General features: G+C 42.3%; 81 protein-coding genes and 1 riboswitch (2 of these 82 only partly in view). Of the genes, 39 read left to right on the forward strand and 42 right to left on the reverse strand.

All coding sequences use genetic code 11. The annotated features are described in order from the left end of the window. Both B5Y40_RS20450 and B5Y40_RS20455 read left to right on the forward strand, forming a co-directional pair. Positions 1-386, forward strand: the 3' portion of a protein-coding gene (locus B5Y40_RS20450) for a hypothetical protein (RefSeq protein ID WP_079688704.1). The gene continues 193 nt to the left of window position 1, outside the view; the window shows 386 of its 579 coding nt (coding positions 194-579); the start codon falls outside the window, past its left edge; its stop codon occupies positions 384-386. A gap of 163 nt (positions 387-549) precedes the next feature. Beyond that, positions 550-1,458 (forward strand): YihY/virulence factor BrkB family protein, encoded by a 909-nt coding sequence (locus tag B5Y40_RS20455; RefSeq protein WP_079688705.1) that lies wholly within the window; start codon positions 550-552, stop codon positions 1,456-1,458. A gap of 16 nt (positions 1,459-1,474) precedes the next feature. Here B5Y40_RS20455 and B5Y40_RS20460 read toward each other — a convergent pair whose 3' ends face one another. From B5Y40_RS20460 to B5Y40_RS20530, 15 genes are all read right to left on the reverse strand, one after another. Then, positions 1,475-2,518, reverse strand: coding sequence for an MBL fold metallo-hydrolase (locus tag B5Y40_RS20460; protein ID WP_079689282.1), 1,044 nt, complete (start codon positions 2,516-2,518; stop codon positions 1,475-1,477). 147 nt (positions 2,519-2,665) lie between these two features. Continuing rightward, entirely contained in the window at positions 2,666-3,520 is an 855-nt protein-coding gene (locus B5Y40_RS20465; protein WP_079688706.1) for a hypothetical protein, read from the reverse strand. 66 nt (positions 3,521-3,586) lie between these two features. After that, positions 3,587-5,485, reverse strand: coding sequence for a rhomboid family intramembrane serine protease (locus B5Y40_RS20470; protein ID WP_079688707.1), 1,899 nt, complete (start codon positions 5,483-5,485; stop codon positions 3,587-3,589). Between the two features lie 69 nt (positions 5,486-5,554). After that, positions 5,555-5,956 (reverse strand): alternative ribosome rescue aminoacyl-tRNA hydrolase ArfB, encoded by a 402-nt coding sequence (arfB, locus tag B5Y40_RS20475; protein ID WP_079688708.1) that lies wholly within the window; start codon positions 5,954-5,956, stop codon positions 5,555-5,557. Positions 5,957-5,986: 30 nt separating this feature from the next. Further along, entirely contained in the window at positions 5,987-6,775 is a 789-nt protein-coding gene (locus B5Y40_RS20480) for a Type 1 glutamine amidotransferase-like domain-containing protein (RefSeq protein ID WP_143785857.1), read from the reverse strand. A 92-nt stretch (positions 6,776-6,867) separates the two neighbouring features. Beyond that, positions 6,868-7,839, reverse strand: coding sequence for an NAD(P)H-dependent flavin oxidoreductase (locus tag B5Y40_RS20485; RefSeq protein WP_079688709.1), 972 nt, complete (start codon positions 7,837-7,839; stop codon positions 6,868-6,870). Between the two features lie 11 nt (positions 7,840-7,850). Beyond that, a complete protein-coding gene (locus tag B5Y40_RS20490) occupies positions 7,851-8,666 on the reverse strand; it encodes an SDR family oxidoreductase (RefSeq protein WP_079688710.1) in 816 nt (271 codons plus the stop codon). A 52-nt stretch (positions 8,667-8,718) separates the two neighbouring features. Beyond that, positions 8,719-9,918, reverse strand: a complete 1,200-nt coding sequence (locus B5Y40_RS20495) for an OmpA family protein (RefSeq protein WP_079688711.1) — start codon at positions 9,916-9,918, stop codon at positions 8,719-8,721. A gap of 187 nt (positions 9,919-10,105) precedes the next feature. After that, positions 10,106-10,882 carry a 3-keto-disaccharide hydrolase gene (locus B5Y40_RS20500; RefSeq protein WP_079688712.1) on the reverse strand — a complete coding sequence of 259 codons (777 nt, stop codon included), beginning with the start codon at positions 10,880-10,882 and terminating at the stop codon, positions 10,106-10,108. Between the two features lie 84 nt (positions 10,883-10,966). After that, entirely contained in the window at positions 10,967-11,338 is a 372-nt protein-coding gene (locus tag B5Y40_RS20505) for a VanZ family protein (protein WP_079688713.1), read from the reverse strand. 2 nt (positions 11,339-11,340) lie between these two features. Continuing rightward, the gene (locus tag B5Y40_RS20510) at positions 11,341-12,195 is read right to left on the reverse strand and encodes an aminotransferase class IV (RefSeq protein ID WP_079688714.1); all 855 of its coding nucleotides are present in this window, start codon (positions 12,193-12,195) and stop codon (positions 11,341-11,343) included. Beyond that, entirely contained in the window at positions 12,182-13,312 is a 1,131-nt protein-coding gene (locus B5Y40_RS20515; protein ID WP_079688715.1) for a DmpA family aminopeptidase, read from the reverse strand. The genes B5Y40_RS20510 and B5Y40_RS20515 overlap by 14 nt, the downstream gene beginning before the upstream one ends. Before the next feature lie 119 nt (positions 13,313-13,431). Continuing rightward, positions 13,432-14,169 (reverse strand): hypothetical protein, encoded by a 738-nt coding sequence (locus B5Y40_RS20520; protein ID WP_079688716.1) that lies wholly within the window; start codon positions 14,167-14,169, stop codon positions 13,432-13,434. A gap of 83 nt (positions 14,170-14,252) precedes the next feature. Beyond that, a complete protein-coding gene (locus tag B5Y40_RS20525) occupies positions 14,253-15,845 on the reverse strand; it encodes an amidase (RefSeq protein ID WP_079688717.1) in 1,593 nt (530 codons plus the stop codon). A gap of 259 nt (positions 15,846-16,104) precedes the next feature. Next, positions 16,105-17,436 (reverse strand): paraquat-inducible protein A, encoded by a 1,332-nt coding sequence (locus B5Y40_RS20530; RefSeq protein WP_079688718.1) that lies wholly within the window; start codon positions 17,434-17,436, stop codon positions 16,105-16,107. A gap of 207 nt (positions 17,437-17,643) precedes the next feature. Here B5Y40_RS20530 and B5Y40_RS20535 point away from each other — a divergent pair, with 207 nt between their 5' ends. The 17 genes from B5Y40_RS20535 (at position 17,644) to B5Y40_RS20615 (ending at position 45,316) form a co-directional block, all read left to right on the forward strand. After that, positions 17,644-17,865, forward strand: a complete 222-nt coding sequence (locus B5Y40_RS20535; RefSeq protein ID WP_079688719.1) for a hypothetical protein — start codon at positions 17,644-17,646, stop codon at positions 17,863-17,865. 68 nt (positions 17,866-17,933) lie between these two features. After that, positions 17,934-18,815 (forward strand): hypothetical protein, encoded by an 882-nt coding sequence (locus tag B5Y40_RS20540; RefSeq protein WP_079688720.1) that lies wholly within the window; start codon positions 17,934-17,936, stop codon positions 18,813-18,815. 121 nt (positions 18,816-18,936) lie between these two features. Continuing rightward, the gene (menD, locus tag B5Y40_RS20545) at positions 18,937-20,667 is read left to right on the forward strand and encodes a 2-succinyl-5-enolpyruvyl-6-hydroxy-3-cyclohexene-1-carboxylic-acid synthase (protein ID WP_079688721.1); all 1,731 of its coding nucleotides are present in this window, start codon (positions 18,937-18,939) and stop codon (positions 20,665-20,667) included. Then, positions 20,657-21,481: a 1,4-dihydroxy-2-naphthoyl-CoA synthase gene (menB, locus tag B5Y40_RS20550; RefSeq protein ID WP_079688722.1), complete on the forward strand. Its 825-nt coding sequence runs from the start codon at positions 20,657-20,659 to the stop codon at positions 21,479-21,481. The genes menD and menB overlap by 11 nt, the downstream gene beginning before the upstream one ends. A 26-nt stretch (positions 21,482-21,507) precedes the next feature. Next, positions 21,508-21,876 carry a hypothetical protein gene (locus B5Y40_RS20555; RefSeq protein WP_079688723.1) on the forward strand — a complete coding sequence of 123 codons (369 nt, stop codon included), beginning with the start codon at positions 21,508-21,510 and terminating at the stop codon, positions 21,874-21,876. A 2-nt stretch (positions 21,877-21,878) separates the two neighbouring features. Further along, complete coding sequence (locus B5Y40_RS20560) at positions 21,879-22,373, forward strand: PPC domain-containing DNA-binding protein (RefSeq protein WP_245840685.1); 495 nt, start codon at positions 21,879-21,881, stop codon at positions 22,371-22,373. Further along, entirely contained in the window at positions 22,370-23,470 is a 1,101-nt protein-coding gene (locus B5Y40_RS20565) for an AMP-binding protein (protein WP_079688724.1), read from the forward strand. Before B5Y40_RS20560 ends, B5Y40_RS20565 begins: the two co-directional genes overlap by 4 nt. Positions 23,471-23,721: 251 nt before the next feature. Then, on the forward strand, positions 23,722-24,111 hold the full coding sequence (locus tag B5Y40_RS20570; protein WP_079688725.1) for a response regulator: 390 nt from the start codon (positions 23,722-23,724) through the stop codon (positions 24,109-24,111). 41 nt (positions 24,112-24,152) lie between these two features. Further along, positions 24,153-25,238, forward strand: a complete 1,086-nt coding sequence (locus B5Y40_RS20575; protein WP_079689285.1) for a sugar transferase — start codon at positions 24,153-24,155, stop codon at positions 25,236-25,238. Positions 25,239-25,275: 37 nt separating this feature from the next. After that, on the forward strand, positions 25,276-26,451 hold the full coding sequence (locus B5Y40_RS20580) for a glycosyltransferase family 2 protein (protein ID WP_079688726.1): 1,176 nt from the start codon (positions 25,276-25,278) through the stop codon (positions 26,449-26,451). Between the two features lie 5 nt (positions 26,452-26,456). Further along, positions 26,457-27,344, forward strand: a complete 888-nt coding sequence (locus tag B5Y40_RS20585) for a glycosyltransferase family 2 protein (RefSeq protein ID WP_079688727.1) — start codon at positions 26,457-26,459, stop codon at positions 27,342-27,344. Positions 27,345-27,348: 4 nt separating this feature from the next. After that, positions 27,349-27,984, forward strand: coding sequence for an acyltransferase (locus B5Y40_RS20590; RefSeq protein ID WP_079688728.1), 636 nt, complete (start codon positions 27,349-27,351; stop codon positions 27,982-27,984). A gap of 75 nt (positions 27,985-28,059) precedes the next feature. After that, positions 28,060-34,194 (forward strand): T9SS type B sorting domain-containing protein, encoded by a 6,135-nt coding sequence (locus B5Y40_RS20595; RefSeq protein ID WP_079688729.1) that lies wholly within the window; start codon positions 28,060-28,062, stop codon positions 34,192-34,194. Positions 34,195-34,204: 10 nt separating this feature from the next. After that, complete coding sequence (locus B5Y40_RS20600; RefSeq protein ID WP_079688730.1) at positions 34,205-35,626, forward strand: PorP/SprF family type IX secretion system membrane protein; 1,422 nt, start codon at positions 34,205-34,207, stop codon at positions 35,624-35,626. Between the two features lie 466 nt (positions 35,627-36,092). After that, positions 36,093-38,759: a PA14 domain-containing protein gene (locus tag B5Y40_RS20605; protein WP_159453759.1), complete on the forward strand. Its 2,667-nt coding sequence runs from the start codon at positions 36,093-36,095 to the stop codon at positions 38,757-38,759. A gap of 205 nt (positions 38,760-38,964) precedes the next feature. Then, complete coding sequence (locus tag B5Y40_RS20610) at positions 38,965-44,361, forward strand: fibronectin type III domain-containing protein (protein WP_079688732.1); 5,397 nt, start codon at positions 38,965-38,967, stop codon at positions 44,359-44,361. 16 nt (positions 44,362-44,377) lie between these two features. Further along, on the forward strand, positions 44,378-45,316 hold the full coding sequence (locus B5Y40_RS20615) for an alpha/beta fold hydrolase (protein ID WP_079688733.1): 939 nt from the start codon (positions 44,378-44,380) through the stop codon (positions 45,314-45,316). Here the strand turns inward: B5Y40_RS20615 and B5Y40_RS20620 are convergent. Next, positions 45,280-46,290 carry a hypothetical protein gene (locus tag B5Y40_RS20620; protein WP_159453760.1) on the reverse strand — a complete coding sequence of 337 codons (1,011 nt, stop codon included), beginning with the start codon at positions 46,288-46,290 and terminating at the stop codon, positions 45,280-45,282. The two genes, B5Y40_RS20615 and B5Y40_RS20620, sit on opposite strands and share 37 nt — an antisense overlap. A 75-nt stretch (positions 46,291-46,365) precedes the next feature. Here B5Y40_RS20620 and B5Y40_RS20625 point away from each other — a divergent pair, with 75 nt between their 5' ends. Both B5Y40_RS20625 and B5Y40_RS20630 read left to right on the forward strand, forming a co-directional pair. Beyond that, positions 46,366-47,802, forward strand: a complete 1,437-nt coding sequence (locus B5Y40_RS20625) for a GMC oxidoreductase (RefSeq protein WP_079688735.1) — start codon at positions 46,366-46,368, stop codon at positions 47,800-47,802. A gap of 2 nt (positions 47,803-47,804) precedes the next feature. After that, positions 47,805-48,236, forward strand: coding sequence for a hypothetical protein (locus tag B5Y40_RS20630; RefSeq protein ID WP_079688736.1), 432 nt, complete (start codon positions 47,805-47,807; stop codon positions 48,234-48,236). Here B5Y40_RS20630 and B5Y40_RS20635 read toward each other — a convergent pair. Both B5Y40_RS20635 and B5Y40_RS20640 read right to left on the reverse strand, forming a co-directional pair. Then, positions 48,226-48,828: an HAD family hydrolase gene (locus tag B5Y40_RS20635; RefSeq protein WP_079688737.1), complete on the reverse strand. Its 603-nt coding sequence runs from the start codon at positions 48,826-48,828 to the stop codon at positions 48,226-48,228. The genes B5Y40_RS20630 and B5Y40_RS20635 overlap by 11 nt on opposite strands. Before the next feature lie 52 nt (positions 48,829-48,880). Continuing rightward, positions 48,881-49,750 carry a decaprenyl-phosphate phosphoribosyltransferase gene (locus tag B5Y40_RS20640; RefSeq protein ID WP_079688738.1) on the reverse strand — a complete coding sequence of 290 codons (870 nt, stop codon included), beginning with the start codon at positions 49,748-49,750 and terminating at the stop codon, positions 48,881-48,883. A gap of 97 nt (positions 49,751-49,847) precedes the next feature. Here B5Y40_RS20640 and B5Y40_RS20645 point away from each other — a divergent pair, with 97 nt between their 5' ends. Next, positions 49,848-51,443, forward strand: coding sequence for a hypothetical protein (locus B5Y40_RS20645; RefSeq protein WP_143785859.1), 1,596 nt, complete (start codon positions 49,848-49,850; stop codon positions 51,441-51,443). On the opposite strand, the gene B5Y40_RS20650 is transcribed toward B5Y40_RS20645, so the two are convergent. Beyond that, positions 51,385-52,389, reverse strand: coding sequence for an endonuclease/exonuclease/phosphatase family protein (locus B5Y40_RS20650; protein WP_079688740.1), 1,005 nt, complete (start codon positions 52,387-52,389; stop codon positions 51,385-51,387). The two genes, B5Y40_RS20645 and B5Y40_RS20650, sit on opposite strands and share 59 nt — an antisense overlap. A gap of 159 nt (positions 52,390-52,548) precedes the next feature. Here B5Y40_RS20650 and B5Y40_RS20655 point away from each other — a divergent pair, with 159 nt between their 5' ends. Both B5Y40_RS20655 and B5Y40_RS20660 read left to right on the forward strand, forming a co-directional pair. Beyond that, on the forward strand, positions 52,549-53,358 hold the full coding sequence (locus B5Y40_RS20655; protein WP_079688741.1) for a 2OG-Fe(II) oxygenase: 810 nt from the start codon (positions 52,549-52,551) through the stop codon (positions 53,356-53,358). Positions 53,359-53,692: 334 nt separating this feature from the next. Then, positions 53,693-54,427 carry a class I SAM-dependent methyltransferase gene (locus B5Y40_RS20660; protein WP_159453761.1) on the forward strand — a complete coding sequence of 245 codons (735 nt, stop codon included), beginning with the start codon at positions 53,693-53,695 and terminating at the stop codon, positions 54,425-54,427. A gap of 4 nt (positions 54,428-54,431) precedes the next feature. Here B5Y40_RS20660 and B5Y40_RS20665 read toward each other — a convergent pair whose 3' ends face one another. The 9 genes from B5Y40_RS20665 to B5Y40_RS20705 all read right to left on the reverse strand — a co-directional run bounded on the left by B5Y40_RS20665 (position 54,432) and on the right by B5Y40_RS20705 (position 70,557). Beyond that, positions 54,432-55,619, reverse strand: a complete 1,188-nt coding sequence (locus tag B5Y40_RS20665) for an acyltransferase family protein (protein ID WP_079688743.1) — start codon at positions 55,617-55,619, stop codon at positions 54,432-54,434. A 23-nt stretch (positions 55,620-55,642) separates the two neighbouring features. Continuing rightward, the gene (locus B5Y40_RS20670) at positions 55,643-56,386 is read right to left on the reverse strand and encodes a TolC family protein (protein ID WP_079688744.1); all 744 of its coding nucleotides are present in this window, start codon (positions 56,384-56,386) and stop codon (positions 55,643-55,645) included. 6 nt (positions 56,387-56,392) lie between these two features. Beyond that, positions 56,393-57,910: an O-antigen ligase family protein gene (locus tag B5Y40_RS20675; protein WP_079688745.1), complete on the reverse strand. Its 1,518-nt coding sequence runs from the start codon at positions 57,908-57,910 to the stop codon at positions 56,393-56,395. A gap of 103 nt (positions 57,911-58,013) precedes the next feature. Beyond that, positions 58,014-59,234 carry a glycosyltransferase gene (locus B5Y40_RS20680; RefSeq protein WP_079688746.1) on the reverse strand — a complete coding sequence of 407 codons (1,221 nt, stop codon included), beginning with the start codon at positions 59,232-59,234 and terminating at the stop codon, positions 58,014-58,016. Then, positions 59,231-60,571, reverse strand: coding sequence for a flippase (locus B5Y40_RS20685; RefSeq protein WP_079688747.1), 1,341 nt, complete (start codon positions 60,569-60,571; stop codon positions 59,231-59,233). The genes B5Y40_RS20680 and B5Y40_RS20685 overlap by 4 nt, the downstream gene beginning before the upstream one ends. A 16-nt stretch (positions 60,572-60,587) precedes the next feature. Further along, entirely contained in the window at positions 60,588-62,804 is a 2,217-nt protein-coding gene (locus B5Y40_RS20690) for an exopolysaccharide transport family protein (protein ID WP_079688748.1), read from the reverse strand. 55 nt (positions 62,805-62,859) lie between these two features. Then, positions 62,860-64,104 carry a PD40 domain-containing protein gene (locus tag B5Y40_RS20695; RefSeq protein WP_079688749.1) on the reverse strand — a complete coding sequence of 415 codons (1,245 nt, stop codon included), beginning with the start codon at positions 64,102-64,104 and terminating at the stop codon, positions 62,860-62,862. Beyond that, positions 64,098-65,099 (reverse strand): PorP/SprF family type IX secretion system membrane protein, encoded by a 1,002-nt coding sequence (locus B5Y40_RS20700; RefSeq protein ID WP_079688750.1) that lies wholly within the window; start codon positions 65,097-65,099, stop codon positions 64,098-64,100. The genes B5Y40_RS20695 and B5Y40_RS20700 overlap by 7 nt, the downstream gene beginning before the upstream one ends. Positions 65,100-65,109: 10 nt before the next feature. After that, positions 65,110-70,557: a tandem-95 repeat protein gene (locus tag B5Y40_RS20705; RefSeq protein WP_159453762.1), complete on the reverse strand. Its 5,448-nt coding sequence runs from the start codon at positions 70,555-70,557 to the stop codon at positions 65,110-65,112. A 121-nt stretch (positions 70,558-70,678) separates the two neighbouring features. On the opposite strand from B5Y40_RS20705, the gene B5Y40_RS20710 reads away from it, so the two are divergent. Continuing rightward, complete coding sequence (locus B5Y40_RS20710) at positions 70,679-71,848, forward strand: glycosyltransferase family 2 protein (protein WP_317043565.1); 1,170 nt, start codon at positions 70,679-70,681, stop codon at positions 71,846-71,848. Between the two features lie 112 nt (positions 71,849-71,960). Continuing rightward, on the forward strand, positions 71,961-72,668 hold the full coding sequence (locus tag B5Y40_RS20715) for a YebC/PmpR family DNA-binding transcriptional regulator (protein WP_079688753.1): 708 nt from the start codon (positions 71,961-71,963) through the stop codon (positions 72,666-72,668). A gap of 9 nt (positions 72,669-72,677) precedes the next feature. On the opposite strand, the gene B5Y40_RS20720 is transcribed toward B5Y40_RS20715, so the two are convergent. Together B5Y40_RS20720 and B5Y40_RS20725 are read right to left on the reverse strand one after the other, a co-directional pair. After that, positions 72,678-73,409, reverse strand: coding sequence for an SDR family oxidoreductase (locus B5Y40_RS20720; protein WP_079688754.1), 732 nt, complete (start codon positions 73,407-73,409; stop codon positions 72,678-72,680). A 273-nt stretch (positions 73,410-73,682) separates the two neighbouring features. Beyond that, entirely contained in the window at positions 73,683-75,641 is a 1,959-nt protein-coding gene (locus B5Y40_RS20725) for an LTA synthase family protein (RefSeq protein WP_079688755.1), read from the reverse strand. Between the two features lie 139 nt (positions 75,642-75,780). Here B5Y40_RS20725 and B5Y40_RS20730 point away from each other — a divergent pair, with 139 nt between their 5' ends. From B5Y40_RS20730 to B5Y40_RS20765, 8 genes are all read left to right on the forward strand, one after another. Continuing rightward, positions 75,781-76,626: an outer membrane beta-barrel protein gene (locus B5Y40_RS20730; RefSeq protein ID WP_079688756.1), complete on the forward strand. Its 846-nt coding sequence runs from the start codon at positions 75,781-75,783 to the stop codon at positions 76,624-76,626. A gap of 29 nt (positions 76,627-76,655) precedes the next feature. Then, positions 76,656-77,663, forward strand: a complete 1,008-nt coding sequence (locus B5Y40_RS20735) for an amidohydrolase family protein (protein WP_185145741.1) — start codon at positions 76,656-76,658, stop codon at positions 77,661-77,663. Next, a complete protein-coding gene (locus B5Y40_RS20740; RefSeq protein WP_079688757.1) occupies positions 77,663-78,337 on the forward strand; it encodes a thioredoxin domain-containing protein in 675 nt (224 codons plus the stop codon). Before B5Y40_RS20735 ends, B5Y40_RS20740 begins: the two co-directional genes overlap by 1 nt. 175 nt (positions 78,338-78,512) lie before the next feature. Further along, the gene (trhO, locus tag B5Y40_RS20745; RefSeq protein WP_079688758.1) at positions 78,513-79,541 is read left to right on the forward strand and encodes an oxygen-dependent tRNA uridine(34) hydroxylase TrhO; all 1,029 of its coding nucleotides are present in this window, start codon (positions 78,513-78,515) and stop codon (positions 79,539-79,541) included. A 108-nt stretch (positions 79,542-79,649) separates the two neighbouring features. Further along, complete coding sequence (gene mog, locus B5Y40_RS20750) at positions 79,650-80,177, forward strand: molybdopterin adenylyltransferase (RefSeq protein WP_159453796.1); 528 nt, start codon at positions 79,650-79,652, stop codon at positions 80,175-80,177. 24 nt (positions 80,178-80,201) lie between these two features. After that, positions 80,202-81,182: a M23 family metallopeptidase gene (locus B5Y40_RS20755; protein WP_079688759.1), complete on the forward strand. Its 981-nt coding sequence runs from the start codon at positions 80,202-80,204 to the stop codon at positions 81,180-81,182. Between the two features lie 103 nt (positions 81,183-81,285). Beyond that, the gene (locus tag B5Y40_RS20760) at positions 81,286-82,218 is read left to right on the forward strand and encodes a hypothetical protein (protein WP_143785861.1); all 933 of its coding nucleotides are present in this window, start codon (positions 81,286-81,288) and stop codon (positions 82,216-82,218) included. Positions 82,219-82,220: 2 nt separating this feature from the next. After that, the gene (locus tag B5Y40_RS20765) at positions 82,221-84,908 is read left to right on the forward strand and encodes a CHAT domain-containing protein (protein WP_079688761.1); all 2,688 of its coding nucleotides are present in this window, start codon (positions 82,221-82,223) and stop codon (positions 84,906-84,908) included. A gap of 7 nt (positions 84,909-84,915) precedes the next feature. On the opposite strand, the gene B5Y40_RS20770 is transcribed toward B5Y40_RS20765, so the two are convergent. The 9 genes from B5Y40_RS20770 to B5Y40_RS20810 all read right to left on the reverse strand — a co-directional run bounded on the left by B5Y40_RS20770 (position 84,916) and on the right by B5Y40_RS20810 (position 96,635). Next, positions 84,916-85,284, reverse strand: coding sequence for a nuclear transport factor 2 family protein (locus B5Y40_RS20770; protein ID WP_079688762.1), 369 nt, complete (start codon positions 85,282-85,284; stop codon positions 84,916-84,918). A gap of 141 nt (positions 85,285-85,425) precedes the next feature. Beyond that, complete coding sequence (locus B5Y40_RS20775; protein ID WP_079688763.1) at positions 85,426-87,828, reverse strand: ABC transporter permease; 2,403 nt, start codon at positions 87,826-87,828, stop codon at positions 85,426-85,428. A gap of 256 nt (positions 87,829-88,084) precedes the next feature. Beyond that, positions 88,085-89,530 (reverse strand): tetratricopeptide repeat protein, encoded by a 1,446-nt coding sequence (locus B5Y40_RS20780; protein ID WP_079688764.1) that lies wholly within the window; start codon positions 89,528-89,530, stop codon positions 88,085-88,087. Positions 89,531-89,566: 36 nt separating this feature from the next. Continuing rightward, positions 89,567-90,523 (reverse strand): methylenetetrahydrofolate reductase [NAD(P)H], encoded by a 957-nt coding sequence (metF, locus tag B5Y40_RS20785; RefSeq protein ID WP_079688765.1) that lies wholly within the window; start codon positions 90,521-90,523, stop codon positions 89,567-89,569. A gap of 105 nt (positions 90,524-90,628) precedes the next feature. Next, positions 90,629-93,304, reverse strand: coding sequence for a methionine synthase (metH, locus tag B5Y40_RS20790; protein ID WP_079688766.1), 2,676 nt, complete (start codon positions 93,302-93,304; stop codon positions 90,629-90,631). 138 nt (positions 93,305-93,442) lie between these two features. After that, positions 93,443-94,459 (reverse strand): homocysteine S-methyltransferase family protein, encoded by a 1,017-nt coding sequence (locus tag B5Y40_RS20795; RefSeq protein ID WP_079688767.1) that lies wholly within the window; start codon positions 94,457-94,459, stop codon positions 93,443-93,445. A 51-nt stretch (positions 94,460-94,510) separates the two neighbouring features. Further along, positions 94,511-94,639: riboswitch (SAM riboswitch) on the reverse strand. Between the two features lie 40 nt (positions 94,640-94,679). Then, positions 94,680-95,360 carry a hypothetical protein gene (locus tag B5Y40_RS20800; RefSeq protein ID WP_079688768.1) on the reverse strand — a complete coding sequence of 227 codons (681 nt, stop codon included), beginning with the start codon at positions 95,358-95,360 and terminating at the stop codon, positions 94,680-94,682. A gap of 2 nt (positions 95,361-95,362) precedes the next feature. Further along, positions 95,363-96,115, reverse strand: a complete 753-nt coding sequence (locus B5Y40_RS20805; RefSeq protein WP_143785862.1) for an LVIVD repeat-containing protein — start codon at positions 96,113-96,115, stop codon at positions 95,363-95,365. After that, positions 96,102-96,635: an LVIVD repeat-containing protein gene (locus B5Y40_RS20810; protein WP_079688770.1), complete on the reverse strand. Its 534-nt coding sequence runs from the start codon at positions 96,633-96,635 to the stop codon at positions 96,102-96,104. Before B5Y40_RS20810 ends, B5Y40_RS20805 begins: the two co-directional genes overlap by 14 nt. A 192-nt stretch (positions 96,636-96,827) precedes the next feature. Here B5Y40_RS20810 and B5Y40_RS20815 point away from each other — a divergent pair, with 192 nt between their 5' ends. Next, positions 96,828-97,727 (forward strand): Ppx/GppA phosphatase family protein, encoded by a 900-nt coding sequence (locus tag B5Y40_RS20815; RefSeq protein ID WP_079688771.1) that lies wholly within the window; start codon positions 96,828-96,830, stop codon positions 97,725-97,727. Between the two features lie 35 nt (positions 97,728-97,762). On the opposite strand, the gene B5Y40_RS20820 is transcribed toward B5Y40_RS20815, so the two are convergent. After that, a complete protein-coding gene (locus tag B5Y40_RS20820) occupies positions 97,763-98,569 on the reverse strand; it encodes an outer membrane beta-barrel protein (RefSeq protein ID WP_159453763.1) in 807 nt (268 codons plus the stop codon). A 243-nt stretch (positions 98,570-98,812) separates the two neighbouring features. On the opposite strand from B5Y40_RS20820, the gene B5Y40_RS20825 reads away from it, so the two are divergent. The 4 genes from B5Y40_RS20825 (at position 98,813) to B5Y40_RS20840 (ending at position 111,126) form a co-directional block, all read left to right on the forward strand. Continuing rightward, positions 98,813-100,126 carry a PorP/SprF family type IX secretion system membrane protein gene (locus B5Y40_RS20825; protein ID WP_079688773.1) on the forward strand — a complete coding sequence of 438 codons (1,314 nt, stop codon included), beginning with the start codon at positions 98,813-98,815 and terminating at the stop codon, positions 100,124-100,126. Between the two features lie 49 nt (positions 100,127-100,175). After that, positions 100,176-103,424, forward strand: a complete 3,249-nt coding sequence (locus tag B5Y40_RS20830; RefSeq protein ID WP_159453764.1) for an FG-GAP-like repeat-containing protein — start codon at positions 100,176-100,178, stop codon at positions 103,422-103,424. Positions 103,425-103,678: 254 nt separating this feature from the next. Next, complete coding sequence (locus tag B5Y40_RS20835) at positions 103,679-110,167, forward strand: T9SS type B sorting domain-containing protein (RefSeq protein WP_079688775.1); 6,489 nt, start codon at positions 103,679-103,681, stop codon at positions 110,165-110,167. 8 nt (positions 110,168-110,175) lie between these two features. Next, positions 110,176-111,126: a PorP/SprF family type IX secretion system membrane protein gene (locus B5Y40_RS20840; protein WP_159453765.1), complete on the forward strand. Its 951-nt coding sequence runs from the start codon at positions 110,176-110,178 to the stop codon at positions 111,124-111,126. 80 nt (positions 111,127-111,206) lie between these two features. Here B5Y40_RS20840 and ppk1 read toward each other — a convergent pair whose 3' ends face one another. Together ppk1 and gyrB are read right to left on the reverse strand one after the other, a co-directional pair. Further along, entirely contained in the window at positions 111,207-113,333 is a 2,127-nt protein-coding gene (ppk1, locus tag B5Y40_RS20845) for a polyphosphate kinase 1 (protein ID WP_079688777.1), read from the reverse strand. 90 nt (positions 113,334-113,423) lie between these two features. After that, positions 113,424-115,343: the 3' portion of a DNA topoisomerase (ATP-hydrolyzing) subunit B gene (gyrB, locus tag B5Y40_RS20850; RefSeq protein ID WP_079688778.1), read on the reverse strand. 36 nt of this gene lie beyond the right edge of the window; 1,920 of the gene's 1,956 nt are visible here — the last part of the coding sequence; its start codon lies off the right edge, out of view — the gene reads right to left on this strand; it ends in the stop codon at positions 113,424-113,426.

The following is a 115,343-nucleotide window of genomic DNA, read 5'->3' on the forward strand; positions in this document are numbered from 1 at the left end:
AAGTATTGAGCAACGTTGCATCATTTGTACGTCCCTATAACTTCAGCGAATTAGCAGAAGGAGAATATACTATCGTTCTGGAAGATAAGAATGGTAAGCAAGTTGAAAAAGTCAACTATACCATGAATAGAATTGTTAGCTTCATTAAAGTTACTGAAGTTGCTAACGATCAGAATAAATATATGTTGAATGTAGCGAACAACGGATCAGAAGTTGTTACTGTAAAGATCTTCGCGAACAACGCTTTGTTGCACAAGCAAGATGTTCAGGTTACAGGTTCTTTCGGTTTGATCTACAACCTGAGCCAGGTAAAAGCAACAACGGATTCTAAAATCACTTTCGAAGTATCTACCAGCAGCGGAAAAACTGAGATGATCACTTTCTAAACATATAAAACATTATAGGTTAAAAGCCACCAGGTCTCTGGTGGCTTTTTCTTTTAGTATACTTTGAGATGGTTTATAGAACATGATTACTCATCGCACTGTTCTTTGGAATAATTTTTTGATAAGATCAATCAGATGATTTTCCAATAAAACAAAGTGTTCCATGCGTGTGATACCTCTTCTGAAAAATTTCTGGTCGTTGCTTAAAAGTACGTACAGGCAATGGAATGAGCGCGACCCTTTCAGCAACAGCGCTACGATCGCATACTATACTATCTTTTCACTTCCCGGATTACTGGTAATCATTATCAATCTTGCCGGATACTTTTTTGGTCAGGAAGCTGTCACCAACCAGATCTCAGCACAGATCAATGACATGATCGGGACAGGCACTGCGAAAGATGTTGAGTCTATCATTGCGAAAGCAAGTGAAAACAAAGGATCAACACTTGCATCGATTATTGGTATAGCAACCTTGCTCTTCGGTGCAACAGGCGTGTTCTATAAACTGCAACAGATCCTGAACCAGATGTGGGAAGTAAAGCCACAGCCCAAACAAAAATTTCTCAAGCTCATTCGCGACCGGATTTTTTCATTCGGATTGATTTTGGTAGTCGGATTTCTTATGCTGATCTCATTAGTGATTTCTGCAGGACTCAGTGCTGTGCGCGATTGGGTTGTCGGCTATTTATCGGAATCACTTATCATCGTTTTCAGAGTGGTAGATATTGTAGTATCGCTTGGCATTGTCACATTACTCTTTGCGGCCATCTATAAATTTCTTCCCGATGCGCGAATCCGTTGGAAGGACGTATGGATTGGTGCAACGCTTACAGCCATACTATTCGTAATCGCGAAATTTGCACTGGGATTTTATTTCGGCAATGCCGACCCTGCTTCTACCTATGGAGCAGCAGGGTCAGTGATATTAATCATGCTTTGGGTTACGTATGCGGGAATGATTCTCTTGTTTGGGGCTGAATTTACACAAGTATATGCAACCCGCTTTGGCAAGAAGATCGAGCCAACAGAAGGCGCGGTTTCCACTTCGCAGGAAACCGTGCACTCCTGAGCCTTCCAAGTATATATCAGTTAAGCAAGTGATGCAACGCATGCCGCGACTTACCCTTGAGAGCACTACTCAACAGATCGTTTCCTATACTACTTTTACGTTCCGCTCTCTTTTTAGCCTGATAGTATATCAGGAAACCAACCGATAAAACGGCAAGCGATATACCCACCACTTTTAAAGCTGTAGGATAACTCGTTTCAACAGCAGGCGGCAGATATACTACACCGGTCTCGTCTGTTACAGCAGGCTCATTTACATAGCGGCCATGCTCTGGCTGCGCGAGTTTTTCAAAACGTGTTGAAAGGCGTTGTAAAGCAAGTTGCATCTCTTCACCCTGCATCGGTTCTCCATGACCTGTCGCTATAATTTGCGGATCAAGGGCTGCAAGTTTCAGTACTGATATTTTTGCTGAGGCCCAGTTGCAGGTGAAATACTTGGGTGGCCCTGACAGTTGCTTCTTATAAGACAATGCATACAAAGCCGATTCAGGTCGTGTTGTTACAACGGCATCGCCAGCAATTAACACCTTGTCGCTTTCGCGGAATAAACTGATATGACCCGGTGAATGTCCGGGAGTATGTATATATCTCCAACCGCTAAGTCCTGGTATAACGTTATCGCTATTATCAAGAAGCGGCTGAATATAGGGTTGTATATCTATAGGTCCCTTCGGATACATCCACGACATAGAAGACATCAATCCACCACCCACGGTGGGGTCTGCAGGAGGATAAGATGATTTACCTGTAAGATATGGCAGTTCCAGCGTGTGAGCGTAAATAGGAACACTCCACTCCTGCGCGAGCGTATGCAATGCACCAACATGATCGAAGTGACCGTGTGTAAGAATGATTCCGGCAGGCTTGCTGCCTTCACCAAACAGATCGCGAGCCATTGCTTTGATCCGTGGTGCTGACCATTTTAAACCTGCATCCACCAGGAACCAGGCTTTCGTTTCACTGTCCTGAATAAAATAATAATTTACAAAGACATCTTTCTTCCCCCACACTCCTGGAGCAATGGAGTAATCATACGCTGAAGGTTTCGCTGGTATATTCATATCAACAGGCTTTTTATAATCCTGTTGATAAAACATAAAAAACATGCCCGCCCCAAAAGGACATGCCGGTATGGGCAACTCCGTTACGGTATAGTACTGAGAATGATGTTGATGAATGTAGTTACAGAATATAGTTCAGAACTCGCTTTAAGAGCGGAACCACTTCCAGAATTTCCCCAACCAGGTTGTGGGAGTTTTGTCAAGATGATCAGAAGTCATCTGCATCACGGGTTCATCGATCAAACGCGCGGGCTTTGTAGGAACAGAAGCTTTAACGCGTTGCTGATAGTATAGCGTACGTCTCTCCTTTTCACGTTTTGCTTCTTCCTCACGTTTTAATTCCGCTTCGCGTGCTTCATGTTCGCGTTGTAACGCTATAGGATTTCTTCGTGGCTGTTGGCTTCTGCGTTCGGAAGTATAATTCTTTCTTCCCTCAGATCGATTCCTGGTTGGTCTAACAGGTGCAGGTTCCTGAACTTTATCTTCCGGGGTTGCTGATGTTTCTTCTTCAGGGAGTTTTGCGATCTCTTTTTTCTTCGGTTCCGGAAGTTCTATTTTACCCAACACTTTCAATCCGGCCAATTCAACTTTAGGAGCTTTGATAACTTCCGTCTTGTCCTCGATAACTTCAGTCTTATCGTCCTCCTGTACATCAGCGACAATAATCTTTGTCTCTGCAGGTGCCGACTGAATTTCCTCTTGCAAAGAGGGTATAATTACCGGCTCTGGCTCAACCACAACCGTTTCTATAGCAGCCTCTGGCTCGAGGTTATTGATCTCGATGATATTTTTATCGGATACAACTTCCTGTACTTCTTCAACAGCCGGTTGCATAATTTCTTCCAGACGTGCAGGTGCAAAGTGTTGAATCACACGCACTACATACTCGTCATCTAACCGCGCATTCGTGCCGTCATCAATGCGGATGTTGCTCGTTGCCAGAAAATCAACGATTTCAGCAGGTCTTACTGCCAGTTTTCTGGCCAATTGTCCTAACCTCATAGGATATACTTCATTAAACGGGTGCAAATATACCCATAGAAACAGTACGAAGACTTAGTCGTTCGATTAAAAATCAATGGATACCACACCGTAGCCTTCCACAGGCTCCAGTCCGTGTTCTTTCGCAGGAATCCACGATGGACCTTCCAGCAAGATTTGCTTTGCTTTTTTATCCACCTCTTCGGATACACTCGTCTCTACTTGAATATCGGCTATCAACTTATCCGTTGTAACCCTGAATGACAATCGCACAGTACCTTTCTCCGAGCTCTCAAACTTCTTTACCGCTTCCTGAAAATACTGTCCAAGTTTCGTATAGCCTCCTTCGGGCAACGGGTATAAACTACTGGCGTCATATACTACACCTTCTCCCTTTATACTTCTCGACCTGCCATGAAGCAATTTCCCCTGGTGATAATTCTCTTCATAATACATTTCTCCGTTTTCATGGCGACCATACCAGTATCCTTCTTTGTATCCATCTTTATACTCGCCTTCGGTTGCCACAACTCCATTCGCATAGCGTTGAATCTGTTTGCCTTCACCATCTTTCACCCATTGATGGCCTGTCGAGTCCCAAAAGTTCTTTAGAAAATAACGATCGGTATAGTATACTTCACTTTCCAATCGTCCATTAGTATGATAGGTCTCCCATTTTCCGATGCTCCTGTTATCTTTATAGCGACCAGCAGAGGTATAGGTGTTGTGATCTGAGTAATATAAAAACACGCCATCGCGTTTATCGTCTTTATAAGATCCCTTCATTTGTATAACACCGTTTGCATAGTGGTCGCGCACAGCTCCTTGCCACAAACCTAATGAATCGCGATAGCCAATCCGGTAATATTCAGCGGGTGGCCCCGACACTTCTTCCCAATTGCGATCGTACCATACCGTTGTCATTTTCATGGGAGGCTGATCAGGTTCAGGCTCCTCTTTCTCAACGCGTACCCGCGTCATCAGTAAAGGGTAATCCAGCGATATAAAAGCCTTCAAAGAATCCTGCGCCAATTCTATACTATCCAGGTATATATAGGATTCACGATCAATCATCGCTACGCGCGCGATATTGATTTTCTTGCGTAATGCTATATACCGCTTTAGCTTAAAGGTATCAGGTTGCAAGGCTTCCGGTATATATTCCTGCTCCTGCAAGAGTATACCGGCAGTATCCCACAACATCGTATTTTTCCGGAACGCATCGGCAAAAGCCTCATCCGACAGGTTCTTCTTATCGAAGACCGCATTCGCGGAATCTTCTGCCGCCAATACTTTCTGAAAGAAATCAAAGTAATGTACCTGGTAACGAGGAAGCGCAAAATATAGCAGTATAAGGATTGGAACGAATGCATACTCCACTAAAACCTTGTGAAACGACCGGGTGAACACCAGCGTAAATACCGCCAGTACGATACCGGCCGCAAGACCACCGAAGTGTGCCGCCTGATCTCCATTGAGTGCAGCAGAGAATAATGTATTAATACCCAGAAAAACAATGAAAGTAATCAGAATGGGTACTGCAGAAGTTTTCTGTTGCCTGCTATAGTATAGATTGAAAACAAGCAGAAATCCCAGTAGTCCGAAAAGCGCTCCTGATGCTCCCACCCCGACATTAAATAAATGCCAGTACAAACTACTGTATGCAGCGGCTATACCCGTGCTAAAATATACCCATAAGAATTTCTTCGTTCCCACTTTTTCTTCCAACTCACTTCCCACCAAGAACAACGCACTCATGTTTAGGGCGATGTGTAGTAAATGTCCATGCATAAACATGTGCGTGAACAATCTATACCATTCATCGCGCAGTACATAGGGATTAAACAGCGCTCCACGTTTCAGGGCATTCTGACTCCAGGCAGGTTCATCAAGCGTGCCCGTCTGAAAATACATCACGACAAAAACACCGATGTTAACAACCAGGAGTATAATGGTGGCCGGGTATTTCTTTATAAACGCTAGCATGACGGTGCCTTCATTAAATTGGTGGGCTAAACAGCAAATTTATACCAGCTATACAGTTACAGTATAGATCTATTCGTCTGGTCCTTTTCTCCATTTCTTTTTCTCGGAGTGAAGCTTCTTCTTCTGAATCCGGTTTTGAACCGATGTTTTGGAGGGCTTCGTGGCCTTACGCGCTTTCTTTTTTTCAAAGGCCTTCGCGATGACCTTTTGGAATTTCAGAATTACGGCTTCCTTGTTATCAAGCTGCGAGCGTTTATCCTGTGATGTCAATACCAGTACTCCCTCCGTTGTAAGGCGGGTGGCCAGTTTCATAGCCAGGATCTGTTTTTCTTCTTCGGTGAGAATAGATGAATTCGCAACATCAAACTTCAACGTTACTTTCGTATTTACTTTATTTACATTCTGCCCGCCAGGTCCGCTGCTGCGCGATGTACTGAAAACTAATTCTCTGCTTAACTTTGTTGGATCCATTGCGTGGATACGGATTTATACCGGTATATGTTACTTGATAATTTCCTTTACTAATTTTCGCTCTTTTGCTTCTCCGTTTTCTTCGTAGACGTAGTAAGCGTTACTTTCTTCTTTCAGAGCGATTACTTTCTTCACTTCGTTATCTTCAAAATATATAGCAGCCTGATCATCGCAGGCATAGCCCGGTTTAAATTCCCTGGACTTTATATACGAGTGATAGAGCGGTCTGCGCGTAGGCTCCGAATCATAATGTGGACAATGACTTCCTTTGATAAAACCCAGGCATTCCACCTTGGATATATCTTTCGGACGTGAATCAGTAGTACCGTGTTCGAACCAGCAAAGTGAGCCTGCGCTTCCACCAGCCAAAACAATTCCTTTGTCCCACGCCTGGCGTAAAATGGTATCTATACCCTGCGCCTTCCAGATGGCCATCATGTTCAAGGTATTGCCACCTCCTACTACAATACCATCCATGCTCAGTAAAACTTCTTCAAACGATACCTTCTGATTATAGCTGCTGATAAACATACGTTGTACAAAAGGCTTTACGTCCAGCGGAGCACAAGTCTCAAACCAGTTTGCAATACCAAACGGATTGTCGGCAGATGCCGTGGGTATAAAACAAAGACGCGGCATACTTTTACCCGTAAGCCCAGCCATATATTTGATAAACGTTTGGTTATAACCTCCTCCGAAAATCAGGATTTTACGTTTGTTATTTTCTTCAGACATACTCATAGCGCTCGATGATGACAGTGGTAAATTCATTCCTACAAAGGTTGTACTTGTTATTCCGATAAATTTTCTTCTTTTCATACTCTTGAGAGGGTCGGGTTTGAAGAGCTGTTTTAAGATATATATTATTTGATACAAAATAAACCGATAGCAACGAAAAGCTTAAAAGTAAGTTAAGACTGTTTGTGAGCCAGGGTATATTCTTCTACCAGGGTGCGTACGATCTGCGCCATGGGCAACACACGTTTCACATGTTCAATGGCAGGGCCGGCACACCAAACGGTTTTATAGGTAGCACCAAAGGCTGCCTTCTCCACGGCCTTCATGCCGCGCAACGCGATCAGCATTTTAGCATACTTTTTTAAGGTCTTGTTATTATTCAGGATCCATTCCAGCAAGTTGGCTTTCGTACCAAGCTGTTGGACATAAGGCGTATTGATCACTGTAAGAGGTGAACCGGACAGCTTATTTGTGCGAACTATATCTTTTTCACCGTAATCAATCATCGCCTGTTTATACTCAGGAGATATATCGGATTCTTCACACGCTATAAAGATGGTGCCAACCGATACACCCGCAGCTCCCCAATCTATAGCCTGCTTTATGTCTTGTCCGTGTGCTACACCACCTGCAGAGATAATCGGAATGTTGCAATGCTCTTTTAGCTCAGTAATCAATTCCTGTGGAGATAAATTTCCTGCATGGCCCCCAGCCCTGGCGTTGACAGCGATCACGGCATCAGCTCCCAGCGCTTCTACTTTTTGTGCGTATTGCAGATCCACTACATCACAAAATACTTTTATACCCAGTGGACGGCATCGCTCGATTACTTCTTTCGGATTACCAAGCGAAGTAATGATATAGTCTACTTTCAATTCCAATAAGGTATCCAGCTGACTTTTATACTTTGGGTTTGATTTGTTCACGATCAGGTTAACACCAAACGGTTTTGATGAAAAGGCTTTGATCTCCCGGATGGCAGCCCGCAATTCCTGGTCGGTTCTATAGTTCAACGCCGGGAATGCCGCTGTAACGCCCTGGCTAAGGGCCGCCTTGATCATCTTTGTGTTTGAGATCAGGAACATAGGAGCGACAATGACGGGGTATTCGATTCCCAGGAGTTTATCCAGTGTGATGTTCGACATGTATATATAGGTCAGCGGTTTTGTGATTGTGCAGTACTTGCTATAGCAAGTGGATCGTGGTGAATAAATGTATAGTTTAGTAGTTGCTTCAGCTTCTCTGAACTCACAATTTTAGATTTGCTGCTATCGGACTCAACAAATGTCGGAGGTTCCATATCGAGTATTTCACTGGCACGGGTATAAAACTCTTTTCGGGTTGGATGCAGATCTGCACATGCGTTGAATACTTCATCCCAGATTTGCTGTTCAATAATTTGTTTGATTATATCAATGCAATCATCCAGATGAATAATGTTGACAGCATGGTTTTTACCTGCTAGATCTTTTTTACCGGAAAGAAACCTCCCGGGATGTCTGCCGGGCCCAACAAGTCCTCCGAAGCGAATCGTGGTCGTTACAAACTGTGCATTGATTATCGCCTCTGCTTGCGCGAGATAAGAATCCTGCGCAGCATCTTCTTCGTGTACTATACCGTCACGATCCGGGTAAACTGCTGTTGAGCTTATATATACTATATTGGAAATGCTACCACGCTTTGCTTCCTCCAATACTTGTTCGAGTAGCGCGAGGTACGTTTCCGGTGAACTTGATTTTATCCGTGGTGGTATACTGATGATCAGTATATCCGACTGAAAAAAAAGCTGAAGGTCTTTCCCTTCTGCACGCGGATTGAATTTTAACAAGTATGGCTTTATACCGAGCTCCGTGAGTTCGTTAAACTTCACTTCCTGTGTAGTAGACCCGGCAACGCTATATCCCGACCTGACAAGTTCTGCACCAAGCGGTTTCCCCAGCCATCCGCATCCCAGGATACTAATCGATCTCAATGTATTATTTCTTTAAAGGGTCTGGTCAGCGGACGCATGTATATATATACCGTCAGTTTGCTGTAATTTCAATTTCAATACGATCGTTCAGTTTGGCACTCGGTCCGTTTTCAGGCGCAAGCATGTTCTGTGAACCCCACGCATAAATATCCGCTCGGCTTTTATCTATACCGTGGTCGATGAGATAATTCTGTACAGCCAGTGCACGCAGCCTTGAAAGTTCCTTGGCATTGCCGGTAACTTCTTCAGCACCCTTTGTTGTAAAATAATTTTTGGATTGTCCTACCGCTATGATCTTCTTAGAATTCATGGTGTTGCAATGACCGTGAATTTTGATCCTGTAATTCGGATTATTCGTCATCATGCTGACGAGTTCATCTAATTCGCTTTTAGATTCCGGTAACATCACCACAGCATCTTTATAAAAGGCCACATGGTACATAACGGATACATCACCCTTCTTCATGCGTTCCAACGTATAAGGAATAACCCAGGCACCTTTTGAATCTTGTACCGCACCACCTTCGATCGTTGACGGATTGTTGTAGTCCATAAACCGCACAACTTCCTTATACCCAAAGATACCGCATACCAACGACATCGGATTGTTAGCGTTGGACGGACGAAGTATATCTATATACTTATCTGTTTTATAAGTCGCCAGGTCACGACCACGGTTAAAATCCACATTGTGTACTTCACCTTTCACTGGCTTGCCATCGGCCGTTTGCAACACGAATCTAAAAAGTTTGCCACGCACCACTGCGGGTACTTCGGGCTCCGCGTTCGCGGCACTATCCGGTGTAGCAGCCGGAATTTCAGCAACAGTCACAGTGTCAGCCGTTACGGGAGGAGCTACATCCGGTATAACTGCAGCGGTCGTGTCTTTAGGCGGATCAACTTGCACTACCGGTTTTTCTATTACGACTGGCGGCAATGCGCCACCTTCCAATACACCGGTATAAAGCCAGGCATCTTTAAATTCACTTTCTTTCTGAAGACTCGTGACCTTTGCTTGCACCTCAGCACGGTTTGTACTTTTAAGAGTATATACATAGTAGAGATGCTTCTTGTTATATAGTCCGTAATCTGCATAATACAGACGACTGCGGACATAGCCGGTAAACTTTTCCGCATTTATTTCTACGGCAAACACTCCTACTACAGCATAATGATACTGCTGCGCAAAAGTGGCCGAAGCAATGAGAACAAAAAATGCCATGACGGCCAAGCGGGTAACTATATTTTTCATAGGCTTTAGAGGGGGAATGCTGCTAAATTAGTAAAAAGGTTCTAGCTATGAGTCATCCTCCGTGAATTGATCCTGATTTTTACATTCTTTTCGTTAACGCTTGCATAATGTAGTTCGGGCTCATCGTGTGGATTTGAAAATTTTAAAAAGTTTTTTTTGAGTTCTTTCACACGGTATATCCACGAAATTAAAAATCAGTATTGGGCTCTCTCAAACTCAACTCCTCGATCCAGATATTACGAAAAAGAACATCGTGTCCTTCAGCCTGTAACTTCAAACCGCCCGGAACATCGGTAATACCTTTACCCCCATCATTGCCTCCATCAATTCCTGAATTAGCACCACCCCATACTTGCTGTATAGGTTGATTGGTATATACTTTCCGGCCGTTAAAGTACATGGACAACATCGCTTTTTCCGTGAGCTTTCCATTTTCAAATCGTGCAGCACGGAAAACTATATCATACGCATTCCATTTGCCCAGACCGTTGTATGCATCGTATGGTGATTCGGTTTCATTGATCACCGCTGCCATACCATGACTTGTGGAGTCACCATCCAACACCTGGATCTCATAGCGGTTTTGTAGATATACACCGCTGTTACCTCCCGGCTTTACAATCAGAAATTCAATGTGAAGTCTGAAATCACGAAAGTCTTTTTTCGTAACTATATCTGCTGTGCCGTATTTACCACCGGCAGCAGTAGGGTCGTTACCGTTCAGTACCGTGCCTTTATCAACCGGATCTTTCACGATGGTCCATTTTATAGGCAATGAAGCCGCCAGTCGCGGACCTTTCCAATACGTCCACTTCTCATCCAGCATCTTTCGCGTACCGTCAAAAAATATCTCTGCCTTTTTAGGGGCCTTCACCCCCACACCAACTTGTGCGTGTACCGGAAACGCGAACGCTATACTCACAATTGCCAGGAATATGATGCGTGTCTTGAGAGTCTTTTTCATTTTTTAAAGGTTATAGTTCTATACTTTGTTGAAACATCTATCAAAGATCATAAGGCCGGCCGCTATATATTATGAAGCACGGTATTATACCCAATTTCTTTTCTCAAAAAAACGAAAAGCAAGGTAACCCAGTCCTACCCCTATGGTATTGGCAACAACGTCTGCTATAGATGGACCGCGTCCGGGAACAAACTGTTGTAAAAATTCGATCATGATACCGAAGGCTGTACTATACAGTGTCGTAATCAAAAGCACCTTGGCGGGACGCCCGGTATAATCGCAGGTCTTCTTCAAGGCATAAGACGACAGCAGCATCAGTGTACCGAAAATAAAAAAGTGAACAACTTTATCGATTTGAAAGAACCCTACTTTCGGAAGGGTCTTGCCCGGAATCAATGTTACCACCAGAATTATAAACGACCACACCAACGCAGGCCAGGTATACCGAATCAACATACTCAGAAAACTTTTGCTTTATAGTCAGCATCTTCCAACGCGATAAGATCCTTCAATAGCGAGAGACTTACTTCACCTGGTTTTCCATTTCCTATTTGTGTTTCATTTATCTGTACAATCGGAACAATTCGTTTGGTTGTACTTGTAAGGAAAGCTTCTTTCGCCTGACAGATATCATCGAGGGTAACGATGGCTTCTTCAGCCCTATATCTTTTCGCGGCAAGCTTCAGTATATTTTTACGGGTGATGCCGTGCAACACATGATGAGCCGGTGTCACTATAGTATTGTCTTTTCGTACAATAAAAAGATTACAACGTGGAAATTCTGAAACTATACCATGCTGATGGTATAGCACATCCATTGCTTTACTTTCCTTTACCTTGTTGATAAGCCAGATGCCAATGGAGTAATTGATCGTTTTGGCGGATGCGAGATCCCTCCCATATTCATGGGTAATGATTTTGACACCATTTTTAATTTGATCCTCACCGGGCAGTGTAAGCGAATGCTGTGTTATAATCAGGTTCGGTTCAGCTGGTTGATAGCCATCTTCTGAATAGCCGCCCGTAAGAATCATTTTTATACCTGACTCTGCTATATCATTTTTTTCAATCAAAGTATAGATCACTGACTTGAGCTCTTCGCGCGTATGCGGAACCGTCAGGTGCATAATAGCCGCAGAGTTGTAAAACCGGTCGAGGTAATCATCCAGAAAGTAAGGATGTCCATCGTGGATCTTGAAGAAATCAAAAATACCATACCCTCGTTGAATGGAGAGATCGCGCACATGCAGAAATGCATTTTCAACGGGCACGATTTCATGATGTATATAGGAAAACTTACTATTTGATGGCATTGTGTTTTTTTAGAATGTCAAGTACTTCTTCAATGGGTAATGCTTTTACTGTGCGTTGATCTTTTCCCTGCAAGGTTTCTGCCTTGAACAAGGAATTGATAATGGCTTCTTCGGTAGCTTCAATCGCGGCCATAAATAACGGAGACATTTCATCATTTAGCAACAGTGTTGTGGTGTGTGTTTTCCCTGATGAAGTATGGGGTATACGAAGCGACTCCATGGTAGAGAAAGCAATCACGTAATCACCACTGCCGTTGGAAGCTATACCACCGGTACGAGCCAGTCCCATGAATGCACGTTTGGCAAGACGCTCCAGATTGCGAGCGTCCAGTGGGGCATCCGTTGCAACGATGATCATGCACGATCCATCGCCAGAATCTTTTAACTGATCGCTCAGGTAAAATTGTTTAAGCTCCTCACCTACCGGCACACCATCGATCTGCAACACACCGCCAAAATTAGATTGCACCAGTACACCAACGGTATAGCTACCCGATGCCTGCGGAAGTTTGCGCGATGCCGTACCAATACCACCTTTAAAACCAAAACACACCGTGCCTGAACCTGCTCCTATATTTCCTTCAGCTACAGTACCGGTATCCGCTTGCTTTATTGTCTGCAATACATCTGCCTTGGTAACTGCGCGTGCGCGGATGTCGCTTAACCCTCCATCGTTCGTCTCTCCTACAACTGCATTTACAGATTGTACTTTTTCGTTACCGGGCTGTTGCAAAGTATAGTCGATCACCGCGTCCATAGCAGTGGATACATTTAACGTATTCGTAAGTATAATCGGAGTCTCCAGGTTTCCGAGCTCCGTCACCTGTGTTGTGCCTGCAAGCTTACCGAATCCGTTCCCTATATATACCGCAGCCGGTACTTTCTGCTGGAAGATATTACCATCGTGTGGAAGAATGGCAGTGACGCCCGTATGGACATTATCGCGGTGAATGGTGGTGTGTCCAACCTGAACGCCTTTAACATCTGTGATCGCATTGTATGTACCGGTAGGTAACACACCAATCTTTACGCCATAGTCGCGTGCACGCTTACGAGGTTGTGCGTTTGTAAAGATGAAACAAAATATACCAATCGTTAAAAAAAGAATTCTAATCATAGCATTCTGAATCGAGCAGTAAGATACAAACTAAAGAAGCATGTATATAGTTGCACGAAAAACAAAAAAACCGGAATGCTGTTCAGGTTTTAATTTATAAACGATGTGTTGTATACGACCTAGTTACGGATATAGCTTGCATGAAGCTCTCTTATTTCTTTAATATCCTGTCTGAAGAATTTACGTTCAGGTCCTTTCATGTGTTCAAGCTCTTCATTCAGTTCTGCCAGTTTAACTTTGAGTACATCTGGTTTATTGATGGCGATCAGGAATTTGCAAAACTCTGCACGCTGCTTGTAGTTTTTAAAAGACTTATCCATACTTTCAAAAAGACTTTCCGCTTTCGCTGTGTTCCCTGTGTGATACTGTGACCACGCATAGCCTGCTTTTTCTTCCGCCTCTACAAAACGTTTTTCAGATTCAAGTGCTTCACCATATTGAATTACTGAATTGTAATCTTTATTCAGATAACTCGCATGTAAAAGCTTGATACGCAATGCGGGGTCGTCCGACATAAATCCCGTAAGGCATTCTTTATACAATACTATTGCATCGGTATATCTGTTATTGCCTACGTATGCATCTGCAAGATTTGTTTTGTTCGTTATATTATCGCTGAACTGTAACGCCTTCTCTAACTGCTCAATCTTATAGTTACTGTTTACAACTTCTTTTACTCCCTCGGCAATAGTGTTGATATTGTTCCGGTTATAAAAATTATGGTACATATAAATGAGACAGCCCAAACCCGGTAAAATTATAATGAACCAATACCAACGTTGTTCAGCATTATTTTTATAGGCATGATATAAACAGAATGCCTGGAGAATCAAGAGTGGAGTATAGAAGCCGATCATACAAAAACGATTTTAAGTACCTGCAAGGTGAGTCTAAAGGTACTTATAAAAATTGATTCGACTACTGCTGCACCTGTTAACATTCAGTTACCTGGAATATAACGCGGTGCACGCCTGTGTTTTGTGCCTTGTTCATACGCGAAAGCGATTTCGAGCAGCAGCGGCTCACTCCATGCTTTCCCGAAAAACGACACATCTACGGGCAATTCATCAATAAAACCCATGGGCACTGCAATAGCCGGATACCCTGCAATCGCGGCAAGCGAGGAGCTTCCTCCCATAAAATGATCGCCATTGATCAAGTCTGTCTTCCATGCTGGCGAACCTGTAGGTGCCATGAGTGCATCCAGTTTATACTGCGCAATCAGTTTATCGATGCCGTCTTCGCGTGTAGCTTTGTGCATCGCGGCCAACGCTTCTTTATATTCTTTACTTTCAAGGTCACCTTTTACATGCGCCATCTCCAATAACTTCTGGTCGAAGTAACGAAGCTCAACAGAATCTTTTTTATTGAACGCGATTAACTGCTGAAGATCTTTAACCGGTGCGTTCGGTATACTTGCAAAGTATTTTGTAAGTCCATCTTTAAATTCATATAGCAGCACCTGGAAAGACGGACCACCAGCACCTTTACCGGCAGGCTCTTCGATTTCTATTATTTCTGCACCCTGACTTTTTAAATACGCAACGGTCTGTTTCATTAACGTATCTACCTTTGCATGATATCCTGAAACATCTTTCAATAAACCGATACGCTTTCCCTTCAAGCCATCCTTTTTCAGGAATGAAGTATAGTCCTTGTGAATTATAGCATCCGGGTTCAACGTCTTGCTATCAGATGAATCTATACCTGCTAATATACCCAGGGCAATTGCTACATCTTCTACCGTGCGTCCCATAGGGCCGGGTGTATCTTGTGTAAAAGAGATCGGTATAATTCCTGACCGGCTGATCAAACCAACGGTAGGTTTCAACCCTACTATACCATTATTATTCGCAGGACAAACAATCGAACCATTGGTTTCTGTACCAATGGCCAGTGCACATAAACTCGCTGCTACAGCAGCACCCGATCCCGAACTTGATCCACATGGATTCCTGTCCAATATATAGGGGTTCTTCGTCTGCCCACCTACTCCACTCCATCCACTGGAAGACATGTCTGCGCGGAAGTTTGCCCATTCACTCAGGTTTGCTTTCGCGATGATGATGGCGCCTGCATCTCTCAACTTACGGGCAACCCAACTGTCTTTAGAAGCAAATGAATTACGGAGTACAACGGCTCCGGCGGTAGTGGGCATCTTGTCATGAGTATCTATATTATCCTTAAGAATTATAGGTATACCGTGTAGCGGCCCGCGAATCTTACCCTCCTTCCATTCTTTCTCGAGCGTTTCTGCAATCTGCAAAGCATCCGGGTTGATACAAATGACAGCGTTGATCTTCGGACCATTTTTATCAATGGCGTCAATGCGTGCAAGATAATCCTTCACGACACCGGTTATAGTATACTTATTTGTGCGATAACCCTCCTGCAATTGCCGGATGGTAATTTCTTCGAGGTATGCGTGTTCTGCAGCGGGTGCGTTGCTTTCGCTTCGCTTGGGTTCACAAGACCAGAACATCCCGGTTATAGCAATACCAAGAGTAAATATACGGAGCAGATAAAATCTCATCGTGTAAGGGTTGGGTATCACTATAAATGTAAATCATTTCGTTAACCATCGCCCTATTTTATGAGCGACCCTGTGATAATCTTGTTTAACTGGTTAATAAAAAAGATCAAAGGAGATTGAAAGATTATGCTATATGCTTACAAGCAAGCGATGTTCATCTTAGCAGAAGGTAATGCGGCTGCGAAAACCTATATGATTTCGCAGGTATATCCAGAAAGTATATAAAGAAGCAGGGTCTAAAATCAAGCGCAAAAACAGATCATGCTATGGCATGATTTACATGCTTGTCCACAACAACGTGCTTTTGCTTTTCAGCAACGTGGATGGTAATACGTTGAAGTATCACAGACAGAATTAAACCGAACAGTACAAACGCTACAAAGAGTATGAACCCCGGCTGTAATGATGTTTCGTTGGTGGATATACTTGCCAATGATTCCGTCTTCATATTCAGATTCGAAAGCTGGCTATCGAGTATACCCTTGAAACCTATATATGCCATAAAGATTGCTACAACATTTACATCGGCCATGCTCCATTTACCCGATTTAAAAGCAAAGAATTGAATCACTTTACTATTGCGCCATTTTTCACTGCCTAATAAATATAGTTTGGTAGCGAGTAATTTCCCGATTGGGAAAACGATACTGAAAATCAAAATCAGTACACCCACAAAAGCAGAATCGAATTGGCCGGTCTCCAGCAATACGCGAACGACATCAACAATGCTTTTACTTTGGAAGAAGATCACCTGGTCACTAAACGAAATCCGTTCCCCGATCAGCAAAAAGCTCATCTCTTTAATACGCGCGTCAATCTCGATCATGGGCGATGTCAGTCCAACAAACAATACAATCAATGCCAATAAAATCGATATTATAAACAAAGGTGTATGCAATGTTACCTGGTTTTTGAGTGCCCACCACATAATCAGAAATACGATCATTATACCCAGAATTATATAGGCAAAAAAGTATGCTTTCTCCTGTAAAGACAGAAGTGCATTTTCGCTTACACGGTTGAAGTCCGCTACATCTGCCGTACCATATTTGTTTAATATAGCCTTCACACGGTTCACATCATTGGCACTGTCGTACGTGACCGAACCAAATTCCTTCAGTTTACTTTGCGCCAGAAATTTAAGCTTCTCTCTATTTTTGGGTTTCTTGATTTCGTTGACAATGGTAGCAGCAAGCTCGGGTACTTTTGCATGGATCTTCTCTTCATCCACCAGTGTCTTCACTGCGAACCTTCTGAGTTTACCGCGAACCGTTTTCTGCTTTCTGTCAATCATGCTATCGGCTTTATTAATGACGGCATGAAGTACCTGCGATAGTTGTTCTTTTACGACAGCTTCCTGTTCCTTGGTAAATTCAAAATCATCGATGCGATGTGTTACAACTCTCACGAGGTGATCGCGCCAGGCATTAACAGACAATAGCCCATAGGTTATGTTGTTCAGAACGCTATAGTCTTTTTTAATCTCTGCCCTTTCATTAGAGAGATGGTATACCTGAAATCCACTCCATGCTGCAATAACTAATAATATCCCACCCACGAATATTAAAAGCGAACGTTGAAGTAGTTTCATAAGAGTGTATCATTAGGTAGCATGCTATCATTTAAAATATACATGCCGGTAGTAAGTAGCACGGAAGAACCGTTTGCCTGCCTCTTAATCATGTTTTTAGGGTAGAAAGTTCTACACCTTAGCTTTGTTTTTTGTGAATTCCCCCTTTACGAGGAAATCTATACCTATAAAATATGATTAATTTTATTTCAATACCTTTGTCAGACTATGGCAGAATCACTAAACCTTTTAGAAGAAACCATCAATCACTTTGAGGAAGGCGCTAAGTCTGTGCGGGCTTATACAAACAATACTACGTATATTATTACCAAGGCTGGCGAGAGCGAAGATTTCTGGGTGGCTGCTGAAGAGCCAACCTTTCCAAAGACCAAAACAAAATCACTCGATACTTATTTCAAAGATGTCTTCGGGATCGATGCCCGTTACTAGATCAAATTTTCAAATGCTGGAATATTTAGATAGTTTACTTTCTAAAATACTCTAACGTTTAAAAATTAATGAAATCCGCAGCCCTGCTTTTTATACTTTGTTGTTTATTCAGCAATTGCCAGGAAAACAAACCCGCTATATCTTTAGGCGATACCCATGAAATGGTCGATTATCTTAGGGTAGCCTCTATGATAAATGAACTCGGCGGCCCTACGGTATTGGACCTTAAAAACAGCAAAGGCCAACAGGTTGTGCTGGTCGGATGTCCGCATTCGCGGGATACCACTGCCAAAGAATTTGATCTTATCGATGTATACTTTAAACATCTTAAACCTGAAGTTGCTTTTAACGAAGGCGGCAGTATACAGGAAAGTGTCCATTATGTTTCAAGGAACGAAGCTATACTGAAAGGTGGCGAGACTGCTTTACTTAAATATTATTGCGATCAGTCCGGCATTAAAATGCTGAATGGCGACTTTACAGAAGAAGAAGAATTCGAAGCCATGCTCAAGCGTTACCCTAAAGATGAGCTCTTGCTATACTATAGCTTCGAACGTTTTATCGTTCCATACAAGTATGGTATGGATAGCGACAAACCTATTGAGGAAGCATACGCTGATTTCACAGACGGCTATCTCGCCAAACACAAGTTTCCGCTAACCGAAGAAGAGAAATCATTCGATTATTTTAAGGCGCTATACAAGAAGTACATGGCTAATGAGTTCGACCTGGGAAGAGCTGACATCGAACAATTCGATTTTCTGAATGACAATTGCAAGTTCTGTGCAGTCGGCAGAGCTTCCAAAGTAGTGCGGGATGAAGTGTTGCTTCAGAAAATTAATGCGGCACTCGATCAATACAACCGAATCTTTATAACCTTCGGGGGAGCGCATGCCCTTGCCATTGAGCCGGCTCTTAAAAACCTTTTGCGTAAAAAAGCTGCGGAATAGTTAGTAATTTAAAACGTTAACCTCCTGCCTGTAACGGGATTATACGTAAATCATAACACCGGCATCAAAGTGATATTTGAATATTCGCGCTCCCTCCCCATATTCGCACACGAATAATTCAATGGCCCGTTTTCAACCTATCTATGACATCGCTGAGCTCTGTTCCCGAAAAGGTTTAACACAGGCTATACTTTGCCCTGGCTCGCGATGCGCTCCTTTAACATTAGCATTTGTCAGACACCCTGATATTACTACACGCACGTTCAGTGATGAACGCAGTGCTGGTTTTGTTGCCCTCGGTATAGCGCAGCAAAAGAAAGCTCCTGCGGTTGTGGTGTGTACATCAGGCTCGGCTGCCTATAACCTCGCTCCTGCGGTTGCCGAAGCCTGGTTCAGTGAGACACCGCTCATTATACTTACTGCTGATAGGCCGGCAGAATGGATCGCACAACATGATGGACAAACGATTCATCAGACTGAAATTTTTGGCAAGCATGTCAAAAAGTTTTTTCAGCTTCCGCAGGAGTATGAACATGCCGATAGTCAGTGGGCGATCAACCGGATAGTAAACGAAGCGATCAATCTTTCTTTTCAGGAACCGAAAGGTCCTGTACATATTAATGCTCCGTTTCGCGAGCCTCTATATCCTTCTAAAGAAGATGCCATCACGTTCAGTACAACAGTACGTGTTATGGATGAATATACTTCTCCTTTCACACTCTCGGAAGAACAAAAGAAAAAGCTCACATCCGAGTGGCGAACGTTTCATAACACGTTGATCGTTGCTGGGCAGCATGAAGATGACCCGGAGTTGAATCAAGCGCTGTCCGCTTTCTTCGCGCAGCATAATATACCTATAGCAGGCGATGTCATTTCCAATCTTCATGATGTTGAAAAATTGGTGAGACATGCGGATACATTTCTCGGCCAGGCATCCAATGACGTAAAGAAAACATTGCGCCCCGATCTGCTGATCACATTTGGAAAGTCTATCATTTCAAAAAACCTGAAATTGTTCCTTCGGAAATATACTCCGAAAGTACACTGGCATATACAACCCGCCGGAGTCGTAGCCGATACATTTCAAAGTATAACCAATGTATTCAACGCGAGTCCTGCAAACTTTTTTCAATTCTTAAGCTCCCTTCCAAACACAGAATCGTTCGAGAACCAAAAGCAGAACAACTTCAATAAATTTTGGGAAGTTGAAGAACGTAGGGCTGTGCGTACGCTGGAAGATTTTTTTCCGCAGGATGAATTTGCCGAGCTTGAACTGGTACATACTATCATTCAGAATCTCCCTGAGAATTGCAATCTGCATCTTGCCAACAGCATGAGTGTACGTTATGCGAATTCCATCGGGTTGATGGCACATCAAAAAGGAATCCAGGTATATTCAAACCGTGGTACCAGTGGTATAGATGGTTGTACGAGTACAGCCGTAGGACACTCATTGTCCAATGACCGTCCGAACGTTCTCATCACGGGTGACCTTGCTTTCTTTTATGATCGCAACGCTTTCTGGCATAATTATACTTTGCCTAACTTGCGCGTGGTGCTACTGAACAATCATGGAGGCGTGATCTTCAAAATGATTGATGGCCCGGGATCCTTGCCGGAAGCTGATGAATACTTTATCACCAGACAAAAACTGTCAGCGAAAAAACTATGTGAAGAGTTCGGGTTCGATCATTTGAAACTTGACAATAAACGCAAGATCAAAAACCTGGTGAAGGACTTTTTTGATTTTGATGGCAAGACTAAAATTCTTGAACTGGAAACGGATACACTGATTAATAAAATCATATTTGATAATCTGAAAGAGAAAATAAAAAAGAGTTATGAGCTTTAAATATCCCTGGCAACCAGTTAAAGAGTATAAGGACATACTGTTCCATAAATTTGAAGGCATTGCACGCATCAGTATAAATCGTCCGCATGTACACAATGCTTTTACACCTTTAACGGTGCAGGAGATGATTGATGCCATGCACATTTGCCGTGAAGATGCAGATGTACGCGTTATCATTTTAACGGGTGAAGGCGGAAAGGCATTTTGCAGTGGTGGAGACCAAAGCGTGCGCGGTCATGGAGGATATGTTGGAGAAGATACAACGCCACGGCTAAACGTTCTCGATCTGCAGAAGATGATCCGTTCTATACCGAAGCCGGTGATCGCGGCCGTAGCAGGCTGGGCCATTGGTGGCGGACACGTATTGCACGTGGTATGCGATCTTACAATCGCTGCAGAGAATGCCCGCTTCGGTCAGACAGGTCCGAAGGTTGGTAGCTTTGATGGTGGCTTTGGTGCATCTTACCTGGCACGAATCGTTGGCCAGAAGAAAGCGCGTGAGATATGGTTCCTGTGTGATCAATACGATGCCAAAGATGCGCTTGATATGGGGCTGGTAAATAAAGTAGTACCGCTCGAATTACTGGAAGAGACCTATGTTGAGTGGGCACAGAAGATCATTACAAAAAGTCCGCTGGCGATTCGCTTGCTGAAAAGTTCTTTCAACGCAGAGCTCGATGGACAGGCCGGTATACAGGAGCTTGCTGGTAATGCAACACTTCTATATTATCTTAGCGAAGAGGCAAAAGAAGGTAAGAATGCCTTCCTAGAGAAACGTGATCCGGACTGGTCGAAGTATCCTAAATTTCCATAGTCGTCTATATATACCTATATACTTACATGCAAATAGAGAAGCTTGAAATCTTACGCAGTATAGCAGAGATGGCGTACGTGATCGCGAAAGCTGACAAAGGCCTGAGCGCGGAAGAACGTATTGCCTTTAATAAAATTATAGTAGATGAATTAAGCTATGATTCATGGGCTGCCCAAAGCCGGTTTGATTTGTTGGATGAAGTTATTCAGCCTTCTATTGAAACGGCCTATAACCAGGCTATACATGATCTTCGAAAACATAAGGAACACCTTACAGGTGATCTCCGGTCAACCGCTATTCGCGTGGTCGAGCGTGTAGCCCAGGCATGTAGTGGAACGCACGAGATTGAAGCGTTTATTATAGACCGGTTCAAGAAAGATCTGCAGCATCTGTAGTTATGGCGTGCAGAATAATGTTGTTCGTAGTGTTGCTGCAGCTTGTTCTCTGCGTCAACGTAAAGGCACAGGATAAAATGGAATCTTCCTCAACTATATATGTGTTCCGGCTCAAGCCGCATGAAGATCTGAAGAAATCCATCATGGCCTGGGCGAAACAACATCATATAAAGGCGGGTATCATCGTCACATGTGTTGGCAGTCTCGAACAATATAGTCTTCGCTTTGCCAACCAGGAGAATGGCACATTGCATAAAGGACATTTTGAAATTGTATCCTTAACAGGAACATTCACCCAAGATGCTGCACACCTCCACCTGGCGGTTTCAGACAGCACTGGCCAAACTATAGGCGGCCATCTACTCGATGACAACTTCATATATACTACCGTTGAAATAGCCGTTGCCGAATTGAATGACGTTGTATTCGAACGCGAGACCGATGCCACGTATGGTTATAAAGAGCTTGCTATACGAAGAAGAAATAGAAAGCCATGAGCTATCCGTTTCCATCCCTCTGGATTAATGGCCGGAATGTATACATACAGGATATTATAGCCGCGAGAGCTTCCGCTGAAAATGACTTCGAGCAGAGTACATTCGACTTCATTAAAAACTGGCTTGGAGACAAAGACGTTTTCGAAATTCAAACAAGTGGTTCTACGGGAACTCCCAAGAAGTTAATTGTTACACGCGATCAAATGATAGCAAGTGCGCGGATGACCGAGCAGGCACTTTCATTAAAGGCCGGAGACACAGCGCTGGTATGTCTGAATACCCAATATATAGCAGGTCGAATGATGCTGGTGCGTTGTTTCACTACAGGTATGCGTATGGTAGTGACCGATCCTTCCGCGAACCCGCTTGCGTATAGGCCATCCGATGTGTCAATTGATTTCACGGCCCTTGTGCCCTATCAGCTTTATACCATCTTGTCTTCTGAACAAGCCGGTGTGCTGAATACAATCCGTTGCGCCATTATTGGTGGAGCGCCTTTGAATACGGAAACAAGAGAGACACTTCAAGCCTATACGTGTCAGTTTTATGCCACTTATGGAATGACGGAAACCATATCGCATATAGCATTGCAGGCATTGAATGGTGCTATAGCTTCCCCTGCATTTAAAGCGCTTCCTGGAGTAACGCTAGGGGTAGACGCCAGAGGATGCCTTACCATTGAAACACCTCACCTTGAAGAAAAGATCACTACAAATGATTTGGTCGACCTGCACGATGCTATGCATTTTATATGGCTTGGACGTTGGGATAACGTTATCAACAGTGGTGGCGTTAAGATTATCCCTGAGCATCTTGAATCAAAAGTGAGCAATGTGCTATATAGATGTGGAATTTTAAGGCCATTTTTTATAGGTTCAATCCCCGATTATAAATTAGGAGAAAAAATAGTGCTCGTTTTAGAAGATGACGGACCGTTGGATGAGAAAAATAAATCAAAAATCTTTGAAGAATTTAAACAATCGTTTTCTGCTTACGAAAGTCCAAAGGAAATATTTACCATTACAAAATTCATTTATACTGATACCCATAAAATTAACCGTAGAAAAACGATTGAAATGCTTACAAAACAAGTGTAAACGTTACATCACATATTACTTCCCCCAATTAATCATCGACTTTGAATATTAACGCATTTTTTAACGTATTACCCTTATTTATAGGGTATTGATACAATCTTTTAATTTATTTTACGAATAAAGGTTACATCTGTATCAATTATTTTATTTAGCTTTGGTATGTCTAATAGTTGTCTTTAAAGGTCCCGCCTACTACAATCAGATCTTTAGAGCAGCACATCTTTTTTTATTGGTTTAAAAATTTATATACCATGAAACGGGTATTGGTTATTGAGGACGATGTTCCTTTATGCTGGCTTTTAGAAAAAATACTTCAAAAGAAACATGAAGTAGTTATCATGAACAATGGTATGGAAGCATGGTCATGGCTCTCCGATGGAAACTTGCCAGACCTCATCATTTCTGATTTGAAGATGCCTTCATTGGATGGCATTGAACTATTGGAAAATTTAAGTACGAGTGGTTTATTCAAAAATATACCGGTCATTATCCTTTCGGGATATGAAGATGCAAGCAAGCGCAAGCAGTGTCTTGATTTAGGGGCCTTTACTTATTTAGTGAAGCCTTTTGAGCCTCAGTCTTTTTTGGCTGAAGTGGATCGTGCGTTATTATTTCAGAGACAAAATGTAACAGTTAATTAACCATGGATGTTGCCGTGAATTTAAATGTAAATGAGTCCCCTATGTCTGTTGTGTTTGAAGTCCAAACCCATACACCATCATTTACACAGAACATTGTCAGGATTGGCTTCACTGATTCATCAGTGGAAAATGACTATGCTCAGGAAAAAGTACATTTTATCAATGCTACATTAAGCAAGACTATAGCAGATCTCAAATCGGACACAGCCGGGTTTGATGCTATTCTGATCAATCCTGCGAGTGTAACCTCTGAAGTAGATCAATTGAAAGTACTTGCCTCACAAAAAGCTATACCCTATATATTTTATACTCCTAAATTTGATCAGGCTGCTAAAGACCTCGCATTGCGATCTGGCGTAGATGAGTATCACTATGGTGCTATCACTACCGCATTCTTCAAACGTGTCGAGTTTATCAAGAAGCTTAAACTATATAAAATACAACGTGGTAATAAGCCATACGCTATGGTTCGCGCACATGAAGAAGTGCCAACTATAAAACTATGGACGTTGAAGAGAGCTTTTGATATTGTCGTTTCATTAACAGCTCTTCTTTGCCTCTCTCCTCTCCTGCTGGTAATCGCAGTGATGATCAAGTTGGAGTCAAAAGGATCTATATTCTATATTTCGAAACGTGCAGGTGCCGGCTATAAGATCTTTGATTTCTATAAATTCAGATCTATGCGCTCCGGAGCCGATAAGGATCTTCAGAAACTTCAACACCTTAACCAGTATGCTGAGAATGCTGATAACGCTACTGATAACGTATTCTTCAAATTAAAGAATGATCCACGGGTAACGCGTGTTGGACATTTTATACGCAACACCAGTCTTGACGAAATACCTCAGCTGTTCAACGTGCTGAAAGGCGATATGTCTTTGGTAGGCAATAGACCGTTACCACTCTATGAAGCTGAGAAGCTGACAAAAGACCAAATCGCATGGCGCTTTCTTGCTCCAGCCGGTATAACTGGTCTGTGGCAAGTAACCAAACGTGGCAAACAGGAAATGTCTCCTGAGGAACGTATAGCTCTTGATATGGAGTATGCCATGAAGAACTCTTTCTGGCTGGATATGAAAATATTGTTCAGCACCATTCCTGCATTGCTACAGAAAGAACAAGTTTAGTTAATCTTTATCCCTCATTATAACAGCGCGTTGATACATGTTCATCCTTGAACTCATTATTCTATTGTACTTTGTTTATGTAGTAGTATATACTGCTTTCTTCGCATTTGCCGGAGTGTTCTACAAAGCATTGCCGCTACTACCCCCACAACGGAATCTGAAATTTTGTGTATTAATTCCCTCCTATAAAGAAGATGCTGTCATTGTAGATGTAGCACAAAAAGCATTGAATCAGAATTATGCACATGACCACTATGACGTAGTGATCATTGCAGATTCTCTTCAGCCATCTACTATTGCTTTCTTACAGACGCTTCCTATTAAAGTTATAGAAGTGCAATTCGAGAGTAGCACCAAAGTGAAGTCATTAAACATGGCGCTTGGTCAATTGCCTACCGATAAATATGACTATGCAGTTATACTCGATGCCGATAATATTATGGAACCTGACTTCCTGCAACGGCAAAATGCATTGCTCGCAGGATATGGATTCAAAGCTGTTCAGGGTCAAAGAAAGCCAAAGAATCAAAATACAAATCTTGCTTTCCTCGATGGTGTAAGCGAAGCCATCAACAATCACGTATACCGTCAGGGCCACACTGCTGCCGGACTATCTTCATCCATCAGTGGTTCTGGAGTTGTATTTGATTTCGCTTTATTGAAAGAGAAGTTAAGCAAGATGACATCCATCGGAGGTTTCGATCGCGAACTCGAACTCCAGTTGCTACAGGAAGGCATTAAAGTATATTACTACAAAGATGCCGTTGTCTATGATGAAAAGATATCACAGGCAAGTGCTTTTCAAAATCAGCGCAAGCGCTGGATTTCCAGTCAGTATTTTTATTTGCGCAAGTATTTTAAGTCGGGCATGCTTGCATTCTTCAAAGGCAACTTTACATTCTTTAATAGTGCCATTCTCAGAAACATACAATTACCACGACTCATTAACCTGGGACTGCTTACGGTGCTCACAGCTTTAGCCGTGTTGGCACATAATTATCTGGCATGGGGTGCAACACCGTGGGTAGTATTGTTCACGGTAAATACAATCGCTGTATTGATATCTATACCCGGTGAATTCTATTCAAAGAAAATGCTGAAGGCACTTCTTGATCTTCCGGGTATATTTGTTCGTATGTTCTTATTGCTGTTCAAGTTAAAAAATGCCAATAAGAAATTCATTCATACTCCACACGGAGCAACTTCTGAGTAATTTTTATGAAGGCGACTTCCTACCCTCTTGTTTCTGTTGTCACTATAAATTTCAATCAAACTTCAGTAACACGCGATCTGCTTGTATCGCTTCGTAACATTACCTATCCGGCTATAGAAGTTATTGTGGTGGATAATGGTTCGCGTGATACATCCGTACAATCACTCAAAGAAGAGTTTCCTGAAATCAACTTGATTGTAACCGGTAAGAATCTCGGCTTTGCTGGCGGCAACAACGTTGGTTTAAAAGAAGCCAAGGGTGAATATCTATTACTGGTAAACAATGATGTTGAAGTAACGCCTGGCTTTCTGGAACCGCTCGTTGAAACATTACAGCAACAACCACAGGCCGGTGTAGCTTCGCCAAGAATAGTATATTACAACCGTCAAGAGCTTATTCAATATGCGGGTGCAATAAAAATCAATCCTTATACCGGAAGAGGCAAAAAGCTCGGATACCTGGAGACCGATACAAATCAATATAATACTATACAAGAAACTGAACTAGGACATGGTGCCTGCCTGCTCACTTCAAAAGATGTATTGCAGAAAGTAGGACTTCTTCCGGAAGTATATTTCCTATACTATGAAGAACACGACTGGACAGAACAGGTAAAACGTGCTGGCTATAAAGTATTCTATGTCGGAACGTCTAAAGTATATCACAAAGAATCTATATCTGTCGGTAAAAACAATCCACTCAAAACGTATTACCTAACCAGGAACAGAATCCTATATTTAAAAAGGAACACAAAGGGTGTCACTCAGCTTTCATCGATGCTGTTCTTTTTTATACTTTCCGTGCCGAAAGACATTGTGAAGTTTCTGTTGCGTATGGACTTTCCCAATCTAAAAAGCTATATTCAGGGGATTTCCTGGCATTTGAACCATTGAGGTTATGATGAACGAGATCAAAAAAAAGTATCAAGAAATCAAAAAAGAGAATCCACGGTCTTCGGGCTTTGGCGTTTTAATATTGACCATTGGCAGGATGGCGTCTATATTTTTACGACTTCTTTCGGCTAAGATATACTTACGGAATTGTGTGAAGGTTGGCAAATATGTAACCGTACTTGGAAAGCCGCTGATCAACGCAAATGGTACCATCATCATTGAGGACAGAGTAGCAATCTGGTCTGTATTCGAGCGCACTAAACTTCTTGTGAAGGGAACAGGAACGCTTCGGATTGGTGAAGGGAGTCGTATAAACGGTACACATATAGCCGTTTCAGGAAACGTGGTGATTGGTAAATTTGTAAGAATCGCGCCCTATACTTTAATATTGGACAGTGATTTTCATGATCTTCAGGATCACACAGCAGAAGGCAAGAAGGGAAATATAGTAATAGAAGATCATGTGTGGGTTGCTTCACGCGCCACTATTTTGAAAGGAGTAACCATTGGAGAAGGGTCTGTTATTGCTGCCGGTGCAGTGGTAACAAAAGATGTTCCCCCATATTGTGTTGCTGCTGGTGTACCCGCTAAAGTAATCAAAAGACTAAAACCGCAACTTGTGGAACAAATTGCGGTATAATTGAATAATCTGACGTTATTGTTGATTAACTAGTATATTATCAATTAGTTACTATCCTTAAAAACCCCTTCCTGTATGAAGAGAATACCTGTTCCTTCAGAGTCGTTTTTTTTTACTAAAGCGCTCTTCCTCTTTCTCTTTATAACAACATTAAATTTCCGTGCCAACGCTCAATGCGGATGTACATTTACGATACCTGCTGGTTCGGGAAGTACAACCTTTAATGGTACAGCCCAAGGTGTAAAACCGGGTGATGTAATTTGTATTCAGGCTGGTGCGCGCGAGCGTATCATTTTTCAAAATATAGTAGGCTCGGCTACCAATTATGTTACTATAAAAAACTGTGGTGGTCAGGCGCTTATTGGTGGCCCCAATGCTGGCAATGGTATACTCATAAACAGTTCCAGATATTTCCGCATAACCGGAACAGGCGATGCAGGTGTTGAGTATGGTATCAAGATCATTGAAACAAAAAGTGGTACCCAGGGTATCGTAGCAACGTCCCTGAGTTCGGATATAGAGATTGATCACATAGAGATCACTAAAACCGGTTTTGCAGGGATCATGGCGAAGACCGATCCAAGCAGTAACTGTGCTGACAAAGCTCCAGAGCGCCCTAACTTTACCATGCGGAACATTCACCTTCACCATAACTATATTCATGATATAGGGGGCGAGGGCTTTTATATCGGTAATAGCTTTTATACCGGAACAACTATCTATTGCGGCAGCACACAATATCCACACGAAGTACGCGGTGTAAGAATCCACGATAACTTGGTGATGAACTCAGGATGGGAATCCATTCAGGTAGGAGCCGCGGTGGCGGATGTTGAAATCTATAATAACAAAGTATATAATTACGGATCTGCGAACAACCCGTCTCAGAACGGTGGTATACAGATGGGTATAGGCACCACCGGTAAACTATATAATAATTTTATAAAGGGTGGATTCGGTCCTTGTCTTGTTATTCAGGGAATTGGTTTGAACTATGTATTCAACAATGTTATTGTGAACCCTGGAGCTGAAGCCATCAACATCAATACACGCCCTACTCCCCTCGCCTCTGATATTGTTCCTATCGGATACCTCGGAGGAGTATATGTTATCAATAACACCATTGTAAACGCTACTACTGCTGCTATCAAGGAGAATATAAATACCGCTCTTGGAAACGTGCTCTTCAATAACCTTATAGTGGCCTCCACTACCAACTGGAATCAGCTAAAGACCTATACGGATTGGACACAAGGTAACAACGTAGTTATACCGGTATTGGCAAATGCAAAGTTCGTTAATCCTACCCTTGATGACTATAGAATTCAATCCGGCTCGCCTGCTATCAATGCGGGTCGTAACGTGGCACTGTGGGGAGTAACGTTTGACTTTGATAAACTTCTTCGTCCTACCGGAGCGAACTGGGATGCCGGTGCATTTGAATTATCAGGCAACCAAAAACCAGTGGTAAATGTAGGGTTGAATCAAACCTTAATCTTACCGATCAATACAACCACGATCATTGGTGCCGCGTCCGATGCAGATGGCTCTATAGCTTCATATCAGTGGACCAAAACCAGTGGTCCTGCTGCGACCATGACGAATGCAACTTTACCGGTTCTTTTGCTTACTGATTTAGTGCAGGGTACATATGTATTCCGGCTCACCGCTACAGACAATGCAGGCGAAACAGGATATGCTGAAGTTACTATTACGGTTCAGGCAGCAGCCGTAAATCAGCCCCCTGTTGCCAATGCCGGTGGCGACAAAACAATAACACTTCCCGTAAGCACCACTACTATAAATGGATCAGCAAGTGATAACGATGGTACTGTTACAACGTATGCCTGGACACAAGTGAGTGGCACCACAGCAACGCTTGTAAACGCAGGCACAGCGACATTGACAGTGAACGGTATGACAACAGCCGGGACATACGTTTTCAGATTGACGGCTACCGATGATGATGGCGCTACAGATACTGATGATGTTTCGGTTGTAGTGCAGCCCGCAGCTGTTAACAAGCCTCCTGTTGTAAATGCAGGAACGGACAAGAATCTTACCTTACCAACCAATGCTGTTAACCTGGTGGCAACAGCAAGTGATCCGGATGGATCTATAGCAACCTACACATGGACAAAGGTAAGCGGACCTGCTGCTACAACAACCGGTATAAATACGGCTACACTTTCATTGAGTAATCTTGTTGTTGGCTCTTATGTATTTCGATTAACGGTTACTGATAACGCAAGTGCCACTGCCTTCGATGAAGTTAGTGTAGTTGTAAATGCGGCCAATACCGCTCCCGTTGTAAATGCCGGTACCGATAAAACCATCAAGCTTCCAACCAATACGGTAACACTCCCTGGTTCAGCTTCGGACGATGGTACAATTACAAGCTATCTATGGACAAAAGTTAGTGGACCTGCTGCTATACTTACCAACCAGACCACTACAACACTTACCGTTACCAACATGCTGCAGGGCACCTATACTTTCCGCCTTACGGCGACCGATAACAACAGTGCCAGCGCCAGCGATGAAGTGGTTGTTATTGTTCAGGCAGCCAATGTAGCGCCCGTTGCAAATGCGGGCACCGATAAAACACTCACACTTCCTGTTAACAGCACAACACTTACGGGTTCTGGAACTGATTCTGACGGATCAATAGCAACCTATTTCTGGGAGAAGTTAAGCGGCCCTGCTGCTACATTGGGAGCAACCAATCAAACGACATTAGATCTTACAAACCTGGTAGAGGGTTCTTATAGTTTCAGACTTCGTGTTACAGACAACGAGGGGGCTACCGGAACAGATGTTGTCGCTGTGGTTGTCTTGCCTCTCACTGTCAATCAACCGCCTATTGTAAGTGCAGGAAATGATGTTACACTTACATTACCCGTAAATTCTACAACGCTTACAGGTACTGCTTCCGATAATGATGGTAGCATTACAGCATACCTCTGGGAAAAAGTGAGCGGCCCTACAGCAACGCTTAGCGGCACCTCTACCGCCACGCTTTCCGCTTCCAGTTTACTGGAAGGAGTATATATATTCAGACTAACCGTGACGGACAACAAATCCGCTACCGCCAGCGATGAAGTAAGGGTGACGGTAACATCTGTCAATCAAAATCCTATCGTAAATGCAGGTATCGATAAGACTCTCATACTCCCAACAAACCTGACGTCACTTACAGCCACAGCATCCGATCCGGATGGTACGATCGCTACACATGCATGGTCACAACAATCAGGTCCTTCTGTAGCGACTCTATCGGGGGCGTCTACCGCAACCGTTGATATATCCGGACTTATCATTGGTACCTATGTATTCCGCGTTACTGTAACCGACAATGATGGCGGCCAATCCTTTGATGATGCTAAAGTAATTGTGCAGGCTGCCTCCAATGTAAACCCGGTAGCCAATGCAGGCAACAATGTGGTTTTATTTCTGCCCACCAATACCGCTATACTTACCGGATCAGGAACAGATTCCGATGGAACTATCACAGGTTATCAATGGGTAAAAGTATCGGGAGGAGTCGTTACTATGGCCAACGAGACAACTTCTATCCTTACTATATCTGCATTAACGGCAGGCACCTATGTATTCCGGTTAACCGTTACAGACGATGATGGCGCGACCGGTATAGATGAAGTAACGGTTACTGTAAATCCTTCGTCAAGCAATCAATCTCCTATAGCTGATGCAGGTCCGAATATAACACTGTCGCTTCCTGTAAACAGTACAAACCTGATTGGTTCTGGTACCGATCCGGATGGAACGATTGCTTCGTATTCATGGGTAAAAATAAGCGGTCCTTCTGCGTTCATGATTAACACTACCTCTCCTGTTTTGTCCTTAACGGATTTGGTGGAAGGTGTATATATATTCAGACTAACGGTAACGGATGATGATGGCGCAACGGCTACTGACAACGCCCAGGTGATTGTACTTCCGGCAACCGTAAACCAAACTCCATCCGTAACGGCAGGTAATAATATCACGGTTACATTGCCTACCAATTCATTAACACTTACTGCTTTTGCCAGCGATCCGGATGGAAGCATTGCATCCTATATATGGGCCAAGCAGGTCGGCCCTGCCGCTACGCTGAGCGGAGAAACAACAGCAAGTCTGTTAATGGAAGATCTACAGGAAGGTACCTATACTTTTCGAGTTACCGTTGCTGACAATGCCGGCTCCACTGCATTTGATGAAGTCAACGTGATTGTTCTTCCAGAAGGATCGAATCAACCACCACTTGTAAATGCAGGTTCGGATAAGACTTTATTTCTTCCCACAAACTCCCTCAACTTATCCGGAACGGCCAGCGACAATGACGGTTCTATCACAACGTATGAGTGGATCAAGATTCAAGGTCCTTCGGTAACGGAATCCAATACGAACTCTCCTACCGCTTCGTTGACAAATCTTGTAGCCGGACAATATACTTTCAGATTAACTGCTACAGATGATGACGGTGCTTCAGCTTTTGATGAAGTGAACATTACTGTTTTCCCGGGTACCATTAATCAGTCGCCTATTGCCAATGCAGGAAGCAATCAATCATTGGTATTACCGAACTCCACGGCTACCATCACGGGCTCAGGTTTTGATCCTGATGGTTCTATCGTTTCGTATGCCTGGACGCAGGTATTAGGGGCAAGTTCCGTGTTAGAAAATATTAACTCGCCTACACTTATTGTAAATAACCTCACCGAAGGCGTATATCGCTACCAACTTACCGTGGAAGATGACGATGGCGCCAGCGGCTCTGACTTCGTGGACATCACCGTTGTAGCAGAAGGAACCAACCTACCTCCGATCGCAAATGCAGGATTTGACCAGGTAATTTATCTCCCACAGACCACAGCGGATCTGCAAGGAAGTGGAGACGATATCGATGGAACGATTCAAAGTTATTTATGGGAAAAGAAATCAGGAGGCGTTGCCACATTGAGTGGTCAAGCTACATCCAAGCTTTCATTGTCAGGACTCGCTGTAGGTTCATATCAGTTTACCTTGACAGTAACGGATAATGGAAATCTTACCAATGTTGATGAAGTGAATGTCTCTGTGTTACCGGGATCGATCAACAAGAATCCAATCGTAAGTGCGGGCAACGATCTTTTCTTTCGAGCACCGATTGCCTCGTTCCCTATTACCGCTACTGCTTCTGATCCCGATGGATCGATCAGCTTTTATAACTGGACAAAGGTAAGCGGCCCTGCAATTTCTCCTCCGGCAGGAGTCACAACGCCTGTACTAACAATATCAAATCCACCGGAAGGCACTTATGTATTCCGCATCGATGTAACCGACAACGGAGGGTCTACTGCTTCCGATGAAGTTACAGTTGTTATCGCTCCTCCTGGAACAAATAGTCCTCCGGTAGTTACCACCGGTAACTCATTCATTGTATTTAAACCGGCGAGTACTGCGACTATAAATGGATCTGCTTTTGATCTGGATGGTGCTATAGCTTCGCTTGTATGGACACAAGAAGCAGGTCCTTCTACAACATCGTTGTCTGGTGCTAACAGCACAACGTTAAATGTTGCCGGACTTGATCTGGGCTCCTATACGTTTCGTCTTACAGCAGTAGACAATGAAAGTGCTGAGGCTTTTTCTGAAATTGTCATTGAGGTGAGAGCTGAAAATCTTCCGCCTACTGCTTTCGCAGGAAATGATACAACGCTATATCTTCCCGATAATTTTATTGCCCTTACGGGAACCGGTGATGACCCGGATGGTACCATTGCCGATCTTACCTGGCAACAGCTAAGTGGACCTCCGGCTAATGTCAATCTTGACAATAATCCAATTATATCTATATCTGATCTTATCGAAGGTGTATATCTTTTGAAGTTAACGGTTACTGATAATGCTGGTGCTACAGCCTCTGATGAGATTACCATCACTGTATTGGAGGACCCTGTTAATCCAATCGGTGCAGCAAAGCTATTCTCACCCAATGGCGATCTCACCAACGACACCTGGGTTGTTAAAAACATTACCATGATTGATAGCTGTCCGATTAAAATTTTCAACCGCCTTGGGAAGAAAGTTTTTGAAGCTAATGTATACGAGAATAACTGGGATGCCGTGCTGAATGGAAGACCTTTGGAAGAAGGAGACTACTACTATGTTATTCAATGCAGCAGTAATAAAAAATACTCAGGAGCGATCCGACTAATTCGTTGACCAATTATTCATGAAAAGACCTCTACCTACTACCGCTCTCTTCCTGTTGATTTTTCTTATTCTAAATCAAGCAGCCTTTGCACAGAACCCACCTGTGTTCAGTCAGTTCTTTGCAAACCCATTTCAGTTTAATCCTTCCTATGCAGCACACCAGGGATATGCAGAAGCAAATGTATTTTACCGTAGGCAGTGGCTTGGCATTGACAACACGCCAACGGTGGGTGCACTTAATCTTCAGACACCGGTAGGAAGAAACGTTTCATTGGGACTTACGGCTTATTCTGATAAAACAGTATTGCTTACAACGACATCGGTATTGGCCACATTTGCCTACCGCATTCGGTTCACGCAACATCACAATCTTAACTTTGGAATTTCAGGTGGTGTTGGATTTAACTCTTTTGATTTTGCTGCCCTCGAAGATACCAATGACCCTGCGCTCGCAGGCATCACCCAGAACAACACTTTCGTCAATGGACAGTTTGGTGTAAACTATCAGTTCAAAAATTTTAACATCGGTTTCGCTCTTCCTAAGCTTTTCGATTCACAACCCAATAGTGTGAGTCAGTTTAACGATGTAAAGATGAGCAAATTCGATAACCGTTTTGGTTCTGCTTCCTATACTTTTAAACTGGGTAGTGTAAAGGTATCACCCTACATTATATATCGTTCGCTGGATCGCGCACAAGATCAGTGGGAAGGGCTTCTTCACGTGTCTATTAAAGATGTAATCTGGATTGGTAGCTCCTACCGGGATGGGTATGGAGTTACGGGATTTATAGGTCTTAATTTAAAAGGTCTTCTGCGTATAGGCTATGCATATGAACGCGCTACTGGAGATATATCAAGCGTAGCGGATGGCACACATGAGGTATACCTGGGTGCCCGTCTTAGCCACCGTAATCGTGAAGATGAAATCTTTGCAATGAAGCAAGAGCAAGACTCTTTGAAAGCTGTCGCGAAAGCTGAAAAGAAAACAGCTATACCTCCTGCTGATCAGAAGGAAGACTCGGCATCGATAGCAGATAACACGCCCGCTTCGAAAGTACAGACACAAGATATAGCACCACCAAATGTTAATGCTGTAAAAACAGAAGAGCAAAATACTAAAAAAGCTCCTGAACAAACTCCAGTTGTCGCAGAGGCTGCGCCTGCAGTCGAAGCGCCAGAAGAAACCATTGCAGAGGAACATGCGCTTGGACACTATTTGATTCTCGGTGTTTACCAACACCCGGATAATGCTAAAAAACAACTCAGCAATCTGAGGGCAAAGGGACTGGTACCTTCCATTCTTTTCCAGGCAGAGAAAAAATACTACTACGTATACGTCTTTTACTCTACCGACCGTCAGGAAGTCATCAATCAATGGAAAATAATTCGCAGGCAAAACCAATATTTTGGTGCTTGGATTTATTCAGCAGTAGGTAATTAATTCCCCAATTTTATTCGATTTTATACTCCGTTTGGGTACACGGAAAGGTACGTCTATTTATTTTTATTGCCTTTTTTAATCAAAAAGCACTCAAGACATGTTTTGCGGAGTATGAAAATATTACATAAAAAAATCGGTTGTGAGGTTACATTATTCGCCAATTCGATATACATTTATATCAGAAAACGTTTTTACGTCTTCTACTGTCTATAAAAGGTAACAAAATATTACATCATTATGGTGGGGCTTTTATCTGGATTCCGTTCCGCGGGTCCTTTTTCGTGTCTGCCTATGCGAGAATCAGTGCTCACTGATTTTTCAACCGCTTTTGATATCCTATTACAAGCAGTTGCAGCTCCAGATAAGGAGCTTGTTTCGTTCCCTTCGTTTAAATCAGTTTTCAACTTAAACACTTATATCTATTTGAAACATTTCTAAAACAAACAAAACAAATCCTCTAATGTCTATGGCTAAATGGTTTCTTAGTGGTCTGCTCAGCATGTGCTGCGTAACCACATTATTCGCTCAAATCGTTTATGATAGCGGTTATTCGCTTCGTAACAATCAGCTCTCTCACTACTACAAAATGGTGAGTTGGGACGATAGTCAGTATAAAGAATTCGACTATCGCTCCATGTCCGGTTCTAACGTTATAGAATTTATGAACTGGCGCGCAATTTTCCCTGCCGGTTTTCAAAAGAACGGTTCAACAAAATATCCAATGATTGTTATGCTTCATGGCGCGGGCGAATCAGGAAGATCATGGCAAGGACACTATACTTATACTCCGAGTGATGTTCGTTACGATAACAATGGTCTTAATCTTCTTCATGGAGGTCAGGAACATCGTGATGCCGTCAACAGATCTCCGGCAAATTCAAGGGCCTTTCCAGGTATTGTAATTTTCCCTCAGGTTAATCACAGCGGTGCATGGGAAAGCGGCTGGGCCAATGGCGTGCAAACTCAAAACGAGTTAATGGCCGCCAGAATTATTGAATACATGATCAGTGACTATAATGCCGATATCAACCGGGTTTATGTTCATGGTCTTTCCAATGGTGCTAAAGGAACATGGGACTTCGCAGCGAAGCGCCCTGATCTATTTGCTGCTATAGCCCCCATGTCAGGTGTCGGCAGTAGTCCCGATGCTATGACTAATGTACTGGTAACAACTCCTCTTTGGCTTTTCCAGGGAGGCGTGGATACAAACCCCAATCCAACCTCGGCACAAACGATCATCAATATGCTGATCAGCAAAGGAGGGAAACCACGCTATACACTTTATCCAAATACCGGACACGGTACATGGTATGCTGCGTATGCAGAGCCTGATTTCTTTTCTTGGTTATTAGCACAAGATAAACGTAATATATATGTATTCGGAGATGCTCCGGTATTCTGTCTGGGCGAATCCATTAAGCTTGGGTTCTCTGCTGGATTTCTCGAATACCAATGGACATTCAACGGTGCAAATATACCGGGTGCCACAACACGGTTTTATGATGCCGGTCAAGCCGGAACATATACTGTTAAGTTCAAAAGAACAAACAACCAATGGTACGAGTCATTCCCGATCAATGTAACATCACAACCTGCATCTACTTTTACACCTACTTTAACAAACACAGGATCAAAAGTACTTCCAATCGATATCAGCTCTAACAACGTAGTAGATCTTGTTGCTCCTGTTGGTTATAGCCAATACATCTGGTTTAAAGATGGTGCTCAGGTTGCCACTACAACTTCCAATATCCGTAACATCTCAACAGGTGCAGGCGTTGCTGGTACAGCAGGTTCATACTCGGTAAGAGTTAAAGAAACTTCAGGCTGTTCAAGCTTGCAGTCCAATGCGATTGCTATGGCATATACTTCACCGCACGTTGGTCCTACTCCTCCGGTACAGGCTAATGCTACAGTATTGTCTTCTACACAAACAAGTCTGGCATGGTCTGACTCTCCAACAGAAGAGTATTATGAGATCTGGAGAAACAGACGTGCAGCAAACGGATATAGCTCAGAACCCTATAAAGTTGTTGGTATCGTTTCACAAAACGTATTGACAACCGTAGATGCTGGTTTGAGACCTAATGCACAATACTTCTATCGTATTCGTGCCGTAGGAGGAAATGATGCACGGTTCTCAAATGAAAAACTGATTACAACACAGGAAGATACTACACCTCCTACTGCTCCAACAGCACTTGCAATCAGTAACTCAACCGGTTTCCAGGCTACACTTTCGTGGACAGCTTCAACAGACAACGACCAGGTAGCAAGCTATCAGATCTTCCTCAACTCATCTCTTGCAGGAACATCTACAACTACCTCCTTTGTATTAACAGGACTTGTCCCAGGTGCTACCTATAATGCAGAAGTAAAAGCTGTTGATGCTAGAAATAATGTTTCTGCTGCAGGTGCTATATCCTTCACTACACCAGAAAGCGGACTCTCCTATACTTACTATGAATCTGAAAGTTCTATATCAAGCTTAGCAACGTTTGATTTCAATCAAGCTCCTGTTAAGACTGGTATTGTAAACAATTTTGACATCAGTGTGAGAAATCAAAATGATCTGTTCGTATTCTCTTACGATGGATATATCCAGATCGATGATATAGGAGCCTATACTTTCTATACTTCTTCAGATGATGGCAGCAGACTATATATCAACGGTACCATGGTAGTAGAAAATGACGGCTTGCACGGAACACAGGAACGCAGCGGAGTATATAATTTCGCTTCTGCCGGCAGATACGCTATCAAAGTAACCTTCTTCGAAAACGGAGGTGGTGAAGTACTAAATGTACAATACGATCCTGCAGGAAGTGCTCCTAAGCAATCTATCCCCAATGCAAAACTATTCCTGGGCAACGGTGGCTCCGGAGCGCGGATGGCTAGCCCTGATGCAACGGTATCGGTATATCCTAACCCTGTTGTGAATACACTTTCAGTTGACCTTACAAAATTGAAAGCTCAAACCATCACAATCTATGATCAGATCGGTAACCCGGTTAGAAAGATCCAGGTTGATGGAGCACAGGACATCAAAAACATAGAAGTTTCTGACCTAAAAGACGGAGCTTATATACTTGGCATCGACTCAAAAAGAATAAGATTTATTAAGAAAAATTAATTTTCTCGAATTCTCCCCCTTTAAAACGCTGCCTCCAAGAGGCAGCGTTTTTTATTTCATCCGTTTGATTAAAGTGGAAAGGAGCTTTTTAGAATTTACACGGTGAGCACGGTGTTCTAAAAAAATTAAAAGTTACTTTTTTATTACCTCGGTTATATATCGTTACTTTTGTAAGTCTATAATTGTTTAATGGCTCTTTAATCCTATGTCTCTACCTAAGTTCCTTGCTGCTGCAATGCTATACATTATTGTGGCATTTTCAGCTCCTGTATTTTCTCAAACGGTTATTCACTACGACAGTGGATATACTCTTCGAAACAACCAACTCGGTCACTATTACAAAATGGCAAGCTTCACCAATGAAGCGCGGTTGCGTGAATATACTTACTGGAAGAGCACGGGCTCTGTGGTAAATGAATTCATGAACTTCAGAGTAATTTTCCCGAATGGGTATAATAAGAAAGATACACTCACAAAGTATCCGTTAATATTAATGTTGCATGGAGCTGGTGAATCCGGCCGTTCATGGGCCGGCCGTTATGATTACGGACCAGATGATCTTCAATATGATAACAACAGTACTAACACAGCTCACGCCGGGCCATCACATGTAGCGGCTGTTTTAAAATCAGCTTCCGATCCAAAAGCATTTCCGGGTATAGTAATTATGCCACAAGTCAGCCACAGTGGTAGCTGGCAGAATGGCTGGGAAGATGGCGCTATCAGCAATGATATGCGCATGACGATCGGCATTGTCGAGCACTTCATCAGTACATATAATGTAGACCAGGACCGGGTAATTGTTCACGGACTTTCAAATGGAGCAAAGGGTACATGGGACGCAGCGGCAAAACGCCCTGATCTTTTTGCGGCCATTTTGCCAATGTCTGGCGTAGGGAGTGAATACGAAGCGATGACTGATATACTGGTTACAATGCCAACATGGTTATTTCAGGGCGGTACGGATACCAACCCAAGACCTCAGGCTGCTCAGGATCTTATCGACTTGTTAAAAAGCAAAGGGGCCGCTCCTATATATACTTTCTATCCGACTCTGGGTCACGGAACATGGACCACTGCTTATGCAGAGGCTAACTTTTTTCCATGGATCCGAAGTCAGAATAAGAAGAATATATATGTATTTGGTGGCACTACCGAGCTTTGTGAGAATGGCTCGATCAAGCTTGGCTTCTCTGACGGCTTTCTGCAATATCAATGGACTTATAATGGCGTAGATATACCGGGAGCAACAACCCGATACTATACCTTGAATCAAACAGGTACCTATAAAGTCAAATTCCTGAGAAGGAATAATAAGTGGGCTGAATCATATCCAATCCAGATCACTCCTAAATCGAACTCCACATACTCACCGGTACTCACAAATACCGGTACACGTATTTTGCCGATCGACTTTAGCGGTGCTAAAAATGATACATTAAAACTTACTGCCACAGAAGGATTCCCTTCCTACTACTGGTATAAAGACGGGGTCGCTTTTGATACGACTACAAGCAATATAAAAATTGCATACTTCCTGAATGCGTCAGGTACTGCCGGTACAACTGCAGAAGCCGGAAACTATGCCGTAAAGGTTCGTGAAAATTCTGGCTGTCTGAGTTTACTCTCATCACCCGTTGCTGTTACGTACACTAGCCCACACGTTACGCCCAACGCTCCTACCGTTGCTACCAACGGTTTGACCGCAGTGTCTGAAACAGAAGTTAAAATTACGTGGACTGATAATTCCACCAACGAAGAATACTTTGAGATCTGGAGAAACCGAAACAACTCGAACGGCTATACCAGCGAGCCTTATAGATTAGTGGCCATTGTCCCTGCCAACAGTACTTCCTATAACGACAAAGGCTTGAGACCGATGGCGAAATATTTCTACCGCGTTCGCTCTGCGGGTTCTGGTGATGGAAGGTTTGCTGTCGAGAGAACTATAACTTTACCGAATGATCTTATTAAACCAAGTTCACCAGGTAATCTGACTGTTACGAATATAACCGATACTCAAATTTCTATTTCCTGGGATGCTTCAACTGACAACGACCGTGTTGCTAAATATGAAGTATACCAAGGCTCTACACTAGTAAGCAATGCTGTTACAGCAACGAGCTATACTATAACTAACCTCGCTCCGAATACAACATATTTTGTAAACGTTCGTGCTGTTGATTCACGGGGTAATTTCTCTGATTTCCCAGGAGAAGCTATACAGGTAACAACCTTAACGCCTCAGAATGGTTTGTTCTATTCATACTACGAACCTAACACAGTAGCAGCAAATTTTACACTTGCCAGCTATTTTACCACTACACAAACGCCTGTTAAACAAGGTGTGGTGAGTAACTTTGATATTTCGGTAAGAAACAAAAACATTAAATTCGTTTTTGTATTTGAAGGCTATATCCAGATTGATCAAACCGGAAACTACAATTTCTTTACACGTTCAGATGACGGAAGCCGCCTATATCTGGATGGCGTACTGCAGATTGATAATGATGCCGTGAAAAGCGGTCCGGTGGAAAAAAATAAAGTGGTGAACATTACTACTACTGGTAAGCATGCTATCCGTGTTGAGTATTTTTATGCAAACAGTCTTACACAAACCCTCACGGTATCGTACGATCCTCCGGGATCAGGCACTGGTTTAAATAAACAGGTTATTCCTAATTCCAAACTGTTCCGCACGGGCGCTACCCCTATATCTTACTATTCAAAAGCTACAGGTAACCTTCAGGACTTGAGTACATGGGGCACTAACACCAACGGTACGGGTACTGCTCCTCCGAACTTCACCAATGGATTTCAGTATTACTACATTCAAAATCGTACAGGAGAAGTAAACCTGGCGTCAGCATGGGCAGTAACTGGAACGGGTTCAAAGATCACCGTAGGTACAGGTATAACGCTTAACCTAAATGCAGCGCTCACCGGCAAACTGGAAGCGACTGGCAATGCAACGATCAACCTGAACAATACAACGATTCCTTCCTTTGGAGTATTGGCAACGACCTCTACCGTAAACTTCAACGTAGATGGCGCAGTTCCTTCCGGCTCCTATGGAAACCTGAATCTGAATACACCGCAGTCAACAAAAACACTACCGCTTAGCTCGATCAAAGTAAAAGGAAACCTGAGCGTTGCTGATCAGGTTGCTATCCAAGGCAGTGAACCTAACCTCTCGGTGGTTTCGCTTGATGGCAATCTTTCATTCCTGGGTTCAGGAAGTTCACTCACCAGCAATCAGCTATATTCTATAATTTTCAAAGGCGGCAAAGCGCATACGCTCACGGTAAATCCCGATGAAGACTTAAGTATATATCAACTTACGTTGGATTATGGTGATGCATTGTCTATTGACAATGGAGAAAACCCTGTCAACCTATATATCGGAAATGCAAACGGAGGTGGACTGGTTCTGGAAACAGGCTCTATACTGCAACTTGATAACAACAACCTGGTAATGAATGGAAATGTTTCCATCAACCCTGACAGCGAAACCGGATCGATTGCTATGAATAGTGGTGACCTTACACTGACAACAACCTCTACCCTTTCTTCGAACTTGTTGTTCAGCGACACCTATAACAATATCAACAACCTTACGCTATCCTCTACAGGTGCTGCTGAATTTAACCTATTGAGTCTTATCAAAGCATACGACCTGGTTACTCTTACAAGAGGTGAACTGAATACATATAACGGCAATATGATACTGGTATCCAACGCGAGCGGAAGCGCGCGTATAGGCCCACTGTTGTCTGGTGCAAAAATCACTGGCGACATCACGTATCAGCGCTTCATGCCAGGTGAAGGGAGAATATACCGCTATATCGCGTCTCCTATAAAAGGAATGAAAGTAGCGGACATACAGAAATATATACCTGTTACTGGTATTTTCACAGGCAGAAGCACAGGAACAGGTTTAGCTTCAAACACAGCCACTATGTTTAACTACAATGAGTCTGGCGGTGGATGGTTGAACTTCCCTCCAAATGGTGGCACTAACCAGGACAGCTTACGCATTGGTAAAGGCTATGCAATCTTCGTACGTGAAGGAACAAATCCTACTACATGGGAAGTTACCGGCAACCCTTATCAAGGTTCATTTATATTCCCGCTCACAGGCGGAACATCAGGACAGGACAATGGATGGAATTTATTAGGTAATCCATATCCGGCACCTATACAATGGACAGGCAGCAGTGCCGATGGCAAATGGTCTTCCATGCAAAATGTGAGCAACACAGTAAGCGTTCGCGAAAACTTCGGAACAGAGTATAGATGGCGAGTCTGGAACGGAACAACCGGAAACCTGGAAAATGGTATCATCGCTCCGGGACAATCTTTCTGGGTACAAACTACTTCGGCTACACCTTCGCTTATCATTACCGAAAATGCGAAGTTTACTTCCGATGGTGAATTCCACCGTGCATCCGGTGCAAGTACTGAAGCCCTCGAAGTTACTATGACAAACGGAACGTTGGTGGATGAAACGTATATTCAGACAGCTGCTACAGCTTCCGATAGCTATAACAAGTTTGAAGATGCTATAAAACAATCCAATACATACTTCAACCTTTCTTCAAAATCAAAAGACGGCATTTCACTTGCAATCAATATTGTTTCAAGTGATTTCTGTAAACATGATATACCGTTGAACATTGACAACGCAGCGAAAGGAAACTATACATTGAAGTTCAATGGTATAAATACATATCTCGCTAAAGCATACCTGGTGGATGCGTTCCTCGGAACACAGGTTGAATTAACCAATGATTTCGCGTACAGCTTTAGCATCACAGATAATGTGCTGTCCAAAGGAACACGCTTTACAATTACCTTGCAGAAACCTGAAGTGGAGTCAATCCAGTCTGTTGGTGCAAGCAGCGTTTGTGACAGTAGCCCAATCGTAAACATTGAAAACACGCAAGCGGATGTTGAGTACCAGGCGTTTTTCGGAACCGAACAGGTTTCTGATAAAGTTCTTTCTACAGGTGGTGCGATTCAACTATCGCTTAACAAAGAATCACTGGGTAACGGAACATTCCTGGTAGAAGTAAAAGCAGGATATGGTTTTACGGATTGCGCAGCGGTGAATGTGGCTGAAGCGATCAGTGTTACCATTGACTCTTTATCACAACCAAAAGTTTCCGTTGCAGGGAATAAACTTACCACTGCTTTCAAGAGTAACTATAAATATCAATGGTATCTGGATGGTACACCACTGGATGGCCAGACGCAACCTGAGGTTTACCCTTCGTCTCATGGTGTATACAATGTGGAAGTTACCAATGGAAGCTGCGCAAAATTCTCAGACAATGTGAGCTACTTCCCTACCGCGAATGAGGCAATTTCTGAACATGGTGCTTCAGCATCGCCGAACCCTTTTGTTGATAAACTCGTAGTAAACCTTCAGGGTACACATGCAACCAAAATCACAATCGCCAATGTAGTGGGTGATACAGTTCTTGAACGCCCGGTATCTGCATCGGATGAAAGTGTTACCTTAGATCTCTCTGGTTTACCGCAAGGCACATACGTAGTAATTATAGGTATAACAAAAATCAAAGTGATCAAGAAGGCATAGTGTAAAGACCCTCTCTATGAAAAAGACCCTGTTAGCAATTTTAATAAGTGGGATAGTACTTTTTGTACTATCCTATTTTTTTGTCTCTCTGAACCAGGAAACGAAAGCCCTCACCAATGAGGACCGATCAAACGCACCTGGGAAATTTATTACACTGGAGCACGGCCTCGTTCATTATGATTATGAGAAGAAGGATTCTTCTGAGTTGATTGTCTTTATTCATGGTGGAGGAATTACCGGAATGGAAGTATGGAGAAACAACATTCCATATTTTCAGAAGAAAGGATACCAGACGCTCGCGTACGATCTATACGGGCGTGGCTATACGGACCGTCCTTCTATAGTATATACACCAGCGTTGATGGTAGACCAACTTGCACAGCTACTGGACACTCTGCAAATCAAACAACCCTTTACCATCATCTCCATGTCGATGGGTGCTATGGTTGCCCTGGAGTATGCAAACAAGTATCCTGAACATGTTAAGAAGATTGTTTTTCTTGATCCCGCTACCACCGGGGACTATAAACCGAACGCGTTATTAAAGATGCCGGTCGTTTCAAATTTACTTATGACTTTTTACTGGTATCCTAAAGCAGTTGAAAATCAACGTAAAGAATTTGTCGATCAACAGCTCTTTGAAAGCTATAGCGAACGCCTGAAGTATTTCATGGAGTTTAAAGGATATAAGTATGTAAACCACTCTACCTGGATGCATACTTTAAATCAACGAAATATAGAGCTCCTCAAAAATTTACACCAGGATGTACTTCTTATCTACGGTGAGCGTGATCCGTATTTCCCAACCGGAAATATAGCAACGTATCAATCGCTCTCACCAACACTTCAACATCATGGAATTAAAGATGCAGGCCACATGCCTCATTTTGAAAAGTCGCATGAAGTAAATCCGCTGATCTACTCTTTCCTGACAGGATCTGCAGTAAGTGAATAACGTTTATAGAAGTCCTCGATTAACCAGAGCATAGCAGGGATAAAGATCAGTGCCTGAGGAACCAGGAATAATCTTGACTCCATCGCTGTACTTTTTACCATGTGGATTACAAGCCAGAAGGGCACGATCAGCAGGCACCAGCTCTTCAACGGAGTGGGTAGGCGCCTGAAACCGAAAACCGTTATAAAAGGTATCAACCCGAGTGTTCCGAATAACTGCGGATACATCCTGAAAAATGTAAGGTTGAATTTCAAGTAAGCGAAAGGACTACGCATGCCATGAATTCCTTCGGCTTCCTGAAACCCAAAATATAATCGTATAGATACAAATACAATGGCGAATACAGCGAGCGAAGCAGCAGTAATGATCCACTTCTCTTTCGTTAACAATTCTTTATTCGCGAACAGAAACGGAACGACTACCATGAACGGTATAAATCCACTGGTCTCCCGATTGAGTGCCGCGAAAAATGTGATGGGAATGATCCAATAGAATTTCCCATTCAGTATAACACAGGCTGCCAGCAGATAGAAAATTATATCGAAATATGTATTGAAGGAAAAATCCGATTGAAAAACGCTGTTACTGATGGTATAGCATAACAACATAAGACCAGTAAAAATCAGAATCGGGTTTTTGATGTTCAACAACTTGTAATAATAAAAGCTGATGTAAAAAATCAGCATATTTTGTATGAATTTAAAAAACAGATACGGGAGTATTTCGTATTTACCTGACAGTACCTTATTAAACAACTGTATCAATGATTCTAATATGTAGGGAGACAAGATTCTATACTGCCATGGATTGTAGAACTCGGAGTTCCCTGCAATTATATTCTTATGACGTGTAAACTGTGTGGCATGATCAATGGCCAGGCAACTGGTTGCGTGCTCATATAATATATATAAACTCATGAGCAGGAAAAAGAAAAACCAAATCCATTTGTCTAATCGAGGGTTTACGAAATTCATGGCTAAAGTTTGAAATTGTTACCTTGCAATTTATTGAAATTCTTATGCTATTTTAACACTTTACCACATGTTGCTATGCATTATAATTTAATAGTGGTTGGAACCGGTTTTGCGTCTTCATTCTTCCTAAAGAAGTTTCTTGAAAAGTCCAATGCAAATGTACGTGTACTTGTATTGGAGCGCGGAGAGTTCATTCCACATCAGAAGAGACTTCAGGAAGCCAGGAGCCGCCCGCTTGGAAAAGTGAGCTATGTGAGCGGTGGTAATGGAGGCAGTACGTTTAAGAATAACAATCCTGAAAAATCATGGATCTTCGATCCAAGCTTTGGTGGCAGTTCCAACTGTTGGACGGGCTGTACACCACGCTTCATGCCCAATGACTTTGAGCTGAAGACAAAATACAATGTGGGCGAAGACTGGCCACTAAAGTATAGCGATATCGAATCGTATTATGGAGAGACCGAAGAGATCATGTCCATCTCGGGACCTGACAAAACTCCATACCCGATGTCCAAAAAATATCCTCAGCCTGCGCACGAACTAAGCACGGTGGATAAGCTCTTGCAACGCGAGTATGACGAGTTATATATCAGTCAGCCAACGGCACGCAGCAGTATATCAAACAAACGGAACAAGTGCTGCACCAGTGCTATATGTCACCTTTGTCCGGTAGAAGCAAAATTCACGATCGAAAACGGTTTTAAGAGTTCAATCTATAGTGATCCGCGCGTAGAAGTTATATACCAGGCACAGGTAATCCAATTGGACACTCAGAACAATGTGATTCGTGCTGTCCAATACAGGAATGACAATCAGGATAAAAAAGCAACAGCGGATCTTTTTGCGTTGGGAGCAAATGCCATTTTCAACGCGCACATCTTGTTGAATTCCGGAGATACCAATATTCACACCGGCCGTAATCTCTCAGAACAAGTGGGTTATTATGGCTATTTCGATTTGAAGGATTTTCAGAATGTAGGTGGAAGTTCTATCATCACAGCCAACGGCTTTATGCTATATGACGGAGCACACCGGTCAGATCGCGCGGCGTGTATTGTTGAAAGCCATAACGATGTCTTTATACGCTACGAACAGGGAAAGTGGAGAAATATAGCCAAGTTCAAATTTGTATTTGAAGATATTCCGCAGGCCGGAAACAAAGTTGAAAAGTCTCCAGACCCGTTGATTCCGCAGGTAACTTACGTTGCGCATAGTGACTACGTTGCAAAAGGTTATGATTACCTGAAAAATAACATCAACAAAATATTTGGAGCGCTCCCGATTGAAAACGTTTACCTCGATGATAAATACCAACCTTCAGAGGCACATATTCTGGGGACAACGCGCATGAGTAAAGATGCTTCCACGGGTGTAATCGATCCCAACCTGATTCATCATCAGTATAGAAACCTGGCGGTTTTAGGAGGCAGCTCCTTCCCTACTATCACACCTTCCAATCCTACATTGACGTTGGCAGCATTATCACTTCGCGCTGCAGATAAACTGGTATAATTATGAACAGACGCTCTTTCATCCGTATATCTTCGCTCGCTATACTCGCCGCTATAGCAGGTTACTTCCTCTTGAGTTTTGATAAAGTAGTGAAACGAATTCTTGTGAAGGATAGTGAAGCCCTTGATCTGGGAGATGACGTTATTGACCGGTTTATAGCGGATGCCAAAAAGGAATACTTCTGGGACAAATTCTCATTCTCGAAGAAGATGTTCATCTGTGTCCAGCATTTCTTGTTTTCACTTGGTTTAAAAGTGAAATATCATCACAAGTATATGCAGTATAGAAGTATGATTACGGGACAGTTTCTACTCTCAACTGATTTCTTCCTGAACAAAATGGACACGAAACAAAAGGTAACGTATGTCGGATTTTTCAACCCCTATAAAACTGGTTGCTCCAATCCTTTCTCCAGTCTTCGCTTTACTGCCTGAACGGCTTGTAGTGTGAATGTGTACCCAATGCCAGCATGGGGCGATCGCCACTCGTATCGCCATAGGTATAGATAACAGGATACTCCTTCGTGTCCAGATATTTTTGTACACGAAGTACTTTCTCTTCACCATGGCAGTTCATCCCATCGAAACGTCCTGTTAATTTTCCAGAGACAACTTCAAGTCGCGTTGCTATACATTCAACCTGCAGGCTCTCTGCCCAGGGGCGCACCCAATTTTCAGGAGACGCTGAGACTATAATTACTTTATGTCCGTTTGCCTTGTGTTGTCTGATTTCCTCCAGAGCCTTGGGGCGGATAAGCGGTGGTACGCGTTCATTGGCAAATGCGAGACAAACATTATTGAATTCTGCGACGCTTGTTCCTTTAAAGAAATGCACCATCACAATTTGCTTTGCTTTTGAATTTGATATCACACCTGCTTTAAAAAGAGTAAGCACGGGTGCCAGTAACAAGAAGCCAGAGAAGAAGCGTACTTTCCCTTTGCTATACATGATAAACTCGAACAAGGTATCACGCGTTGTGACTGTTCCGTCAAAATCAAATAAAGCGAGAGCAGGTTTGTTGCTCATAGATTGTCCCAAATTACGTTGTCCGAATAAAGTATACAGCGAACACTTCCGATTATATATATATAATGATCAGGAATGTGATTACAAAGCCAACGATGGTGCATTGTATAAACCTGTCGGTAAGCAAAATTTTTGTAGGCGACCCGCTATCGTTGTTCACCAGGGTGATCTGCAAATACCGAAGTAAGCCCGCGAATACAAAAAGCGCTGTAATGTATAGGTAATCTCTGTTGATGCGATCAACTACTTCTTCCGAAATCGTGTACATGATATACGACACCATGATGACTCCGGAAATCAATGCAAGACACGTATTGATAAACTCAATGTTATACTGTCTCACGGACGCGCGCAAGGCTGTACCGGAAGTCTGTGCGAGGACAAGATCATCTCTTCGTTTTGCAAAGGCAAGGAAGATAGACAACAGGAACACCATGATGATAAGCCATTGTGATATAATAACACCAATCAATATACCACCTGCTACAGCGCGAATCAAAAACCCGGATGACACCAGGAAGATATCAACGAGTGATAAATTCTTAAGGCCAAGAGAGTAACCGATATTGATGACACCATATACCAATACCAGTATTGCAAACGTTGGATTAGCAGATAAGCTATAGGACCAACCCAATGAGACAATGAACAACAAGACCATAATTACCAACGCGAGTGTTGGTGATACTTTTCCGGATGCGAGTGGACGTTTCTTTTTTACAGGATGTACTTTATCTGCTTCAATATCCCGATAGTCATTCAGGATATAGATAGCAGATGCCATCAGGCAAAAACATAGAAAGCCTTGGCCGAGCAATAGGACAATGTCTTTTTCCAATAACCGCCCCGCGAAGAAAGCTGGTATGAAGACAAAAAGGTTTTTAATCCAATGATGGATTCTTAAGAGGTAGAAGAAGCGCATTACTATAGTAACATTTAGTAGTGTAAAATTATTACTAATACTCTCCCTTCCAAATGGTTAAAAGATTATCTTTGAATGGTTTTAATCTTAAAAAATTGTGCAAGACAAACATCCCCGGTCCGTTGATCTAGCGATCTGCGTTCCATTTCTAGTCATCCCCCTATTCATTAAACTTCCCTACAGAGTTAATATCTTTTTATCATGGGAAGGTGCTTACAGGCTTTCTATAGGACAAATTCCATTTGAAGATTTTGGATTGCCTATGGGAATATGTTACTGGCTCATTCCGGCTTTATTCTTTAAAGTATTCGGCCCTACATTTCTTTCATTGGTGAAAGCACAGGTTTTTATTAACCTGATCAGTATGCTTTCATTACGCGGCATTCTATATAACCTGAAATTAAAACCGTATGCTGTTACTTTAAGCATCCTGGTATTCTGCCTTACATATATAGTGTACAACTTCTGGCCGTGGTATAACCACTCCGTTGTAGTGTACGAATTGGTGGCGTTGTTCTTTTTGACGCAATCTTTCAATGCAGAGAGTACCAAATCGAAAATTGGCTGGATTGGGTTGGCCAGTTTATTCTCTGTTGTCACATTCTTTACAAAACAAGATGTAGGAGCTATTTGTATTCTGCTAAGTTTATTTCTGCTGGGCTACCGTGCCATCGTAGAGAAAGAAAGAATGCCCGTTGTCGTGTACTTTGTTGCTACACTAACGGTAGGCCTACTGGCCATTGTCCCATTTATTCCATTTGATTTTTCATATTGGTTCAATTACGGACAGGCACCGCACAGTTCACGCCTTGACATTGTCTTATTGTTAAATACATTCCTGGAAGGTTCAGTAGTTGAGAAGATTTACCTTGCTCTGATCACCATTTTACTTTTGTTCTCTTTCAAGTCCTTTAAACAATTCTTTCAGGATAAAGACCAATTTACACTGGTAGCAATTTGCGTGTGTCTCATTGCACAAGCTATCGTTACCAAGATGACAAGCCCACTCCCCACGGATCACATGACGTATTACCATGCCTTTGGGTTTGCATGTATTTTAAACTTCTTCCCTTGGCAGCGATGGACCTCTCAATTGAAACCTGCTGCTGCTATATTGTTTTTTGTTATGATCATTTACTCGGCGGGATACTGGAAATATGTAGCAGACATTTTTCATTTGCGTACTAAAAAACAAGCGACCGGTACGACACCTCTCGTTAAATCAAGTCCGTGGAAAACAACTGCCAACTATCAAACTTTAAAGCATGTGATGTTACCGGAAAGTACCATTGCCGGAATTGATAGCTTAGCAAAGCTTCCATTCATCCGCGATAAAAATCTGAAAGTATTGAACATGTCAGAGATCACATCGCTGGCAAAAGAATTCGGATATACTCCACTTACCAATCATCCCCTATGGTTCCATGTAAACATCGGCATGTTCCAGCGGGAAATTGATCAGATCAATGAACGTGTACGTCAGGGATATTATGATGTAGTGCTCTTTGAAGACATTCCCAGCCTTACGGAGTTTTACCCCTACAAAGTCAGAGATGAGCTTCAGAAACACTATACATTAAACAATACATTCCTTGCGCCTCGTAAACTGGAAGACTCCATCATCGAGGTATACATTAATCCGAAATTGGCAAAGCAATATTTGTCTCAATCGGATAGTGATCAGACAAAGTAACATCATGATAACTTTTGTAGTCCAGGAAGGAAATTCCTGGATCTGCAAAAACATGATCGATGCGAACCGGTGCACCTGCAAACCAATAGGAGAAGTCATATCCCAGGCCGGCATCTTCAAACGCATTGTGCAGGGGCTCTGAGATCGTGTGATATACATAACCATGGGGGGGCTCGTTAAAGTCCCCGCATAATATCACCTTATAACGTGAGCGGGCTATAAATTCACGAATCAGCTTTGCATGGTAACTTCTCGCAATTAGTCCATTCTTTATATTCTTCAGTTTTTTGAATCGTGATGTTTTATAGAAGTTATACGACTTCAAATGGACATTGATAATTTTTACGGTGTCCTTGTTAATTACAACATCGGCCCATATTAAACGATTATAGGAGTTAAAGGCGAACTCAATCTTTCCTGCATCTGCTATAGGAAATCGTGAAAGAATAAACAGCCCCAGGCTATCACCTTCCATAGTCTCTTTACCTGAAAAATAGCGATAGTATGTAGGAAGTATGCTGTTGAAGTTGGTGGGTACAGATTCCTGAAGGCATAGTATATCCGGTTTTACTTGCTTCAGCCAGGAAGAGAACGCTGTTAAATTCCATTGGTAGGCTGTGTCTCTGCTATAATACCCCAATGACTTCACGTTATAGGACATAATTTTTGCAGTCGCTGCAGCTTCTTTCTTACCGGAAATACCTCCCCATGAAATCATTCCCTTCACTACGATCAAAAAGAGCAATAGGACAGCTGCAGGTGCAAAGGCCCAACGGCTTCGCCTGACGAGGAAATATACCAGTATACAAAAGTTGCACAGCATCAAAACCGGAATTGCGAGGCTTACAAATCCTGCCGGATAGAATTCATCCGGTGGTATATATATAGACAATATCGCAGGTATAGAAAGTGCGGTGAACAATAAGAGGGATCTTCGTAACATCATTATGTGATAAAAGTTAAAGTATGTCCATAAAAGAAATTTCAAACGATTTCTGTAAATTCATTGGATTTTATTAATCCCCTAATTAAGCATGTTCCAGTTGAAATAAATGCGCCTTGAGCGTTTTTAAAATTACCTCTATACTAAAAAACCCCTGACCCTATGAAATTTATCAACATGACTGTCGATGAGCTACACCGGCTCGCTAAAAGGAAGAGTGAAGAGTATAAAACAGCTGACCCTTTCCCTAACATTTACTTCGACAACTTCTTCAACGATGAAAGACTATCGGAAATTCTAACTGAGTTTCCTGATATGAGTAAAAAACCTGATTTGAAATTTGAAGATACAAATCAAATCAAACTTGCCTCAAAAGGCGAATACCGTTTTGGTGAAGAGACTAAAGAGTTCATGCATTTTTTAAACTCCCAACCGTTTCTCGAATTTCTATCTACACTTACCGGAATTGACGCGTTAATTCCCGATCCTTACTTTGATGGTGGCGGATGTCATCAGATCATGCCCGGTGGACTATTAAAGATTCATGCAGACTTCAATAAAAACAAATTGACTAATTTGGACAGAAGGCTAAATGTACTGGTATATCTGAATAAGGACTGGCATGAGGAATGGGGCGGTTATTTTGAATTATGGGACACAGAGATGAAACATAGCATCAAGAAAATCCTCCCTGTATTTAATCGCATGGCCATCTTTACTACAACAGATTTCTCATTCCATGGTCATCCGGATGCACTCAAGTGTCCTCCTGAAAGAAGTCGTAAATCTTTGGCGTTGTATTATTATACCAATGGAAGGCCTGCAAGCGAAATAAACAGTGGACTCGAAAGCCATTCAACACTTTTCAAAGCGAGGCCGCATATCGATAAATCTAGAATTTCGGTAAAGGAAATCGTAAAGCAAATTACACCTCCTATACTCTATAACGCTGCCAAGAAAATCACCAAGTAAAAACCAACGATAGGCAACGGAAAATTTACATTGACTGTTTTTGTTATGTCAGCGCATAATCTTTCTATGTCTATTCCAATTATTTACTAAGTCTCTTCTCCGAACAGAGAAGTAACGCGTTGAGATTTTAAAGCTCCCCCCGCATGGTGTGTCCAATGCTCCTGGCAATGGAAAAGCCGTGATACCTATGTCAAATAAAGGTATAGATATACCTGATCTATACTCTCGTACTATCCTTATCAACATCCTAACTGTCGTAACCATGAATTATCACTATGGAAGGACCCAACACATTTGCAGTGAGCGAATGAAGCGGTCCCCTTTTATCTCAAAAATGATTTACAATATCTTCGGATATACCAATGTAGGCAACTACGCCCGCTCGCGTGTATTTATAAATCTTCTGGATACACTTCCGATAAACTCATTCAGGAATATTATCGACCTGGGAGCCGGCCTTGGCGAATTTACTTTTATGATGGCCGAAGCGTTGCCGGAAACTAAATTCACTGCGGTAGAAATCCTGCCCGAACGTGTTGAAAAATTAAAAGAAGTCGTGAATCACATTAACTTAAAGAATGTAGATATATTCTCTAATACGATCGATCAGCTTGAAGAAGATGACGCTGATTTCATTTTTGCGGTCGATGTATTCGAACATATCTCAGAAGATCAAATGCCTTTTCATGATTGCTACGAGAAATTAAAACCCGGTGGTTATCTACTCGTGAAAATTCCGAACCTGACGCAAAATACTATTTTACCCGACTCTTTATTCGAAGACCACCAGCATTGGTTGGATGATGCGCATATAGGGCAGGTATATGATCTGGCTGGCCTGGAGAATCGCTTTCGCGAAGAAGGCTTCGATATAGTATATAGTTCAGCTACGGATGGTATACTATCGCGTATCGGTTGGGAAGTTGGGTTCCTGAGTAAAAAAGGAGGCTCTGCAGTCCAGTTGATGTGTCTACCGTTCTGCAAAGCCTTTGTATTATTAGATCCCCTGTTATACTTCCCCAAAAAAACCGGGAATGCGATCCAGGTGATTGGCAGGAAAAGGGCTTAGTTCGCTAAGCCTCTTCCCTGCTGGTTACTGCAAACCGGGCTTGAATATTTTTCCGTAACCGCTGAGGCCAGTCTTTATACATGCATGGTTTTTCAACGAGCAGGTAAAAGATTATGCTTATTCCCAACAGGAAGGGTATAATGATTAAAAGCTGAAACAAATAATTGATGGTAAAGGAATGCGTTATTGTAATATTTTTTGTTGCCCGAATAAAGAATTCAATAAACGGCAAATGTATCAGGTATATACTATAGCACATCCCTCCGATCGCGGTTATCCAGGGTGTGGTAATGAACTTGTTAACCCAGGTAGCTTTGAATACAGAATAGAATAGTAAGAACAAGCAAATTAAAAATCCGATGCGATTAAGCAGCTCATGATTCCAGCTCCAGATTAATATCATAGACACAAAACTCAGTATCGCGATATAGTTATATACCGCATGCTTCCGTATGCCTTCCTTCCATTCATTCAGGTAAAAATCTGCGAAGATGAAGCCTAGTAAAAAGAAATGAAGATGACCGAGAATCGTGAGTTTCGTAAACTGGTGAAGGATGCGGAAATGTTGTTGCAAAAGCATTAGCACCAATATAAAACCGATCAGTAACGATCTGCGCAACAGGGCAGATTTGGGTTTGAATAAGAACAAAGCCAGGAACGGAGCGAGTATATAAAACTGCACTTCGATCTCCAGTGTCCAAACGGGTGGATTGATAAACGTCCATCCTTTATAAATGATGTTATGCAAGTAGAATATACTCGCAAAATAATGCGGTATAATGTCCTGAAAGGTATAGTATCCCATCACCACCACGGCCAGTGCGAAAATGGTCATAACAATAATATAGGGAGGCTCCAGCCGCGTGATTCTCCGCCAGAAGTAACTCTTCAGATCGACTTTCTTTGCGTTGTTTAAACTATGCGCTGCGAACGGAAGACCGAGTATAAAACCACTGATGGCAAAGAATATATATACTCCTATAAATCCTCTGTTGGTGACAAAATGCGTGAATTCATATTCGCTACCCGGAGTAAATGTGGTAGATGTATAGCGCTCAAAACGCTCACTCAAATGTTGAACGACAACCGGAAATATAGCCAGGAACCGCAGACCATCGATCTCCTTGATTACCTTACCACCCGATGTAACGCGTGTGAGCTTTTCAGGAAGCTTTTTTAAAAAACCAAACATGATATATCCCCCTCTGTTCTCTTTTACAAGTCTTGTTTTGCTTCCTCATCCAGCTTGGCCAGGAAAGCGCTATATCCTTCTACATCTTCCAGCTTTATACCGGTTAATGATTCCAGGTTGATTTTTTCCTGATTAAAACTGGACTGCGCCTGAATGAGATCTTCTGAGCGGCCATAGTATTCCTGCAGCGTAGCTCTTAACCGCTCGAGGTTTATTTCATTTGTCTGAAACTTCTTTTCGGCTTCTTTATACATCTGGTAAAACTCTTCCTTTACAAATTGTCTCAGCTTCAGAATTTTATAACTCTCTTTCATCTTCTCCAGGCTGGTGAGCACTTCATCGCGGATTAAAAGTTTTTGCTGGTTAACAAGATGATTTGCATTTACCATCTGGCCGTTTGCAATTTTGGTCTGGATGGGCGTCTGTACAAATGTTCCCAGGCTAAAACGCACACCGAAGTTATAGCGTGGATAAAATGTTGAGCGTTCGTTGCTGGAGGGTTCGATTGTAAATTCATTCAAGTTACCTACCGCGTAAATGTTATCGAGCCAGGCCCAGCGTGCGAGGTTCTTTTCATTCTTGGCGATCTCAACATTCTGTTGTACGATTTTATTAGAGGGGTGATTTTTCCAGGCAAGCTGCACCAAACGTTCATCAAACGTTACAGCAGTGATTCTCTCCGGAATTACAATTTTGTTGTAATCGACAGTCTGTGCAGTAACGATCAAAGGCGCAAGTGTAAAAAGCAAAGCGTTGAAAATTTTCATATGGGTTTATTCTTTGTATGTTTCTTCATCGAGTTCGCGAAGCCTGACAATCATCGCCATGATCGCGTAGAAAATCAAAACGGTTGGTACCTGTATTAATACTTGTTGTGGGTAATTCCCGATTACAATTGCGAACACTACGGCTACGAGCGCGGCCATATAGGCCTTCAGCTCAGGCGATCGCATTCGATAATAGTTTCGTATACCAACACTTAAAATTACCGTAAAGAAGATGCAATAGAGCAAGAGGCCTGCCCACCCTAACTCCACGGCTACACGCACGTAGCCGCTATCAGGTGCAAATTCAGCCAATGCCGAGCCGGGGTTGAATCGCTGCCCCCAGATACCAATACTTCCCAGGCCTGCACCGAAAGGATGTGACTGAATGAACGGCTTGATAAAAGCCTGACTCCTCTCCCGTACTTGAAACGAAGGATCTTCACTTGGTGAGAATGTAGAACGAATCCGTTCGAGACTATTGGTACTTAAGAACGGCCCCACACTACGTATACCGGAGAAAATTATAAAGGCACCTACTGCCAGTCCGAAGCCGGCAAAGGCCAGTGTTCTGGTTTGGAACGTGAGCAATGCATAGAAGATAAAACCTGCGGGTAACATGGCGTAGGCTGTACGTGTTCCGGCATATACCATGGCCAGTAGCATGACTACTGCACAAAATGACAGGAAGATCTTATATAGTATATTAAAAGGTCCTGTGAGCAGTGTTACGCATAGCAGTCCGGAGAAGGACATCAACACTCCAAACACCGTTGGATCATTGAGAAAGGAAAAAATCCGATAACGTCCCCAGTTAAAAATCAATTTATACCTGAATTCATCTGCTGCTATCCAGCTTTTCTCGAATGGCAGCATGCCATTAAATTCCTGGAACAGCCCATATAGTCCGCAGATCAGTGATAACACGATCCACATGTTGAGCAGCACTTTGAAGTATGCAACGCCATCTATAGCATATAGTATAATAAAATAAAAAATCATCAGGATGGCGATACCGCGAATAACGAAGATCCATGCTTGCGTAGAAGCGATTGGATTAAAGAATTCCAGAACGTTATAAATTATCCACGCCCACACAACATAACTGATAGGGTTTCTGGCAAGTGTATAATCGCCTGCCTGCCATTTACGGATCATCAATCCGATCAGCATCACTACCAAAAAAATATCCAGAACAATTCCCAGCGGTACACCGGATATAAAACGATTAAATCCTTGCAGGAAGAATGATATAATCAGTAAGACAATAATGCCGAACTTGAGGTTGATCATGGAGTATAGCACAGTCGGAATACCGATCGTCATGCCAATGATCAAGAAACCGAATGTAGGTCCGAACAGTGAAAACGAAAATCCTATACCAACGGAAAGAAACAAAAGCACTACATATATCAACGGTGAGTGCAATATACCTTTGGGGTTCCGTAAAAACGGAATCCCTGGTCCTTGCTTCTTCAGCGTTGGATCAGCTGTAAAATCTAATGTATAGTTCTTTTTTTCCTCCACCTTTCTTTAAAAAACAATGATTGAAAAGAATATACCATTCACCGCGATAGCCATTATAATAAGCAACCACTCCATAAGCTGATGATGTATCGGAATTTTTCTGTTATCCATATACCTTCTTGTTTTCAATTAACGGAGACACAATCTGCCAGAAATTCTCCACGCGTGATGACCATGTATTATGACTTGCCATTTGCATGCGCTGCTCACGTTTACCGATGGAGTCTGTATTTATTTCCTGTTCTACTCCTTTTACAAAACCATCGATTGTATTTTCAATCCGTATAGTGTTACCAAAATCTTCAAGGTCGGGTGAAAAGCCTGTTGTTACAATAGGTTTTCCGGCTGCCAGGTATTCATTTAATTTAAGAGGATATATACTGGCCGTCAAGTCATTTCTTAAAAAAGGAATGATTGCACAGTCCATATACTTGAGGTATGCCGGCAAATCATCAAATGATTTCTTTCCGGTGGAGATGACATTAGGCAGCCTTTCCAGCTTATCCTTATCCGCCACATGCTCGGGTCCTACCATGAGTATAATCTTGTCAGCATGGGTACGCGATAACGTGTTCAATAATTCGTAATCGATACGAAAATCGACATGTCCAATATAGCCAATTATTTTCTTAGACTCCAGCCCTTTCAGTTCAGTGGGTCTTAAAAGGGGTTCATAAACCGCTTTTTGGAAATGAGTGAAATCTGCCGCATTTGGCAAACAATGCACATTTTGCGTATAGCGCAGCGCCATTTCACAAAGCTTCTTTGAAGTGGTGATGGTTACATCATAATCACGCATGGCCCCGGCCTCCAGAATCTTTCCATGCTTGCCTATATACTTTGATTCGGCTATATTATCAACACAATGATATACTGTTAACGCGGGGTTAAATTCAGTAACATCCTGCAGGTAAAACGGATTAAATGAATTGATGAATATAAACCGGGAAATATTGTATCGTTTGATGATGGAACGAAGCGCCTGATTCACGACATGGTTATTTACCCGTGAGAGCGAATTGTAAAGTTTTCCGTACGGTATAAAGTTGATTGGAATAACTGCTTTCGTGCGTACGTTAATCAGGTTCGGATTGTCAGGATATATTTGCTTTCCTATACTCTGCCCTGTAAACAACGGTGTTAATCGCGATTGAATCTGGGCCTTGTCCAGATTTGAAAAAACATCCTTCATGGTAAAAGGATTGTCGATATAGAATACACGGTTATTTTTTGACAACTCCTTGGCCAACGAAAAAGCCGTTGATGCATACGGTCCATCCCAACGCGCCAAAGCAAGCATGACTATATCTACTCCTTTGTTCATCCTTGTAGTTTCGTTTTTAGTTTCTTCTGAAGAAAATCAAATCCCACTCCGTAATAAAAGAACATGTAGTGAAATACCTGTCGAAGTTCAATTTTAAAAATCCGGGTAAGCATAATGTTACCTGCTATAAAGATCACTACGTTCGAGAGCAGTGTTCCAAATGCAGCCCCAATCATTCCATATTGCTGAATGAAAAAGTAATTACTCGCTATGTTGAAGAATACACTCGAAAAGTTGAGTATAAAGTTTAAGTTGGGTCGCCCGGAAGAATCCATCACTGTACCAAACTGCCGACTGAAAGGCGTAAAGATTCCATATAGTATAGTGACTCTTAATATTGCTGCAGCTTCGTGATACTCAGGCCCGGCAATGATAAAGATTATATAGTCCGCGAGAATAACAGTACCAATTACAACAGGCAGTGTCAGCGCAAGCGTGAGCCCAACAGACTTCTCATACAGAACTTTTGCTGCATGGTCTCCTTCCGAACTTGTTCGAAAGGCGCTTTGCGGATATACCACTTCTGCTACCGCTGTGCTGGGATATTCGATAAGATTGGACACCCGTATAGCAGAGTTATACAGTGCCACTATATTTGTGTTCAGGAAATACCCAACCGAGAATTGATCGACTGTCTTAAACAACAGTGAACTGATGTTGGTGCCCATCACATACTTGCCAAAACCGAGTACTCTTTTAATAATGTTAATGTCCCAGGCGTACGTTACCTGAATAAATTTTCGTGCTGAGAAGTAAGCACAGATCAGTCCTAAAAATGTACATGCAGATTGCACCAGCACAAGATCCACCAGAGTGATTTTAATCTTGAGCAAACAGATGATCAACACGGAAATAAAAAAGCTTCCCTGACGAAATACTGTACTCCAGAATATACCGCTAAAGCTAAATTTGGATTGCTGTATATAGTTGAACTGTGAGAATGGAACCAGAAGGAGTATCGTTATACCATAGTATACGAACATATCACCGATGTCGGGTATATGAAACATTCTGCTGAGCACTCCGGAAAAACTTGCCAGTAAAGTATAGATCAGGCCGGAGTATAGAATGTTAATGATAAACGATGATAGTACAATCTTGCCGACATCATCGGGGTGACTGTTGTGAATGAGCTTGATCACTGCGTTCTGGATCAGCCCATTCCTGGACATCTCTATAATGGTAGTGATACTTATGAAAAGCGCCCATGCCCCGAATTCTGCTTTTGTAAAATAGCGGATTAGAAAATAGAAGCTTCCAAAACCAAAGATCAGTACAGCCAACCTGTATCCCATGGAGTAAAAACCTGATCTAAGCCAATACGAGTTTTTGCCCATAGTTTACCAGCCGATGCTAAACTGAAAGATCTTTAAGTTGTACTTTATTAAGAATAGCGCCAAGCATTTTTTCTTTCATGGATTTGAGATAATTAATAGACTCTTTATCCAAGTGATTAAGGTTTGTGTTGGCATCAAATACTGCGATTACTTTATCGACATAGTCGATCAACTCTTTTGAATCTGAATACTCGTTGATCGATGGACCTTCCAGAAATATATAGTCGTACTGCAATGACAGGTTTGTAATCATCTCTTTGAAGTCACGTCCTGCCAATATCTCTGAAGGTGAATCCGTCCCTCCTATATTTCCAATAATGTCAACCCCTTTGAATTCTGTTTTATAGATGATGTTGTGATTATCTTCCAATGCAGGTTCCTCTTCTTCTACATCCTTTCCATTCAACAATAAGGTCTTGTTGTCATCTACTGCACCGCGTTTCAAAAGCCGACTGCTATCAGTAACCGGCAAGAGTAATTTAGTAAGTGAATTGCGCTTAAAGTTTGTATCGATGATCAATACCCGCTTGTTTACAAGACTCAAAGTATAGGAGAGACAAATGATGATAAAGGATTTCCCGACATGCGATTGTGTACTGGAAACCATGAATACTTTACCTTCTGATTTTTGTACTTCATAACGCAGCTTCCGCAGAAAGTGAACAAATGTAGTGGACTCTTTATCGGTTGCTTTCGCAGCAAATGTTTTACGCAAATCAAATCCTTTGATCTTTATTTGATTCAATGATCCGATGGCACTTAACCCTGTGAGACGTTCTAACCGATCTGGAATGCGAATACTCATATCGGCAAATTCAATGAGCAAGAGTACAACAACACAAATCACGAAGCTTCCTATACCAGCCAGCGCGATGATGAGTATACCTTTTGAAGGCTCCGGCTCAAGGCTCGGTTGAGCTTCCAGTATTTGGCGTATAGAACTTCCCACCACCAAGGCTTTGTTCTTGGATGAGTTGAATTTATCCTGTGCATCCAGATACTCCTGTGAAGCGACCTGTACATCACGTTGTAATTCGGATATCTTTGCTTCTTTCGTAGCAAAGCCTGATACATCATACTTTAATCTACGAAGTGCCAGATCTGCGGAAGCGAAATTAGACTCTGCTATCTGCAGTTGAAGTTTGATGTTATCGCGCTCTTTTTTCAAATCTGCAGACTCATCTTTTTCTTTTGATTCATTTAAGAAATCAAGGCGGCTGATTTCCAGCTGCAATTCATCCCGAAGCTTTCCAAGAGATTCTTTTTCCTGTGTAGTGCCTGAGTTCGTGATCTCGTTTATTCTTCTTCTTAAATCGATGATGTGCTGATTGACTTGTATAACTTCTTGCTTGTTAAGCGTTGTACTGCCCTGCATTCTTTCTTCGATCTGCGCCAGCGCGAGGCGATATCCGTTGATGTTTTTCTCTTCACGCTCTTTGTTCATTTCGGCTTCGGTGATCTGCGCTATTTTGCCTTCGCTCTCCGCGCCATAATTAAACACATTGTTGTTTACCTTATAGTCGTTCAGCAACGCTTCCTTTTCATCGAGTATACGTTTTTTATCACGCACAAGAGTTTCTAAAAAGTCAATGGACTCTGATGAACGATCGCCCTTCAAAATTTTATTATAGCGGATGAACTCCTTGCAAAGTGTATTCACCGCCAACGCTGAAAGAAATGGATTCTCGGAGCTGAAGTCTACCGAAATAAAATCGGATGTAGTGAGTCGTTTGATACTGAATTGCTCAGACAGCGCTTCATAATCGTAACCATACGCTTTCAATAATTCAAAAAGCTGGTAATCAAACTGATCAGATGTATTCAACGGTTTAATCTCCGATATACGTGTCTTGAAACCCTCTTTCGCTTTCGCTAAAAAAGTTTGGGTAAGCGGGAAATCAAGGTCTTCTTTGTTTTCAATTTTACGAAAAGGTGTGTCACTTTCAAGATCATGAAGAATCAACTGATACGATACAAGGCTTAGTACAGGTAATGAGTGCATGGACTCGATTACGTTTGTAAAGCGAGTGTTGATCTCGAAAGAGTTAGAAGATTGGTCATTGAGTCTAACAGCATCATCAGCCGTAAAACCCGTAGCCAGATGTGCATACGAATTATAAACCTTATCCATCTGCAACACCAAAAAAACAGCGCAAGCAACTGCTATTAACGGGAAGATGATTAACACCCAAAGTCTGCGCTGAAGAGTTTTTAAAATAAGATAGAAATCCATCTGTACATGATTAGATCAAAAATACTAAAATTAATACGGTTAATTCCATATTGGGTTATTTGTAAAAAAGAATATCCACTTGCTCTTCGTCCGAAATCGATGTAGCGTTCTTTAACTCAACACCAAACGTAATTCTTGATCCGGTTATCCCTCCTCTTTTCAATTGATTGAGAATTGTAAACAATCTTTTTTGGTAAACATCCAGTGATGCCGATTCAGCGGGTTTATGGGCAACTAAATGAATTTTAATTGTGCTTGACGGTGCAAACGCTGTTGACAGTTTCATCAGCTGTTGCATTTGTTTTTCTGAAAGTGAGGACGATGACGGGGCAAATTTATATACCGTAACGACTTTGCCTGCTTGTGCTTCTACTTGTGCATCGGTGAGGTATTCGCGTGAATCCGTTTTTATTTCTACAGCAGGCTTCACCGTTTTTGCAGTATAGATCTCGGATGAACCTCCGGCCCGATTGCTTGCAAAAAATGCTACGCTATCGCCATACACTGAAAAGTACGCGTCAAAATTTTTAGTATTAAGTTTCTCCATGTTTTTCGGAACCGACCATGCTTCCCATGAATCATATAGTCGCTCCGAATAAAAGATGTCCGCGTCACCAGCGCCACCATGACCACTGCTTGAAAAGTATAGTCGTTTCTTATCTTGCGATAGATAAGGCGCGATCTCGAAACCTGATGTATTTATAGTCGGGCCGAGATTCTTAGGCTTTGACCAACCTCCTGACGGATTCTTTACGCTCACATATAAATCTTCTTCTCCTTCGCTGTCCTCGCCCATCATCGAGATAAAGATTACCTCCAGATCAGGAGAAACAAATACTCCGAGAAATTGCTGTGAATCAAATCCTTCGATGGGAATTAATTCAGGGTCGCCCCATGAATCACTGATTTTTCTACAGGTATAAATCCCCTTTGTCTTTCGTGTTGGAGCCGTACGAAGTAAATATAGTATATCTCCTTTGGCGCTGGTACCAATCACAATGTCGGTCATGCCTGTATTTACACCAGATCTGTTATTATCAGCTTTCCCCCAGTCTTTTGATGTTACATCGTATCGGCTCATCCATACATCCGTACCAGCATATTGCCCGCCCGTGTTAAGAGGCGACAGGGAACGGGCAAAATATAGTGTATATCCATCGCTCGAGAGCAGGGGCATAAGCTCTTCTGCTTCCGTATTTATACTGGAAGAAAGTTTTCGCGCTTCACCAAACTCAACATTTTGAGCAGTGCCTGCTATAGATGATAAAATTGTAGCGAAAAAAAAGAAATACTTTACCATGTGTATGACCGCTGACCTTTAAAGTTGTTTAACCGTAACGAAAGCACGAGATCATGACTTCCATCATTAAACTTACTGAAGCCCCCCATGGCCATTTCGTATGAATAGCCAACGGTTAATGTTTTTGTAAAATCGAATCCTGCCAATACAACAGCAGCTTTAATATCCCGGTAAGTCAATCCAAACCATACTTTGTTTTTCAAATATCCCTTTATACTATAATCGAGTAAAACACGATGATCGGTTTGTACTATCGCCAACACACTTGGCTTTAACGTAAGATCTGAATTTAACGGAAGTATAAATCCCGTTTGAATGGCTCCCTGGTAAAATGGATCTGAGAAATCTACATCGGAATTCGTTACTACCTTTGTATATATAGGGAAGTATGATAAACCGAGATAAAAATTCTTACTATACAATAACATACCTCCACGTATACTGAACTCAGAGTGCTTTGAGCTTCCCTGCATCAAGTGATCATAAAAGGGATCCTGATCAGGATTCTCGCCAAGGTATATTCCATTTACATCCAACGATGTATTCTCTAAAAATGCTGTAACGCCTGCCGATAGTCTGAATGTTTTCGATATCGGATAGTGAAAGGCGTAAGACACTCCCCCACCCAATCGCTCGATCAATCCGACTTTCTCATTAAACACATTGATGCCCAATCCGTGAATAATTCTTTTCCCTGCCGGTACAGTGCTTAACAGTCCTTTTCCCTTCGAAGGTCGTAATGAATTTGTAACTACATCCGCCGGCTGCTTTAAACGCACATTGGCCACAACATTAATAAACTTGGGTGCGTTGGTTCCATACCCTGCCATCTGGTAGCGATAGCCGAGCCGTATATCTGTAAATTCATCAACACCGGCAAAGGCAGCGTTATAGGCCGTGGCAAATTGAAACGCCTGACCACTATTGGGTATATATTGACACAAAACTTGTGCTACTGGCAGAAAAATAAAAATAATGGTAAAAAATCTGCTCATATATTCAATCCTATCGTAAAATCGTTACTATGCCTTTATATGTGATTTTGTTATACTTCAGATCAATGGTATAATAGTATGTGTCTGGCGGCAGTACTTCACCGTTATATATACCATCCCAGGAACGGCCAAACCCTGCTGTTTTATAAAGGAGCGTGCCACGTTTATTGTAGATCTTGATTTCAGCATCATCATATTGTTCCAGTCCTTTGGAAGCAGATATTTTCCATACGTCATTGGCGTTATCACCGTTGGGTGTAAATGCATTTGGAATGTCGATGCCCTCGAAGGTATAAATGAGCTGAATATACCGGAAGCGGTCATCGATACTGCTCAGGTTAACACCATCGCTCAATGCAATAGAAACCCGTTTCGTAATAAGGTTAATGTCGGTGAGATCTATATAGTTATATTGAATTGTGCGAATAGCCTGTACATACTCTTGCACGGTTGCCGTTCCTGATAAGAGTAATTCTCCTGTAGTTTCGTTGTAGGTACCCGTGATATTTGTTGTTGGGGTGAAGATCAGCAGGTCGTGTTCGGGCTCGAAATTATCAGGGCGAAACCGGATCTCTGCACTGGTTAAGAATTCAGAATCTACATCTTTCGCGTCAAACAGCGCGGTCAGTATACGCGGGTCTTCACTTCCAAGTTCGTACTGCAAAGAATCTGTTTCGAGGAATGTAATTACCGGAGCATCGTCTACCGGAGCTATCGTGTAGCTTATATATGCGCTGGCATTGCTATAGCTAAAGCCATCGCTTGCTTTCCAGTAAATTGTATCGTTGCCTACATAATCTGTGGCAGGACGATATATAACATTTCCAATGGATGAAAAAGGGATCTTGGAGTCTACTGTGAGCATGGTGCTGTTTAATGACAAGTTACCGTGTCGTGGAAGTGCCGTAAACTGAATTTCAGTCAGCGGGTTTCCATCCGGATCGGCATATGCACCTGAAAAATTCTGTGCCAGGAATGCCGTTGCTATATCTTCGTTGATGCTTAAGGCAAACGAACTCACCACAGGCCGGTGATTAACCGTTAAGGTATACTGTTGCTCATCCAATACATTTGCGCCATCCTTGATTTGTAACTTCACTACACTGGTGGCAGGTGCGCCTGCCGGAGGTGTTCCACTCAGCTTTGCCTTATTTTTACCGGTGGATGTCAAGGTGGCCCATGCAGGTTTTTGAGTCGCTACAATGGTAAGATTATCAACAACATCGGTAATGGTAATGTCATACTGATATGCTTCTGCTTCGACTGCAACCAGCACAGGATCGGATGTAAATTTAACCTCAACTATATCTATAGTAAAAGTCCGTGAAAATTCTTTAAAGCCGGGATCGATCAATTTTACAACTATATCTGTGGAGCCTGACTGATTCGCTGCCGGCTGATATTTTAAAGTAGCCGTTGCAGCGGTACCATTGTAGGTAACAACCGGGTTAGGAATCAGTGTTGTATTTCCGGAAGTAGCCGTTAATAATAATTGCTCACTCTCACCAGGGCCTGGAGATATACCGGTAATGGTAATGGTTTTCTGTGCACCGTTACGAAGCACGCGTTGTGGATTCGGAAGTATATCATCAAATACAGGCGGATCATTTACGGCTTGCACCGTTACTGTGATTGTTGCTGTATTGGAGGTTGCTCCGGTATTATCATTCACGCGGTAATTTACCGTGGCCGATCCAAAGAAATTTGCAGTCGGTGTAAAGGTAACTTCACCTGTAGCGTTGACAGCAAAAGTTCCTCCTGTTACGGTGTTGCTGTTTTGAATGCCGGCTGTAGTTGTATTCAAATCAACCGTAGCATCATCGATTGTACCATCAACATCTGTATCATTGGTGGTAACATCAAATTTAACGGCAGTGTCTTCGGTGGTGGTAGCTACATCGTTGACAGCAACAGCAGCATCATTGGCTGCGGTTACAGTAATGGTGATCGTAGCGCTGTTTGATGTTAGCCCACCACTATCATTCACGGTATAGGATGTTGTAGCGGTACCTGTAAAATTCGCGACTGGTGTATATACTACGATACCCGGTGATGCCGTGCTTGCGGTAAACGTACCTGCAGAAGTGGTAATCGTATTTTGTATACCTGCGGATGAAGGATTCAAATCAATGGTCGCTCCATTCACAGACCCTTCAGGATCAGTATCGTTGAGCGTTACATTTATACTCAGCGCGTTGTCTTCCGTAGTTGTTCCTGCATCATTGGCAGCTACTGGCGGATCATTCACCGCGTTGACTGCTACAGAAATCAAAGCAGAGTTTGATGTAGCCCCACCGTTGTCATTAACACGATACGGAAGTGTAGCGGTGCCACTAAAGTTAACGACTGATGTAAAGGTTACTATACCGGAAGCGTTAACCGACCAGGCTCCGGCTGCTGTTGATTTGGTAACTTGAATGCCTGCAGCCGAAGGATCAAGGTCGACAGTAGCAGCATTAACGGTGCCATCCACATCGGTATCATTGTTCGTGACGTCTATGACTATAGCAACACCATCTCCACCATTGGCAGCATCAGCAATGGCAACCGGTGCATCATTCACGCTGTTGATCGTAATGGTAACAGTCGCCTCATTTGAAGTAGCACCGACATTATCGTTCACGGTATAGTTAAAGGTTACGGTACCATTACTATTATCCGTTGGATCAAACGTTAATATACCGGATCCATTTACAGAGAAAACTCCTTGTGTGTTTGTGATTGAATTTTGAATTCCGGCAGCAGCTGTGTTAAGGTCAACGGTTGCAGCATTAATGCTTCCATCCGGGTCAGTGTCGTTGGTAACAAGATTTAAAGTAGCAATAGCATCTTCGTTGATGGTGATAGCATCATTGGCGGCAACAGGCAAACTGTTAATGGAATTCACAAGGATACTAAGTGTGGCTGCATTGGAAGTTGCCCCCGTATTATCGCGCACCGTATAATTTACGGATGCAGTTCCGTTATAGTTAACGCTTGGCACATACGTTACTTCTCCAACGGTGTTAACCGTAAATTTTCCAGACGCATTGGTAATGGTATTATCGATTGCCGGTGAAGCTGTATTGAGATCTACTGTAGCAGGATTCACGGTCCCATCAACATCAAGGTCGTTGGCAACAACGTTCACCACAATCGTTTCATTTTCATCGGCATTCGAGAGGTCGTTGTTGGCAATGGGTACATCGTTCACCGCATTAATAGTAATGGTAATGGTAGCGATGTTTGAAGTGGCTCCAGCATTATCATTCACCGTATAGCTTGCGGTAACCGTTCCATAAAAATTTATCAGCGGTGTATAGCCGATCACACCGGAAGCATTCACCGTGATTGTTCCTCCATTTACAGGAAACGATGTTTGTATACCTGCTGTCCCTGGATCAAGATCTACCGTACCGGCAGCAACAGATCCTTCGGCATCGGTGTCATTGGAAACTATATTTAGTGTCGCTGACGCATCTTCATTGATGGTGACCGCGTCATTCACAGCAACCGGTATATCATTTTGTGCATTGACTGTAACAGAGATCGTAGCAGCATTCGAAGTTGCTCCTCCATTATCATTTACCTTATACAAAAGTGTAGCCGTACCGTTATAATTCGCCACCGGTGTAAATGAAACTATACCGGAAGAATTTACACTCCAGGAACCTACATTCGGTGTAGTCGCTGTGCCTTGAATACCCGCTACAGTTGTGTTGAGGTCTACGGTGTTCGCGGCAATAGTCCCATCGATGTCCGTATCATTCTCAACCACATTCAAGTTAATAACAGCGTCTTCATTTCCGGAAGCAGCATCGTTTACAGCCACCGGAGGATCATTAACGGGGTTCACCGTAATGCTTACGGTTCCTGCATTGGAAGTAAGTCCATCATTATCATTCACAGTATATTGAAGAGTTGCTACACCATTAAAATTGGTCGCGGGCGTAAAGCTCAATATACCCGATGTACTCACTGTATAATTACCAGCAGCATCACTATAAGTTCCTTGTATACCCGAAGTAGTCAAATTCAAATCGACTGTATTGGCAGCGATGGTCCCATCACCATCCGTGTCGTTGGTAATTATATTTATAGTAACCAATGTCTCTTCGTTTGTTGAGGTTGCATCATTAGTAGCAACAGGAGCATCATTGACATCAGTAACGCTTACAGAGATCGTGGCTTGATTGGATGTTGCCCCACCATTGTCGTTTACAGTATACGTTAGTGTAGCAGAGCCTATAAAGTTCAGCACGGGCGTAAATGTAACATCACCGGTAGTGTTGACACTCCATGAACCGACATTGGCTGTTATGAATGTATTTTGAATACCAACTGTGCCTGTATTGAGATCTACCGAATTCGCAGCAATGGTTCCATCAACGTCTGTATCATTCCCAGTAACATTGAAAGTTACTGCGGCCTCTTCATTCGTAGAAGCGTTGTCTCCATTAGCAACTGGTACATCATTTATAGCAGTAACCGTTATTAAAATGTTAGCAGTATTGGAAGTAGCTCCGGCATTGTCCTGCACCGTATAGCTGAGAGAAGCCGGACCATTAAACTCAGCCTTTGGAGTAAACGTAACGAGTCCTCCACTCACTGTCCAACTACCGGCATTGTTTGTGAATGAACTCTCAATGGAAGAACTGGTAACATCGAGATCGACTGTAGTGGCATTTATAGTACCGTCCGGGTCACTGTCATTTGCAACAACATTAACAATGAATGATTGTTCTTCCGGAGTGGTAAGATTAGTATCATCATTTCCTGCTATAGGAGGATCGTTAACAGCAGTAACTGCAATTTGGATTAAAGCTTGATTGGACACCGCATTGTTTTCGTCACTCACTGTATAGTTTAGGGTAGCCGTACCGTTATAATTAGCCAAGGGGGTTAACGTAACAACCCCAGCACTTACACTCCAGTTACCTGCTCCAGTGGTATTGGTAGTCTGGATTCCCGGATCAGTAGGATTTAAATCAACCGATGATGGAGATACTGTACCATCAACATCCGTATCATTGTTAATTACATTGATTGCTATAGGTGTATCTTCCGGAGTAACACCATCAACATCATCATTGGCTATCGGTGCATCGTTGATTGAATTCACAAGCACGGTGATGAGTGTTGGAAGGGATGATACCCCTAAAGTATTCTGAACAGTATAGGTATTTGTAACTGTACCGTTAAAGTTGGGATGAGGAGTGAATGTAACAACCCCCGAAGCGTTCGCAGTGAACAGCCCCTGATTGGTGATCGTGATAGAAGATTGTACTCCGCTTTGGGATGCATCAAGATCCAGTGTAAGAGGATCAAGCCCGGTAAGATCGATATCGTTTGACAGCACCGTGATGGTGATGGGCGCACCATCTTCATCCATGGCAACAATGTCTGGTAAAGTAACGGGTACCTGCGCATAGGCAAGACCAGCCTTAACCAATAAAGTACAAAGTAATATTTGGCGCAAAAAACGCATATTCCAACTATAGACCTGCAAAAATAATTAAATTAATAATAACTCTATCCTCTCAGAATTTTAAATGTAACTCGTAGTTTCGTGGTTTAATTGGTCAGAAACAATGGTTAGCATGACTTTAGTAATCTTTTGGCTCGGTATACTGATAGTCGGGTATACTTATGTAGGGTATGGCATGATAATTTATATTTTCTCGAAGTTTACGAGAAGAACAAACGTTGTAGCATCATTGCCAGATGAACAATTGCCTATGGTAACCCTCCTGGTTGCAGCCTATAATGAGGCTGATATTATCCGCGGAAAAATCGAAAATACCCTCTCTCTTGACTATCCAAAAGATAAGCTTGAATTGTTTTTTGTTACCGATGGATCAACGGATCAGACGCCAGATATAATAAAAGAATATTCCAATATTCAACTATTTCACTCCTTCGAACGGAAAGGTAAAATACATGCCGTGAACCGGGTGATGAAACAAGTTAAAACACCTATAGTTATATTCTGTGATGCCAACACAGATCTCAATGATCTGGCCATCAAAAATATAGTGAGACATTACCAGGATAAAACGATTGGTGGTGTAGCCGGTGAAAAAAGAATTTTAAGCAAGGATAAAGACAATGCATCTGGATCGGGTGAAGGACTTTATTGGAAGTATGAGTCTTTTCTAAAGAAAAAGGATGCCGAAGTATATTCCATCGTAGGTGCTGCAGGCGAATTATTTTCACTGCGAACTGAATTGTTTGAAGAACCTACTGAAAATATGATCATCGAAGATTTTTATTTGTCGATGCGCGTGACTGCCAAAGGTTTTAGATTTGCTTACGAGCCGGATGCATTTGCCATCGAAACTGCGTCTGCTTCTGTAAAAGAAGAATGGAAAAGAAAAGTACGGATCTCAGCAGGAGGTTTTCAGGCCATGGCCAAACTGTCCTATCTGCTCAATCCGTTTCGCTATGGTATATTAAGCTTCCAGTATATATCACACCGGGTTTTACGCTGGACACTCGCTCCTCTTTTTCTGCCGCTTATTTTTCTGAGCAATGTATGGCTTGCGTTTCAGGGAATGCCTTTCTATCAATTAACCATGGCGCTGCAGATTTTCTTTTATGGTCTCGCTTTCGCCGGATACCTGTTGCGCGACAAGAACATTTCTATTAAAGGATTCTTTGTTCCTTACTATTTCGCAGTTATGAATTTGTCGGTCTACTTTGGACTGAGTCGCTATCTGCGTGGCAAGCAATCTGTGGTATGGGAAAAGGCCAAGCGTGCTACAGCGTAATGCTGAAAGCATATTAATCAAATATATTTTCATTTCATTGCTTTATAACAGGCTTGCAGGACTTGACTAATTCCTGATCTGGTATAATTTTGCCATCCTTAATTGTACAACCATGGGGCGTATATTCGAAAAACGAAAGCACAAGATGTTTGCACGCTTTGACCGTATGGCCAAAGCATTTACCAGGATAGGAAAAGATATAGCGATTGCTGTAAAGCAGGCAGGTCCCCTCCCTGAAAACAATCCGAAGCTGCGTCTGGCCATGCAAAACGCCAAAGGCCTTAACATGCCGAAGGATAAAGTAGAAGCTGCGATCAAACGTGCTTCTTCCAAAGAAGAAAAAGATTTTCAAGAAGTTACCTACGAGGGATATGCACCGCACGGTGTTCCGCTGATGGTAGAATGTGCTACCGATAACCCTACCCGTACCGTTGCCAATGTGCGACTTCACTTCTCCAAGAATGGAGGCGCTATGGGAAATTCAGGTTCAGTTGCTTTCCTCTTTGAACGTAAAGGAGTTTTCAAATTTGATCCGACAAAGCTTAATCTCGATGAGCTTGAGTTGGACCTGATCGATGCTGGAGCCGAAGATATAGAGCGCAACGATGAAGAACTGGTGATATATACCAAGTTCACGGAGTTCGGCCACATGTTGAAGTTCCTTGAATCAAAAGGATTGGAAGCAAAGAGTTCTGAACTGCATTACATCCCCACTACAACCAAAGAGTTGAGTGAGGAGCAGCAGGATGAAGTATTGAAACTGGTAGAGACACTTGAAAGTGATGATGACGTACAAGCCGTCTATCATAACCTTGCCTAGTCTTTTTCTTTAGAGTTTTAATTTCTTAAAAATGCCTTCAGGAATGTTCCGAATGATCAACATGATCAATCGCCATATCGGTAGAACATAGATCACATCTTTCTTTTTCTTAGCAGCTTTAAATATAGCTTTACTGAGATGTGATGGCTCCGCTGTTAACGGCTTGGGAAGTTTCAGACCTTCCGTCATTCGGGTATTGATAAATCCAGGCTTTACCGTAACAACCTGGACATTGCTTTTTGTAAGGCGATTCCGGAGTCCGGAAAGGTATGCTGTAAATCCAGCCTTGGCACTTCCGTAGATATAGTTACTCTGGCGGCCGCGTTCTCCGGCTACAGAACTCACGCCTATAATAATGCCTGCCTTCTTTGACTCGTAGTCATTTGCGACAGCGTTCAATATTGAAACTGCACCGGTATAGTTCGAGTGTATAACTTTTTCTGACGCACTCCAATCGCGTTCAGAAACTTGCTGATCTCCCAATAGCCCAAATACACAAATGGTGATTTCCGGTTTAGGATTCAGTGCATCATAAAAAGACTGGTGTTGGGCAGATTGTAGTGCATCGAACTTCAACGACTGTGCTGCGATACGATAACGGATCTGAGCATCCTTCGCAAGAATATCAATTGCTTCAGTATCTCTTCCTGCCAGGTATAGATTATAGCCTTTGGCAGCGAACTCATGCGCGCAGGCGACAGCAACATCACTGCTGGCTCCCAAGATTAAAACGTGTGACACTTATAGTAGTTGATTAGGGTCTTTACAATGAAAACGATTTCTGTAACATCTTTCCGTCATTGCTACAGAAGATCTTCCAAACATACTAAATATATCCATCATCCATAAACAAACCATGCGTTTCGGGCTATTTTCAACGCAAAGGTTTAAACCACGCTTGCGTGAGCGGTGCTTGAAAAATACAACGTATCATTTAAAATGCTAAACAGGTATATAGCTATCAAATTCTGAATCACGAAATCCGAAGAGATCATTTGAATCATTATATACTCGCTATTGAGGAGTGACATCCTTAATAGTAAAACGATCTTCCACGAGCCTGTTATTATATTGCTGAAGAACTGCTTTCATCGTATTCTCCATAGGCCCCAGGATATCACGTTGTGTGTCTATCAAATTATGTTCGAGAAGTTTATCCGTTTTAAAATTGTAAAGCGCCACCGTTTTGATGCCATCAAACTGAAGCAAGTAATCGCCTTCAAAAAGCTGGTATACATTATCTTTATAGTTGAAAGCAAGAGGCTTTATAGTCTCTCTGAATATATCTCTGCCAAACGCAACGTATGGGCTATTGAAATGCAGATTGCCCAGTATAGAGGGCATGATATCAATTTGTTGAATCAGTTGATCAGATGAGTCGGCAAGACTATGATCCGGCTTATAAAAAATTACAGGCACCGAATAAAATCCCCAGGCAGTTCGCGATTCGGGGAATTCAATCTCGGATGATGTGTGATCAGCGGTGATCACAAAAAGTGTATTCTTGAACCAGGGCATCGTTGAGGCCTTTGCAAAAAATTTCTTCAAGGAGTAATCGGTATACTCTATACATTTATGAATGACCAATGGACCTCCTTTGAATTTTCCTTCATATTCTTCTGGCACCTTGAACGGGTGGTGTGATGACACAGAAAATATAGAACTCATAAACGGCTGAGGAAATCCGTTCAGCTGGTCTGCATAAAAGTTAAAGAACTTGTCGTCCCAAATTCCCCACATCCCATCGGAGTCATCATTATTTGCATACTCTGTCATTCCATAGTAATGATCAACGCCAGCCAGATTCATAAATGCTTGGAAGCCCATGGATCCATTGGGCGCCCCATGAAAAAATGACGTATGATATCCTTTGGGTTTAAGTAAAGATGCAAGACTATTTATCTTATTGCCGGCATACGGTGACAAGAAATAAGGCACGCCTAATGAAGGTATACTACTTAGCACAGAGGGCAGACCATCAATGGATTTTCTTCCATTGGCAAACGAATAGTTAAAGGTGAGGCTATGTTGAATAAGCGAATCTAAAAAAGGTGTATAGCCTTTATAGGTACCATTCTCTTTTTCCTTATTAAACGCTCCAAAAAATTCTTTTGAAAAACTTTCCAGGATAATGACCACAACGTTATCAGGGCGAAATGCTACTGTGTCTACCGGTATATGTATAGGTGTATATATAGTGCCCAGTTGCTCTTCCTTGAAATAGTCCAGTTTTTGAATTTTGGTTTTGCCCATAGTACGCAGCAATGCGAACGGCGTATTCAGCACAAGACTGATCTCCTTTGAATCTTTCACATACTCTCCTGCATTGCTTAGTGTAATCGGCCGTGTGCTATGTCGAAAACCACCACGCATCCCTCCTATCACCAGGTATATTATAGGCAACATCATAAGAACGCCCGTACTATAGAACACAATTTTATTCTTCAGCATAGGCCCCTGCACTTTAATCTTATTATATAGCCATACCATCACAACGATGAGTGCAATCAGGAATAGAACGGCATACCAATAGTCCCATATAAACCGCAGCCATAATCCTCCGAGGTTTCCTTCATTTTCAAATTGTTTGAAAACATCCGCGGTAGTGCGTCTCCCTGTAAATCTGAAGTAAATGAAATCTGAAACGTTAGTCGCTAAAGCTATACCATTAAAAACAAAGAAGAGCCATTTCAATGCCTGTTGATATACCCTATGAAAACGTATCTGCAACGGAAGAATAGTAAGCAGAATGATCAGCGAATTTGTATATAGAATAGCCGTAAGATCAAACCGCAAGCCACCCAGGAAGAGGCGCAGAAAATCACCGAAGTCTAACCCAGAAAAATAACTCTGATTGAAAAAATAAAAACCTATTCTGCATAGAGTGTACAATGCCATTGCCAGCAAAAGCCTAAGTACCAACACCACATAAATATTACCTTGAAGCTTTAGCCCTTGAAACAGGTTTCGCATGTTGTATCTCAATTATTCGAATGCGATTTAATACAATTTTAATATAATTATGACATCACTGCAGCTTAAATTAACCCGCACCGTAGAGTGAAACATTTATTGCTTATTTTGCCATCGTAGTTAACTTATGACAAACTGAATGACTCGATTTTATTTATTTGTTGTATTGTGGTCGCTTCCATTTTCCTTCAGTCAGGCTCAAACGCATACACTTTCCGTTGGCATTGGTACTGGTATGACATCGAGCTATACCATGGATGAAGGTATCAATAAAGATCCACGTTATAAAGATCGCTATGATATCAAGTTTGCGCCCATCTCTTTGAATTACGGCATAGATTACGAGGGCTATGGATTCTTTGTTAATCCTGGCATTATAAACATCGGTCAGAATTTTTACGTAACCAATACCGTTGGTGGTCAGCAAGGTTTACGAAAAATAAATCAACAGTATATTAATATACCTGTTGCGTTCAAACTTCATGTTATCGATCTCGCTTTTTTTAAATTAAGCCTTGTGGCTGGTGGAAGCTTTGCATACCTGTTAAAAGGAAAAGAAACAGTTAGCCACTCTGTAACAAAACTTAATTTCCCAACGGAAGTTTATCCCATCTTACCATCAGACTATACCATTGTGTACGATGGCGTTGTTACACCTGAAGTTTCGGAATATGCTATGCTTGAAAAAAAGGATTTCAAGTCATACCAGGTATTTGCTTTGATGGGATTTCGTTCAGACTGGCAAGCAACAGATGATTGGCTTGTGTCTTTTGACTTCAGAATGAACTACGGAATTTTTGATCCTCGTTCGGATGATTACCTGCAACGTCTTAATGCTTATCAGGCACTATATGATTTTCCCGGCAGGCGAAGAGATTTATTCGCACAGATAAACGTAACGCTCTCACGCTATCTGGAGGTGGAGAAAAAAGAAAAGAATAACCATCCCTGGGGATCTCCTCGCAAGCGTAGGCCGCGAGGATAAAAAATGATTCTATCTTTGTTCCTTCTCTTATGTTGAAGATAGATTCTCATACACATATTATACCTGAAAAACTTCCTAACTGGACTGAAAAATTCGGTTATGGTGATTTTATATACTTGCAGCATCATAGAACCGGGTTCGCCAAGATGATGCGTGGCAATCAATTTTTCAGGGAAATCAATGAGAATGCGTGGAATGCAACACTTCGTATCGAAGAGTATAGTCTCTTCCAGACCCAAGTGCAAGTGGTGTGTACAATTCCGGTGATGTTTGCCTACTGGGCCAAACCTGCCGACTGTCTGGCGATCTCGCAATACCTCAATGATCACATTGCTTTATTAATAAATCAATATCCTAAAAACTATTTGGGGTTGGCAACCATCCCGATGCAGGACACCGAGTTGGCGATTCAGGAACTGGAACGATGCAAGAAAATTGGCATACATGGAATTCAGATCGGCTCCAACATTAATGATCTGAATTTGAATGAAGCTCGGTTCTTTCCTGTTTTTGAAGCTTGCGAAAGGCTTGATATGGCGGTGCTGATTCACCCCTGGAATATGATGGGCGAAAAAAATATGCAACGCTATTGGCTTCCATGGCTGGTTGGCATGCCGGCCGAAACTGCGAGGGCCTTGAGTTGTATGATTTTTGGTGGGATATTTGAAAGACTGCCTGCTCTGCGGGTTAACTTTGCGCATGCAGGCGGATCGTTTCTGTCAACCATCGGAAGGATTCAACATGGTTTTGAATGCCGGCCTGACCTGGTGGCAATTGATAATCCGGTGGCACCTAAAAATTATTTAGGGAAGTTTTGGGTCGATAGCATTACGCATGATCCGCTGATGCTGGAGTATACCTTGAAGTTGCAGGGATCGAAACGGATAACGTTGGGAACTGATTATCCATTTCCGCTGGGTGACCTGAAGGTTGGATCATTTATTGAAGAGATGGACCTTGACACATCAACGAAAGAAGATATTTTTCACAACGCTGCTCTTGAGTGGCTTAATATAAAAAAAGAACGATTCGAATAATGGATATGCCGTATTGCTTTCGCGAATTAAGAGTTATAAAAAAAGGAGTATATATTTTCCTGATGTTGTTCTTCTTTATCAGCAGTGCTTTTATGCTTCAGGCACAAGATAAACAACTGGCAGATGAATATGTGAGGCAACAAGAGCAGGCTAAGAAAGCAGCAATCATGCGCGAGCTTGATTCCGGAGTTTACTATATGGACAATGGTGACTATAAGAAAGCAGACGGCATCTTTCGCCACGTACTGGCTACTGTCAAAAGTGTCCCTTCAGACCTCACTTATTATTTCGGTAAGAACTCATTTCACCTGACTTTGTATAAGCAAAGTATAGATTGGTTGAATAAGTATATTCAGTTGAAAGGAACCAACGGTCAGTTCTCACAAGAAGCTATACAATGGAAGACGCTCGCGGAAGCTGAATTCCTGAAGGAGAAATCGAAGCAAGCCGAAAAAGTGCAGGAAGTACTCTCGATGGATTATGATATAGACTGCGGCCCCAGCGGCAAGGTTGTTTGCCCAGCTTGCAAAGGTGATCACGTTATTATACACCGCGGTGCTTTTGGCAATGAATACAAGACTTGCCCGTATTGCAATGATCAAGGTATTCTAACATGCGAGGAGTATAATCTTTTAATTCGCGGAAAGCTTCAGGCGAAGAATAGCAATCGCTGATATATAGTTTCCTTAGCTATTTGTTTTATCCCTTTATTTAATCTGGAAATTTTTCGCAACTGACAGTGTAAATGGAGACTTTCAATAATCTTATTTGACAGATTTGAATTCTTAGTAAATTTGCACCCGCCTTTAAAGGCATTAAAAACACCAACGATTAACCTGCAATTAATCCATGGCATTATACAATCGCGTTGACAGCCGTCTGCTCAAGGAGAAGATGCGCATGACCCCGGAGAAGAGGGTTACAATTTCCTTCTATCGATATCATCTCATAACAAATACGCAGGAATTCAGAGATCAGCTCTACAAAGATCTGGATATGCTTGGCATCCTGGGCAGAATCTACATTGCCAGTGAAGGCATCAATGCGCAAATCAGCGTTCCGGAGCATAACCTGGCTGAATTCAAATCACGTCTTTATAGCATCGAGTGGCTGAATGGTGTCCGACTGAATATAGCCGTGGATGATAACGGCAAGTCATTCTTTAAACTGAAAATCCTGGTCCGTAAAAAGATAGTGGCCGATGGTCTGGATGATAGCTCATTTGATGTAACCAACTCCGGTATACATGTGGATGCTGCTACGTTTAACAAGCTCGCGGATGATCCTGATACACTGATCATCGACATGCGTAATCATTACGAAAGTGAAGTAGGGCATTTCAAAGGTGCAGTGTGTCCGGATGTTGATACATTTCGCGAAGAACTTCAGGTGGCTGAAGACCTGATGAAAGATCAGAAGGATAAAAAACTTTTGATGTACTGCACCGGAGGTATCCGTTGTGAGAAAGCCAGTGCATGGATGAAACATATAGGTTTCAAAAATGTATTTCAACTGGATGGCGGTATCATCAAGTATGCACAGGATGTAAAAGAAAAAGGGCTCGAGAATAAATTCATTGGAAAGAACTTTGTATTCGATGAAAGGCTGGGTGAACGTATCACTGAAGATATAATTGCGGTCTGCCATCAATGCGGCAAGCCTTGTGACGATCATACGAATTGTAAAAACGATGGCTGTCATCTCCTCTTCATTCAATGCAAGGAGTGCTCGGAGAAATACAATAACTGCTGCTCAGACGAATGCAAAGACATCATCGCGCTTCCCGAAGAACAGCAAAAAGAATTGCGTAAAGGAATCAATAAAGGAAGGCAAGTATTCAAAAAAGGAAGATCTGAAAACATCAAATTTCAGTCATAGGCTTCATTTGCTTCCAATTTTCAAGGCTCTCACGTTTAAAGGTTGAGGTTGTTTGTGTACATTTAACCTCACACTTTAAACTTATTGAGTGTTTTGAGTCTATCACAAATCATTCGCATCGGTATTATTAACGTGTCTGATCGCGCCAGTCAAGGTATATATGAAGACATACCGGGGAAAGCAATTGTTGAAACGTTGAATGAATATTTGAAGAGTACTTGGGAAAAAGAATACGCAGTAATTCCAGACGAGCAGCATCTTATTGAGGAAACGATGATCGACATGGCCGATAATCGTAAATGTTGTCTGATTATTACATCTGGTGGCACCGGCCCTGCGAAACGCGATGTTACACCTGAAGCCACAGAGGCCGTTTGTGAAAAAATGATGCCTGGCTTTGGAGAGTTGATGCGAGCAGAAAGTCTTACATACGTACCCACGGCTATTCTTTCGCGCCAGACTGCTGGTATCAGAAACCACACCTTGATCGTAAATTTACCAGGGAAACCAAAGGCTATCCGGCAATGTCTGGATGCAGTCTTTCCAGCGATACCGTACTGCATTGATCTGCTGGAAGGGCCGTTTATCGAATGTAACGAAGAGGTTATGAAAGCCTTTCGTCCGAAAAACATTTAATTTACAGATTTACCCTTACTTACTATGGCTCGGATTAAGTATTACTACGACACTGAAACCTGCAAATACGAGCGGGTAAAGACCAAAACCAGTGATGTTGTGATGAATGCGTTAGGCATTCTTTCGTTGACTGTAGCAATGGCAGTCGGTCTTCTTATTCTGTACACCAACTACTTTGAATCTCCCAAAGAACTCATTCTCAAAAATGAGATCAAAGAACTCGAGTTCTATTATGAAAAGCTCACACAAGATGTAAAGGGTCTCAACGAGATTCTGGGTGATGTTGAACATCGTGATGACAATATATACCGTGTCGTGTTGGGCGCTGAACCCATTGATAAAGACATTCGTAATGCCGGTGCCGGTGGTGCTGACCGCTATGAAGATATTCGTGAAAAGAACATTGATCACGAAGACCTTGTAATTGACCTGAACGAAAAAGTTGATCTGCTTCGCAGGAAGCTATATATCGAATCAAAATCACAGGATGAAGTTGTTAAGCTTGCTGAGAAGAAAGAAAAACTTTACGCTTCAATCCCCGCCATCCAACCTATTTCAAACAAACAACTTTTAGCACTTGCTTCTGGTTTTGGATGGAGAACACATCCGATTTATAAAGTGAAGAAGATGCATACAGGAATTGATTTCGCGGCTTCAATCGGAACTCCAATCTATGCCACGGCCGATGGAACAGTAGCCGAGGTTAGTGTGAAATTCAGTGGCTACGGAAAAATGGTTGAAGTTGATCATGGCTTTGGATACCGCACCCGCTATGCGCACATGCACGAGTTTGCAGTGCGATCAGGACAAAATGTAAAACGTGGTGACCTCATCGGTTATGTAGGCAACACAGGTTTGTCTACCGCTCCTCACCTTCACTATGAAGTATTGATCAATGGAAGCCAGGTAGATCCAGTCCATTATTTCTACAACGACCTTACTGCCGGTGAATACGAAAAAGTACTTGAGCTTGCTTCCATCGAGAACCAGTCTCTGGGAATGTAATTCGCAAAAACATTTTGTAACAATAGACTTTACACGAACCCCGAAGATCAGTCTTCGGGGTTCTTATTTTTTAGAGTACCTTCGTTTTGATAATATACCTGTCATGCCCAGATTTCTACCTGCCTGCTTGCTCTTCATGATGGCCTATAGTACAACTTTCGCACAAGGATGCAGTGATGCAGGGTTTTGTACGATGGGTGCCATGAAGCCCGATCAACCTTTTAACAAGAAGATAGAACTGAAACTCCGGTCTATGGAAATCAGTTTTTACAGAGGCACGACAACGCTGACGCCTATCGTATACGTTGCAACAGCCGATCTTAACTTTAGTCTCAACAGCAAAACGTCCTTCCAGGTTAAACTTCCGTATCAGGCGGTATCAGGTTCGCTCGCGAAGACTTCTGGCCTTGGCGATATTTCACTCTGCATTACACGCACTTTATATACCACGGAAAAATTTGACATCAATCTTTCCGTTGGAGGAAAACTGCCTACAAATAAATCTGATAAAGATGAAAATGGTTATCCACTGCCGATGTATTACCAGACAAGCCTGGGGACATATGATTTCATCACCGGCATTTCACTAATCAGTAAAAACTGGTTGTTTGCCACCGGCATTCAACATCCCTTCAACAAAAACAATAATCAATTTTTGTGGTCGGCATGGCAAGGTAGCGGCGAGGATATGCACTATATAGAAGAGTATGCGCGAGCAAAAGAGTTAAAGCGCGGAACAGATATCATGTTTCGGGCAGAACGCAACTTTCGTTTTTCAAGAATCAATTTTTCACTTGGTGTATTGCCCATCATACGAATTAATAAAGATGAAATTGCCGATGCCAATGGCAAACGTTTCAAACAAGATGAAGCAAAGGGCATGGCGTTATCCGGAATTTTTACAACAGGTTATAACTTCAATGTCCAATCCGGTATAAAACTTTTGATCGGTCACAAGATTTTTAACCGCGATATTAATCCCGATGGACTCACTCGCGAGTTGGTTTCTACCGTAAGCTACTATCACCGTTTTTAATCATGAGAAGATTTTTTATAGTACTCTCCTTCTTATGGGCATTGGCTACCGGTATACACGCACAAGATATAGTCTTGATTGATCAGTATTTACTGGATGCAGAATATAGCAAGGCACTTCTTCATATCGATCAATCGCTGGCAAAAACACCGGATACCCATACCGTTGCTTTACTAGAGAACAAAAAAGCTGAAACGCTGATTCGTCAGGGAAAGCTTGATGAGGCCGAAAAATTATTGGCTCGGATCAGCACAAAAGTTTCATCAAAGCTTCAACAGGCTGTGACGCAAACAAACTATGGACTGCTATATCTAAACCTGGGAAAAAACGACCAGGCAGAAGAAGCATTACTTAAGGCATCACAGCTATATAGTGACGATGGAAAAGAAGAAAGCCTGGAAGCAGCGCAAGCGCTGGCATACCTTGGAAATCTATATAGTGCTACCGGTAAATATACACAGGCCGAAGAACAATTGAACCGTGCACTCTACTTGCGACAAAGGCAATTGAAGGAGAATCACGAGTTGATCGCTGCATCTTATAATGACCTTGGATTGGCATTCACAGCTACGGATCCCGACAAAGCACTGGAGTACTATGAGAAAGCGCTTGTTATCTATAAAAATCTTCATGGCAAGCAACATCCTAAAATAGCAATTGCCAATACAAATATAGGCTTCGTTTACCGGAAGCTTGAACTCTACGGTGATGCTGTTAACAATTTTGAATCAGCACTAAAAATCTGGGAGAGTGTATATACTACAGCGCATCCTTCCAAAGCGTTTGTACTTTTTAACCTGGGTGAGACATACTTAAAGATCGGTGATCGTAAGGCAGCTTCTGCGTTTTATACGCGCGCATTAACGATGTACCAGGAAAGCTATGGAAAGAAACATCCTGAGATAGCACGGGTGTTGAATGCTATCGCGAGTATTAACATTTCATCCAATGAATATACTACAGGGCTTCAGTATTATCAACAAGCATTGCAAGCGAATGTAAGTGACTATGAAAGCAACGACATCTCAACGCATCCTCGCTTACGGAATTTCTATGACGGCAATGTGCTGCTATATTCTTTGCTCGGAAAAACACAGGCACTGGAGTCGCAGTATTATGGGCGAACACTGAATTTTAAGAACCTCGATATTGCTTTACAAACGTTGCTCGTATGCGATACGCTGATTGATAAGCTGAGACAACAAATCACCAACGAAACCGACAAGATCATGCTCGGTGTCATTGCCAGCGAAGTCTACGCTGACGGAGTACGCATAGCGAATGAAACCGGAAATGTAGCGCTCCACAAGAAACGTTATTTCGAGCTTGCTTTCTACTTCGCAGAGAAAAGCAAATCTGCTGTTTTACTCGAAGCCATCTCGGACGCCAAAGCCAAATCCTTCGCGGGTATACCTGCGGATTTACTCGAAGAAGAAAAGAATCTAAAAACAGCTATAGCATTATGTGCCCAGAAGCTAGCACAAAAACCATCCGAGGATGAGGAGAAATATTTACGTGAAGCTTCTTATAGTCTCAACCGGAATTACGAAAGCTTTATCAAGCGACTCGAGAAACAATTCCCGGAGTACTTCAATTTGAAATTCAACGCGAGCTCTCCTTCCATTCAGCAATTGCAAAAGAAACTCGATTCCAAAACAGCTCTGCTCAGTTACTTTATTGATGAAAAGAACAATCACCTGTATATATTTCAAATCACAAAAAACAAGTATAAAATCATTGAGCATGCGTTGCCTGCCGAATTCGGAAAGTATATAACCGGCATGCGTAACGGGATTTTCTTTAATGACATGAAAGTATTTTCTGTCGCATCTCAAAAGTTATCTACATTACTTCTCCCTAAACATTTGCCGGCCTCTATACGTGATCTGTTAATACTCCCTACGGGAAGATTAAGTATAATTCCGTTTGAGGCGTTGTTCACCCGGGAAACTAAAGTTGCTGATACGTATAAGACACTCCCCTACCTCATAAATCGATATACAATACGATATGAATTTTCTGCAGGCCTCATTCTGCAAAAATCTACTACGCAACGTATGGCCCATGCGCCCTCTATCCTGCTATGTGCACCCGTAACATTCCCCGAAGAAGATAACCTGAACGAATTACCCGGAACAGAATCTGAGGTAAATGAAATCGCTAAACTCTTCGGCACACAGAATTATACCAGTGGGCTTTATTTGAAAGAACAAGCGGATGAAAAGTTGATCAAGTCAGAAAAGGTAAAGAACTATAATTACATTCACCTAGCTACACATGGTGTGGTGGATGAAAGCAATCCGGCATTGTCGAGAATATTTTTACAATCAGATATAGGATCCGAAGATGGAAATCTTTTCACAGGAGAGATCTATAATCTTAACCTGGATGCCGACCTCGTAACGCTTTCTGCATGTCAGACCGGGCTTGGAAAAATTTCAAAAGGCGAAGGAGTCATCGGATTGTCACGTGCCCTGGTATATGCGGGGGCACGAAGCATTATCGTTTCATTCTGGAGTGTTGCCGATGAATCGACCTCAGAACTCATGAAAGACTTTTATAGGAAGATGCTTGAAAATCGTAGTGCCGATTTCAGTACAAGCCTGCGAAATGCAAAGCTCGAACTCGTGAAGAATGAAAGCTATGCTGCCCCTTACTATTGGGCTCCGTTCATCCTCATCGGTTTTTAGTATCTAGCTATAGTACAGGACGAATACGCATATTCCGGATGACGCCATCTTCAATCTGGAATACGTGTTGTACATCTTTTATAGATACTATATTTCCTTTCAGGTCCCGGATTATTTGATTCGCTTCAACCACAAATTTACCTTCTTCATCCGTTTCGAAGTTTACAGGCTTTACATGGGGATCCATAAAGCTCCATTGGCGAGACCAATAATCACGGATGCCACTATGCCCTTGTACAAGTCCACCCTCCAAGGCATTTGCCCAATCGGCTTCAGGATGTATCACCTCCAACGCTGCGTCTATGTCGCGGGCGTTAAAAGAATTATAGACATATTGCAAAAGTTCACGATAATCCAGGTCTTGCGAAATAGTCATACTCCAAGGTTAATTATGATCTAATTTCACACCCAGGTCGCTGCATAACAACAAAATTGCCACAGACTGCCGGGATCAGCACACTAAGCCGCAATTATGACGACAGATGTTAGATATCTATACCCCAATATCAGGCGTTATTTATTCATAGCGCAACGACTTCGCGGGATTTGTTCGGGCAGCCTTTATTGTATGAATACTCACCGTAAAGAGTGCTATAGCAATTACCACAAGACTTGGCAACGCAAAGATCCACCACTCCATGGCTATGCGATTGGCAAAGCTCTGCAGCCACGTTGTCATAACCCACCACGCCAGCGGTGTTGATACGACAATGGAAATACCCAAAAGCGCGATATAGTCTTTACTGATCAAGCTTAATATACTGGGTATAGATGCTCCCAAAACTTTGCGAACACCGATCTCTTTGGTGCGCTGAATTGCTGTAAGGGAAGACAATCCAAATAAACCAAGACAGGCTATAAATATTGCGAGCGTTGAAAATATACCGAACACCTTTCCGAACTGCTGGTCTGCTTTATACTGTTGATTGTAATGATCATCGAGGAAAAAATGAATGAATGGATTTCCGGGGAATAACGTCTTCCAGTCATTCTCAAAATTTACCAGTGACTCTTTTACGTTAGCAGTATTGAATTTGATGGAATAGTAACCGCCAGGTGATTTACCATAACGAAAGACCAGGGGATCGTACGCTTTCTTCAGCGACTCCTGGTGATAGTTTTTCACTACACCAACGATCTTGAAGGTATCACCCCAGAAAAATATTTTGTCATTCAATGCCTCTTCAGGATGTTGAAATCCCATTTGTCTGCACGCAGCTTCATTCAACAGAACTGAACTTTCCTCATCAGAAGTCTCGGCAGAGAATGACCGACCGGCTGCCAGCGCTATACCAAATACTTTAGTAAAGTCATGGTCCATCAAAATGACACGGTATTGCTTTGCATCTTCTTCACCCTGACTCAATCTTCGTATACCACCTGCATTCCATCCTGGCTGGCGGCCAGGTATAGAGGTTGACGCAGTCATGCCTGCTACTTCAGAATATTGCTCGATGGTATTTTTGAACACCTGGAATTTTTGCTGATATGTTGAGTCAACAACGTTCGGAGAGTTCAATATTAAAGTCTGATCTATATTTACACCTAACTCTTGTTCCTGCATGTGGCGGATCTGGCGATACACCGTAAACGTACCAACGATCAACGTAATGGAAGCAATGAACTGGGTAATCACCATGCCTTTGCGGAAATATATACCTTTATTTGTATTCTTGAATCTGCCCTTTAATACTTCAACTGGTTTATAACCTGATAATACAAATGCAGGATATAGTCCTGATAACAGGGCACCGCCAATGATCAGTAAGCCCATCCAAACCCAAAACATTTTTTGCCTGAATAAAAGATAATCAAGCTGACGACCCGTTATATCACTGAATGACGGTGTCAGTAAAATCACAAACGCTATGGCGATCACTACAGCAACAGCATTCAGCAGTACGGACTCAAACAAGAACTGTTGAATAAGTTGAGACCGAAAGCCTCCCATCACTTTACGCACACCAACTTCGCGTGCCCGTTCGATAGATTTTGCAGTAGACAGATTTATATAGTTGATCCATGCAATGATGAGAATCAACACGGCTACAATGGAAAGAAAGTACGTTGATTGCCGATTACCGTTTTGCTTAAATTCACCAATGAAATCAGAGTCGAGATGAATATCCGTTACAGGTTGCAGATGAAATACCATACTGGCGCTATATTTCTTTAACTCTTCGCCTGCATGCTTCTGCACAAAGGCAGGAAGCTTCGCCTCAAATGCCTTTACATTGGTTCGTTCATCCAACAATATATAGGTTAAGAATCCATCCCACTGCCAGGAGGTTATCGGATCATTCCATAGTTTATTCAGACTGGAGAATGACATGAGTATATCAATCTTCATGTGTGAATTATCAGGCAGGTCTTCAAACACTCCGGTTATCTCGTAATCATTTTCACCATTGTTCTTTAAAAGTTTACCGATCGGGTTTTCACTGCCGAAATATTTCTTCGCCATCGACTGTGACACTACAATTTTAAACGGATCTTTCAGAACAACAGAGTCGGTGCCCTCTAATAACTTAATGGAAAATACACGGAAGAAGTCCTCCGAAGCAAAGTATGCATAATCTTCCTTGAAGAATACATCATCGTGCGCGAAAACAGAATTGCGTTGTGTGAGCCTGGTATAATATTGCACCTCCGGAAAATCATTCTTCAGATCGGCACCAACACCTGCACAACCCGAAGCCCATCGTGTTGAAAGTTCTCCCTTGTCGTAACGATCAAGCTGTACGCGGAAAATTTGATTTTTATTCTTCAGAAAGTCATCGTAGCTGAACTCGTGCATCACATATTGCGTAATCAGCATACAGGCCATCATGCCTATGGCCAAGCCTAAAACATTGATACTTGTAAACGCTTTATTCCGTGAAATATAGCGCCATACGGAAGTCATATAGTTCTTAAACATAGGGAGAATTTAAAACGATATACTGCTATATATTGAAATGGTTACAGCTGATGCTTATTTATCCGAATGTTCAGATTCACTATATGTATCTCAGAAGATGAGTACAAGCTTTAACACACACGTATCCGGATTCCTTAGAGCCAAGCAATCACGATGCCATTGGCAAAATGCGGTTTTAAAATAACAGATGGTGATTTTTAAAATCGACAACGTTGTACTATCGTACGAAAACGTCCGTGAGCGGACAACAGCATAACTACTTGTTACGACTGCCTTCAAGCTTACGATTGATGATGCGAATGATCTCGTCAAGCTCCTGTGCTGCTTCCTGAAGACGTTCCAGTATCTCTTCCCGGTCGTCCATCAACTCTTTGATTCTTGCTAGTTCAACCAACCCAAGGATTCGTGCTAACGGCCCACGCACTTCATGCGCTGTAAAGAATGCATACTCTATAAGCTTCTGATTTTGCTGGGCTATCTCTTCTGTGCGTTCCTGTACTTTCATTTCCAGGTTCTCGTTCATTCTATTGATCTCTATGTTCAGCTTCATCAACGCCTCTTTAGCCTGATGATTGGTTTTATTGAGCGCATAAAACTTAAATCCCAACATCACAGCGAGGATCAGAATCAGTGACACTCCACCTATCGCTATATATTGTCGCTTTACGATTTTACGTTGAAAACCCAGCTCCTGTTCCTTCTGCTGATAGTCGTATAGCATTTGAATCGTAGCGATCTGCTCGCGCCTTTCATTCTCAAAGATGACACGTTCAAGATCTGACACCTGTCGGGTAAAATAAAGTGCAGAATCCAGGTTCCCTTGTTTCTCAAAATATATACTTAAAAATTTTAGTGCTTCCATTTCCTGCGCCCGGTTATTCCTCTTCTTCGCCAGCGCAATGGTCGCGCGCAGATAATAATACGCAGAGTCAAACTGCTGGGAATTCAGGAACAGTTGTCCTAATTTATTATTGGCCGCAATGACCTGCATGTTGTCGCTTGAAATCTTCGCATAGCGAATAGCATCTTTATAGTAAGAAGACGCCAATGTGTAATTATCCTGGTCTGAATATACTTCGCCCATTGCCAGGTATACATGACTCAATCCTCCTTCATACTTCAACTGTTGTAGCCGGCTCAGCGACTCTTTACAGAGCTCCAATGCTTTGGCAAAATTTTTTGCATTCCTATAATATTCGGACAACAGCAGCAATGAGTTTGACACTCCCAGGCTGTCGCCTATAGTCCGTTTTAATTTCAGTGACTGTTCAGAAAATTCGCGCGCTTTATCAAATTGATTCTGCTTGCTAAAGATAAGGGCGAGATTGTTGAGTACTTTTGCTTTCCCTGATGGATCGCTGATCTCTTCATACAACTTGAGCGACTGATAGCAATATTCGACTGCTACAGAATATTCATTTCGAACATAATGAAGTATACCCAGAATTTTGAGTGACTCAGCAAGTCCTTTCTTGTACGACGTTCCTCGGGCCTTAACGGCTGCATCGTTGGCAAATTTTTCGGCATCGTTGGGAGATAATATAGTATACTGAAAGGCAAGCGCATTGAGCAGATCAATACGCTGCTTTTCGTCTTCGATTGTAGGAAGAACTTTTAAAAGCGAATCAATCCTGTGCTGCTGGGCGAATACAATTGTACTCGTTAAAAAAATAAATATAGCAGTCGAAAAAAAATTCTTCATTATGGCACATACCAACAAACAGGGCGCTAATATAACTTAAAATAATTCTTTTGCTATTCTATAGATAGGATCTGATTTGCCCATGGAATAAAAATGCAATGTTGGAACACCTTTCTGTATTAACTCCTTCGATTGCTGAATACACCATTGGATTCCGACTTCCTTTAATGCAGTGTTATCTTTACACTTCTCTGCCTCATCCGAAAGTTCTTCCGGAATGTCTATATGAAAAGTTTTCGGTAAAACGGTTAATTGCCCTTTCCCGGTCAATGGTTTTATACCTGGAATAATCGGAACTTCAATACCGGCCTCACGACATTTATCAACGAACTCGAAATACTTTTTATTGTCGAAGAACATTTGAGTAACTATATATTGCGCACCCATTTCAACTTTAAGCTTCAGGTATTTTAAATCAGCTTTCAGGTTTGGCGCATTAAAGTGCTTCTCAGGATAGCCCGCTACACCAATACAAAAGTTTGTCGGTGCTGCTGTGGTTAACTCATCATCAAGATATACCCCCATGTTCATGTTGACTACCTGGCCAAGTAAATCAGATGCATACCGGTGTCCATCCGGTTCCGGAACAAATTTAGATTCGCTCTTAATCGCATCGCCTTGCAGTAACAATACATTATCGACTCCTAAAAAATGAAGATCGATCAATGCGTTTTCAGTTTCTTCCTTACTGAATCCTCCGCAGATAATATGCGGAACTGTATCAACCTTATAGTGATTCTGAATGGCAGCACAAATACCTACTGTACCCGGGCGCTTGCGTGTTGTTATTTTTTCCAGCAGGCCACCATCTTTCTTTCTATATACATATTCTTCGCGGTGGTAGGTAACATCTATGAACGGAGGCTTGAACTCCATCAATGGATCTATATTATTAAAAAGACTTTTGATGTTCTCGCCCTTTAACGGAGGAAGGATTTCAATTGTAAATAAAGTTTTACCGTTGGCGTTTTTCAGGTGGTCGACTACTTTCATTTTTATCGTATTGTGTGCTGAAACGTTTTTATATTATTGTTGTGTGTCACTTAAGATGTTCAAATATATCTGCAATGTTATTTGGCAGTAATTATATTCAACGGCCTATATATCGTAACTCAAATTAGGAGAAAGCCATTTTTCTATCTCTTCGATACTCATGTTTTTCCGCTTGGCGTAGTCTTCTACCTGGTCTTTTTCAATTTTCCCAAGACCAAAGTATTTTGAGTCAGGGTGTGAAAAGTAAAATCCACTAACTGCTGCTCCTGGATACATAGCGTATGATTCCGTGAGCTCTATGCCAACTTTGCCTGCGTCTAACAATTCAAAGAGCAATTTCTTTTCGGTATGATCAGGGCAAGCCGGGTATCCGGGTGCAGGACGTATACCTTTATACGCTTCCTCTATCAACTGCTCTTCCGTTAAATGTTCATCGGTAGCATAGCCCCATATTTCTTTGCGCACTTTTTCATGAAGGCATTCTGCAAAGGCTTCTGCCAAACGATCTGCGAGTGCTTTCGCCATAATCTCAGAGTAATCATCCTGATTGGCTTTATGAAAATCTACAAGCTTCTCAAGACCGAGACCAGCGGTTACAGCAAACATACCGAAGTAATCTTTATGTGGCTCGGGCGAAATAAAATCAGCCAAGCAGAAGTTCGGGAGGTTCTGCGCTTTCTTATTCTGCTGACGCAGGAAATGAAACGCTGCAAATGGTTTTGTTTGCGTCTCATCTATATACAAGTCTATATCATCCCCGGTGTTCACGGCAGGATAGAATGCAATTACGCCACTCGCTTGTAGGCTTTTATCTCTGACGATTTCGTCTAACATTTTATTAGCGTCATCAAAAAGTTTTTTGGCCTCTACTCCCACTACAGCATCTTTGAAAATGCCGGGATAACGTCCCGCGAGCATCCAGGTTTGGAAGAACGGTGTCCAATCTATATACTTCCGAAGTTCATCTAATGGAAAATTGACAAATTCCTTCCGCCCGATAAACGCAGGCTTGGTATATCTGGTCTTGGACCAATCTATATTTACCTTGTTCTTACGAGCATCGGCTAACGAAATATAGTTCTTGGTTCCCTTTCGATTTTCATGGTCAACCCGTAACTGTTGGTACTCCTGTTTTACTTTCAACTTGAACGCTGCCCGTGTTTCCGTACTGATCAACTCACTGGCTACCGGCACGGAGCGTGAAGCATCCAGCACGTGTACAACAGGGCCTTCATATACCGGGTCAATCTTTACGGCTGTGTGAATCCGTGATGTTGTAGCACCTCCAATGAGCAACGGCAAGTCGAGTTTCTGGCGTTGCATTTCTTTTGCAACGTGTACCATCTCATCCAGCGAAGGCGTAATGAGGCCGCTCAAACCAATGACATCAACCTTCTCGCGTATTGCTGCTTCTATGATTTTTTCAGAAGGCACCATCACACCAAGATCTACTACGTCATAGTTGTTACATGCCAATACAACGCCCACTATATTCTTTCCTATATCGTGTACATCGCCCTTAACAGTTGCCATCAAAATTTTGGCGGCAGCTTTACTTTGTTCACCGCTAAGTCTTTTTTCTTCTTCGAGGAAAGGTGTAAGGTACGCAACAGACTTTTTCATCACACGTGCACTCTTTACTACCTGTGGCAAGAACATCTTACCAGCGCCAAACAGATCGCCCACCACATTCATGCCGGCCATCAAGGGTCCTTCAATCACAAATAGCGGTCGGCCATACTTGACGCGCGCTTCTTCTGTATCTGCATCTATAAAATCAATAACACCTTTTACCAGTGCATGGGTGATGCGTTCTTCAACCGTGCCTTTTCTCCATTCATCGTCGAGTTCTTTTTTCTTGGCAGACCCTTTTACGGTCTCAGCAAATTCCAGTAGCCGTTCCGTTGCATCCTCTCTGCGATTCAACAAAACATCCTCCACCCTTTCCAACAGTGCTTTGTCTATCTCATCATATATTTCGAGCATGGTTGGATTCACTATACCCATATCCATACCGTGTTGTATAGCATGGTATAGGAATGCTGAGTGCATGGCTTCACGCACTTTCTGATTCCCGCGAAAACTAAAGGACACGTTGCTGACACCTCCGCTTACGTGAGCACCGGGCAGATTTTCACGAATCCACTTTGTCGCTTTGAAAAAATCCAAAGCATAATTTCTATGCTCATCAATTCCAGTGGCAACCGGAAAGATGTTCGGATCAAAAATGATATCCTGCGGTGCGAACTGTACAATGTTTACAAGTATATCGTACGCTCTTTTACAAATGGAAATTCGTTTTTCATACGTATCAGCCTGCCCTTGTTCATCGAACGCCATGACTACTACGGCAGCGCCATAACGCTTCACAAGCTTTGCCTGCCGTATAAATTCTTCTTCACCTGCTTTTAAACTGATGGAGTTTACGATACCCTTTCCCTGTAAACACTTCAAGCCGGCTTCGATCACTTCCCATTTGGAAGAATCTACCATAACGGGTATCACAGCAATCTCCGGTTCGGAAGCCATCAAGTTCAGATATCGAACCATGGCAGCCTGGGAATCAAGCATCCCTTCATCCATGTTCACATCTATTACTTGTGCGCCACCACGAACCTGGTCGAGTGCAACCTCAAGGGCTTCTTCGAATTTATCTTCCTTAATGAGTTTTAAAAACCTCGCAGAACCCGTTACGTTGGTACGTTCCCCTATATTTACAAAATTCGAATTAGGAGTAATCTCAATTGCTTCGAGTCCGCTTAATTTTAATCTATAATCCATAGTCAATTATCTGTATCTATTGCCGCGCGCTATATTTTGCGTCCGGTTTAAGTCATTTCAATGATTTCAGTTATCGCTATAAATGATCCATCAGTTTGCTAAAGCGCATTCATGATATATACTTTTACAATGTATATATCACAAGTTGTTTACTTCCGATAAAGGAGCATCTACCAATCTGGGTTTATACCGTGATGCTATATCTGCTATCAACTTAATATGATCGGGTGTTGTGCCGCAGCAACCTCCAACAATGTTGATCAACCCTTCTTTCAGGAACACTTCAACTTGTTGTCCCATTTCTTCTGGTGACTGATCATAATGTCCGAATTCATTGGGAAGTCCTGCATTTGGATATGCACTTACGAAGAAGGGAGCCTTTTCATTCAACACTTGCAGATATGGTCTCAACTGGCTTGCACCCAATGCGCAATTCAATCCTATACTAAGCAATGGAACGTGTGACACTGAAATTAAAAAAGCTTCTGTAGTTTGTCCTGAAAGCGTGCGACCGCTCGCATCGGTTATTGTACCGGATACCATTACCGGCAACTTCCTTCCTATTTCATCGAACAATTCTTGTATGGCAAAAAGTGCTGCCTTTACATTTAGCGTATCAATGATCGTTTCAAGCAAAAGTATATCTGCACCTCCATCAATCAATCCTTTGGCTTGTTGCTTGAACGCCAACGCAAGCTCATCAAATGTTATCGCGCGATAGCCTGGGTTATTAACATCCGGAGAAAGTGAAGCGGTCTTGTTAGTAGGTCCCATCGCACCTGCTACAAAACGTGGCTTGCTGGGATCTTTCTTTGTAAACTCTTCGGCTGCTTCTTTTGCAATCTTGGCGGAATAAAAATTCAGATCATATACAGCATCTTCCAAATGATAGTCTGCCTGCGCGATTGTTGTTCCGCTGAATGTATTGGTCTCGATGATATCAGCACCTGCCTCTAGGTATTGACAATGTATAGCTTTGATAATATCCGGCCGCGTGATGGAAAGGATATCATTGTTTCCTTTCAACGGATGTGTATGATTCTTGAAACGCTCACCACGAAAGTCGGCCTCCTCCAGTGTATACCGCTGGATCATCGTTCCCATAGCTCCATCGATAACGAGAATGCGTTCTTTTAAAATGTCTTCGATTTTCATAATGCCCTCCGGGTTAGTTGTCGCTATCCAGAGAGCCCTGTAAGGTGGGTCCGCTTATCTTTTCCGCTACATTTCGCAATGCTACGAATGGGATTTAGCACAACACTCTTTCAACCTTCGTTGATGAATAGGATGCTAAGACGTCATAGGGCCCGTTCCCTCAGTCTTTCTGGATAAGCTATCGCAAAGAAAATGAATAGGAATGAAACTACAAAACAAGTTATCGGAAACGATAGCCTATTCTGATTCCTAACACAGGTGATGGGACCACGCGGTCCTCTTCGTTGGGTATATCAAACATAAAATCTTCTACGTCACCTTCCGGAAATGCCGCAACACCATTTGGCATGAACGCATCATAGTCTATAAATCGCATTGACCAGCCGGAATTTACATCCATAAAAAAGTTAGTAAAGAAATACTTCACTAATCCGAATTTCAGGCTGAAGCCTTGTTCATTATACCGAACGGGATAATAAGAATACCGAATGATGGCGTGATCACAGTCGAGTCCAAAGCACTCTTGCTGGCTAAAGAGTCTGTCGAAGTCAACATCATTCCAATAGAATTCTGCAGCACCATAAAATATCAGGTTACGATAAACTACAGGGGCAAAATATCTCCGCAGCTCAACCTTCATTTTGTAGCCACGTTTGTCTTTATACGATTCATCGTTGTTACCCGGATAATCCAGTATATAGCCATACTCTACCTGGGCCGTGAACACTTTTGTCAGTTTTTTTTCATAGGAGAATTCCAGCGTTGGATAAAAATTAATCAGGTGAAATGGACTGAACTTGAACGCATGGTTGGGAACAAGCCTTTTATAGCCAAGTGAATCCTGACTATATACAGATGCAGCACTCACGATAAGAACTACGAGCAGAGAAATATACCGCATGGCTATATCTCCGATCGGTTAACGGGTATTTTACTTAACAGCAACAGATTACCAGCATCATCATAGCGATATTGAAATACACCATCATCGCCTGTCAACAGTAAAATACCATTACCAGGAATTACATCATACGCATGGAGGTCATCAATGTGAGTAACTAATTGTATAGATTCTTCATGGCTGATGTCAAAAACTTTAAGACCTTTTTCGCCTTCGCAGATGAACAAGAGATTGTTATCAACACCCAGGCCATGAGGTGACTCCATAGGGTAATTTGCAATGAGAGACGGATTATTACGATCTGTGATATCAATTATTTCCAATGCATTCGCACCCCGGTTACAGGCGCTGCCTGTACGCATCGTTACATACGCTCTGTTCCCTTGTACGACCACCGGATCGCATGCGTATATATGCGAATACCTGAAGATAAAGGTAGGTGTTTGAGGATCTGTGATGCTATAGATATACATCGCACTGTTTGCTCCCAGGTATAAATATTCTCCGTAAGCAAAAATTGTTTCCAGGCCTATCTCTACATCAACGACTTTAATTTTCTCAAAGGCATCATTGCGAATATCAAATACAGTAATGGACGATTGATCAGCTATATACATAAACCCGTTATGAATAGCGAAGCGTGTCATCGATCCTCCGGTCCCTTGATTATTTAAATCATTTGAACCGCTTGAGTCAGCATCACAGGCTACTGCGATAATCAGGAGACAAAAAAGGAAGAGCTTAGTAAATCGCATAGCAGTCAGTTTTTGGAGTGATCATTTTTTCCCATCCGATTACAAGTCCCTTAGATGCATCTACACATTGGAAGTATGCTCCCGATGGAGGTGGGAGCCCGAGGTTCCAGTTTTGCAGAGACAATGTTCCTTGTTCTGTCAGTTTTTCGAAATCGTGTATCTCAAGCGCTACCAGATCACCCATATGGTCCGCATATAGAATATCATTACGGACAGCCATATCGGTGTTTCCCAACATCTGTATAAAACCGATTGCTTCGGGTGCTTCCGGATTCTGATTATCAAATACATGTATACCTTTTGCCGTTTCATTCACCAATAGAAAATTTCCATATACATAGATCTTTCCGGGATTCTTTATGCTTTGTGGAGCTATTAATTTTATCTCATCTGCATCTTGTGTACCGTATACCGGGCGATAGCCTTCTACTATGTCTTTATCCTCGTCTACCCAGCAGCCTACCGAGAAGAGCAGCAAGAATATCGGGAATATGTATTTCGAGATGTACTGTTTTATCATAAGCACAAACGTTTATTTAAATTTAACTTTGAAGAACACAATCAGAATGAATGATTTAATGATCTTTGCATCATCAAATTGTTTATAGGCTGATATGGACCAACGACTTTTAGGTATATATGCGAACGGTGTGTGTGATTCTCATGCACATCACGTTGGGAACAATCAGCGTAACCCCTATACATGTAACGCATGAAACTAGCTGCCATCGACATCGGTTCTAACGCCATCCGCTTCCAGGTATCCACCGTGCTGGCTACAGATAAGACACAACCTGTTTTCAAAAAGTTGGAATATGTTCGGTTTCCATTGCGGCTTGGTCATGATGTTTTCACTACAAACCGAATCAGCGATACGAGCATCGCCAAATTCAAGAAGTTGATGAAGGCCTATAAATTGTTGCTGGAGTTATATGAAGTAGACGATTATATGTTCTGCGCTACATCGGCCATGCGCGAATCTGACAACGGTATTGATCTGGCCAATGAGGTAAAGGAAGAATTAGGAATTACTATTCATGTGATCGATGGAAACCGTGAAGCAGAATTGATCAATCGGGCAATCAGTTCTTACCTGGCTGACAGTACTTACCTTCATATAGATGTTGGCGGGGGTAGTACTGAATTGAATCTCTACGCAATGGGAAAAAAGATCAAGACACGCTCTTTTAAAATCGGATCAGTACGGGTACTTGAGCAAATTGATTCTCCCTTGATGTGGAAAGATATGGAGAATTGGATCAAGGAAAATGTCAAGAAAGATTATGGCAAAGTAACGGCTGTAGGAACGGGTGGTAACATCAGCAAAATTTTCGAACTCGCGAAATTAAAGCCAGGCAGTATCATGTCGGTAAAGAAGGTAAAACAAATTCGCGATATGGTGAATGACCTTTCGATTGAAGAACGGATCTATAAATTACAAATGAATCCCGACCGCGCAGATGTAATTATACCTGCAAGTACTATTTATCTTCAGGTAATGGCCTGGGCACATGCCAGCAGTATACTTGTGCCGGAAGTAGGATTGAAAGATGGAATTATGCTTCACCTTTATGAGCAAAGTCTGGCCCAACAAAAGCTAGACTTTCAATAAAAGAAGTGGTGCTATAAATAAAAATCAGAAGGATATTATTTTGGTCTTCTGCGATCAATTGTACTCTTACCTTTCTTACGGTCTTCCACCTTCATATCAATAAGGTATGCAAGAGAAACACGAAAACCCTGGTTACGAATCTTCTGAGTTTCGCTATAGGTTGGAAATGTTGAGCTGAACACGCCATCACTTTCACGACTCAAGTAACTGTGACCAAGTTCGTAGCGTAATGTTAGAACAACTTCACGGTAACGCGCTGGTTCAAATAAAAATCCTGCTGTAAAATTTAATCCAAGCTGCACCCGATTAGGTTTCTGAACTATCATTTCGTTTTCTGTGGCGGTTTCAGGATCTCTATTAAAAACAATCTTTACTGGTATAACAGATGATGGCCCGTTATGAAACTCATGTGTGTCTGTATTTTCAAAAGTACCTTTCCCTCCCAGCCAATAACTTACATTCGGACCAACACCGAGAGAATACTTGAATTGCTTTTGACCGATAGTACCTTTAAAGTATGCGGTGTAAACAATCGGCATCTCAATATATTTATAGCGCAAGTTTAGTCGCAGGTCATCATCATCGGCTTTCATATTCTTGCCCTTCGTTGAGTAAATAATAGAAGAGTGCAGGAAAAATCTTTTACGAACCTTGAAGGCCAGGTGACCACCAACATGATAACCAACAACAGGTGACACTTCGTAGTCATCTTTCAAATCTTTATCACCAAACGAGGTCCATGAATAATTGACACCCGCAATCGGCCCAATGAGCACTTGTGAATAAGTGGCTCCGCAAAATAGAAAAGTAACAATCAGAACACTTGCTATACGTGTTTTCACTAAGGTCACGGTTTTTCTTGAGATCAATTCTTTAAATGCTCAAAAATAAAGTATTTCGGTCAAGTAAGGCGTTGAACCATTCTGTTAATAACAAAAAAACACTGTATATTCGTGAGTTTTACTGTAAACAGACTTTTTAAACTGATATAATTCACTCCAACGTTTGAATGTTTTTATAATAATGGGTTTTAACCCTATAGCGAAGAGTGACTTTTAAGCAATTGCCCATATTAATGGACGGTAATGCGGTATTTTTTTAACTTACTTATTAGCTGCCTTTGTCTGCTGTGTGGATACGTCACATCCGCGCAGAATTATCCTGTTTATAATAATTTTTTCATTAATCCTTATTTATACAATCCGGCCGAGGCTGTTACTGAGTACGCTTATGTTTATGCTTTGCACCGTCAGCAATGGATGAGCATCGAAGGAGCACCACAACTTTCCACAATTACATTCAACACCATGATGAATGAAAGTCGTGCGGGATTCGGAGGCAAAATTTCTTCTTACAAGCGAGGCCTTTTAAATACCACAGATTTTTCTCTCTCATACGCTTACGCAATGCCAGTAGGGCAAAAAAATTGGCTTATGTTTGGTCTTTCCGGGGGAGCTATTTCCAACAGTATAGATGTTGATAAGATAACCGATCCCAACGATCCGGCCCTGGCCAATTATGCTGCCAACAACATGCAGCCTGTATCCAGTTTTGGAATGCTATATAGATCCGGCTCCGGACTTAATGTAGGGTTTTCATTGCCACAACTTTTTCCATCTAAATTTAATAGTGACGCAAGCTTCAATGTTACAACGGTCTCTCCTGCCGACAATGTATTCTTCACTATCTATTATAAGAAAACGGTAGAAAGTAAAATTGTCAGCAGAACAAAGGGCGGCCTTAAACGCAAGGTAAAAACCAGAGAGGCGATTGCTCCGCTCGAACTATACTTTAACTATAAATACTCTAAATTTGGAACTAGTCAGTTCGAGTTTTTAGGAAAGCTCAACCTATCCGAAAATTTCTGGTTGGGTGCATCCTACCGGCTTCCGTATGGTTATACTGCCAACGCAGGTATAAAAATAAATCGGTTCATATTGGGGTATTCATATGAACCTAATAGTCAGCCCGAAGATGCTTTCTCTCAAGGTACACATGAAGTGATCTTGGGATTGAGGCTCGGTGATGCGAAGAAATTCAAACGTGCCGCTCCAGTGTTACGCTCTACGTTAACGCGATCGCCAAGCGAGAAACATACTGCGCGTTTCCAGGAAGGTACAGAAGACCCGGATAACATCACGAAAACCGGAGAGGTTAAGAAAGTTTACTTTGTGGTTATCAACGTTTTCCCTGATTTCAACAAAGCCGATGCCTTCAAAAGAAAGCTTGTCGGTGATAAATTTAATGCTGATATTTTCTATAACCCGGCAGATAGAAAGTACTACGTGCATGTGCTTGAAACTGCAAAAGCTTCTGAGGCACATGAAGAAATTAGAAATTTGAAAACTTATACGAAACTCAAAACAGCTCGTCTGTTGGTTGTAACCACCGATAAGTAAGAAGATGAACAGGGTTACGTTTTCAACTCCCCGCTGCATTTATAGTATAATGAAGTTACTATTTAACATTATTACAAAATCGACTGGCGTTATAGTACTGGTTTTACTTTCAGGTATGCTATATGCTCAACAACCTGTCATACTATCTGTTGACAAAGTAAGTAGCAGCATGTCTGAAACCGTTACTATAAAGGGCAGTAACTTCGGTACAGACCCAACCAAACTGGTAGTATACTTTGGTGCCGTGAAGGGCACTATAGTTACTGCTTCCAATCAACTCATTGAAGTCAAAGTTCCAGCCGGAACAACATACCGTGACATTGCCGTGACGAATATAGCCACCGGCCTATCAGGATATAGTGTCAATCCTTTCCTATTGAGTTTCAGTGGGAAACATCCGTTCACTACTGCTGATCTTAGCGCTCAATCTGATTTTGATGCTGAGACGGGACTATATGATCATTGTCTTTGCGATCTGGATAATGACGGAAAATCAGACGTTGCTACAGCCAACAACGGTGCCAATAACATCACTATTTTACGAAATACAAGTAGCGGAGTTGGCAACATTAATTTTGTAAAAATCCCATTTGCGATCGGGACAAAAACACTGCATGTTCGATGCGGAGATTTAAACGGAGATGGAAAACAGGATCTTGTTTTAACAGAAGGCACCAGTGCTTTTAGTGACCGTGTTTTCATTTTACAAAACATCAGTTCCGGTGTAGGCAATATCAACTTCAATACAACGTCCATCAAATTAACCGGAAGAAAAAACACAAAAGTAGATATTGCAGACATTGACAGGAACGGAAAGCCTGAGCTATTGGTAACGGATCAGGGAAGCAATACAATTTCCGTACTTGTTAACCAAAGTTCAGTCGCTTCCATCGCATTTGATGCAACGCCCTTCAATATAACAATCCCTTCAACGGCAAGTACAGATGGTATTTCAGTAGAAGATCTGAATGGAGATTCTTTTCCTGAAATTGTTACGAGCCAGTTTCAAACATCGCCCAGCGACCTCTTTATTATCAAAAATAATAGTACGATAGGAACCATTGCTATCGGGACGATCACAAGGCTACTAATTCCAAAGAGTGTCAAAAGAATTCGTATTGGAGATCTTGACAACGACGGCAAGAAAGACATAGCGGCTACTCTAATATTTGGTGATTCTATCTCTATTTTTTTGAATCAAGGCTCCGGCTCTGACATCAACTTTAGCAGCACTCCAAAAAGAATCTCAACACAAGCCAACCCTTGGGGATTAGACTTTGGCGATCTTGATGGTGACGGCAAGATTGATATAGTCACTGCCTCTATAACGCAAACCGAACTGGCTATCTTTAATAACGAAAGCACCCCAGGAAACATCTCCTTTGTAAAACAAACAGTCAGCACAACTTATATTACGCGCCACATACGCATCGGAGATTTGGACGGTGACGGAAAGCCGGATATCTCTTTTACAAGTGTAGACAAGACTGGCGTGCCCGCTTCAAAAGTTTCGGTTTTTAGAAATAGCCATTGTGTATTTCCGGTAATCTCTCCCACCGAAACGCCGCTAACTTTATGCACCGGTGCTCTGCCCTATAAACTTTATGCCACGGTAAGTAATGGTGCTTATTACGAGTGGCGCAAAAATGGTGTTGCTGTTTCATGTGGTCTCAATCAAAATACATTTGATGTAACATCTGCTACGGGCACAGGTATATATACTGTGAAGATCATTGCCGAGGGCGGCACGTGTGCGTCTCCTACAGGTTGTGGTGAAGAATCAGATGGTATAAACATTACCGTTGTAGCAGGGTCCGCTGCGCTTACGAATCCTGCCAGCAATGGACCTGTCTGTTTAGGTGGTGAATTAAAATTGACATTGGGGAATAACGTTGCGGGAGCCACTTACAAATGGACTGGACCTGAAGGCTTCACCGCTACAGGGGCTGCTCCGACACTCAGTAATTTTCAACTTATCAATGCAGGACGTTATTATGTTGACGTTACTGTTGGTAGTTGCCTGGCACGAAGAGAATCAGTTTTAGTTGAAGCCATCGATGTCCCTACATTTACAATCAGTCCCGCGGATGCACTTGTATTGTGTCAAGGCGCTCCCAGTAAAGATCTAAACGTTGTACCGAATAATCCGTCCTATACTTACCAATGGTTCAAAGACGGATCTCCTGTAGGGACAGGTTCTCCACTTACTATTACCTCTGTACCTGCTTCATCTGGTAGTTATACGGTGAAGGCAAGTAATGTTGGCTGCAGTGTAAGCGAAGAAACAAGCCCGGTTCAAGTTAATATTGCAACATCCATTACTGCGGCCTTTACTGCACCAGCAACAGCGTGCGCTAATCAAAAAATAAAATTCACCAATCAGTCAACATCCGATTTATCAGTTGCCACAGTATATAAATGGAATTTCGATGACGGTAAGACTTCTACTGAAAAAGATCCTGAGCATATTTTTACATCTGCAGGAGGCTACGATGTTGAACTCACGGTCTCCTATAAAGACAATGCATGTGCAGAGACTATAATTGTTCCGATTACGGTAACCCCAGCACCTGCTGTTTCCATTACGAACCCCGAAAACAAATATCTTTTCTGCGAGGGCGCTAAGCTTCAACTTCAGGTTGCTGGATCATTCACAACATATACCTGGAGCACAGGTGAAACCTCTTCTTCCATAGAAGTAAGTACGGAAGGAACGTATACAGTAGACGTAACTGCAACGAACGGATGTGTTTTGACCGCTAGCCGTACCGTTGAAACGCTGCCTGCACCTGGAGTAATTATAACGGCAACGCCACCTCAGATCAACGAAGGTGAAACTTCTCAGCTCGAAGCATCCGGACTTGAAAATTACACATGGGAGCCTTCCGCAACATTGTCGAATGCTACGATCGCGAACCCTGTTGCGACACCATTGTCATCAACCACCTATAAAGTGACAGGTTTGGATGCAAATGGTTGTGAAGGAACAGCATCTATAGACCTCAAAGTTGCTGGAGACGCAACCGTCAACAAATTGAAACCAGGCAATTTTATATCTCCCAATAACGATGGTCCGAATGAACTATGGGTTGTCGAAAACATTCAGACTTATCCACAATGTGGCATCGCTATATATGATGATAAGGGAGTCAGAGTATATGAAGCCAAGCCGTACCAGAATAATTGGGATGGCACTTTTAATGGCAAACGACTCCCTGATGGTGTCTATTATTATATCATCCGTTGCGATGGAGAAGAAAGTGTACCAAGAGCAGGAAGCATCACATTAATTCGTTGATTGTCTTCCAGCAATTTGTCGGTCGATTCTGACAGGCTATCGATAATGCCCGTTTTTACGCTACATTTAAGGTATAAAACTTACATCATTCGGTTACAAGCTCCTTCGGATTTTAATATAACTCTTGGATACGGGTCTGTGTAAGATGTTCAGTAAACCAGTTCTAACAATAGAATTCACTGGTAAAGAATATTACTAACAGGCAGCACTGATTCACTTGTGTCCTTTAGATTTGTACAAAATTTTCTACCCCTATGAAAAGGTTAATTTTACTAATCTTATTCCTTAGCCTGATAGCTATAAATTCGTTCGCACAGGAGACAGGTACTAAGTGTAATAACAATTTGGATGACGATGGTGATGGTTTAGTCGATTGCCGGGATGGAGATTGCGCAGGTAAAGTTTGCGAAATCTGTGATAACGGCATTGATGATGATGGTGATAGATTCATTGATTGTTATGACAAGGAATGTTCCATCGAGGCGGTCTGTGAAGATTTTTTTATTGGAAAAGATATAACCTGTGATGTTAGGCCCACTACCTTCCCTCCATTCGAGATGAAGCTCAAGTTTAAATCGGAGCCTAACCGCACGAATCACGTTAACAGGTTAATTGTAGGGGATGTTGATAAAGATGGTACCCCTGAAATTGTAACAACCTATCGAAGCGGTGACGCCAATCCATCAGAAGGATCCGTTAATATATTGCAAGCTCCACCGGCTGGCACTACACTGGCGCTCGACAAACAAATTGATCTTCTTGCCGATGGATTTGCTCCTGTGTTTGAAGATATCGCGATGGCTGATATCAATAAAGATGGCTGCGCGGAAATGTTTATTTTGACAGCTACCAGCGATGGAACAAATTATAGAATTATAGCCTACGACTGTAATGGAACTAAGATCTGGGCAAATCCCATAGACTGTGGTGTATATCCCGGAACATTGGGGCTAACAGATTTTGATGGTGACGGTGCTGTAGAACTATACTTCCGTACAAGAATTTATGATGCGCATTCCGGAACATTAATGGGCCAGAATAATTTTGATGCCGGCGGTAACTGGTTCGAAAATAGTAACGCTCCCATCGCTGTCGATATTCTTAGTTCAAATGCGGGTCAAGAACTTGTGGCAGGCTGCCGTATTTATTCAGTCAACATAAACAGACCAGCTCCTCCTCCGGGAATTCCTCCCTCTACTTCTACGTTAACACTTGTAAAACAACGGACTGAATATTTTACAAGAATCATACGCACTTCAGGAAGCGGAACAAGCGTGGCTGATTTTAACCTGGATGGCTTTTTAGATGTAGTTGCTGTTGGTTCAACAACCCAATCGGGCACTAACCAGGATAGAACAACTACTATATTCTATTGGGACGTTCAAAATGACCAGCTCAAAACCTATACCGATCTTTCCAATGCAAGTGATTCCAAGTATAAAAATGGCTGGCAAAATGGAGCAGGCCGTATAAACCTGGCAGACATTGATGGTGATGGGAAGATGAATGCCGTTTATGTCTCCGGTAAATTTTTATATGCATTAAAAGAAACAGGCAGTGCACTCGATACGCTTTGGAGAAGAAGAGTTACCGAAGAAACGTCCGGTTATACAGGATGTACCATGTTCGATTTTAATGCTGACGGTAAATCAGAAATTGTTTATCGCGATGAAGACTATATCTATATATATACTACCACCAATGTAAGCGGTGTTGTTACAGTAACGCGCAGTACTCCGGTACGATGTGCTTCCCGTACATCGAACGAATATCCAATTGTTGTAGATATGAATGGTGATGGGTCAACAGAAATTTGCGTTACCTGTGCCATTGATGAAACTGTTGCAGGAAAGGATCACTCCTTATGGGATGCTGCAGAAGTCCGGGTATATGAATCTGCAAATGTACCTTGGGTGCCCGCACGTAAACTTTGGAACCAGCACGGTTACTTTGTAGCCAACGTAAATGACGACCTTACTATACCAAGACAAATTCAAGCGCACCATTTAGTATATGCTGAAAATGCGCAATGTTTTGTAGATGGAAAAAGTAGGCCTCTCAACAACTTTTTGAATCAGGCGCCTTACCTGAACTCATTTGGTTGTCCGTCATATGCAGCGCCTAACCTGGCGGTTACTCCGTTCGGACCAGGGCTCAATGTTCAGGTAAACCCTCCAACCTGTCCTGACAAGAATTTTACAGTATCCTTTAAATTTAGAAATAAAGGTGACATCGCCGTGAGCGGTAATTTACCGGTTTCATTTTATAATGGAGACCCCACCGCTGCAGGAGCTATCTTCCTTGGAAAAACGATTATTCCATTGAGCAGTATGAGTCCAGGTGATACTCTTACTCAAACCAATGTACCTATAACAGGACCAGGCTCTGCCTTTAAATTATTTATAGTATTGAACGATGATGGAACAACTATACCATCTCCTATAACGATTCCAAATCCGAATTCAACAATTAAAGAATGTGATTACGGGGATAACATTTTAGAAGCGGATGTAGTACCTCTTCCTGTATCGCTTCAGGCAGAGTTGGTTCGCGATAATTTAAAATGTAGCAATCTTACTAATTCACCGAACAATGGTGCTGTTCGCGCCTATGTTATTTTGAATGGTGTTAAGGATTCTACGAGTTTCAATTTCTATTGGTTTAAAGGAACGGTTGCTAAACCTATTGGTGCTGCTGACCATGTCGGTCATACGTACTCTGGTCTCGCTGCAGACACGTACACTGTATACGCGATACACAAAACAGCAATGTGTAGTTCCGATACAGTAGCAAGTGTTGTTGTAAAGGAAATATCGAGGACTATTAATGTAAACGTAATCACGGAAAGAAATTATGACGATTGTAAAAATCCGAATGGAAAGTTACAAGCTATCGTAAATGACACCGACGGTGATGGCATCGGAGAGCCAACCGGTAAATTTACTTATATATGGTACGCAGGTGACCTAATTCTTGTTGGAGACACAGTGGGTATCAGTCACACTATAAATGGATTAAAACCAGGAACGTATTCTGTCCTTGTAGTTGAGAAGTCTACAGGTTGTCAGGGAAACGATTCAGGAGATATAATAGATCTTACTGTTCCTTTTACTTTAGACACAACGCATGTTGATATAACTTGTTCTGCAACTGATTTAGGAAGCGCAACCGCTACCATTAACGGGGGAACAACCGGATATACGATCTCCTGGTTTAATGGAAGCTTTGTTAAACCTACTGACGACTTTATCGGATCCGTATATAATAATCTTACTGCAGGCAGCTATACTGTCTTTGCAATGGATAACAACACAAAATGTAATTCTGATACAGTAACTATAAAAATAAAACAAACCAAACCTCCTGTAATAACGGGGATCGTTAAGGATTCCGATCAATCATCTTGTGTTAGTTCGGTCGGAGCCGCTACAGTTTCAATTCAAGGCAACGTGGCGGATTATAATTTCCAATGGTATAAAGGTGCCAACACATTACCTGCGAATGCCATTGCAGGTGCAACCAATCCGTCTGTAACAGGTCTTGCCGCCGGTACATTTACAGTAAAAGTTACGGACAAAGTCACCACCTGCTCCTCAACAGCACAGATTACGATTGGTGGTCCGGTAACGACCGAGCTACTTACCATCGTTGCAACAGGACAATCGACTTGTACGCCAAACAACGGTCAAATAGAAGTACAGACCGTTAGCCCTGGTCAGCCAAGTGACTATACATTTGAATGGTATACAGGAACTTCTGTAACTCCGTCAAAACTGATTACTTCCAGTACTACGAATATACTTTCAGGAGTTAATCCTGGCACTTATACTGTGCGTGCCCGTCATAAAGTATATGGCTGCGTAACGCCTGCCAAACAAGCAGTGGTTTCGAATAACATCACAGCAATTGCTATCAACACTCCTGTTCTTACAGAGCCGAACGATTGTATCTCTGAAGATGGACAAATACAAATCGAGGTAAGTACAGCAAATGTGCTTGGGTATGACTTCCGCTGGTTCAAAGGATTTACGGTTACTTCAAGCAGCGTACAGATTACAACGGTTGTTAATACATCTTCTACTTCTCTTGTTACTGACCTCCGATATGGACAGTACGTTGTCGAAATCACCAATCGTGATACTGGCTGTAAAAATGAATTCCCTATATATCTGCCATTCTTGAATGGACATACGTTGACTCCTTTTTCTCAAACGGATATAACAACATGTGTACCTGATAATGGCGGAAGTATCACCGCGGAACTGAAACCGACAGTAGGTTTTACAAATGCTGACTACTCGGTTGTATACTATGAAGGAAGTATAGATCCAGAAACTGGCATCGGTACAGGAACAACCTATACCGGCCCGAATGGAACGAATTACTTGTTCAGCTCAAACGGGCCATTCAATACTGTTACAAAGTATTATACAATGGTAGCGGTAGCCAATACAGGATCTTTGGCAGGATGTCGTGCATCAGCAACTTTCGCAATCAAACAGACTATTGTTGATCCGGTTATCGATGCAACGGCAACCACAGCAAATACTACCGTCAATAAATTTTGTAAAACTGAGGTAGTGGGTAACCCAGGAAGCGGCTCCATTGATTTAAGATTAGGCTCAGGAGTTCCTGCAGACTATGATTATCAATGGACATCTGATACTGATCCAACTTTCTCAGCATCTACCGAAGATATATCAGGCCTTAAGCCTGGTGAGTATAGAATTCTTGTTGTTGACAATGGCGGTGCAAATGCAGGTTGTTTCACAGAGAATGTATTCACTGTACTCAATGATCCGATGGAAGTAACTGTAGATCCTGCCAATGGCGATCTCACAACAACGAGCTTAACAGAGTGCGGTCCTGATGGTGTAACTCCACTAACACAAGGTGGAGCAGCATTCCAACGCATAATGGAGGATGGTATAGCTGTCACACCTCCTTTTGCAGGCTATACTTTCGACTGGAGAAGAATAGACAACTCTGTGATCGCAGACAATGATGCTACTATCGGGGACATTGGAAACCTGGGAGCTGGAGAATTCTATGTAACAGCGACAGACAATGCAAGCAAGTGCGATATTACCGCAAGCTTTGTTATTGAAGATGAAACGATTAATTCGATTGGTGTTGACCTGTTTGAATTTATAGTTCCTTCAAAATGCCTAAAACCGGTTAATGTTTTAGGACAACTCAAAGTTCAGGCAACAGGTCTTCCGGGTACATCCTATACCTATAACTGGTTTGCCGGAACAACAACAACGACTGCCCTACCTGCCGCGAATGTAACCGGTACTGATACTTATGGAAACGCTGGTAACATTGCACAAACCATTAATCCTGGCTTCTTCACAGTAGAAGTAGAAAATAATACTTCACATTGTAAGGTTACCGATACCTATGAATTGTCTCAGGATACTGCTATTGTTACAATGACTGCATCATCTAGCCCGCTTACGTTCTGCGTTAATCCTGACGGAGCTGTATATGGAACGATTACCAGCTCTACTCCAAATGACTACGATTACAAGTGGTACATTGGAAATACAGTAAAACCAACACCTGATTATACAGGTAAACTGGTAGAGAATCTGCAGCCAACCACTTTTCCGAACTCGTACCTGGTGGTTGCAACGGATAAGTTAGATGCTTTCTGTGAGGTCTCAGATACTGTGGAGATAGAAGATATTCGTGAATATCCAGTTGTAGCTGCGATGTCACTTAGTCCCAGAACAAATTGTGATGTAGTTAAAGCTGACGGAATTGCGTCTGCCTCTGTTGGTGGCAACATCCTTGACTATAACTTCGACTGGTATGGTGAAACTATAACGCCTCCTCCTTTTGTAACGGGCTCACAAATCAGTGGCTTGAGAGACAGCACTTACACGGTGATCGCCAGCGACATTGTTACGGGCTGTTCAGACACTACACAGGTGTCCATTGAATTCGCTCCTATAGGCGTTGAACAACCAAGTATAGAAGTAATTTCTCATGTAACAAGCTGTGTTGAAAACAACGGTATACTGAGTGCATCGGTGAATGGAAACACATCTGACTATATATTCGAGTGGTATATCGGTACAACCGTAAAAGTTACTCCTGATTTCGTAGGTCCTTACTATGACAGTCTTGCAGTTGGTATCTATACAGTACGGGCAACAAGCCGCATAACAGGCTGCGTGTCTGATCCGGTTAGTGAAGAAATACTTTCACAACCTATACTTCCGGAATTCGACTTTGCTATTATCCCGGCAAGCTGTGAAGAAGACAATGGTCAGATCATGCTTACCATAACGAACAATGTTGATATTGCCGAGATCATTTGGGTTACAGAGACTGGAACCATTGTGGGCGATCCGGTACTCCAAGGTATTCCGGCCGGAAAGTATACAGTGACCGTCATTACGCAACTTGGCTGTGAAGCTTCTAAAGACGTAGAGGTGAAAACAGATATCCGACCTTACAACGGTGTGTCCAGAAATGGTGATGGTAAAAATGACATCTTCTTTATCAACTGTATCCAGGAATTCCCGAACAATATCGTGAAGGTATTCAACCGTGCCGGTACATTGGTATACGAACATGAAGGGTATAACAACATTGATATATTCTTCGATGGTAAATCGAACAAGGGTATCAGCATGATGGGTACAAACCTTCCTGACGGTACATACTTCTACGTCATCGATAAACGTGATGGTACTAAACCTTTAGCTGGTTATCTTGAAATTGTTAACTAATGAGTAAAATGACCTCTACCCCTAAACGCATTTTTTTAACTACACTGGCTATACTTGGCATCACGATGGCAAGTATAGCACAGCAGTACCCGGTCTTTACGCAATACTATTTTAACGAGATGGTTATTAACCCTGCGTATGCTGGGGCACACGTGAAGTTCAGTGCAACCGCCATGTATCGTAACCAATGGGTTAACTTTCCGGGTGCGCCGCGAACCTTCAACTTCAGTGCGCACACGGCATTGGCAAAGAATAAGGTAGGTGTCGGAATCATGTTTGATCATGACGAGATCGGCAGTTATAGCAATGATCACATCTATTTAAACTATGCCTATAAAATCCACTTCCCGAATGCTACACTATCGATGGGATTGCAGGCCGGTATAAATCTATTGGGTGCAGACTATAGTAAACTTGATTTGCAAAATCCGGATGATGCTTCCTTTTATAACATTTCAAAACAGGTGAAGCCAAACTTCGGAGCGGGTTTATTCTATAGTAAGAAAAACTTCTTCCTGGGATTCTCAGTGCCTTTCATACTGAATAATGAAGTCGCGAATTCCGTTGAAACACTTTTAGGTGGCATCAAAGAAGCCCGCTACTATTTCTTACGCGGTGGCGCAGTGTTGCCACTGGACAGGATGGATAAGGTAAAGATCAACCCCTCGTTCCTGGTAAGAACTCAAGAAGGCCAGCCGTTAAGTTTTGATATCAATACAGCGTTGATCTTTTATGACGTATTCAGCATCGGTGGTTCTTATCGTCTTGGAGATTCATTCATAAGCTTTATCGATCTTAAACTGACAGATAAGCTACATTTTGGATATTCGTATGATTGGACTCAATCTGATTTAAATAATTTCTCTAATGGTACACATGAGTTTATGCTAAACTTTCGATCTATATTCAGAGGGATTCATAAAAATCCAGAATGTCCGCAATACTATAATTATCGATAGTAGTGTTTACGTCAACCTAAATAAAAAATCCCGGGTATATATCCCGGGATTTTTTATTTATACATATCTCACCTTGTATTTTAAAGAAGGCTGGCATCCATTACGATCTCACGGGTTACGTGATAGAACTCTTTGTGAATATTAAACGGTGCCTCACCGTTAAGTTCTTTGATAACATATGATCCGTCCTCCTTCATGATATACGAATTGATGTTATCTTTCAGGTTATACCGAAGATTGTTGATGGCCTGTTTTTTAAGGAAGTCATCATCCAATAAGAAAAGAGACTCAATTCTGCGGTCGAAACTTCTCACCATGGCATCAGCGCTGCCAATGTATACTTTCGGATTTCCAGCATTGTGAAAATAGTATATTCGCGAGTGTTCAAGGTACTCTCCTACAATGGAAATCACCTCTATATTTTCACTTAGTCCAAATCTTCCCGGACGCAAGCAACACATGCCACGAACAATGAGCTTCACCTGTACACCTGCCTGAGATGCAAGGTATAATTCATCAATCAGTTCTTTATCCTGAAACGAATTAAGCTTAATGACTATACTTGACCGAATTCCATTACGTGCATTCTCCGCTTCGCGCTTTACAAGATTGCAAAGCTGGATACGCATATCGCGTGGAGATGTAATCAGATTCCTATAGGTTGATGGCTGAGAGTGTCCTGTTATAACATTAAAAAATTCGGAGACATCATTCGCATAGACTTCCTTTGTCGTTAGCAGGCCTATATCCACATACAGCCGCGAAGTACTTTCATTATAGTTACCGCTGGAAAGATGAACATATCGATATACTTTATCATCTTCTTCTTTGCGGACAATGAGTAATAATTTTGTATGTGTCTTTAAACTACTCACACCGTATATAACAAAACAACCCGCTTTTTGCAGACGCTGTGCTTCGCGTAAATTATTCTCTTCGTCAAAGCGCGCCTTTACCTCGAACAATACGGCAACGTGCTTCCCGTTTTCTGCAGCACGAAGCAAAGCCGCTGTAACACGCGATTCTTTTGCAACACGATAGATGGTAATCTTGATCGAGAGTACATGTGGATCATCTGCAGCTTTCTCCAAAAGCTCAAGTACGGGTTCCATCGAGTTATAGGGATGATGCAACAGTATATCCCGCTCTTTCAAAACCTCAAACAAATCCCGGCTTCCTTGCTCGGGAAAGTTCAGCGGTTTGATTGGAGCCGGTGGCTGAGATCGCTTGCTCTTAAACTCCTTATGCCCGATGATCTGCATAAGTCCGTTGAACTCAAGCATACTCTCCTTCGGAACATAAAAGATATTGTGCTCATCAAGATCCCATTGAATCTTCAACAAGCGCATCATCCACGGGTCAGGATTTTCTTCAACATCCATTCTTACCACGCGTCCGCTTCTGCGTGTCTTCAATTTGCGTTTTAAGTCTTCCAGGAAGTTTGACTCTATATCTTCACTTTCTTCTAGTGTAAAATCTCCGTTTCTGTTGATCCTGAAAAGGTTGATACCAGTGATCTCTATATTTCTGAATAGATGATGGATATTGTTCCGGATGATCTCTTCAATGGGTACGAACTCAATCGTATCTTCTGTTGCCAGCTCATAGAATCGTGGCAGATTTTGTGGCACCTGTATAAATGATACCCGCTGCTGATTCTGTAGGTCTGTAGTATTTTTGGTTACTACACCAAACAGTAATCTGTTATTCATCAACACCGGAAAGGTGTGATAATTATCAAACACCATTGGCGTGAGCATCGGATAAATGGTATGATTGAAATACTCATTTACCCGTTGGGTATTTTCCGGAGAGAGTGATTTATACTCAGAGATTACAAAGCCATTTTGTGGAAAGAGTGGCTTCAGATTATTGACGTAATAGTCATTCTGATCATTGAAGAACTTCTTTGTTTCAGCTAATAACAATTTACGGAAAGGTTCTTCACGCAAGCCGTTATAATCAAAACGTTCTTTATTATAGTCCAGATAATTATATAAACTTCCAAGCCGGATGGTACAAAACTCATCCAGGTTGGAAGCTGTAATTGAAAAGAATTTTAGGCGATCAAAGATTGTGCGATCTATATGTTTAGCCTGCTCAAGCACCCGATAGTTAAACTTCAGCCAGCTGAGGTCGCGGCTGATGTAGTTACTCTCATATATCTGTTGCGCTATCTTATCCGTAGAAATTTGTAACTCGTCCATGTCAGCAAGGTAAAAAAGTTAAACTTATCCGTTAACTCTTCACTGCTATCATTCAGTTAACATTTACCGGATAAGCACAAAAGAAAAATTTTAGATATCAATGCGTGCATACTTCGCATTCTTCTCAATGAAATCTCTTCGTGGTGCAACTTCATCTCCCATTAACATCGAGAACAAATGATCCGCTTCTGCAGCCGATTCTATACTTACTTGTTTGAGTGAACGCTTAGCCGGATCCATCGTTGTTGTCCACAATTGCTCTGGGTTCATTTCACCAAGACCTTTGTAGCGCTGTACATTGACAGAATCTTCTTTACCTCCGGAGATCTCAGCCACTATAGCAGCACGTTCTTCCTCTGTCCAGCAATAGCGTTCTTCTTTACCTTTCTTCACAAGGTACAAAGGAGGAAGTGCTATATATACATATCCGCTTTCGATAAGATCTTTCATATAACGGAAAAAGAAAGTAAGGATCAGCGTACGAATGTGGCTACCATCCACATCGGCATCGGTCATGATAATCACTTTGTGATAACGAAGCTTGTTCATGTTAAGCGCCTTATCATCTTCGGGAGTACCGAAGCTTACGCCTAACGCAGTGATCATATTCTTGATCTCTTCGTTCTCGTAGATCTTATGTTCCTGTGCTTTCTCAACGTTCAGAATCTTACCACGCAAGGGAAGTATAGCCTGGAAGTTACGATCTCTTCCTTGTTTAGCAGAACCACCCGCAGAATCTCCCTCTACAAGGTAAAGCTCGCAGATAGAAGGATCAGCACTTGAACAGTCAGCCAGTTTACCAGGAAGACCTGTACCGGACAAAACGTTTTTACGCTGCACCATTTCACGAGCCTTGCGTGCTGCGTGACGTGCCTGTGCTGCGAGTATAACTTTATTAACAATCAGTTTTGCTTCACGCGGATGTTCTTCGAGGTAATGAAGAAGTACTTCACCCACCGCCTGGTCAACCGCCCCCATAACATCGGAGTTACCAAGCTTGGTTTTTGTCTGACCTTCGAATTGTGGTTCGGCTACTTTTACAGATATAACAGCAGTTAACCCTTCACGGAAGTCGTCACCACTGATATCAAGTTTCACTTTTTCAAGCAGTCCTGATTTATCAGCATAACTTTTCAGGGTTCTGGTTAATGCTCTGCGGAAACCTGCTACGTGCGTTCCTCCTTCGTGCGTATTGATGTTGTTAACGTAAGACACCAGGTTCTCACTGAACGAAGTGTTATAGCTTAACGCAACCTGAATCGGAATTTCACCCTTCTCGTTTTCGACATAGATCGGAGCTTGAATCAGTTTCTCGCGTGTTGAATCTATATACTCTACAAATTCCCGCAAGCCACCTACCGATAAAAAGGTCTGCCCTTTTACTTCACCTTTTTCATCTTTTTCACGAAGGTCTTTCAAATTGATGGTAATACCAGGATTCAAAAACGCAAGCTCACGCAGACGTGAGGCGATCGTTTCATAATTATACTCCCAGTTAGCAAAGATTTGTTTATCCGGAAGGAACTGTACAGTAGTTCCTGTTTTTTCTGATTCACCGATTACACGAACAGAATACTTCGGAGCACCGCGCTCATATTCCTGTTCAAATACTTTACCTTCACGCTGCACGGTAACATGCAACATTTCTGAAAGTGCATTCACGCAGGATACACCTACACCATGCAAACCTCCGGAAACTTTATAGGTATTCTTATCGAACTTACCACCCGCGTGAAGTACCGTTAACACAACTTCCAATGCAGAACGTTTTTCTTTTTCGTGCATATCCGTTGGGATACCCCGACCGTTGTCTTCTACGGTGATGGAGTTATCTTCATTAACAGCTACGTTGATGGTATCACAATACCCGGCAAGTGCTTCGTCAATCGAGTTATCTACTACTTCCCACACCAAATGATGAAGGCCTTTTACGCCCACATCTCCGATATACATTGCAGGACGTTTCCGTACTGCTTCTAACCCTTCTAAAACTTGAATATTACTCGCTGA

It is taken from the genome of Ohtaekwangia koreensis, assembly GCF_900167975.1.
Taxonomy (GTDB): Bacteria; Bacteroidota; Bacteroidia; order Cytophagales; family Cyclobacteriaceae; genus Ohtaekwangia; species Ohtaekwangia koreensis.

Bases quoted from the DNA above. Each gene is read 5' to 3' on its own strand.
- B5Y40_RS20700 (WP_079688750.1), bottom strand. From the start codon at position 65,099: ATGAGCAGATTTTTTACCATTATTTTTATTTTTCTGCCAGTAGCACAA.
- B5Y40_RS20540 (WP_079688720.1), top strand. From the start codon at position 17,934: ATGAAATCCGCAGCCCTGCTTTTTATACTTTGTTGTTTATTCAGCAAT.
- menD (WP_079688721.1), top strand. From the start codon at position 18,937: ATGGCCCGTTTTCAACCTATCTATGACATCGCTGAGCTCTGTTCCCGA.
- B5Y40_RS20680 (WP_079688746.1), bottom strand. From the start codon at position 59,234: ATGAACAAAGGAGTAGATATAGTCATGCTTGCTTTGGCGCGTTGGGAT.
- B5Y40_RS20665 (WP_079688743.1), bottom strand. From the start codon at position 55,619: ATGTTTGGTTTTTTAAAAAAGCTTCCTGAAAAGCTCACACGCGTTACA.
- metF (WP_079688765.1), bottom strand. From the start codon at position 90,523: ATGAAAGTAGTCGACCACCTGAAAAACGCCAACGGTAAAACTTTATTT.
- B5Y40_RS20740 (WP_079688757.1), top strand. From the start codon at position 77,663: ATGGATATGCCGTATTGCTTTCGCGAATTAAGAGTTATAAAAAAAGGA.
- B5Y40_RS20465 (WP_079688706.1), bottom strand. From the start codon at position 3,520: ATGAGGTTAGGACAATTGGCCAGAAAACTGGCAGTAAGACCTGCTGAA.
- B5Y40_RS20710 (WP_317043565.1), top strand. From the start codon at position 70,679: ATGACTTTAGTAATCTTTTGGCTCGGTATACTGATAGTCGGGTATACT.
- B5Y40_RS20575 (WP_079689285.1), top strand. From the start codon at position 24,153: ATGTCTGTTGTGTTTGAAGTCCAAACCCATACACCATCATTTACACAG.
- B5Y40_RS20515 (WP_079688715.1), bottom strand. From the start codon at position 13,312: ATGATTAGAATTCTTTTTTTAACGATTGGTATATTTTGTTTCATCTTT.
- B5Y40_RS20530 (WP_079688718.1), bottom strand. From the start codon at position 17,436: ATGAAACTACTTCAACGTTCGCTTTTAATATTCGTGGGTGGGATATTA.
- B5Y40_RS20555 (WP_079688723.1), top strand. From the start codon at position 21,508: ATGCAAATAGAGAAGCTTGAAATCTTACGCAGTATAGCAGAGATGGCG.
- B5Y40_RS20525 (WP_079688717.1), bottom strand. From the start codon at position 15,845: ATGAGATTTTATCTGCTCCGTATATTTACTCTTGGTATTGCTATAACC.
- B5Y40_RS20580 (WP_079688726.1), top strand. From the start codon at position 25,276: ATGTTCATCCTTGAACTCATTATTCTATTGTACTTTGTTTATGTAGTA.
- B5Y40_RS20620 (WP_159453760.1), bottom strand. From the start codon at position 46,290: ATGAATTTCGTAAACCCTCGATTAGACAAATGGATTTGGTTTTTCTTT.
- B5Y40_RS20585 (WP_079688727.1), top strand. From the start codon at position 26,457: ATGAAGGCGACTTCCTACCCTCTTGTTTCTGTTGTCACTATAAATTTC.
- B5Y40_RS20485 (WP_079688709.1), bottom strand. From the start codon at position 7,839: ATGTCGAACATCACACTGGATAAACTCCTGGGAATCGAATACCCCGTC.
- B5Y40_RS20560 (WP_245840685.1), top strand. From the start codon at position 21,879: ATGGCGTGCAGAATAATGTTGTTCGTAGTGTTGCTGCAGCTTGTTCTC.
- B5Y40_RS20480 (WP_143785857.1), bottom strand. From the start codon at position 6,775: ATGAAAAGAAGAAAATTTATCGGAATAACAAGTACAACCTTTGTAGGA.
- B5Y40_RS20510 (WP_079688714.1), bottom strand. From the start codon at position 12,195: ATGCCATCAAATAGTAAGTTTTCCTATATACATCATGAAATCGTGCCC.
- B5Y40_RS20610 (WP_079688732.1), top strand. From the start codon at position 38,965: ATGTCTCTACCTAAGTTCCTTGCTGCTGCAATGCTATACATTATTGTG.
- B5Y40_RS20655 (WP_079688741.1), top strand. From the start codon at position 52,549: ATGAAATTTATCAACATGACTGTCGATGAGCTACACCGGCTCGCTAAA.
- B5Y40_RS20505 (WP_079688713.1), bottom strand. From the start codon at position 11,338: ATGTTGATTCGGTATACCTGGCCTGCGTTGGTGTGGTCGTTTATAATT.
- B5Y40_RS20715 (WP_079688753.1), top strand. From the start codon at position 71,961: ATGGGGCGTATATTCGAAAAACGAAAGCACAAGATGTTTGCACGCTTT.
- B5Y40_RS20770 (WP_079688762.1), bottom strand. From the start codon at position 85,284: ATGACTATTTCGCAAGACCTGGATTATCGTGAACTTTTGCAATATGTC.
- B5Y40_RS20455 (WP_079688705.1), top strand. From the start codon at position 550: ATGCGTGTGATACCTCTTCTGAAAAATTTCTGGTCGTTGCTTAAAAGT.
- B5Y40_RS20570 (WP_079688725.1), top strand. From the start codon at position 23,722: ATGAAACGGGTATTGGTTATTGAGGACGATGTTCCTTTATGCTGGCTT.
- B5Y40_RS20780 (WP_079688764.1), bottom strand. From the start codon at position 89,530: ATGAAGAATTTTTTTTCGACTGCTATATTTATTTTTTTAACGAGTACA.
- B5Y40_RS20825 (WP_079688773.1), top strand. From the start codon at position 98,813: ATGCGGTATTTTTTTAACTTACTTATTAGCTGCCTTTGTCTGCTGTGT.
- B5Y40_RS20795 (WP_079688767.1), bottom strand. From the start codon at position 94,459: ATGAAAATCGAAGACATTTTAAAAGAACGCATTCTCGTTATCGATGGA.
- B5Y40_RS20810 (WP_079688770.1), bottom strand. From the start codon at position 96,635: ATGATAAAACAGTACATCTCGAAATACATATTCCCGATATTCTTGCTG.
- B5Y40_RS20625 (WP_079688735.1), top strand. From the start codon at position 46,366: ATGCATTATAATTTAATAGTGGTTGGAACCGGTTTTGCGTCTTCATTC.
- B5Y40_RS20635 (WP_079688737.1), bottom strand. From the start codon at position 48,828: ATGAGCAACAAACCTGCTCTCGCTTTATTTGATTTTGACGGAACAGTC.
- B5Y40_RS20460 (WP_079689282.1), bottom strand. From the start codon at position 2,518: ATGAATATACCAGCGAAACCTTCAGCGTATGATTACTCCATTGCTCCA.
- B5Y40_RS20775 (WP_079688763.1), bottom strand. From the start codon at position 87,828: ATGTTTAAGAACTATATGACTTCCGTATGGCGCTATATTTCACGGAAT.
- B5Y40_RS20765 (WP_079688761.1), top strand. From the start codon at position 82,221: ATGAGAAGATTTTTTATAGTACTCTCCTTCTTATGGGCATTGGCTACC.
- B5Y40_RS20630 (WP_079688736.1), top strand. From the start codon at position 47,805: ATGAACAGACGCTCTTTCATCCGTATATCTTCGCTCGCTATACTCGCC.
- B5Y40_RS20685 (WP_079688747.1), bottom strand. From the start codon at position 60,571: ATGGGCAAAAACTCGTATTGGCTTAGATCAGGTTTTTACTCCATGGGA.
- B5Y40_RS20815 (WP_079688771.1), top strand. From the start codon at position 96,828: ATGAAACTAGCTGCCATCGACATCGGTTCTAACGCCATCCGCTTCCAG.
- B5Y40_RS20500 (WP_079688712.1), bottom strand. From the start codon at position 10,882: ATGAAAAAGACTCTCAAGACACGCATCATATTCCTGGCAATTGTGAGT.
- B5Y40_RS20650 (WP_079688740.1), bottom strand. From the start codon at position 52,389: ATGATGTTACGAAGATCCCTCTTATTGTTCACCGCACTTTCTATACCT.
- B5Y40_RS20730 (WP_079688756.1), top strand. From the start codon at position 75,781: ATGACTCGATTTTATTTATTTGTTGTATTGTGGTCGCTTCCATTTTCC.
- B5Y40_RS20535 (WP_079688719.1), top strand. From the start codon at position 17,644: ATGGCAGAATCACTAAACCTTTTAGAAGAAACCATCAATCACTTTGAG.
- B5Y40_RS20835 (WP_079688775.1), top strand. From the start codon at position 103,679: ATGAAAAGGTTAATTTTACTAATCTTATTCCTTAGCCTGATAGCTATA.
- B5Y40_RS20735 (WP_185145741.1), top strand. From the start codon at position 76,656: ATGTTGAAGATAGATTCTCATACACATATTATACCTGAAAAACTTCCT.
- B5Y40_RS20840 (WP_159453765.1), top strand. From the start codon at position 110,176: ATGACCTCTACCCCTAAACGCATTTTTTTAACTACACTGGCTATACTT.
- B5Y40_RS20565 (WP_079688724.1), top strand. From the start codon at position 22,370: ATGAGCTATCCGTTTCCATCCCTCTGGATTAATGGCCGGAATGTATAC.
- B5Y40_RS20615 (WP_079688733.1), top strand. From the start codon at position 44,378: ATGAAAAAGACCCTGTTAGCAATTTTAATAAGTGGGATAGTACTTTTT.
- B5Y40_RS20595 (WP_079688729.1), top strand. From the start codon at position 28,060: ATGAAGAGAATACCTGTTCCTTCAGAGTCGTTTTTTTTTACTAAAGCG.
- B5Y40_RS20725 (WP_079688755.1), bottom strand. From the start codon at position 75,641: ATGCGAAACCTGTTTCAAGGGCTAAAGCTTCAAGGTAATATTTATGTG.
- B5Y40_RS20670 (WP_079688744.1), bottom strand. From the start codon at position 56,386: ATGAAAATTTTCAACGCTTTGCTTTTTACACTTGCGCCTTTGATCGTT.
- B5Y40_RS20590 (WP_079688728.1), top strand. From the start codon at position 27,349: ATGATGAACGAGATCAAAAAAAAGTATCAAGAAATCAAAAAAGAGAAT.
- metH (WP_079688766.1), bottom strand. From the start codon at position 93,304: ATGGATTATAGATTAAAATTAAGCGGACTCGAAGCAATTGAGATTACT.
- B5Y40_RS20520 (WP_079688716.1), bottom strand. From the start codon at position 14,169: ATGATCGGCTTCTATACTCCACTCTTGATTCTCCAGGCATTCTGTTTA.
- B5Y40_RS20805 (WP_143785862.1), bottom strand. From the start codon at position 96,115: ATGCGATTTACTAAGCTCTTCCTTTTTTGTCTCCTGATTATCGCAGTA.
- B5Y40_RS20605 (WP_159453759.1), top strand. From the start codon at position 36,093: ATGGCTAAATGGTTTCTTAGTGGTCTGCTCAGCATGTGCTGCGTAACC.
- B5Y40_RS20830 (WP_159453764.1), top strand. From the start codon at position 100,176: ATGAAGTTACTATTTAACATTATTACAAAATCGACTGGCGTTATAGTA.
- B5Y40_RS20760 (WP_143785861.1), top strand. From the start codon at position 81,286: ATGCCCAGATTTCTACCTGCCTGCTTGCTCTTCATGATGGCCTATAGT.
- B5Y40_RS20495 (WP_079688711.1), bottom strand. From the start codon at position 9,918: ATGAAAAATATAGTTACCCGCTTGGCCGTCATGGCATTTTTTGTTCTC.
- B5Y40_RS20600 (WP_079688730.1), top strand. From the start codon at position 34,205: ATGAAAAGACCTCTACCTACTACCGCTCTCTTCCTGTTGATTTTTCTT.
- B5Y40_RS20690 (WP_079688748.1), bottom strand. From the start codon at position 62,804: ATGGATTTCTATCTTATTTTAAAAACTCTTCAGCGCAGACTTTGGGTG.
- B5Y40_RS20695 (WP_079688749.1), bottom strand. From the start codon at position 64,104: ATGGTAAAGTATTTCTTTTTTTTCGCTACAATTTTATCATCTATAGCA.
- B5Y40_RS20470 (WP_079688707.1), bottom strand. From the start codon at position 5,485: ATGCTAGCGTTTATAAAGAAATACCCGGCCACCATTATACTCCTGGTT.
- trhO (WP_079688758.1), top strand. From the start codon at position 78,513: ATGGCATTATACAATCGCGTTGACAGCCGTCTGCTCAAGGAGAAGATG.
- B5Y40_RS20800 (WP_079688768.1), bottom strand. From the start codon at position 95,360: ATGCGGTATATTTCTCTGCTCGTAGTTCTTATCGTGAGTGCTGCATCT.
- B5Y40_RS20640 (WP_079688738.1), bottom strand. From the start codon at position 49,750: ATGCGCTTCTTCTACCTCTTAAGAATCCATCATTGGATTAAAAACCTT.
- menB (WP_079688722.1), top strand. From the start codon at position 20,657: ATGAGCTTTAAATATCCCTGGCAACCAGTTAAAGAGTATAAGGACATA.
- B5Y40_RS20660 (WP_159453761.1), top strand. From the start codon at position 53,693: ATGATTTACAATATCTTCGGATATACCAATGTAGGCAACTACGCCCGC.
- arfB (WP_079688708.1), bottom strand. From the start codon at position 5,956: ATGGATCCAACAAAGTTAAGCAGAGAATTAGTTTTCAGTACATCGCGC.
- B5Y40_RS20755 (WP_079688759.1), top strand. From the start codon at position 80,202: ATGGCTCGGATTAAGTATTACTACGACACTGAAACCTGCAAATACGAG.
- ppk1 (WP_079688777.1), bottom strand. From the start codon at position 113,333: ATGGACGAGTTACAAATTTCTACGGATAAGATAGCGCAACAGATATAT.